The sequence below is a fragment of the Croceibacterium selenioxidans genome (assembly GCF_018599195.1).
Taxonomy (GTDB): Bacteria; Pseudomonadota; Alphaproteobacteria; order Sphingomonadales; family Sphingomonadaceae; genus Croceibacterium_A; species Croceibacterium_A selenioxidans.
In genome coordinates this window covers 228927-344269 of record NZ_JAHFVK010000002.1, presented here as the reverse complement: position 1 = coordinate 344269, position 115343 = coordinate 228927, and the positions used below count along the sequence as shown (strand labels likewise).

Genomic DNA, 115343 nt, shown 5'->3' with positions numbered 1-115343 from the left:
GCCAGTCGGGTAGTCTCACGCTTACCAGCACCGGACTGCTATCGCTGGGCGGGCAGATCCTGGCCCACGACTCTCTGGCTCTGAGCGGCGAGGCAATCGTCATCGATGGCCGTGTTCAGGGTGATCGACTGACGGCCTCTGCGCACCGTATAGATGTCAGCGGAGAGGCGCGCAGCGCCAGTGTTCTTGACCTGACGGCGCGGGACAGCCTCGTCAATCGGGGCATCCTTAGCGGTTCCAGCGTCGCTATCAGCGCCGGAACCCTCGATAACAGTTACGGCCTTGTCGGTGCAGACACCGGCCTTGAAGTTCGAGGCGGGGCGGTCGTCAATACGGGCGGGGTGTTCCAGTCGGCGGGTGCCCTGACGCTTGCGGGCGGCAGTCTCGCCAACACGAAGGGCGCCATCCAGGCCCTTGGCACCGAGACGCTGCGGCTTGATCTGGCCGGCGCCATCACCGGCACCGATGGCCTGATCGGCGGCAACGGCGACGTGCGCCTTGCTGCGTCGGACCTTGGGCTCGACGGGGCCCGCGCGAGCGTTACGGCCGCCAGTGCGCTCGAGGTGGCAGTCGCGAGCGATGTTCGTCTGACGAACGGGGCGCTGGTGGCGGGCGGTGGGGCTCTCAATCTGGTGGCCGGGCGTAACGTCACGGTGGTCGATGGGGCGATCGAGGCCGGCGGCGCCCTGGCCATCGGTGCGGCTAACCTGTCGATCGATATCGATGGCGCTTTGGCTGGCGGGCGCATCACGGGGACGGTCGCTCAGGATCTGGTGAATGCGGGAACGATCCTCGCCGGGCATGGGGAGGGAACGGCGTCGCTGAGTGCGGGCGGAACCTTCGCCAATGGCGGTTCGGTTCAGTCCAACAGCACCAATCTTGTCATTCGCGCCGGTTCTCTGACCAATACCGGGGACATCACCCATGCCGGAGCCGGTACGGCCACCGCCAAGATCGACGGCTCGCTGATCAGCAGCGGCATCATTGCCGGCAACGGTGCGCTCACGATTTCCGCGGCGAGCCTCGACAACGCCGGCACGCTCTACAGCGGCAAGGACCAATCGCTTCGCGTTGCCGGAGCGCTCTCGACCAAAGGACAGATCCGTTCGGGCGGCAGCCTGCTGGTCGATGGTGGCTCGTTCCTGGCGCAGAGCGGATCGCTTCAGGCGGAGACGGCCCTCACGCTCAGCGCCGGAACGATCGATCTTGGCGATACCGAATTGCTCGCGCTCGGCTCTGGGCCTCTGACCCTCTCCAGTCGCGGCGCACTCGCCGGCGGTTCCCTGCGCATCGGCGGTAATGGCGATGTGTCGCTGGCGGCGGCCTCCATCTCGCTTGGCCGCTCCGAAATGACCGCGCTGGGGGCGCTCGATCTGCGCGCGACCAATCAGGACATCTTCGTTGGCACAGGTTCGCTTTTTGTCAGTGCCGGTGACCTGAGTGTCATTGTCGCAGGCTCGCTTCAAGCTATCGGCAGCGATTTTATAAGCGAGCGAACCGCCCGCCTGGCCGCTCACGCGATCGAGCTCGATGACGGCTCGGTGAAGGCCGACAACATCATCCTCAACAGCTCGGTACTTTCGCTTCGCCGGTCCAGAATTAGTCAGACCGGTGATGGCGACTTCGCACTGACGACAAGCGGCGTGCTCGACTATTCCGGGGGTGAGATCTTCGCCGGAGGTCGGAACTTTACCCTCAGTGCCAGCACGATCATCGGTCGGCAGGGCGCCATCCTTCATGGCGGTGCCGGATTGATGAGCCTCACGAGTGCCGGAGCGATAGATGATTCGGCCGGACAAATCGCCACCAACGGCACGTTGAGGCTGACTGGAAGCCGCCTCGATAGCGCCAAGGGGCAAATGACGGTCGCTTCGGGAGCGACGATCGACATCTTGGGCGACCTTGCGAACGATGGCGGCTTCATCGTCTCCGGCAATGGCTTGGTACTTAACGCTGGCGCCGTTTCCAACTCGGGCGGAGCGATCGAGACAACCGGGCGACTCGATGCCCGATTGGGGTCGCTCAGCGGCTCAAACGGCTCGCTTCTGGCAACGGGGGCCGGCGCGAACCTGGTGCTTGACGTTGCCGGCGCGGTATCGGCATCAGCAGGGCTTATCGGTTCGACGGGTGACGTAACTGCAACGGCCACGTCGTTCAGCCTGGATGGCGAAACTCGATTGACCGCCGGGGGAACGCTTGCCGTCAGAGCTCGCTCAGCAAATCTGGCGCTCGGCGGAGCCACCGTCGATGGCGCAAGCATCACGATGGCAGCCGATAACGGCACCTTGAGCAGCGGTACTGGTGGCCTGCTTCTCACCCCGGGCGCCCTTGTTCTCTCGGCCGATGTTATCGACCTCTCCGACGGCGCAGCGCAGGGCGGCAGCGTCACCCTCGACACCGGCACCTTCTTCAATCGGGGCGGCACGCTCCAGTCTCTGGGCTGGCTTACCGGGAAGGTCGGCGAGGTCTTCGACAATGCCGGGGGCGAGGTATTCGCGACGGGCGGCGTGACGCTTACCGCAGGGTCGCTAGCCAACCGGGGCGGACGCGTGACGCACAGTGGTGCAGGCGTCCTTTCGCTGCAGGTCACAGATCAGGTGGACAACAGCGTCGCCGGTCTCATCGCCACCAATGGCACGCTTGAGGTAAGCGCGGCCAGTTTGCGCAACGATGGCGGACAGATCTCGGCGGCGCAGGGCGCGAACATCACTGTTTCGGGCGCGCTTTCCAATCTGGCGGGCGTAGTCCAATCCGACCGGAACCTTGCCCTGATCGCGGGTAGCCTCGCCAATGACGCAGGCACGATCGACAGTCTCGCCAGCCTGACCCTCCGCGCCGATGCCGTCGACAACGCCAGCGGTTCGATCGTCGCGCGGGGCGGCTCCGGTCTTACTATCCCCGGTCTTTCCGGGCGCGCTGCGACGCTGGCCAACGGCACCGGAACGATCGGTTCGCAAGGCGCCCTTACGTTCAATGCGGCGACCCTCAGCAATCAGGGGTCGATCCTGGGTCAGGCAATCTTTCTTGATGTCGGCTCGCTGGTCAACGGCGGTTCCGTCTACGGTTCGGACGTTAGACTTGCCGGTACGAGCCTGATCAATACCGGTGGCGAGATCGGCAGCGATGGCGCGCTTGCTATTGCCGTAACCGATCTCGACAATCGCTCGGGCCAGATCGTCTCGGGAGCAGGCGGCCTGACGTTTTCCGGCACGACGCTTCTCAACGACCGGGGAACTCTGGGCGGCGACGGCGATGTCACGCTGATCGGCACCACTATCGATAACGGCCAAGGCACGATCGCGGCCGGCCGCGACTTGGCCGTTGCCAGCGCCACGTTCACAAACGCCGTCGACGGAGTGGTTTGGGCCGATAGAGACGCCAGCCTTTCCACCAGCGGCCCGCTGACCAATCGCGGCAGCATCGCCTCCGAGCGGGAACTGGTGGCAGACGCCGCCTTGCTCGACAACGAAGCGGGTACCTTCGCCGCGGGCGAACATCTTTCGCTTGGCTTCATCAACGCGGTTTTGGGCGACCTAGTCACCGGCCGTGACCTCACGCTCAGGCCGACAAGCGATTTTATCTATGAGGGCCCCGACCGAGCAGTGACCGGTCTGCTGACCGTGAAGGCCGGGCACGACTTCATCAACCGCGGCTATCTGGAGGGCGGCACTGGCGTACTCATACTCGCCGGCGGCCACCTCACGAACGAAGCTGCCGGGACGATCGCGGGCAATGTCGTGTGGCTCGACGCTTCGGCCGACCTGCTCAACCGGGGCCTGATCAACGCGGGCGAAGTCACGCTTAACGCCGAGAACTTAGCTAACCATGCGCGCATTTACGGCGATACCGTGGGACTTAACGGTGCGCGCTCGATTCTGAACGAGGGCAAGGACGCCATCATCGCCACGCGTTCGGGATTGCTCGCGCTCCAAAGTGCGGGTGCGATCGAAAATCTTGGTGGCGCCTGGATCTATTCGTCGGGCGATCTCTACATCGGCGGCCTTGGGAGCAGCGGATCGGTGGCGTCGCTCGTCAACGGCTCGTCGACGATTCAGGCCCAGGGATCCATCGAGATTGTGGCCGGATCGATCATTAACGAGCGGACCAGTCTCGCATGGGAGACGGAGGTCATCGAGTCCAAGACCATAACCGGCGATGAGGTGCCACTTAACCCTGACGACCCACCAAATTCGGAAAATCCATTTCTTGACGTGGTCCTCACTGATGCGAGCGCCCAAGTCAGCATAACTGAATCAGTTATTACGAACGACAGCGGAAAAGCCAGCATTGTCGCGGGCGGTGATATCGTTGCTTATGCTGATAAATTCTTAAATCGCTACTCAAGTGTTGTTGCTGGTGGGAAGTTTGTATTCAATGACGGTCAAGTATACAGCACAACTGATGATGTGGTCCGTGACGGATTTGAAAATATCGGCCTGGTAGGAAAACGAATTACGACCATCAAGCCGAGTTGGTCCTACTTGGTTTGTATCGAATCTTGCCCAGGATCAGACCCGGTAGCCGTTCCAGTTCAGGGCAAAGAGATCGTCACCTCTGAAAAGTTCGCCCTGGCCCCGGGCGTGGTCTCCGCCGGCGACATTGTAGACATCAACTCGCGCTCTTTTGACAATCTCGAACTCGGCGCGCACGCGGGAACGGCTGCCGACTACGCAGCGCGTTCCCGTGACGTAAATCGCGGCAGCATCGGAACGGCCAACGCGGCCGCGCCAGTCACCGGAGGCCTGGAGCTCTCCATCGATGCGATCGGCGGCACTACGAATATCGCGCGAGTTGAGGGAACTGATAGCGCCTTCGTAACCCCGATCGTCTCGGGCGTTCCGCTAACACCCGCCCAAGCGCAGCCATTCGGCTTCTCCCTTGCTGCACTGACTGGACAGTCCATCGTCGTCGGTGGATTTCCGGTGCTCAGTCTGGGGGGACTGTTTGGCTACGCCGATCCTTCGGCCAACTACTTGGTGGAAACCGATCCCGCCTTTACCAATCGCGAAGACTTCCTTTCGAGCGACTACTTCTTGGACCGGCTCGGCTATGACCCGTCCCGCGTTCAGCGACGGATGGGTGACGCGCTTTTCGAGCAGCAGCTGATCTCCAACCAGCTTGTGGCCAGCGCCGGTGTCGGACGGCTGGCAGGCCACGCGGACAACGAGGCGCAGTATCGCGCGCTGATGGACGCTGGTGCGGTCTACATCAAAGAGTTCGATCTCGCGCTCGGGGTGGGTCTCACGGCCGAGCAGATGGCGACACTGACCAGCGACATGGTCTTGCTCGTCGAAGTGACGGTGCAAACGCCCAGCGGGCCCCAAACGGTGCTCACGCCACGCGTCTACCTGAGCCAGGTGAGCGCACGCGACATGAACAGCGCCGGAGCCATCATCGCCGGCACCGACGTAGTCCTGCGCGCGGCCGATACACTTACCAATACCGGCGTTGTGCGAGCCAGCACCAGCGCCCTCGTTCTGGGCAACGATATCCTCAATACGGGTCGCCTTGATCTGGGGGCCGAGGGGTTGGTTTCAGCTACCAACGATCTAACCAACCGGGCCGGGACGATCACCGGCGGCGACTTCACTCTGGCCGCAGGGCGCGACCTGAACCTCGAAGCTGCGGCATCACGAACCGCGACCACCTGGACCACCTATGGCGGCGTTAGCCGGAGCACAGTCTCAACAGTCCACCAAGGTGGCAGCGTCCAGGCTAGCGGCAATGCCCGGCTGATCGCGGGCCGCGACGTCAACCTCGAAGCGACCACCTTCTCCGCCGATGGAGACGCTTTGCTGCGGGCTGGCCGTGACGTCAACGTGAGCGCGGCAGCCGATGGTGTAGACACGCAGAGCGCGTTCCGTACCTCGAAGAAGAACTATGGGGCGAGCGAGAGCCAGTCGGTCACCCATGCGGGCAGTAGGCTTGCCGTGGGCGGCAATCTTGGCGTGGTGTCAGGCCGCGCGATTACGATTACGGGCTCGGACGTCTCGGCCGGTGGAGACATCGGCCTTGTCGCAGACGAGCGCATCACCATCCAGAGCGCGCTCGATACGACCAGCAGCGATGCGGCCGGCCGGCAGGGTAAGACACGCTATTCCACAAGCAGCGAGAGCCGGACAAATGTGCTCTCCGGGATCACCGCAGGCGGCGACCTAGCGATTTCAACTTCGGGCGCGCTGACGGTGCGCGGGGGAGAGGTCGTGGCGAGTGGCGCGCTTACCGCCCATGCGGGCACGATCCGTATCGAAGGCGTCACGGACAGCGCCCGCCTGGTCAGCGACCAGGTAACCAAGAAGTCGGGGATGCTCTCCTCGACCAAGACCACCACCCATTACGAGGGCACCGACCAGGAAGTCGTCTCATCGACCTTGTCTGGCGACACGGTGAGGCTGCGCTCCACCGGGGATACGACGATCCTGGGATCGAACGTGGTCGGCACCGGGCATGTGTCGGTCGTCGCCGGCGGCACTCTCACGGTCGGGGCCATGGCTGCGCAGGACCATGAGGCACAGAGCGCTCGGGTCAAAAAGAGCGGCCTGAGCGTGGGCGGTGGAGGCCTGTTCTTGGGCGCAGCCAACAACCGTAACGAGAGTACGGTCGACAGCGTCACCCATAAAGGGTCGCTGGTCGGCTCGGCCACCGGCAATGCCACGCTTGTGGCCGATGGGGTGCTGACGGTCTCGGGCAGTCAGGTTGTCTCGCCGGGCAAGACCACGCTCGCAGGCGAGCGCGTGATCATCGAGCATGTCACCGACACGGTCGATACCACCAACGCGTCGAAGTCGTCGTCGTTTGGACTATCGATTACGCCTTACGAAAATGTCTCGGGCGCGGTGAACAGCGCGGCCGGCCTGCCCGGCCGCATCTCCGATGGCGCAGCAGGCGGCGCAGCTCAGAGCGTCCTGACAGCTGGATCGGAAGCGCTGCAGACTGTCGACCGTGTGCTCGGCGCCGTAACCAACGCCGCCGGGGTCTTGGCCAGCATCGGGTTCTCGAAATCGCAGTCGACCACCGAGACCGACTCAGAACTAGTCTCAGGTTCGACGATCTCCGGGGGCAATGTAAACCTCATTGCCGACAGCGACATCAAGGTGATCGGATCGGATGTCGCCGCATCGAACGACCTGTTCGTCGATGCCGGGCGTGACCTGATTGTGGAATCGGCGGCCAACCGCTTCGCGAGCGAAAGTCACAGTTCGAGCTCGGGCGCGAGCCTGGGCGTGAGCGTCGGTGTAGGCCTGGCGGGCGGTGTGACCTCGAGCGTTTCGGCCGGGTTCTCAAACAGCAAGGGACAAAGCGCGTCCGAAATCGAGACCCAGCGCAACGCCACGCTGAGCGCGGGTGGAACGCTGAGCCTGTCTTCGGGGCGCGATACGGTGCTGAGCGGAGCGCTGGCGCAGGGCCACGATGTGAACGTCTCGGTCGGCGGCGATCTGACGGTCGAGAGCCGACAGGATACCTCCAGCCATGACTCAACCAGCCGGGGTATCAGCGCGGGCCTTTCGCTTGGGTCGGCCCAGTCCGGACCCAACAATGCCTCTGGCGCAGCCTACACGACGCAGTTCGGTGTTTCGTTGGGCGCCTCGGGGTCGCACGGTTCCGGATCGGCAGCGGTGGTGACAGGGCAGACGGGGCTCATTGCCCATGGCGGCTCGCTGAACGCCGATGTTGCCGGCACGACCACTGTGAAGGGCGGCGTGATCACCGCTCTGGATGAAGCCGGCAAAGACAGCGGACGCCTGACCCTCGACACCGGCAAGCTGCTCGTGACCGACATAGCCGATAGCGCGAAGAGCAAGGACATCTCGGTCGGCGTATCGGTGAACGTCAACGATCCGTCCGAGCGCGGCCTGGCGGGCGCGAATAGTCCGGTGATCGACAGCAGTTACGCCAGTTCAGCGTTCGAACAAGAGACGCGCGGGACGATCGGACAAGGCAGCATCACGGTTGCCGCGTCGGAGGAAAGCAACCCGCTCGACGCAATCAACCGCGATGTGACGCAGGCGCAGTTCGTCACCAAGGACGAGCAGAGCGGGTTCACCATCTATGCCAGTGAGTCCGCGGCGCGCGAGGTCGCGGCGCTGGTCTCAAGCGAGAAAGACAGCGTGACTATCGGGGTCGCCGAACAGCTCGGCCGTAACCCGCTAGGTGCGGCGGATGATGTGATCGCGGAAGCGGCCTCGCTATCCGACGATCAGCGCAAATCGGGGGCGTTCGAAACCTTGGTCGATCGGGTCGACAGCCTGCTGCCCAGCTATGAGGCGCGGCAAAGGGAGGACATCATCGAGGATGCCCGTCTGAAAATCATCGAGGGCGGGTTTTCCGAAGAGCAGGCAGATGCTGCCGTTGCGGCGATGGAGGAAAGCGGCTTGTTCGCCGCCGCCGCTGAATTGAATGCCGGTCTAACGCGCGATGGCAACCAATTTGAACTGTCACCCGAACGCAAGGACAAGGTCAAACAGGCTTTCGAGGAATACGCCGCGGTCGGAGATGACTCTCCCGATGCGCAGGCTGCGCTGAGAAACCGGCTTGAGGAGATTAGCGCCGAAGAGATCGTGGTCTCCGCCCAGCGGCTGTCGAAGGACGGCAGGACTGCCAGTCTCGCGGTGGATGTGCTGGAGAAGACCGGCAGCGCTTATAACAACGCGCCGGCCTGGGTGAAAGATGCCGTCGGACTCGGCAGCACGGCGCTTGGTGGGATCGGCGGCATCGTCAAATCGACGGTCGGCGAAGTGACCGGGATCAATGGCCTGATCGAGATGGGCAAGGAGCACGTCGTCGTGGGTGGCGATGCCTTGCTGCGCGATGACGCGTTCGGGCAGGTATTTGGCGAGAACCAGTACAAGAGCGGTGATAACCCGACCTACAACCAGACCACCGGGATCGACCTCATCGGCTCGACCGTGCTCTCCGCCGTCTTGGGTGGGGTGACGAATAAGGGAAGCGAGGGGCGTCCAACATGGAGACAATCGGAACGGGACGTTTTGGAGGAAACGGGCGGAGCCGGGCAGCAGTCTTTCAAGGACCAGAACTCGGTGTCCGGGGGGACGAAGGGCAGTGTCAAAATCGACTGCGCAGTAGGAAATTGCGCGATAGAGGTGAAGAACTATGATCTGTCTCGGCCAGGAGGTCAAAGCTCGCTAGTCAGAGAAGCGGGCAAATCGATCAACAAGCAGGCGGATCACATTCCTGAAGGAATGGATCAAAAATTGAGCATCGACATCAGAGGTCAAGTCGTAACTGAGGCTCAAAAGGAGGCCATCGTTGATGGCGTCATCCATAGAACAAACGGCAGACTTTCACCCGCCGACATAAGGTTTGTAGATTAATCATGGCTCTAAATCGACCAAGTGACCTTACGGATAAACGAAGGAATTCCTTCGGATTAGTTTTTCCTAATCATATTTCCTCGATAGGTACGAAGGGAGACGTTGAGACATTTTTTCTTCTCCTAAACGATCTAATTTATGAAGGAGTTTTGGAAGATCGTTACACGACCATTTCTCGTGATTTGTACAGAACTTTGGTGAATGAAGAAAATCTTGAACGGTTCAAAACGGAAACGGCGAACCTCAAGGCGGAATTCGCGAAAATTTCATCCGATCAGATTAAGTGGGAGCGTTATCCATTCAATAGAAATTACGGCCTTTTCGATTACCAGAAGTGTCTAATTGACCCTGAAAAGCCGACACTTCTAGACGTGTTCGAAAAGTTCTTTAAGGTATTTGAGGATGCTCCTTTTTGGGTCGAAAAATATCTTGCAAAAGGGATGAAGAATTTCCCGAGAATTATTGTTTCTCCGACAGAAATTGTATCAGAACTGAAATTTGGGAAGCTTATGGATTCGGATTTTAAAAATTCGGCCGATGATCCATTATGGTTGAGGGAGCCTGGCTAGTCGTCCTAAATACGCCAGTCCTCCTCGATGAAATCTTCGAACGATTAGTGGGAAGATGCAGAACAAGTATAGCAGTAAAAGTGATCCTGAGGTGAAAAATTATGACATTGAACCTCTCACAAAATGCTTGTTAAGCATATTGTATTGCCTTGAATCATCTGATGATTCTCAGATAAATCCGGATTTCGCCCTCGAGATGATGGAGGGAATTATTAAAGAAATTAGGGAGATGGGAGGCGAATTCGTAAAAGAATTCTTGAGTTCCGTCAAAAAACAACAAGTGAATGAAGGCGATCCTTTGCGAAGAAAGTTCTCGGAGGGTTTTGCAGAGGACTTCGGCTTCGATGCATTAATCTAATGACGTATGATGAGCAAAAATTGACCATCTACATCAGGGGGCATTCGGACCTATATAATTGTGAGCGAGCGGCTGAAAGATGCCTTTGAATGCGCGGGTTTGACGGGCGCGAGATTCTTGCCTGCAACAGAGTGAGTTCGGCGCATTTGCCACACCCTGCTCGGCTCTTTCGAAGCACAATTTCGTTACGCCCCGCAATGCGAGATTTTTCCGCAGAACGGCGCGCTCAACCTGGGCTCGGGCCAGCAGCAGGGCGACTACGCCAGCGTGGCCGAGCAGGCGGGGATCTATGCCGGGTCGGGCGGGTACGATATTGCGGTCGCGGGCAAGACCAGCCTGACCGGCGCGGTGATCGCGAGCGAGGCGGACCCGGCGAACAACCGCCTCTCGACCGGCACGCTCGAACTGGGCGAGATCGACAACCGCGAGCGCTGGAGCGCGTCGCAGACCCAGCTGGATCTCGGCCTGGGCGCCCATATCGGCAAGACCGCCGCGAGTAGCGGCACCCGGGACCTGGGCACTTCGCTCGCGGGGGTGAACCTGCCCGGCCTCGGCAGGGTCTCGGCAACCCCGCCGGTGGCGCTGGGGGCCTCGGGCCGGCAGTCGGGCACGACCGTCTCCGCCATCGCGCCCGGGACGATCGAGATCACCTCCCCCGACGCGGCGAGCCTGGCTGCGGCTGCCAGCGTCAGCCGCGACCCGGCGCACGCCAACGCGGGCGCCCTCATCCGCGAGTTCGACGACACTGAGCGGCAGGAGATCGCCGCCGGGTTCGACGCCGCACGGACGCTGGCCAAGGAGACCGGTACGGTCTTCGCCAATCGGGCGAAGGCGGAGACGGTCCTGCGCGACGAGGCGGCAGCCGCCCAGGCGCGGGGCGATACCGCAGAGTACGAGCGGCTGACCTCCGAGGCCGACAAGCTCAACCAGACTTATGGCGGTGGCAGCGCGGCCCGGCTGCTCGCCACGGCGATCACCGGTGCGGCGGGTGGCGATATCACCGGCTCGCTCGGCGGCCTGGCGCAGGGCGCCGCGGTCAATGTGCTGCAAGGCCTCGCGGCAAGCGAGATCAAGACGATCGCCGACAGCCTCGACGGGACGGCCGAGAGCCATGGCAACGACGTTTGAAGAGTTTGATCGATTATGTCGCTCGGGGAGCTTCTTTGGTCCTGTTGATGATCTTACTATAGAAGGTGCCGAATTAGAACTAGGCGTTCGATTTCCATCCGAATATTCAGATCTATTGCGGACGTACGGGGCCATTTTGGCACCTGGAATTGCTATCTATGGCCTGCCGGCGACGGGCGCCGGCGGTCCGTCACTTTGGCAAAGCGTCGTTTCCGTAACAAAACAACTTCGAGAATGGAAACAATTAGGTGCTTATAGAAATAAATATATAGTTATTTCGGAAGATGATTTCGGAAACTACATTTATCTCGATACTTCAGTATCCCCTAAAACAAGAATTTGCGTGTTAGGGCCGGGAGTTGAGAAAGTTTTTGATACGAGTCTGTTCACCTTTTTTCTCAATTTTTCGAGGGGCAATCTCGCTTTCTGAAGTCTCCGTCAGGTTTTAAGAGATTTGGATTTGATCCCAAACGTTGCCCTCGGCGGTCAGCAGCGCATACTTCGTCACCTTACAATATGAACGGATCTTAAGGTGACACTTCGGGCGGATAAGTTGAGGCAAGTGCCGCGTACCCTGTCGGCCTGCGACCTCCTGTCACCTGGGCTGGCATTTCTCTGCTCATTGGCAGGGCGCTCGCAGTAGCCGCCGTGGCAGGTCTCGCCGGCGGGCTCGCGGCTCACAACGCGGCTGAGGCGGTGACGAGCGATCCCAAGGCGCTCGGCGGGGCGAATGTCTCGCTCAGCCTCGGCTTCTCGAAGTCCAGTTCGAGTGGCGCGAGCCACGACGAGACGGTCATCGGCAGCACCGTCCGTGGCCACGACATCAAGCTCATCGCCTCGGGCGCGGGCGCGGCCTCGACCATCCGGGTGACGGGCAGCGACGTGGTGGCTTCGAACGCGCTGCTGCTGTCGGCGGACGGGGGGATCATCGCCGAGGCGGCAACCGAGCGCGATACGGTCAGCGGCACATCGAAGTCGGTCGGCGCCGGGGTCGGGGTGTCGCTCGGTATCGGCGGCGCTCAGGCGGGCCCGAGGCTCAACGCCAGCTTCTCGTCCGCGAAAGGCGCTTACGCGGGCGAGGAGGTGAGCCACCGCGGGACCGTTCTGGCCGGGGGCGGCACGACGAAGGTGGTGACCTCGGGCACCCTGACGCTCGACGGGGCGCAGTTGGTGGGGAACCGGGTGGAGGGCGACGTGGGGCACCTCGTGCTCGCCAGCCGGCAGGACACCGCGACTTATAGCGCGAGCCACAAGAGCGTGGGGGCGAGCGTGTCGCACAACCCGGCGAGTGCGAAACCATCGCCCGCCCGCCTGCTCCAAAACAGGACAGGGGTGCGCAGGCCTCTGGCGGACTAGGCATTTCCCCGTAAACCCGATGGCGAGCGCGCGATCCTTTTTCACGCGACCCGAGGAAAGCGCGCTCACTTTTTCCCGCACATCGCATTAACCGCCGACGCTGGTCTCCGCGCCGTCGGGATCGACGAACCTCGCTATTCGCCGACCGGGAAGTTCGGTGGGCGGCATGATGAACTCGATGCCGCGCTGATCGCGCTCGGCGTAGAAGGCGTCGAGATCGTCGGCGGCGAAGGCGAGTTCGCAATGTCCCGCCGGATAGCCCTCTGCCTCGGGATGCAACGCCAGCGTGGTTGGGCCGGTCTCGAACTCGGTCCATTCGGGCGCTGAGAACCTGAGGGGGAGGCCGAGGGAATCGCGGTGAAAGGCCACCGCTCGCTCCATGTCGGCGACAAACTTGATGACATAGCGCAGGCGCATGACCTCCCCTCCGGAGCGAGTGGCAGCAACCCGAGCGCCTTATACTTCACCCGGTGGGTGCCGTCACAAACGAAAGAGGGCGCCGAAACCGGCGCCCTCGATCTAAGTCCGACACTGTAGCGAAGCTTAGCCGCCCAGGGTCATCCGCACGAAGTCGACCGTCTGCCGGGTGGCGGCGGCGAATTCGGTTTCGGTCGCCTTGAAGGCGCCGAAGTGGGCGAACTGATCGGGGGTCATGCCGTCGTATTCGTAAGCCGCGCGGAAGCTCGGCAGCTTGAGCAGCTTCTCGATGCTCGCCTTGTTCGGCTCGCGGTCGATCGCCTTGGGATCGAACGGTTCGAGCCCGGCGGTCATCAGACCGGCGATGTAACCCGGAGGGCAGGTGTAAACCATGTCGCTCCCGGCGAAGTCCTGGATGTGGCGGCTGACGTTCTTGCCAGTGCGGTCATCCTTTTCGACGCGCATCGAGCACTGCAGCATCTTCGACGGGTGGCTGATTTCCTTGCCGTGGTGATAGGCGCGCTTGAGCACGGCTTCTTCGCCGTCGCGGATTTCCGACAGGCTCAGTTCGATGCCGCGGGCTTTGGCTTCGGTCTTCCAGTCGCTCAGTTCGCCGAGGCGAGCCGACATGTGGGTGATGACCGAACGCCACTTGGAAAGGTCGATGCCAGCGGCCTGGGCGCGCAGCAGACCGGCGCTGACCGCTGCCCGGCAACGCAAGTACTGCGGCACGGTAAAGCTGGTGGTGTTGTTGGTGCTGATGCCGAGCGCGGTCAGCTCCTCGAGAACCTCGTAACCTTCCTTCGAGCCCGGCAGCTTGACCATGACGTTCTCGCCCTGGGCGGCAATGGTCAGGCCCTGTGCGAGCATCTTGTCACCGTCGCGCACGAAGCGCGGATCAACCTGGCCCGAGAGGAAGCCGAACTTGCCGCCCGACTTGTCGTAGACCGGGCGAATCGCGTCGGCGCCCTTCTTTACGAGGTCCAGGTACATGGCCCAGTACACGCCCTCGACATCGAGGCCGGGGTTCTTGGCGGCGATCTGCTTAATCTCGGCCGACCACATTTCCGGCGCCAGCTTGATGGCCTGGAGGCTCAGCGGCGGGTTGGTGGTCACGCCACGGAAACCCATGGTGCCCTGCGACTGGATGGTCGCGTCGTCATAGAAGCGGGTCAGCTGAGCCTCCCACTCCGCACGCTGGCCTTCCGGCGCCTTGGCGAGGGTTTCTTCCTTCCAGCTCGGGTAGATCAGCGGGCTGCTGTCCCACCAAATCTCGGCGTCCGCGTTGGTCGCTGCGAGCTGTTCGAGCGGGTGAAGGGCGGAAGCGGCGACCGGCTTGGTCAGCACTTGTTCGTTCATCAATTCTCTCCGGCGAAGGCGCGCGAGACGGCGCCCATGAAATCGGACCCCCCCTAGCAAACTCGGGCCGCAGGATAACCCCCCTGCGTTCTTGGGGCGGCGACAGTTGTTCTTTTGCATCGCCCAAGGTCCTGGCGGCCTTTCCGTTCAGGCCCGGACGGCTATGGGGAGATCGAACTCCGAGCCAAGGAATACAAGCCCATGCACCTCACCCACGACCCGGCGACAGCTCCCGCCGAAGAGATCGACTTTGCGGATTTCTTGAGGGTCGACATTCGTGTGGGGACCATTGTCGCCGCCGAGCCTTTTCCCGAAGCGCGCAAGCCGAGTCTCAAGCTGCGCATTGACTTCGGCCCGACCATCGGGGTGAAGCGGAGCTCGGCGCAGATCGCGGCGCTCTATGAGGCCGACGCACTGGTCGGGCGACAAGTGGCGGCGGTGGTGAACTTCCCACCGCGCCAGATCGGCAAGATGATCTCGGAGGTGCTGACGCTGGGTTTTGCCGACGAGGAGGATCGGGTGGTGTTGTTTTCGCCCGACAACCCAGTGCCGAACGGTTCGCGGTTGTTCTGAGGATCCGTCTTGACGCAGTCCTGCCCGTCGCGAAGCGATGGGACGGACACAGTTGGCGCGGCGGATGGTGGAAGGGCTGGCGTTGCGCCACGTGCCCCTCCGTCAGTCGCCCTCCGCGCCTGCCACCTCCCCAGCGCATTACGACGGGGAGGATGGAGTTGCTTAATTTGCAACTGGGGGTTCCCCTTCGAGATTTAGGCAGTATGGGGCCGCGCTTAGATTTCCGGAACTCCAGCCCATCTGGTAACGTTCGGCAGACAGGAGGGCCCCCCGGCCATGCGCACCCGCCTCTATTCGCTCGAAGAGCTCAACGACATTCCCGGCACCACGGTGTTCAACGCGATACGCAGCCGGCAGGCCTATCACCTGCACAAGTTCTGCATGTCGCTGATGCAGGAAGAAAACCGCGAGGCCTTCAAGGCTGACGAGCGGGCCTATCTCGACCGCTTCCGCATGAGCGACGAGCAGAAGCAGGCCGTCCTGGATCGCGACTTCACCAAGCTGATAGACTTGGGCGGCAACATCTATTTCCTGGTCAAGCTGTCGAACACCGATGGCTGGAGCACGCAAAAGGCGGTCAGCTCCATGACCGACCTGACCCCCGACGAGTATGCAGCGATGATGCGCGCCGGGGGCCGCTCGCCCGAAGGCCAGCGCTCGATCAAAGGGAAGAATTAATGGCCAAGATCACTGCTGGTATCGCCACCAGCCACGTCCCGGCGATCGGCGCCGCTTTCGACCAGGGCCGTACGCAGGACGAATACTGGAAGCCGGTGTTCGACGGCTATGAATGGGTCAAGCAGTTCGAAAAGCTCGAAGATCCCGACGTCATCATCCTCTGCTACAATGACCATGCGAGCTCGATGATGCTCGACGTCGTGCCGACTTTCGCGCTCGGCATGGCGGAAGAGTTCGAAGTGGCCGACGAGGGCTGGGGCCGCCGCCCGGTGCCCACGGTCATCGGCGATCCGGTGTTCGCCGCTCACTTGGCCGAACAGCTTGTGATCGACAACTTCGACCTCACGTTGATGAACGAGATGGCGGTCGACCACGGCCTGACAGTCCCGCTTTCGCTGATGTTCGGCCAGCGCGAGGAGTGGCCGGTGCGGGTGATCCCGCTCGCGGTCAATGTCACCCAGTTCCCGACTCCTTCTGGCGAGCGCTGCTGGCAGCTCGGTGCGGCGATCCGCGATGCGGTGCAGTCCTATCCCGCGGGGCTCAACGTGCAGATCTGGGGTACCGGAGGCATGAGCCATCAGCTCCAGGGCGAACGCGCCGGTTTGATCAACCCGGAGTTCGACAACGCCTTTCTCGACAAGCTCGCAGACGACCCCGAGGATCTGCGCAAGATCACTCGCTTGGACTACCTGCGTGAAGCGGGGACCGAGGGCATCGAATTGATCATGTGGCTCATCATGCGTGGCGCGCTTGGCGAAAAGGTGGAGGAGCTTCATCGCTTCTATCACGTGCCTGCATCGAACACCGCAGTCGGCCATATCGTATTTCGGCCCGTCGACTGAGGTAGACAGGGCGGCCGAGTCCCACTAAGGGCCGCCCCCTTTCTTCCCTCGTTAGAGATCTGATCCCATGAGCCTTCGCAACGTGGCCATCATCGCCCACGTCGATCACGGCAAGACCACGCTTGTCGACCAGTTGTTCCGCCAGTCCGGCACCTTCCGCGAAAACCAGCGCGTTGAGGAACGGGCCATGGATTCCAACGACCTGGAGAAAGAGCGCGGGATCACCATCCTCGCCAAGTGCACCAGCGTCGAATGGCACGGCACCCACATCAACATCGTCGATACGCCCGGCCACGCCGACTTCGGCGCCGAGGTGGAACGCATCCTCTCGATGGTCGACGGGGTGATTCTCCTGGTCGACGCCGCCGAAGGTCCGATGCCGCAGACCAAATTCGTCACGGGCAAGGCGCTGGGCCTCGGTCTGCGTCCGATCGTCGTCGTCAACAAGATTGACCGGCAGGACGCTCGCCCCAGCGAAGTGCTCGACGAAGTGTTCGATCTGTTCGTCAATCTCGACGCCAATGACGAGCAGCTCGACTTCCCGGTCCTCTACGCCTCGGGCCGCGCGGGCTTCGCCAGCGAAGATCCGGCCGCTCGCGAGGGCAACCTTGACCCGTTGTTCAAGGCCATCGTCAGCCACGTGCCGGCGCCCGACCTCGACCCCGACGGCGCTTTCGCGATGCTCGCGACTCTGCTCGACCGCGATCCGTTCTTGGGCCGCATCCTGACCGGCCGGATCGAAAGTGGCCGCCTCGAGGTTGGCATGCCGATCAAGGCGCTCGACGTGAACGGCAAGGTCGTCGAGACCGGCCGCGCGACCAAGGTCTTCGCCTTCGAAGGTCTTGAGCGCGTCCCCGTGTTGCACGCCCAGGCTGGCGACATTGTCGCCATTGCCGGGCTGACCGACGCTACCGTCTCCAACACCATCTGCGACCCGACGGTCAGCGTGCCGATCGCCGCGCAGCCGATCGATCCGCCGACGCTCGCCATGAGCTTCGCCGTCAACGACAGCCCCTATGCCGGGCGCGAAGGCGACAAGGTGCAGAGCCGCGTTATCCGCGACCGGCTCGAGCGTGAAGCCGAAAGCAACGTCGCCATCCGCGTCACCGAGAGCCGCGACAAGGACGCCTTCGAAGTCGCCGGCCGCGGCGAGCTTCAGCTCGGCGTGCTGATCGAGAACATGCGCCGCGAAGGCTTCGAACTGTCGATCAGCCGACCGCGCGTGCTGTTCCAGGAAGGTCCGGAAGGTCGCGAGGAGCCCTACGAAACCGTCGTCATCGACGTCGACGACGAGTTCTCCGGTACCGTGGTTGAGAAGATCGCCCAGCGTAAGGGCGAGATGACCGACATGCGTCCGAGCGGTGGCGGCAAGACCCGCATCACCTTCAGCGCCCCGAGCCGCGGCCTGATCGGCTATCACGGCGAGTTCCTGTCCGACACCCGCGGTACCGGCGTGATGAACCGGCTGTTCGAGAAGTACGGTCCCTACAAGGGTCCGATCAGCGGCCGCCAGAATGGCGTGCTGATCTCGATGGAGCAGGGCGAAGCGGTGCCTTACGCGCTCAACGCGCTGGAAGATCGCGGCGTGCTGTTCATCAACCCGGGCGAGAAGCTGTACCAGGGTATGGTTATCGGCGAGAACGCGAAGCCGCAGGACCTTGAGGTCAACCCACTCAAGTCCAAACAGCTGACCAACTTCCGCTCCACCGGCAAGGACGACGCCGTTCGCTTGACACCGCCCCGGAAGATGACGCTGGAGCAGGCCATCGCCTACATCCAGGATGACGAACTGGTCGAAGTGACTCCGCAGTCGATCCGCCTGCGCAAGCGCTATCTCGATCCGAACGAACGCAAGAAGATGTCGCGCAAGGAAAGCTGATCCTTTCCCGCGCTAATTCCTCCCTGTCGCGCAGCGATGGGGAGGGCATCTCTGTCGACGCCATCCAACGATCTTTGCGCCGTGCTCCGTTAAAACCCGGAGCGACGGAGCAGGGCCCTTGGCCTACCTTTCAATCATCAGGCGATCCCTGCCCGTGCCCAGGCATCGGGTGGGCGCCGCGATTGAACAGGGGGTGACGATGCGTGCGACGATAGCTTTGCTTTTGCCCTGTCTGCTCCTGACGGGCTGCGTTACGGCGGCCAAACAGCAGGAAGTCTACAGTGCGATCCGCGACGTCGGGTTTCTGGAGGCGGACGCCCGCTGCATCGCCTCACGGGCAGGCCGCCAGCTTTCGATCCGCGAGCTTCGCTCGCTCCAACGGGCGGCCAATGCCGTGGAGCGGCCCGTCCGCGATGCCACGGTGGGCCAAGTGATCGACGCCATTTCCACCAACGTCGAGCCGGAAACTCTGGGTACGGTGGTTAGCTTGGCTTCCGAGTGCCTGCAGGCCCGAAGCCAGTGACTTCGCGTCGGTGGTGTAGCGCCAACCTCAAGAGGCCGGCAGAGCGGCGCCTTGCAGCGGTTCTTCGAACAGCACGGTGCCATCGGTGGCGCCGACCGTAGCCGATTCGGGCAGGACGGTTGGGTTCGCCGGGTAACTCTTGCCATCGTATTGCAGCCGGACCTGCCGGGATGCCGCTCCGCCTCCGCTCACGCCGACGCTGAGGTCGCGCCAGCCGTTGGTGATCGTCGCCAATTCTCGGATCGGCTCATGCGTGACGGTGGTCTTCGTCACGGCGTGCAGACCAGACGCATCGCGCTTGAACACCAGAAGGCTGCAACCGCCCGATCCGCACGCCGTCGGGCCGTAGGCATAGACGATCACTTCGTCATTTCCGTCCGCGTTCAGATCGGTCGACACGGTTGCGAAGAGCGTGTTCGGATCGGGGAAGGCGGCGCGAAGCGCGTCCTTTACGCCGGGATCGGTGAGAAGGGCGTTGGCCGGCAACAACGCTGGATTCGGAGTTGCGGTTTCCGTGGCGACGGGTGTGGCTTCAGCCGTCGCCTCCTGGTCGCCGGAACTGGAGTTGTTGCAGCCAGCCAGCACGAGGCCGGCTGCGATCCCAACGAGGGTTGCGCGAACATTGCTGGAGGTTGAAGTCATTGGCCGAGCCTCATGAGAAATTGGATTGGCCCAGGCACCTTAGTGGCGGAACAAGCCGTTCATCATCGGGAATAATCCTGAGATCGTGATTCCGACGCGGAGCCGTGAACGGTCACCCCGATCAAGACGCCGGCCCGGATACGGATAACATTTGCGACAAGAGTTCCGTTGCCCAATCCTCCCGAAAGGGGGATAATCCGGGCCAAAGAGTGCTGGAGACGGAACAATGCTTGCCCGGTTTCGCACAATCGCCCTTAGCGGGCTCGCCGCGGCCTTCCTTGCAGCGCAGCCGGCCCAGGCTCGCGCCGATGAACCGCTGCCGCGGTTCGAGGATCCGCTCTGCCCCGGTGTAGTCGGACTTAAGCAGGACGCGGCCGAAACCGTGGTTGGCATGATCCGCGGCAATGCAGAGGCACTGGGCCTTCCGCTCGCGAGCGAGCAGACCTGCGACGCCAACATAGTAGTCGCCTTCATCGATGATGGAGCGGACTATCTCAACCGTCTGGTCGGCCAGAACAGCACTCTGTTCTTCGAAATGGACCGGGGCGAGCGCGAGGCGCTTTTGGCTGAGACGGGCGGAGCGCGCGCCGTGCTGCGCGTGAGGGCGCGTTCGCGTGACGGCATGCCGATCCCGCGGCGCGAGAACCTGTCGGACATTCCGATGGCTGAAATGTGGGGGGCGCATTCGAAGATCTATACCGCGACCCGCAATGACATCCTCTCGGCGCTGGTTCTTATCGATCGCGGCGCCGTGACCGGGCTCAGCCTGCAACAGCTGGCCGACTACGCCACGTTCCGCGCCCTGACGCATCGGCTGCCCCCGGCATCGGCGCGGAGCGAGTCCATCGTCAGCCTGTTCGACGAAGGGGCGGAGCGCCCTACGGGCCTGACCGATTTCGACCGCAAGTTCCTGGCTACACTCTACGACGGTCTGCCGAACCTGCCGGGCTCCGCCCGTCTCGCGGCGCTTGAGGCTGCGACCGGCGCGCCCTTCACCGAATAACCGTTTCACACTGTCTCGAGCCGCCGTCCCGCAAGGGCGGTGGCCTTTGCCCGGAGAATACTGACGATGATGCTGTCGCGGACCGGAGCCCTGGGCTTGCTGGCAGGCGCCGCAATACTGGGCACTCCATTACAGGCCCAAGACGCCGGTAATCGCCCCGCGGAGCCTGACGCCAACGATATCGTCGTCACCGGCCGCGCCGATGAACCCTCGCCGGCCGAAGTCAACCGGCAGGCGCGGGAGATCACCGAGGAGCGCGGCGATCTGATGTACAACCCGCTGGCTCGGATCGAGGACCGCCTCTGCCCGGGAATCCTGGGCCTCAAGCCCGAGTTCGCCGCCCTGATGATCGATCGGATTCGCTGGAGCGGCGAACGCCTCGACATGTGGATGGCCGACGATACGGATTGTTCGCCCAACCTCGTCATCGCCTTTGTCGAAGATGGACAAGCCGAACTCCAGCGCCTGGCCGAAAACCAAGGCTACCTTTTCCAATGGATGGACCGCAAGGATCGGGACGCTTTGCTGGCGGAGGAAGGCCCGGTTCGGGTCTGGACCACCTCGATGATGCGCGCCAGCAATGGCATGCCCATCTCGCGACGAGAGAGCCTGACCAGCCCACCAGTCATGCAGATGAATGCGGCCCATTCGAAGATCTACATCAATGTGCGGGAGGATATCGCCCAGACCGTCGTCCTGTTCGACCGTGAGAAAGTACGCGACAAGACGCTGATCCAACTGGCCGACTATGCGACGATGCGGGGCTTCGCCAAGACCCGGCCTACCAGCAGCGCCGCCACCATGGACACGATCCTGGCGTTGTTCGACGAGACCGGCACCCCGCCAAGCGGCCTGACCGATTTCGACCAGGCGTACCTGCGCACGCTCTACAAGGGCATACCCAACATCAAGGGCATGACGAAGATCAACGGGGTGGATCGGGAATTGCGCAACATCCGCGAAGAGCAGGCGGGGGAGTAGTAACCGTCAGCCGCCCGGGCGGGTTGGTGTCACCCCAGTGGCGATGGCATCCACTCGTACCTGCTGCAGTCCTGACAGTCGCCGAACGATGGTAGAAAGCAGCGCGCTACTCCCCAGCGTCAGGCCATCGGAAAGCATCGTCAGCGTTTCGGCCAGTTCGCCCATATCGGGATAGCGTGCGGCGTCGGACAGACGGAAGGCGGCGATCCCGGCGATATTGCTCGCGAGCCACAAGAACCACCACAGGCCCAGCACGGCAGGCACGCGGACGACCTCCCAATCGCGAGGCTCGACGGTGGCTTTCCACGTGTCGCGCATCGACTGAAGCGGCATCACGAGGTTGGCGATGGGGATGAAGTAGGACCCGACCGCCAGCCATGGCCCGAAACGCAAACCTTCGGCGCGAAAGGCGTGCGCGTTGACGGTGGCCAGATAGGTCCAGCGTAGAAACAGCCCTCCCGCCGCCACGAACGCAAGCAGTTGGAGCAGCGAGATCAGGCTGTAGCTCTCACTGGCGGCAATGAAGTCAGTCCCATGGCTTAGTGCGACCGCTACCCCCGCCCCGGCCAATCCCGCCTGGACCAGCAGCGAAAAGCTGGTCCAACTGCCGAGACCAGCGATGTCGCGGGCCGTCCTTGGCGTTGTCATGCGCCGGTAACAGCCGCTTTCCCGGAGAGGTCGGCGTCAGCATCGAACTGCTGCCGGGCTTCCTTCTCTCCCTTACCCATGAAGATCCACCCGACGACCGCAAGGATCATCAGGGCCAGTCCAAGCAGAGGGATCTCGCCGTCGACCGTCACTTTGAAGACGATCCACGCGAGGTTGATCAGACCGAGGATCAGGAACAGCTTCTGGTTATTGGTGGGGAAGGCGTAGATCGACCGACCGTCGGCCATGCGCACGCCATGGAAGCCGCGGATATCGAAGGCGTTGAAGAAATAGAACCGGCCCCGCGCCCCCGGCTTGAGTTCATCGGAGACCGGCTGCTTGACCACGGCCTTGGTCACGGTCCTGCCGGAGCCATCTTCGAGTTTGAAGCGGATCGACTTGAAGACGGTGATGCTGCCGCGTTGGCGGCCGGTGACGACTTCTTCGACGGTGCCGTCGATGATCGAGGTAGACATGGCCTTCGCCCCCGCGCAGTCTTGCGATGGTACCGGGGGTAGGGGAACTTCGATCCAAGGGGGAGTCAGGGTTCTCCCCGAACCAGCCTCGGGGAGGTGGTTCGACCAGCTCACCACGAACGGACCTTTGGAAGACCCACCAATAGCGCTCCAGAAATTTCATGAGTATCCGTTCGTCCTGAGCTTGTCGAAGGACCTCTCGTCTCACGGCTAGGATTTGGCGGGTCGCCATTCGGGCGGCAGGAAACTTGGCGGCAGTTCGATGGTCACGCTGTCATCGAGCTCTCGGGAGCTGTGGCCCGCGCTGACGGTGTAGGCGCCCGCGGGATGGGTCCAGCCCGGCCGGCCCGTGAACCAGGTGGCGAGAACGCGGGGGTCGACGTGAATATCGAGCTGCCGGGTCTCGCCTGATGCCAATTCGACCCGCTCGAAGCCACCGAGCCTGCGCGGGGCTTCCCAGCCCATGCCGGAGACATAGACTTGCACCACCTCCGCACCGGCGCGCTTTCCGGTGTTGGTCACCTCGACCATGGCCACCAGCCCTTCGCCTTCAGGGGTGACTACCAGGTGATCGATCTCGAACGTGGTGTAGGACAGCCCGTGGCCGAACGGGAACAGCGGTTCGTGGCCATGCTTGTCGAACCACTTGTAGCCCACTGCGGCGCCCTCGTCATAAACGATGTCGCCTTTGCGCGGGTCGCCGGGGTGCGGGAGCTGATCGAGGCTGCGGGGGAAGGTCGCCGGCAAGTGACCGGAGGGATTGGCGGCACCGGTCAGGATGCGGGCGATGGCCGCGCCACCTGCACGCCCGGGATACCAGGCCTCGATGATGGCCGGGACCTTGTCCACCCACGGCATCAGCACCGGACCGCCGGTCTGGAGCACGACCACGGTGTTGGGATTGGCCCCGGCCACTGCATCGATCAGGGCATCCTGTCCTTCGGCCAGCGAGAGCGGCACATCGATGCTCTCGCTCGCCCACTGTGTACCGAACACGAGCACCACGTCCGCCTGCGCCGCGAGCCGTACGGCCGCCGCCGGGTCGGCTGTTCCTTCGGCGTAGTCGATCTGGACACCGGGTAGCAGCTTGCGCAGTTCCTCCAGCGGCGAGGAGGGGTAAAACACGACCGGCCCAGGCCAACTCGTCGGCTTTATCCCCGGCACGGCGTTGGTGCCGTCGGGATAGACCTGGCTCGATCCCCCGCCCGAGAGCACGCCCTTGTCCGCGTGCCCGCCGATAATCGCGATCCGCCGCGCGGTTGCCGCCAGCGGCAGCACGTCGCGTTCGTTCTTGAGCAGAACCATGCCTGCTTCGGCCCCGCGCTGACTGACGGCGCGGTTGGCGGCAAAGTCGATCGGGTGGCCCTCGCTCACCGGATTGTCGACCAGCCCATGCGCGTACATCGATTGGAGGATGCGCGTGACCATAAGGTCGATCTGCGCCTGCGAGATTTCGCCGGCGGCCACGGCCTTGCCCAGCTTGTCGGCGCTGAACCAGTCGGCGCGCTGCAGACCGTAACCTGACTCCTGATCGAGCCCGGCATTGGCCGCCGCGGCGGTCGAGTGGGCCGCGCCCCAGTCAGACATGACGTAGCCCGGAAAGCGCCACTCATTGCGCAGGACCTGGTTCAGCAGGAACGGCTGTTCGCAGGCATGGAGGCCGCCCACGCGGTTGTAGGCGCACATGACCGAACCGGGCTCGCCGCGTTCGATGGCGATCTGGAAGGCGAGCAAGTCCGACATCCTGAGCGCACCTTCCTCGACGATGGCGTTGCCGTCGTTGCGGTCGGTCTCCTGGTCGTTGACCGCGAAGTGCTTGACCGTCGAGATGATCTGGTTGGACTGCACCCCGGCGATCTGCGCCCCGGCCATGATTCCGGCGAGCAGCGGGTCCTCTCCGGTATACTCGAAGTTCCGCCCGTTGCGCGGCTCGCGCATCAGGTTGACGCTCCCGCCAAGCAGCACGTTGAACCCGTCGGCGCGCGCTTCCGAGCCGATCATCTTGCCTGCCGCAAAAGCCAGTTCCGGATCCCAGCTCGCCGCCGTTGCCAGGCCCGAGGGAAGGGCGGTGCGAGGCCGCTTCTCCGCCGCTCCGCCCTGGGTCGCGACACCGATCCCGGCATCGGCCTGCCACTGCGGCGGAATGCCGAGGCGGGGAATGCCCGGTACATACCCGGCCGAGCCGTTACGCGCTTCCTTCGGGGCTTCGAACTTCGCGGGCGGAAAGTCGGTGCCGAAGTAGCCCTTGAGCAGGGTGAGCTTCTCGTCCTGCGTCATCTGGGCGAGCGTCGCTTGGGCCCGCTCTGCCGGTGTCCCCGTAGTCGCGGCGGCGAGCACCACGGGCGCGCCCGGTTCTTGCGCCTCCACCGCCTGGGCGCTCACAACCAGACATAGTGCCGCTGTCATCGTCCAGACATTTATCCGGCTCATGGCTTCCCTCCCCCTGTTTCGGCCAATTGACCACAAGTGCGCCTCTCGCGCTACTTCCGACCGATTGGTATGCGCGGAGCAGCAGGTTCATTTTGTCAGAGGCTTGCCGCGATTCGGGCGCGGTATCGGGAGTATGCAATGATTTCGGACCGCCGTGTTTTCCTCCGGGCCACCGGCTCGGCCTTCGCTGCGCTGGTGGCCAGTGGTTGCCTGCGCTCCGGCCTGGCCGCAGCGGCTGACGGCCCGGGGGGCTATGGGCCGCTGCTGCCCGATCCCAATGGACTGATCGATCTGCCTCGGGGCTTCAGATACCGGGTCCTCTCCAACCTCGGCGATGCAATGAGCGACGGCGGGACCGTTCCGGATCATGCCGACGGCATGGGGTGTTTCGATCTCGGCAACGGCAAGCTCGCGCTCGTGCGCAATCACGAGCTGATGCCGGACAAGGATTCGGGCGGCGCAGTAGGCCCGGCCTATGACACCGTCGGTCGCAGTCTGGTGCCGCTGCCGGGAGGTACAACGACGCTCGTTCTCGACGCGGAGACCCTGGCGGTAGAGCAGCAGTATCGCTCGCTTTCCGGCACCATCCGCAATTGCGCCGGGGGGATCACGCCGTGGGGCAGTTGGCTGACCTGCGAGGAGAACGTGAGCCGCGCCGACGGCAGGCTCAACCGGGACCACGGCTACGTGTTCGAAGTCCCGGCTAGCGCCACCGGACCGATCGACCCGGTCCCGCTCGAGGCCATGGGCCGCTTCAACCACGAAGCCGCCTGCGTCGATCCCGCGACCGGCGTGGTCTATGAGACCGAGGATCGCGAGGACGGGCTGCTCTATCGCTTCATCCCCAACGTGAAGGGCAAGCTGGCCGAAGGTGGCAAGCTGCAGGCGCTGGCGATCGACGGGTTGCCCGATACGCGCAACTGGAATGGGGTGAGCTTCGAACCGCAGGGTTGGCAGGGCGTCCGCTGGATCGACCTCGACAATGTCGAGGCACCCGACGACGATTTGCGCAAGCGCGGCGCTGCCGCCGGGGCGACGATCTTCGCGCGGGGCGAGGGCATCTGGATGGGCGAGGGAGAGCTCTACTTCTGCTGCACCAGTGGCGGCGCGGCCAAGCTCGGTCAGATCTTCCGCCTGCGTCCGCAGGCCAGCGGTCCCGACAGGCTGCAGCTCTTCTACGAGAGCACCTCGATCGAACAGTTCAACTTCGGCGACAACCTGACCGTGGCCCCGGGCGGGCATCTGGTGGTATGCGAAGACCAGTATACAGAGCAAGTCTCCAACCACTTGCGCTGGATCACGCCCGAAGGCGTGGCCTATCCGCTGGCGCTGTCGCGGATCGATACCGAATGGGCCGGGGCCTGCTTCTCGCCCGACGGCAAGGTCCTGTTCGTCAACCTCTATCGCCCGGCGAAGACTGTCGCCATAACCGGACCATGGATCGCCTGATGCACTTTGCCGACCCTCGCGCCGAAGCCGTTTTTGCGCAGTACGACGCCCGCCACCGGGAGGAACTTGACCTGTCGCGCGAATTGCCGCGCGGCTCGTTCGGAGAGCGGCGCGACGAGTTTCTGCTGCCGGTGGGTGCCGAGGCCGCGGAGTTTCTTCGCTCGCTCGCTGTGGGCCGCCAGCCCGCGCGGATCCTCGAGCTGGGGACGAGCTACGGCTATTCCACCCTGTTCCTGGCCGACGCCGCCCGGATTTGCGGAGCGCGGGTGGTTTCGGTCGATGTCGATGCCGGCAAGCAGGCCTATGCGCGCGGCATGCTGGAACAGGCCGGCCTCGCCGAGTTCGTGGAGTTCCGCTCCGGAGATGCGCTGGAGGTGATCGCCGCGGACGAAGGTGAGTGGGGCTTCGTCCTGCTGGACATCTGGAAGAACCTCTACCTCCCCTGCTTCGAGGCGGTCTATCCGCGACTGGCGGAAGAGGGGATCATCGCTTCGGACAATATGATCTACCCTGAAGGCGCCCGCGAATCCGTGCGGGCTTTCCGCGAGGCGGTAAAGGCCAAACCGGACCTGCAGACGCTACTGCTGCCGATCGGAAGCGGGCTCGAACTGACCATCAAGTGGAGTGCGGGCAACCCGAAACTGTGAGCGGACGGTACGCAGTCTTGTTCGTGTGCCTCGGGAACATCTGCCGCTCGCCGCTGGCTGAGGCCGCGTTCCGGCAAGAGGTGGAGCGGCTGGGGATGGACGTCGAGGTCGACTCTGCGGGGACGGCCGGTTGGCACAGCGGCAAGGCGCCCGATCCTCGCTCCTGCGCCGTGGCGAAGGCCAAGGGCGTGCCGATCGACCATTTGGCGGCGCGGCAGGTGACGCTGGCGGACTATCGCCGGTTCACGCACATCTTCGCGCTGGATGAGGATAATCTTGCCGTGCTCCAGGCGCGCGCGCCGGCCGATGCGACGGCTGAGATCGGATTGCTGCTGGACTGTGTGCCGGGGCGTGAGGGAGAGGAAGTGGCCGACCCCTACTATGGCGACGCGGCTGGGTTCGAGGTGACCTGGAGGGATGTGAGCGAGGCCGCGCGGGCCCTGGCGGAGCGGTTGCGGGGTTAATCCTCCCCCAGCTTGTCTCAGGAAGAGGGACCGTCCGCGCAGCGTATGGTGGAGGGGTGTCCTTCGACAGGCTCAGGACGAACGGAGCTTGAACATAGGGCCGTTCGTGGTGAGCTTGTGGTTCGCAGGCTAACCGTGATCGGAATCCCCCCGGTTAGAACGAGGCCACTATTTCCAGCACCTGCTCGGCGTATTCCGGCCGGCAGATCAGCAGGTCGGGCAGGTAGGTGTCGGGGTTGTTGTAGATCAACGGGCTCCCGTCGATCCGCGAGCAATGCAATCCATTCGCCCTTGCCACGGCCACCGGCGCGCAGTTGTCCCATTCGTACTGGCCGCCGGAATGCAGGTAGATTTCCGCCTGTCCGGTCACCACAGCCATGGCCTTGGCTCCCGCAGAACCCATCGGAACCAACTCGCACCCCAGCGCCTCGGCGACGGCGACGGCTTCGGCTGCGGGACGGGTGCGGCTCACCAGCATGCGCGGTGCGCCGATGTGTTCTGCCGGAGCCACGGGCTGGCCAGAACTCAGGACCAGACCGCCATCGAGCCCCGGAAGAGCCACCGCGCCGATCTCGGCCACACCGTCGATCGCCAGACCGACATGGACCGCCCAGTCTGCACGCGCCTCGCCATATTCGCGCGTGCCATCGAGCGGATCGATGATCCAGACACGCGATTTGCTCAGGCGCTCGGCGGTGTCCTTGCTCTCTTCGGAGAGCAGGCCATCGTCGGGCCGTTCGGCGCGGAGGCGTTCGACGAGCCAGGCATTGGCCAGGCGGTCGCCCTCCTGGCCCAGCGCCTTGCCTTCGAATTCGCCGCGCGCCCGCAGGTCGAGCAGGATGCGCCCGGCGGCTTCTGCGAGTTCGGCCGCCAGCGCGGCGTCGGTCTGGCTCACAGATCGGGAGTCCAGGCGCCGATCAGGCGATTGACGATCAATTCGGCAGCCTCCTCGGGCGAGGTCTTGGTGGTGTCGATACGGATTTCCGGATTGACCGGCCGCTCGTAAGGGCTGTCGATGCCGGTGAAGTTCTTGAGCTCGCCGGCGCGGGCCTTCTTGTAGAGCCCCTTCACGTCGCGGTTCTCCGCTACTTCGAGCGGGGTATCGACGAACACCTCGATGAACTCGCCTTCGGGCAGCATCTGCCGCACCAGCTCGCGCTCGGCGCGGAACGGGCTGATGAAGGCGGTGAGCACGATCAGGCCGGCATCGGTCATCAGCTTGGCGACTTCGCCCACCCGGCGGATGTTCTCGATCCGGTCGGCCTCGGTGAAGCCCAGGTCCTTGTTGAGCCCGTGGCGGACATTGTCGCCGTCGAGGAGGAACGTGTGGCGACCGGTGGCGTGGAGCTTTTTCTCGACCATGTTGGCGATGGTCGACTTGCCCGAGCCCGAAAGGCCGGTGAACCACAGCACCGCGGGCGCCTGGCCCTTGAGCGTGGCGTGCTGTTCACGCCCGATTTCAAGCGCCTGCCAGTGGACGTTCTGCGCCCGGCGCAAGCTGAAATGGATCATGCCCGCCGCGACTGTCGCGTTGGTCAGCTTGTCGATCAGGATGAACCCGCCGAGTTGGCGGTTCTTCGCATAGGGTTCGAACACGATTGGCTTGTCCGTCGTCACCTCGGCCACGCCGATCGAGTTGAGCGACAGGGTCTTGGCGGCGAGGTGTTCGAGCGAGTTGACGTCAATCTCGTACTTCGGGTGGGCCACGCTGGCGCTGACCGTCTGGGTCGCGAGCTTGAGCCAGTAACCACGGCCCGGGATCAGCGCTTCGTCGCTCATCCATACGAGCGAGGCTTCGAACTGGTCGGCGGCCTGTGGCGGATCGCCGGCAGCGGCGAGCACGTCGCCCCGGCTACAGTCGATCTCGTCGGCCAGGGTGAGGGTGACCGACTGGCCGGCGACCGCTTCCTCGAGGTCGCCGTCGAGGGTCACGATCCGCGACACGGTGCTGGTCTTGCCCGAGGGGATGACGCGCACGGCGTCGCCCGGCTTGACGGTGCCCTCGGCGATCAACCCGGCAAAGCCGCGGAAGTCGAGGTTGGGGCGGTTGACCCATTGCACCGGCATGCGGAACGCGCCCGCCTGCGCCGCGGTAGCCTCGATCTCGACCGTCTCCAGGTGTTCGATCAGGCTGGGCCCGCGGTACCATGGGGTTTCGGACGAGGGGGCCTGGGTGATGTTGTCGCCCTTGAAGCCCGAGATCGGGATCGCGGTGAACCCGGCGATGCCGATCTCCTGCGCGAAGGCGTGGTAATCGGCGACGATCTTGTTGAAGACGTCCTGGTCGTAACCCACCAGGTCCATCTTGTTCACCGCCAGCACGATATGGCGGATGCCGATCAGGTGGGCGAGGAACGAGTGGCGGCGGGTCTGCATCAGAACGCCCTTGCGCGCGTCGATCAGGATCACGGCGAGATCGGCGGTCGAAGCGCCGGTGACCATGTTGCGGGTGTACTGCTCGTGCCCCGGCGTATCGGCGACGATGAACTTGCGCTTCTCGGTCGAAAAAAAGCGATAGGCGACGTCGATCGTAATGCCCTGCTCGCGCTCGGCGGCGAGGCCGTCGACCAGCAGCGCGAAGTCGATCGCCTGGCCCTGCGTGCCGACGCGCCTGCTGTCGGCCTCCAGCGCGGCAAGCTGGTCTTCGAAGATCATCTTGCTGTCGTAGAGCAGCCGCCCGATCAGCGTGGACTTGCCGTCATCGACGCTGCCGCACGTGATGAAGCGCAGCAGACCCTTGTTCTGGTGCAGCTCTAGGTAAGCCCCGATATCCTCGGCGATAAGGCTGTCGGTCTGATAGACGCTGTCCCCCTCCCGCTTGCTGGAGGGGTTAGGGGTGGGCGTGTCTTTGTCGGTAGCGTCGCGGGCGGCCACAGGCGCACCCCCGACCCCTCCCGCAAGCGGGAGGGGAGAATTCTCGGCCATCAGAAATAGCCCTCCTGCTTCTTCTTCTCCATCCCGGCACCGCCTTCGTCCTTGTCGATCGCGCGGCCCTGCCGTTCGCTGGTGGTGGTCAGCAGCATTTCCTGCACCACCTCGGGCAGCGTCGCCGCCTCGCTCTCGACCGCGCCGGTCAGCGGGTAGCAGCCGAGCGTACGGAACCGGATCGAGCGCATCACCGGTTCTTCTCCAGGCTTGAGCGGGAAGCGCTCGTCATCGACCATCAGAAGCAGTCCGTCGCGCATCACCGTCGGGCGCTTGGCGGCCATGTAGAGCGGCACGATCTCGATCCCTTCGGCCATGATGTATTGCCAAATGTCGAGCTCGGTCCAGTTCGAGATCGGGAACACGCGTATGCTTTCGCCCTTGGCCTTGCGGGCGTTGTAGAGGTTCCACAGCTCAGGCCGCTGGTTCTTCGGGTCCCAGCCATGGGTCGCGGTGCGGAACGAGAAGATGCGCTCTTTTGCGCGGCTCTTTTCCTCGTCGCGCCGGGCGCCGCCGAAGGCCGCGTCGAAGCCCCACTTGTCGAGCGCCTGCTTGAGCCCCTCGGTCTTCCACATGTCGGTGTGAAGGGGCCCGTGGTCGAACGGGTTGATCCCGCGCTCCATCGCTTCGGGGTTGTGATAGACGAGCAGGTCCATCCCCGCTTCGCGCGCAGCCTTGTCGCGCAGGGCATACATATCCTGGAACTTCCAGGTCGTATCGACATGCAGCAGGGGAAATGGCGGCGGCGCCGGGTAGAACGCCTTCTTGGCAAGATGCAGCATCACGGCGCTGTCCTTGCCAACCGAATAGAGCATCACGGGATTGGTGGCCTCGGCCACTACTTCCCGCATGATGTGAATACTCTCCGCCTCAAGACGGGATAGGTGGGTCAAGGCTTGCATGGACGCGAAGTGCCGTTTGGCGCGGGTATTCGCAAGTGCGCGAATGGGGAGAAATTCTTGTCCGCCATCAAGCCGGGAAGGGCGTCCATTCCTCCTGAAGTGGTAGTGGTGCGAAAATGGCGTCGAGCGAGTCTTGGGTGACGGCTTGAGCGGTGGCGGGATTCCAGACCGGCGAGTTGTCCTTGTCGACCAGCACCGCGCGCACGCCTTCGGCAAAGTCGGGCCGCATGATCATCCGCGCGGCGAGCCGGTATTCGAGCGCCATTTCCTCTGCGAAGTCGCTCTTGCCCGCGCTTTCGGCGAACTCCCTCAAGGCGACCTTGGAGGTGGCGGGGCACTTAGCGGCGACGGCCTTGAGTTCCTTGGCGGCCCATTCGGAGGGATCGCTCGCAAGGGCGTCGAGAATCCCTTCGAGAGTGTCGGGGGCGAAGAGGCGCTCGATGCGCTCGGCATTGCGGGCGAGGCGGGCCGGGGGCACCTCAGCCGCAAGGTCATTGAGCGCGGCTTCGATCGAGGCTGGGCGCTCGGCGATCCGCTGCTTCGCTTCCGCCAGCTTCTCGCTCGGCAAATAGTGGGTGGCGAGCCCGGCCCAATGGCATTCGGCACCGTCGAGCCGGGCGCCGGTCAGAGTCAGGAACTTGCCGATCTGTCCGGGCAGTCGCGGCAGGTACCAGCCCGCGCCGACGTCAGGGAACAGTCCGATCGCGCCTTCGGGCATAGCGAATAGGGTGTTCTCCGTCGCGATGCGATAGCGGCCCGGAAGGGCGAGCCCGACCCCTCCACCCATCGTCACACCGTCCATGAACGCGACGACGGGCTTGGGGTAAGTGAACAGCAGGTGGTTGAGGCGATACTCCGCATGGAAGAACGCGCGGCCCGCGGTGCCGCCGTCTTCAAGCGCCGAGCGCCGCACCATGGCAACGTCGCCGCCCGCGCAGAACCCGCGGCCCTCGGCATGGTCGAGGATCACCGCCTCAATAGCCGCGTCGTCGCGCCAAGCCAGCAGCGCCGCGCTGATCGCTTCGCACATCGCCTGGGTCAGGGCGTGGAGAGCTTTCGGGCGATTGAGGGAGATATGGCCGACAGAGCCGGCCCAGCGGATCAAAACCTCTTCGCTCATTCCCTCAACAAATCCCGTCCAACGATCAGCCGCATGATCTGGTTGGTGCCTTCCAGAATCGAATGAACCCTGAGGTCGCGCCAGAAACGCTCGACCGGGTAGTCCTGCAAGTAGCCGTAGCCGCCATGCAGCTGCAAGGCCCGGTCGGCTATCGCGATCCCGGTGTCCGACGCAAGGCGCTTGGCCATGGCGGCAAAGCGGGTCTTGTCGGGCGAGCCTGCCGTGACCTTGGCCGCGGCGAGGTAGAGCAGGGCGCGCGAGGCTTCCAGTTCGGTCGCCATGTCGGCCAGGGTGAACTGGGTATTCTGGAAATCGGCAATCGCCTTGCCGAACTGCCGCCGCTCCTTGGTGTAACGCAGCGCTTCGTCCAGGCATCGCTGAGCCCCGCCGAGCGAGCAGGCGCCAATATTGAGGCGTCCGCCGTCGAGCCCCTGCATCGCGATGCGGAAGCCTTCACCCTCGCGACCCACCAGATTCTCGGCCGGAACCCGCACGTTATCTAGGATCAGCGAGGCCGTCGGCTGCGAATGCCAGCCAAGCTTGCGCTCCGGCGCGCCGAACGAGACGCCCGGCATCCCCTTCTCGATGGCGAGGCAGGAGATACCCTTGGGCCCGTCCTCTCCGGTGCGCACCATGGTCAGGTAGAGATCATTCACCCCGGCGCCGCTGATGAATTGCTTGGTGCCATTGACGATCCACTCGGCGCCTTCGCGCACCGCACGGGTCTTGAGCGCCGCGGCGTCGGAGCCTGAGCCGGGCTCGGTCAGGCAATAGCTCGCCATCCAGTCCATCCCGACGAGGCGCGGCAGGTACTTGGTCTTCAGTTCATCCGAACCGAAGCTGTCGATCATCCAGCTTGCCATGTTGTGGATCGAGATGAACGCGCTGGTGGAGGGACAGCCATAGGCCATCGCCTCCATGATCAGCGCTGCCTCAAACCGCCCCAGCCCGATGCCGCCGTTCTCCTCCGACACGTAGATGGCGGCGAAGCCGAGCTCCGCCGCTGCCTTGATCGTCTCCTTGGGGAAGACGTGTCCTTCGTCCCATTCGGCGGCGTGCGGCGTGATGGCGTCGGCGGTGAACCGCCGCGCCGCTTCCTGGATCGCGAGCTGGTCTTCGGTGAGGGCGAACGGCTCGGTCACTGTCCCGAACCGATCACAGCCTCCGCTTCGATTTCGACTTTCCAGCGAGGGTCGTAGAGCCCGGCGATCGCCACCAGCGTGCCCGTCGGCCGGGCGTGCTTGAGCGCGCGGCTGAAGGCGGCGCTGATCGCGTCGGCGTCCTTGATGTCGGTTGCGAACATGCGAATGCGGACGACATCGGCCATGCGCCCGCCCAGCTGCTCTATGTGCTCGCGGATCAGCGCGAAGCAGCGGTCCGCCTGGGCGCCCGCGTCTTCCTTGACCGATCCATCGGTTTCGACGCCCACAGTGCCCGAAACGACGATCCGGTCACCCACGCGCAAGGCGCGGGTGAAGCCGATTTCTTCTTCGAACGGGGACTGGGCGGGGATGCGTTGGCGCCCGTCTGCCGGATCAGCCACAGGTGATCATTTCGATCACAAGGTCGTCGTTGTAGGCGATAGTCACCCGTTCCTCGCGGAAGTCCATGGTCAGCGCGCTACGCGGTGGGGCCCAGCGCAGGATCGCTGCGCCGGTGGCCTTCTGGATTCCGGCGCCAACGGCAACCGTGGCGCGCTGGCCGACGAAGGTCTGTCCTGGTTTTGCATCGCATTTGCCGCCCACGAAGTCTTCGCGTGAGCCCGTATTCGTCGTGGCACATCCCCCGAGTATCAGGGCGGCGGCGGCTGCTGCCAGTGGCAATACCTTCGTCATAGGCATTTTCCTCTCCTTAGGTGCACCTGGTATAGCGGAACGGACCGGGCGCTGCATCCTCTCCGTACTCCCGCCGGATCAGCGTCTTTCCCTGGTCCTGCGCGTCGAGCACCACGTCGCGTTCCCATTCCTGGCCTTCCCCGGTGAAACTGAACGAAGCGCGGATGCGGCTCGGGTCGAATTCCTCGATTCCCTCGAGCTTGCCGACCGATTCGTAAAACTTCAATTCGGTATTGGTGATGGTCAGCAGGCCCTTCGCATCGTCGCGTCCCGGTTCGCAATCGGCAGGCACCAGGCCCCAGCGGCCCCGCAGCGCTTCGGGGATGTCGGTCTCGTTCCCAGCCAACGGAGCTTCGGCGACCGGTGGTGGAGAGACCTCCGCGGCTGGTGTTGCCGCCGTGGTTTCCTCAGCGCTCGGTTCGTTGCTGCCGCAGCCGGAAAGCGCGACCAGCGCCAGGATGGGAAAAGTGTACGCTCGCATATGGGCTCCGTCATTGCCTCCGCGCGCACAACGGATGGCGCGCCATTCCTTTCCCCGCACGTCGCACCACGCTAGAGATGGGAGGAGAGGAGAGCTAAATGGCCGGACTATGGCTCGATGAATTTGCGGTCGGCAGGGTGTTCGACCACCCGCTGCGCCGCACGGTGACCGAAACCGACAACCTGCTCATGAGCGCGCTGACGCACAATCCGGCGCCGCTGCATCTCGACGCCGAATACATGAAGGATACCGAGTATGGCCGGATCCTGGTCAACTCGTGCTTCACCCTGGGTCTGATGGTCGGGATTTCGGTCAACGACACCACGCAGGGGACGGCGGTCGCCAATCTCGGCTGGGACGAGGTACGATTTCCTGCGCCGATATTCGTCGGCGACACCCTGCGCATCGAGACCGAGGTCCTTGAGGTGAGGGAGAGCCAATCACGTCCCGGCCAGGGTATCGTGACCTTTGCCCATCGGGCCTACAACCAGCACGGAGAGCTTGTGGCGCACTGCAAGCGCTCGTCCTTGCAACGCAAGCGCCCCGATGCTATTGCTTAGCTTGCTAATTAAATCCGGAGAGACCGATGCCCCTTATTGTGGAACCGATCCTGCCGCGCTTCGGCGCTCAGTGTTCGGGCCTGGACCTCACCAAGCCGCTCACCCAGGAAGACGTGAAGCAGGTGACCGATGCGATGGATACCTGGGGCGTCACCGTGTGGCGCAACACGGGTATGAATGACGATCAGCACGTCGAGTTCAGCCGCAACTTCGGCTACCTCGAACGCGTGCCGCGGCGCGAAGGTGTACGCTTCCGCCTCCCGCATCGCGAACTATTCGATGCTTCGAACCTCAACGTCGACGGTGAGATCACGCAGGACGTCGCGGCGATCCAGTACCGCAAGGGCGACCGCCTGTGGCACACCGACAGTGCCTTCCTGGAAAAGCGGACCAGCTATTCGCTGCTGCTGGCCCACCAGGTGCCGCCCGAGGGGGGCGAGACCTGGTTTGCCGATACCCGCAGCGCTTATGAAGACCTGCCGCAGGACATGAAGGACCTGATTGAGGACAAGGTCGGCATCAACACGCTGTGGTGGAGCCGTAAGATGGCCGGCGCCGACATCTCCGACGAGGAGATCGAGGAGCGGCCGCGCGCGAAGCATCCGCTGGTCCATGTGCACAAGGGCTCGGGCCGCAAGACGCTGTTCATCGCCGCGCACACGATGGACGTCGAAGGGATGCCCAAGGAGGAAGGTCGCGCGTTGATCAAGCAGTTGATCGAGCATGCTACCCAGCCGCAGTACATCTTCAGCGTGAAGTGGAACGCTGGCGACATGGTCATCTGGGACAACCTGGCCTCGATGCATAAGGGTGGGGACTTCGACTATTCGAAGTACAAGCGCGACATGCGCCGCACCACAGTGCGCGAAGGCACCGAGCCGCACCAGATGGAAACCGGCGACGATCCGTTCAGCGAACTTTTCGCTCGGACGCCGAAGATCGTCGACATCCAGGGCGCGCGCTACGCGGGGCGTTAATTGAGCCAATCCTCCCCGAGCCAGCTCGCGGAAGATCTGGAGGGTATCCCCCTCCCGCTTGCGGGAGGGGAGCAGGCACAGCCATTCACCCGCGGGCGAGTGCGGGCCTAACACCGGAAGAGTAAAACCGCGGACGGGCGAAGGCCGGCGCGTCCTGGCGCCATAGGATTGCCTTGCGCGAGCATGGAGTGCGAATGGCGGCGAGGGCTGCGGCAAAACTCGCTACTCGGCCCTGTCGGACCCGAGGCGCCAGCTTCCCCGAGGCCTAAACAAAAAACGCCCGCCTCCAGATGGAGCCGGGCGCCTCTGTTTTGCGCTCGATACCGTCCTTAGATGAGGACGGCGCTAAACAGCACGGTGCTGATCGAGACAGCAAAGACCGCCGAAATCAGGCGGTTGGCCATGTAGGTCATTGCTATTCCCCTGCTTGAACCGCCGTTGTGGCGTGTTCGATGGCGCGCAGATGGTGCATTGCAACATATTTCGCAAGTGCGAAATATATGACAAGTGTTGCGTTTTGCGCAACTCAGCAAATGACTGACCAAAAACGAAAACGCCCGGCTCCTTGCGGAACCGGGCGCTTCGATTGCGTGACTGATTGGATGGATCAGAAGATACGCGCAGCCGTCTCGGCCGGAGCGTCGAGCAGGGCTTCGAGCTCGGCGTCGAGGCGCAGGATGGTCAACGAAGCGCCGGCCATTTCCAGGCTGGTGCAGTATTCGCCGACGTAGTTGCGCACGACGGTGAAGCCAGCCTGTTCGGCGAGGTCGTGAGCCTTGGCATACATCACGTAGAGCTCGGTGATCGGCGTGCCACCGAGACCGTTGATCATCAGCGCAATGCGATCCCCCGAGTTGAACGGGATGTCCTTGGAGACGGCTTCGAACAGCTCTTCGGTGATCTTGTCGGCGCTGTGGATCTTCTCGCGGCGGCGGCCCGGCTCACCATGGATGCCGACGCCCACTTCGATCTCGTCATCGCCGAGTTCGAAGATCGGCGTGCCCTTGGCGGGCGGGATGCAGCTGGTCAGCGCTACGCCCATGGTGCGGACGTTGTTGTTGACCTTCTCGGCGATGGCATAGACCTCGTCGAGGCTCTTGCCCTGGTCGGCGGCAGCGCCGCAGGCCTTGATGACGAAGAAGTTGCCGGCCACGCCGCGGCGGCCGACGGTGTAGAGGCTGTCCTCGACCGCGACGTCGTCGTTGATCCAGAACTGCTTGACGTTGATGTCTTCAGCCGTGGCCATCTCGGTGGCCATGTCCCAAGCCATGCGGTCGCCCTGGTAGTTGTTGACCAGGACCAGCACGCCAGCGTCCGAAGCGCAGGCCTTGATCGTTTCGTAGCAGGCGTCGACCGGCGGAGCGGCGAACACGGCACCCTGGCAGGCGCCGGTCAGCATGCCCGGGCCAACGGCCATGACGTGCGCCGGCTCGTGGCCCGAGCCCGAACCCTGGACGATCGAAACCTTCGAGTTGTTGGGACCGCCCTTGCGGGTGATCATTTGGAACTCGGGGGTGTAGTCGAGCAGGTCTGGATTGGCCTGCGCGATACCCTTCATGAACTCGGGCACGAACTGTGCGGGATCGTTGACGAACTTCTTCATGGGCTTTCCTCTCCCTGGAAATCAGTGGCGGTTAATCAAGCGGGTTGGTTGAGCACTTCGGCGGCTGTCGCGGTACGCTCGACGCCGAATTCCTTGCACCAGTCGTTCAGGATCACAGCGATCGAGACGATGCCCGGATCGGGCGTGCCGGCGCTGCGTTCGCCAACCTGTGAGGCGCGTCCGCGATGGGCGACGAGCGTCTTGGTCTCTTCGATCGCCTTTTCGGCAACATCGGCGCAATCGCACAGCGCCCGGCCCAGGTCGGGGTTCGCGCTGGCGCAGTGGCCCTTGAGCGTCTCGTGCACCGGGATCAGCGCATCGAGCAGGGTCTTGTCGCCCAGCTTGGCGCCGCCGCGGGCCTGAATGCCCTCGATGGCCGAACCGAGCATGTCGGTCAGTTCCTGCAGGGTCACGGCTTCCTTGCCCTTGCTGAGCATCGCGGCCTTCATGAAGCCGGTGCCCCAGATCGGGCCCGAGCTGCCACCCACGTGCTTGCTCACCAGCATGGAGATCTTGAGCAGCATCGCGCCGATGTTGCTCTTGTCGATGTCGTTCCAGTCGTTCTGGATCACGCGATAGCCGGTCGCGAGCGAGGTGCCGAAGTCACCGTCGCCGGCCAGGCCGTCGAGATCCGAGAAGTACAGTTCGTTGCGAAGCACGGTCTTACAGGTCGTTTGAATCGCCCGCTCGATCTGGCTCTGCGAAATCTCAGTCATTCCATCCTCCCTCAGGCCGCAGTGGCGGCCGCCAGTTCGCCCAGGTCGGCGAGCCTGACATTGACATTCGGTTCATCACCCAGCTCCGGCACGACCTTTACCGCACCGGTGAAGTCTTCTTCCACCGTGTAAGTGCTGGTCGTGATCAGTGTCGGCAGCCCGGCGCCAGTGGCGGCGAGCAGGCCGTTACGGCTGTCCTCGATCACCATGCATTCGTGCACCGGTAGGCCGAGCGACGTCTTGGCCAGCTCGTAGATTTCCGGATCGGGCTTCTTCTTCGAAACCACGTCCCCGGCATGGACGAAGTCAAACTTCGCCTTCCGTTCCGGCCCGAACAAGTCGAGCACGGCGTCGATGAACTTGGGGTTCGACGTGGTGCAGACGCCCAGCTTCACCCCGGCCGCGATAGCCTCGTCGATAATGCGCAGGATGCCGGGGCGGACGGGCAGGGTGGACACGAGCTCGGACGTTATCTGCGTCTTGGTCTTATGCAAGGCCAGGATCAGTTCGTCCTTCTGCGCGTCGGTCTCGGTGCCGGCGGGCCAGCCGAACTCGTCGAAATAAGCCCGCATCCGCTCCTTGCCGCCGGCGACCAGCAACAGCTTGCCATAGAGATCGACGTCCCATTCGGCGTCGATGCCCATTTCCTTGAACGCCAGGTTGAAGCCGACCCGGTGCGCGTCGCGCTCCGTGTCAACGAGCACGCCGTCGCAATCGAAAATAAGTGCCTTGATCATCTCTCGTCAGACCCCTCAGGCGGCCTTGGAGAGATAGGCGGGCGCGCGATCCTTGCCGCCGAACTTCTCGATGAAGCCGGAGAACATGGTCTTGCAGGCCTGATACTGCGCGTCGATCAGGCGCAGCGGCTCGAAATCGGTCGGCTTGGCGGTGTGGTAGTCGACGAAGCTCTGCACGAACACGTGCTTGAGGTTGGTCGAGATGTTGATCTTGGCGCTGCCGCGCTCGATCGCCTTGAGGAAGGTCTCGTCAGACAAGCCGGTGCCACCGTGCAGCGCCATCGGCGTCTTGGTCAGCTCGTTGATGCGCTTGATGCGGTCGAAGTCGACCACCGGGTCACCATGGTAGAAACCGTGCGCGGTGCCGACGGCGCAAGCGAAGGCCGACAGGTCGAGCGCGTCGCAGAAACGCTGGGCATCTTCCGGATCGGTCAGGACCGAATCCTCTTCGGCCACATGCATGTCGTCCTCGACGCCCATGATCTGGCCAAGCTCGGCTTCCATGCCGACGCCGTACTTTTCGGCGATGTCGCGCACGCGCTTGGACATCTCGAGGTTTTCTTCGAAGGGTAGCTCGGACGCGTCGATCATGATCGAGGTCCAGCCGGCCTTGGCGCAAGCCTCGATCATGGCAAGGTCCTTGCAGTGGTCGAGATGCAGAACCACCGGCACGGGCGAATCTTCGGCCACGGTGCGGACCCAGGAAACGATTTCCTTGTGGCTCCAGTACTGGATGGTCTTGGTCGAGGTCTGGCAGATGACCGGAGCGTTCAGCTCTTCCGCCGCCGCGACCATCGCCTTCGTCGTCCCGTAGTCGACGAGGTTGAATGCGGCGACCGCGTAGCCGTTATCCATCGCGTCGCGAAGCAACGGCTTCATGTTCACCAGCGGCATAGGGTGCTCCCTTTCAGAATGATTCGATGCGCGCGTCAGCGCGCTTGAGACTCGCCGCGCATAGAGCGCGTATCGGCAGAGTCCAATACCCATACCCGCACTTTGCGGCCACAGATATTGTCAACGAGACGGGCCCAAGCGGAAGTTGGCAGCCTTATCCCGCCAGCCCGGCCAGTCGAGACCAGTTCAATCTCGACGCTGCAATGCAAAAGGCAGTCTCAAGCGAAACCTGTTGTGCATTTGTCACAGCAAAGCCACGAAAGCCGAACCTGAACGTAATTTGAATTGAAAGCATTTTCTTACACCAGCACCTTTTCCCTGCAGTGCGGTCTCGGGCGTTGCTGGGGTAAAAAGAGCAATCGGTCAGGATCTCATTGAGGGTCAACGTCCGGCTTAGCCGGAATCGTGATTGGGGACTGATCTGTGAACATCCAAACCCGCCTCCGCGGCGCCGCGGCGCCTATTGCCATAAGCATTGCACTCCTTTCCCACCCGGTCCTGGCTCAGGACGAGGCAAGCGCCGAACAGCCGCCTGCCGACGTGCGGCCGCCGGAATCCGGCCAGGCCGTGTCCGCCGGTGACGAAGGCACGATCGTGGTCACGGGTTCTCGTATCCGCCGCAGCGAGTTCACCAGTCCTGATCCGGTGACGCTGATCGATCCGGACATCGCTCAGGCGCGGGGCCAGTTCAGCACCGCGGACATGTTGCAGAGCTCGCCGATCGCCGCCGGCTCCGCCCAGATCACCTCGGTCATTTCGGGCGCGTTCGTCACCGATGGCGGCGTGGGCGCGGAGACCATCTCGCTTCGCGGCCTGGGCGCCAACCGTACCCTCGTGCTGCTCAATAGCCGTCGCGCCGGTCCGGCCGGCACGCGCGGCGCTGTGTCGGCATTCGACCTTAACGTCCTGCCGCAGTCGATCGTGCAGCAGGTCGAAATCCTCAAGACTGGCGCTTCGTCGATCTACGGTTCGGACGCGGTCGCGGGCGTGGTCAACCTGATCACCAAGACCGACACCGACGGTCTCGAACTCGACGCCTTCGTTTCCGCCCCGTTCGACAGCGGCGGCGAGGAATTCCGGATCAGCGGCACCTGGGGCAAGAACTTCGGCAACGGCCATATCCTTGCCTCGCTCGACTATAACCGCGAGTCTTTCCTGCAGCGCAAGGACCGCGACTACCTGGGCTGCCCCGAAGAGTATATTTTCGACGAGCAGGGCAATCGGGCCGACATCATCGACCCGCGCACCGGCAAGCCGCGCTGCAACGACACGTTGTGGGGACACGTCTGGGTCTACGACTACGATTTCAACCAGGCCGGTATCTATCAGCCGGACTATGGCGATAATCTCGGACAGTACATCTCCCCGAACATTCCGACCGGCCAGCCGGCGGATCCGACCTGGGGCCTGACCGTACCGGCCGGTTTCTATCGCGTCAGCCACACCAGTACCTACCCGCTGACACAGGACCAGACGCATGACGCGCTCAGCGTCCAAAACGTCTTCCACCCGTTCATGCTCAATGAGACCCTGCAGCCTAAGCAGGAACGCTTCACCGCATACCTGGATGGAGCCTGGAACATCGATGACAGTACCGAGGTCGGGTTCGAGCTGCTCTACAACAAACGCAAGACCGAAACCGAAAGCTATCGCCAATTCTACTACCTCACCGGCTTCACCAATGACTTCGGGCCGCTCGCGCCTGGTTTCGGAGATCCGTTCTCGCCCGGCTGGGAGGGCCCATGGTTCATCAGTCCGACCGCGATCACTGACCACTTCGGTACGCGGATCGACGTCGATTACACCCGCGGTGTCGCCTGGATCGACGGCCAGTTCGGCTGGCTCAAGGACTGGGGCTACAACGGCTACGTGCAATACAGCCACTCTGACGGCACCTACGAAACTGACATTATCTACGCTGATGCCGTAGACCTGCACGACTTCCGAACGAGCTCGTGCGTCGGGGTGACTCTGGCTGCCGGCCAGCCGTGTGTGGATATCAACTGGACCGATCCGGAATTCCTGCGCGGAAACTTGACTGCTGAGCAGCGAAGGATGCTGTTCGGCGTCGACGTCGGCTCAACTGTCTACGACCAGTGGGTGGGTGAATTCTCGGTCGACGGTCCGCTGTTCGAGCTGCCGTACGGAGAAGTTCAGGCCGCCCTTGGTGTCTCGGGCCGCCATGACTCCATCAACGACACACCGGGCGAACAAACCCGCAATGGCAACAGCTGGGGGCTGACCAGCGCCGGTATCACCGCCGGCAACAGCAAGACCTGGGAAGCCTTCGGCGAAGTCGAGATCCCGGTTCTTCGCGACATTCCGGGCATTCAGGCCTTCACCCTGTCGGCTTCGGGCCGCGTCACAAACGTGACAGCCACTCGCGCCAGCGACGGCGAGTCCGACACCGACAACGGCAACTGGACTTACAGTGTCGGCGCCAACTGGGAGGTCACCGAATGGCTGCAGTTCCGCGCGCGCTACGGCACCTCGTTCCGCGCGCCCGCGCTCTACGAGCTGTTCCTGGCGGACCAGACCTCGTTCCGCACGCAGCGCCAGGTCGACCCCTGCATCAACCTCGACGACGCGCTCGCAGCGGGCTCCGTATCCCAGCGGGTTTATGATAACTGCCGAGCGGGCATTCCGGGACTTCTGCCCGCCATGCCCGGCAACCATTCCGGTGCCGGTGTTGGCGTAGAGGTTTCCACCGGTGGCGGTCTCGGCCTGCTGGATCCCGAAACGTCTTCGGCGAAGACTGCCAGCATCATCTTGCGTCCGGAGTTCGATTTTCTCCCCGACACGAAGTTCAACGTCGCGCTCGATTACTACGATATCAAGATCAAGGGTGAGATCGCGACCCTGGCCGCTTCGGAGATCGTAAACGGCTGTTATAACTCGGAGTTCTTCCCAGACGAACCGCTGTGCCAACTCTTCACACGCTACCCAACGGGTGTGTCGGGCGAACTCAACGTCAACACGGTCGCGGCCAGGTTCATCAACGTCAACAGCCAGCGCAATGAGGGCATCGACCTCACCGTCGATATCACCCAGGAAATCGGCCAGTACGGTTCACTCCAGCTGACTTCGCAGATGAACTGGCAGTTGCGTGACGAAATCGAGTTGTTCGACGGCAACCTGACTGACGACAATGGCGAAGTGGGCGAGCCCAAGTGGGTGGGCGACTTCGTGCTGATGTGGCGGAGCCCGGACCAGACCTGGCGGGTTCTCTATGGCCTCGACGTCATCGGCAAGTCCGACAACGAGCAGGACTACATTGACGTCAACGGGTCCCTTTGCCGGAGATTCCGTGGCTACAACGTCGTCAACGGCGTCAATGAGCCGGTCTGCGTCGACGTCACGGCCGAGGCGACCTTCTACCATACGCTTTCCGTCCAGAAGGAGTTTGGCAATTTCACCCTCTCGGGCGGTGTCGCCAACTTGTTCGATACCAAGCCTCCGCGGGTCACCGTGGCGGGTTCCAACTCGCTCAACAGCGGCGTGATCGCCACTGTCGGGCAGGCGCCCTACGCGTCGCAGTACGACTATTTCGGCCGGCGCGCTTTCCTGAGCGTGAAAGCCGAATTCTGATCCTGAAAGATCGGAAGACATCGAGTGGGTGGTGCGTTTGCGCCGCCCACTTTTTTTTGTTAGCAGCAGTTACCCGCCCTCGTTTGCGAGTGTCCCGTATCCATGGTGCAAATATCTCTCGACGCGGACACGCTGAACGAAACGACCGCCCGGTTCGCTCCCGCTCCGATCACGGTTCCGATCTTCCTGAACTCGGTCCCCAAATCGGGAACCCACCTGCTGCGCAACATCCTGCGCATGTTCGTCCCGGTGGAGCAGCAGTACCATGCCGCCTTCATCCAGTGGCCGAACCTGCAGAACAACCTGGCCGCCTTCTCCACCGAGCGGCCCATGCTCAGCTGGGGCCATCTGCTCTTTTCCGATGCCTCGGCGATCGAAACGGCGCGCTGCCACCGCGTCATCCTGGTTCGCGATCCCCATGATTGGGTGCTGGCGCGGGCGCGGTTCTTCGTGTCCGAGCAATTCTCGGCCAACATGGATCACCTCAAGGACGGGAAACTGGCGGTCGAGGATCTGTTGAACCTGATGATCTTCGGCATCCACGGCAAGGCTCCGTCAATGGCGGACCAGTACCGCTTCAACGCCTTGGGGTGGCTTCATACCGGTGCCTTGTTGCTGCGCTACGAGGATCTGGTGGCCCACGCAAATGCCCTCGAACAACCCGAGGCAGAGCCTTATTTCGCAACCCTCCTGGGTCATTGTGGCATTGCCCTGCCGGAAAACTGGGCCGAGCGTGTCGCCGCCGGTGCCGATCGCAGGCAAAGCTCGACGGCTCGCGAAAAGCTGTCAGTCGGGGGTGTCGCAATTCCCGACAAACTACCCCCCGGGCAGAAACAGTTGGTCGAGGTGGCCGCGCCCGGGATGCGAGCCATGCTTGGCTACGCCTGACCGTCCCGAGCCCGGCGAAAGATCCGGGGCCTTCGACATGGCTCTGGCGGAGGCCGAAGGGTCGCTGACAACAGACCCTTCCCGTGCAGCGGCGAAGGCTCGGGCGCTCTTGCTATCCTGGCCGCAGAACCCGGCGGCTCACAGGTTGCTGGCCAAGGCGCTGGAACGGATGGGACAGCCATCGGAGGCGCGCAACGCGAAAGCCATGGCAGTGACACTGTCGCGCCACGTGCCGGCCATTGGCGAGGCGCATCGCGCCGTCCTGGCGGGTCAACCAGCCGCAGCCATCGAAACCCTGCAATCGCACCTCGCGCGTCATCCGGACGATCCCGTGGCGTTGCTGGTCCAGGGCGAAGCGCTCGCCCGCACGGGCAGATTGAGCGCGGCCGTTTCCTCGTTCGAAGCCGCGCTCGCCTTCATGCCCGAATATCGCGAGGCACGGATCGCGCTCGTTCGCGCGCACTATCAACGTTTCGACCCGCGCGCGGCACTCGATGGTCTGGCTCTCTTGCTCGAGCCCGAGACTCGCGATGTCGCACTGCTTCGCTGGCAGGCGGCCTTGCTCGCCGAAGTGGGTGACCATGAGAGGGCAGAGGCCGTGCATCGCCGTCTGTTGGAAATCGCGCCGAACGATCCCGCCGTGTTGGTTGGCTTCGGCGACCTGCAGCGGACTCTCGGCCAGACATCTGAGGCCGAGCGCGCCTACCGAAAGGCCCTTGTCGCCGCCCCGGGTCTCGGCGCGCCGTGGTGGAGCCTCACAACCCTTCTTGGCGGCCAGCTCGATTCCGCTGACCGGACCGCTCTCAAGGCGGCGTTCGACGAAGCTCGGAATCCAGCCGACCGTCTTTACCTTGCCTTTGCGGAAGGGACTGTCGCCGACAAGGCCGGCGACCATGAACGCGCCTTCGCCTTGCTGTCGGAGGCCAACCGGCTGCGCCGCGCCCAGCTTTCATACGATGGCAATGCATTCGCCCGACGAATGGAAGACCTTGAAGCGAACCTCGATCGGTCCTTCTTCGCCGATCGCGAGGATTGGGGCGACTTAAGCGACGCGCCCATCTTCATTGTCGGCATGCCACGCTCGGGCTCTACGCTGGTCGAGCAAATCCTGGCGGGTCACAGCCAGGTGACGGCGGGCGGTGAGATGCCGATTGTCACCTCGCTATTGCGCGAGGCCGCCGCCAGTGCTGGTCTCGATCCGGAGCGCGACATCGTCGAACTCCTTGGGACTCTCACGGCTTCCGACTGTACCAGGCTCGGCGCGGACTATCTCAAGCGCGCTCGTGATCGCTGTGGGCGGGCCAGGGCCCGTTTCACCGACAAGCTTCCGCACAACTGGGCCGAGCTGGCCTTCATTCACCTGATTCTACCCAACGCCAGGATCGTGGACATCCGGCGCAATGCGCTCGACTGCTGCGTGTCCAATTTCGCGCTGCTGTTCCAGCCGGGACACCCAGCAAGCTACGATCTCATCGAGATTGCCGACTACTATCTCACATACGTCCGCGCGATGGAGTGGTGCGGGAAGGTCATGCCCGAGGTTATCCAGCTCGTCCGGTATGAAGCGCTGGTCGAGGATGCGGAGGGAGAAACTCGTGCGCTGCTCGAATTTCTCGGCCTGGAGTTCGAGTCGGGCTGCCTGGAACTCGGCACCGAAGGGCGCGTCATTGCGACGGCCAGCGCTGAGCAGGCGCGCCGACCGATCAATCGCTCGAGCCTGGATGGCTGGAAGCGGTTCGACCCTTGGCTTGGAGGTTTAAAGGAAGCGCTCGCACCCCTGCACCGCGATCGCGGGCACGGTAACGAGCGACATTTGCCTATCGGGCGGAATTGATTATATACCAACTGATATGGAAATGACCGTAGCTGCCAGAGGACGCCCTCGCGAGTTCGATGTCGAAGAGGCATTGGCTACGGCGCTGCGCGTTTTCTGGGAGAAGGGGTATGACGCCGCGTCGATGACCGACCTGACAGAGGCGATGGGGATCACCCGGCCAAGCCTCTACGCCGCGTTCGGTAACAAGGAAGAACTCTTCAAGCGCGCGCTCGATCTCTACGAGAGCGAGAAGCTGGCTTATGTCAGGAACGCGCTGGACGCCCCAAGCGGTCGCGGGGTGGCGCAGCGATTGCTCGAGGGGACAATCCAGAACATCACCAGCGAATGCCCGGGTTGTCTGGGTGTGATTGCGTCGATCAGTTGCGGGGGCAAGGATTCGCCGATCCAGCAAGATGTGCGCACGCGGGCCCAATCCTCGCGCGGGGCGATGGTGGAGCGGATGCAGCGAGCGATCGACGAAGGCGATTTCACCGTTCCGGTAGAAGCGGAAGCGATGACGCAGTACCTGACGGCCTTGCTGCAGGGCATCTCCGTCCAGGCCGGTGCCGGGGCGAGCCGTGAGCAATTACAACAAGTTGCCGACGCCACGCTGGCGGTCTGGCCGGGGCGCTGACGTTCCGGATTTTGCTGCATTGCGAAAAAAATATCGAGCGGTATAGAAATATCGCTTGACCTGAACGTCAGATTACATACTTATCGGTACAGAACGCTGCGAGACAGAACTGCGTAGGCCATGCCCGGCTCTCGCAGGGCTTTCTCGATGAAACTTGCCTGTCTGTTCGCCTCACCTTTTCCGAAAAGCTCGCGCTTTTCCGGAGTGGTGATGCACGCCTTCTGAGGACCGCTCGATGAACGACCTGACGCCGATCGAAATGGACGAACTGCGAGAGCTTCAGGAGGCCGAGGCCCCGAAACGTCGCGGTCGCCTTGGCCGCACCGGATGGATCGTGCTCATCGCTGCCGTGGTGGGCCTCGCCTGGTATCTTCTGCGCGCCACCAGCGTGCCGGCCGCCGCGCCCCCACCGCCCGTGGTGACCGTGGCTACGCCGCTGCAGCGCGAGATCACTCAGTGGGACGAGCACATTGGCCGCTTCGAAGCGAGCCGCAGCGTCGAGCTGCGCCCGCGTGTCTCCGGCCAGATCACGGCGGTGCACTTCCAGGACGGGCAGTTCGTCCGCCAGGGGCAGCCGCTGTTCACCATCGATCCGCGGCCCTACCAGGCCGCGCTGGCCGAGGCTCAAGCGGGCGTCGCCACGGCGCGGAGCGACCTGCTGCTCGCCCGTAGCAATCTCGATCGCGCCCTGCGGCTGGTCGAGGACGACGCCGTCGCCAAGAGTGAGATCGACGCTCTGCGGGCGAGGGTGACCGCCGCCAACGCATCGCTCGCCGCGGCGCAGGCGCGAGTGCGCTCGCGCAGTCTCGACGTCGAGTTCACCACGGTCCGCGCCCCGATCAGCGGGCGCGTGTCCGACCGCCGCGTCGACCCGGGCAACCTCGTTGCCGCGGGAGACGGTCCGGCCGCAACATTGCTGACCACGATCGTTGCCACCGATCCCCTTTATTTCGCCTTCGACGGCTCGGAAGGATCCTTCCTCAAGTCGAAGCGCGAAGGTCTGGAGCGCGGTGCTGACGTGCAGATTCGCCTGCAGGACGAACCGGACTACAAGTGGAACGGGGAACTCGACTTCACCGACAACGGCCTCGATCCCAACTCCGGCACGATCCGCGCCCGCGCCGTGGTCCGCAATCCCGACAACTTCCTGACGCCCGGCATGTTCGGTAACATGAGGCTGGCGACCGGCGGCACCGAAAAGGCGCTGCTCGTACCCGACACTGCGGTGCAGACCGACCAGACGCGCAAGCTGCTGCTGGTGGTCGCCCGTGACGGCACTGTCTCTGCCAAGGAAGTCGCGCTCGGCCCGGTGATCGACGGAGGCTTGCGCGTGGTTCGCGGTGGTCTCGAACCCGGCGACCGGGTGGTGATCGAAGGCACGCAGATGGCCATGCCGGGTGCCAAAGTGACCGCGCGCCTTGACCGGATCGCTCCGCCCAAGCCGAAAGCGCCTGCCGCCGCCACCGCCGAGGCGCCCCCGGGCGCAGCGACGGTCGCCAACTAAGCCGTCCTCCCAAGCCCCGTCACGCCCGACCTCGCTTCCAGTTGGAGCCCGAAATGCGCCTGTCTCGCTTCTTCATCGACCGGCCGATCTTCGCCGCGGTCATCGCCGTGATCATCACGCTTATCGGCGCGATCTCGTACTTCTTCCTGCCGGTCTCGCAGTATCCGGAAGTCGTTCCGCCGACCGTGACGGTGACCGCCACTTACCCCGGCGCTTCGGCTGAGACCGTGGCCGACACGGTCGCCAATCCGATCGAACAGGAAATCAACGGGGTGGACGGTATGCTCTACCTCTCCAGCCAATCGACCGGTGACGGGCGCGTGACGATCACCGTCACCTTCGAGCAGGGCACCGATCTCGACGAGGCACAAGTGCTGGTCCAGAACCGCGTCGCCATCGCCGAGCCGCGACTGCCAGACGAAGTGCGTCGCCTGGGCATCGTGACCAAGAAGACCACACCGGACTTCCTGCTGGTGGTGAACCTGATCTCGCCCGACGGGTCGCTCAGCCGCGAGTACATCTCCAACTACGCGCAGACCCGCATCAAGGACCGGCTTGCCCGCATCGAGGGTGTGGGCGACGTGCGGCTCTTCGGCAGCCGCGAACTCGCGATGCGCGTGTGGATCGACCCCGGCCGCGCTGCCGCGCTCAACCTGACGGCGGGTGAGATCGTATCGGCATTGCGTGCGCAGAACGTCCAGGTCGCCGCGGGCACGCTCGGCCAGCCGCCGAGCCCGGGCAGCGCCTTCCAACTCAACGTCGAGACGCAGGGCCGCTTCACCGATCCCCAGCAGTTCGAAAACGTGGTGATCCGCACGGACGCCGAGGGCCGCCAGGTGCGCGTCGGCGATGTTGCCCGGGTCGAGATCGGCGCCGAGGACTATGGCACGTCGGCCTATCTCGACGATCGCGATTCCGTGATTATCCCCGTGCTGCAGGAGCCGGGATCCAACGCCCTGGCCGCAGCCGAAGAGGTTCAGGCGGCGATGGAGGAACTTTCCGCCGACTTCCCCGCCGGCCTTGAATACAAGATCGTCTACAACCCGACCGAATTCATCCAGCAATCGGTCGACGCTGTGATTCACACGCTGATCGAGGCGATCGTGCTGGTCGTGCTGGTGATCGTCGTCTTCCTGCAGAAGTGGCGCGCCTCGCTGATCCCCGTGCTGGCCATTCCGGTCTCGCTCATCGGGACGTTCGCGGTGCTGGCGATGCTCGGCTACTCGCTCAACAACCTCTCGCTGTTCGGGCTGGTGCTGGCGATCGGCATTGTCGTGGATGACGCGATCGTGGTGGTCGAAAACGTCGAGCGCAATCTCGAGAGCGGGATGACTCCGCTGGAGGCCGCGCGTACCTCGATGGACGAGGTCGGCGCCGCTCTCATCGCGATCGTGCTCGTGCTTTGCGCGGTGTTCGTGCCGACACTGTTCATCGGCGGCATGTCGGGCGCCTTCTACCAGCAGTTCGCGGTGACCATCTCGTCGGCGACCGTAATCTCGCTGATCGTCTCGCTCACGCTTTCGCCGGCGTTGTCGGCGCTCTTGCTGCGCAAGCATGAGCCCGCGCCCGATGGGGCCTACTGGCGCCAACTCGCCGACCGCGCGGGCGGGGCGTTCAACCGCTGGTTCGAGCGCTTCAGCGAAACCTACGCCCGTTGGACCGCGCGGCTGGTTGCCATGCCCCGGCGCGTGATGATGGCCTATGCCGGGTTGATCGCGCTGACTGGTGCGGCGCTATGGATGACGCCGACCGGGTTCGTCCCCCAGCAGGACCAGGGCTACTTCCTGACCGTGATCCAACTGCCGCCCGGCTCGGCCACGTCGCGCACCGACGCGGTGATGAAGAAGGTGGCCGCTCGCATGCTCCCGATCGACGGGATCAAGGGCACGGTCATGCTCTCGGGCTTCGACGGTACTTCGGAAACGCAGTCCGCAAGCTCGGCGGCCGCTTATTGGGTGCTCGACGACTTCGAGGATCGCGCCGGCAAGGACCAGACCATCGACGCGCTGATCGCGGAGGCCCAGAAGGCCACCGCCGACATCACCGAGGCGCGGCTTATGATCGTCAAGCCGCCGGTGATCCGCGGCATCGGCTCAGCGGGCGGTTTCCGCATGATGCTCGAAGACAAGAATGGCCAGGGCTACCGCGCGATGCAGGAGGCGGCGAACGCGGTGATCGCGCAGGCCAACCAGCAGCAGGGCCTCGCGGGTGTCTATACCTTCTTCGACACCGGCACTCCGCGCGTCCATGCCGATATCGATCGTGACAAGGCTCAGATCCTAGGCGTCCCGCCTGCTCGTGTGTTCGAGACCCTCCAGGTCTATCTGGGATCGGCCTTCATCAACGACTTCAACCTGCTCGGCCGTACTTATCGCGTGACCGCACAGGCCGATGCGCCGTTCCGCGACAGTCCCTCGGACATTGCCAACCTGCAAACCCGCTCGGACAACGGGGCCATGGTGCCGATCGGTTCTGTCGCAACATTGAGCGACACCACCGGGCCGTACCGCGTCACGCGCTACAACCTGGCTCCGGCGGTCGCGATCGATGGCGACACCGCGCCCGGCTTCTCGTCGGGACAGTCGCTGACGACGATGGAAAAGGTCGCCGAAACAACGCTGCCCGCCGGCTATGACATTGAATGGACCGGCATCGCCTATCAGCAGAAATTCGCCGGCGACACCGCGACGCTGGTCTTCGCCCTCGCCGTGCTGCTCGTATTCCTGGTTCTCGCCGCGCAATATGAGAGCCTGGTCATGCCGCTCGCGATCATCCTGATCGTGCCGATGTGCCTGCTTGCGGCGATGATCGGGGTGAACCTGATGGGCATGGACAACAACGTGCTAACCCAGATCGGACTGGTGGTGCTGATTGCGCTGGCGGCAAAGAACGCGATCCTGATCGTCGAGTTCGCTCGCCAGGGCGAAGAGCAGGATGGGCTGAGCCCGGCACAGGCCGCCGTGCAAGCCGCCAAGACCCGGTTGCGGCCGATCCTGATGACCAGCTTCGCCTTCATCCTCGGCTCGGTGCCGCTGGTGATCGCGACCGGGGCGGGGGCGGAGCTACGCCAGGCGCTCGGTACGGCGGTGTGCTTCGGTATGCTTGGAGTGACCGGCTTCGGCCTGGTGTTCACGCCGACCTTCTACGTGGTCAGCCGCAGCCTTGGCGAGCGCATCGCCAGGCTGCGCGACGGCTGGCGCTCCAGCAGCCACGATCCCCTTTCGACCCCTGCCGAATAGGTGCCCGGATGACTTTCCGCTCTTTCGCTCTCGCCTCCCTTTCCGCGCTCGCCCTTACGGGGTGCGCGGCGGGGCCGGACTATGTCGCATCTTCCCCCCATCCAGCGACGTCCGGCCCCTTTCTTGCTGCGGGTGCACCGCCGGTCTCCGCGAGCCCGCTGCCGGAGGACTGGTGGCGGCTCTACGATGATCCGGTGCTCGACGGCCTGATCGCAGACGCGCTCGCCGCCAATACTGACGTCCGCCAGGCCGCCGCACGCATCGAACGGGCCCGAGCGGGCCTGCGCGGCGCGCGTGCGGACCGGCTGCCGCAGACAGCGATCGGGGCAGGTGGCAGCTACAACCGCCTGCCGGAGAGCCAGGTGCCCGCCGGTGCCGACCAGGAAGGTTGGAGCTACGATGCCGGCATCGAGGTCGGGTACGAACTCGATCTTTTCGGACGGGTGGGGCGCTCGGTGGAGGCGGCACGGGCCGATCTCGCCGCGAGCCAAGCCGATGCCGATGCGGTGCGGGTGATGGTCGTAGCGGATACCACCCGCGCCTATGCCGACGCGGCTTCGGGTGCGGCACGGCTGCGAGTGGCCCGTGATATCGTGCGGCTGCTCGACGAGTCGCTCGCGCTGACCTCGCGCCGCCACGATGCCGGGCTCGAGACCGGACTTGCCGTCGCCCAGATCGCGACGTTGCGCGAACAGCGGGCGGCAGAAATTCCGGCGATCGAGGCCGAGCGGCAGGCGGCGCTGTTCCGCCTCGCCACGCTTACTGGCAGGGCGCCCGCCGAATTGCCCGCCATTGCCGGGGAGCGCAGCATCGGGCTGGAGATCCGCGAGGCGATCCCGGTCGGCGACGGTGCCGCTCTGTTGGCCCGCCGGCCCGATATCCGCGCCGCCGAACGGCGATTGGCGGCGGACACGGCGCGCATCGGCGTCGCCACCGCCGACCTCTATCCCCGCATCACGCTGGGCGCTTCGATCGGCTCTACGGCGACCGACCTCGGCGACTTGTTCACCGGCGGTCCGCTGCGCTGGGCGCTCGGTTCATTATTAAGCTGGGCCCTTCCCAATCAGGAGCCGGCCCGCGCGCGGATCGCTGCGGCGGAGGCGGATACGCAAGGGTCGCTGGCCGCGTTCGATGGCACAGTGCTGCTGGCGCTGGAGGAAACCGAGACGGCCCTCTCCAACTATGCCCGTGCCCTCGAACGTCGCGCTTCGCTGCAGTCCGCCAGCGATCAGGCCGAGCGGGCCGTCCGCATCATCAGTGCGCAGCAGAGAGAGGGCACGATCAATTCGCTCGCCCGCCTTGATGCCGAGCGCACCCTGGCGGAAGCGCGGTCGCAGTTGGCAATCCAGGATGCAGTCGTCTCCCGCACGCAGATCGACCTTTTCCGTGCCTTGGGTGGCGGTTGGTCAGGGAACGCAGACAATCGGGGATAGCCCAGGTCCTCGAGGCGTTCGCCGGCTGTCTTTCATTACGAAGGACAGCCGGCGCTCGCGCAGTCCTCGCTCGTCGTGGTGAGGCTGGCCGCCGGATCCCAGTTCAAGTTGAAGTCGAGCGACCGGGGCAGAGCCTTCAATAGCGCCGAACCCGCCGGGTCGTTCGTCGGAACCGGCCTGATCGTGAAAGTCGCGCCGTTGAAGGTCAGCACGTAATTCGGGGACAGGCTGAGCGTGCCGCGACCGATCCGATAGTCTCCGGGCGCTTCACCCGGGCTGCGCGTGAGGGCTCCGGTGAAGGCGTCGCCCGAAACCAGCTCTCCGGAAGTGATCGAATAGAGCAGGCTAGGGTCCGCCTGGCCGACTGCCTTGAATGCATCGAACGCGGTTACCGTCAGGGCTCTCGGATCGATGCGCAAGGTGCTGGTGCCAAAGGCGAACGCGTAGTTGAGGTCGGAAGCCAATGTGCCCGCGGCCGCCGTCAGGACGTAATTGCCGGCATTTTTGCCGCCACCTGTGAAGATGGGCGCGCCGGTCCAGGCATCGGCCGCGAGATCACCGTTCACAAGGCCCGCAATCATCCAGTTCGGTGTCGGAACGGTGCCGTTGTACGTGACGGTCATGGTGACCGGATTTACGGTCAGGACGGGTCGATAGGCATGGACGAAGCGGTTGCCCGCATTCGGTGCCGCGCTGAACAATCCGGTCGTGAAGTCGTAGGCCGAGCCGTAGAAGCTCTTACCGGCGAGGCCACCGAACTGGTCGCCGGAGGTCGAACCCGCCGGATCCCCGGCAGCCTGCGTGTAGATCAACCAGCGGCCCGCCGCGTTGCCCGCGGTCACCGCATCGACGCCCCGTCCGTTGGTGAACACACCGTCGGAGGCCAGGGTTACCGCGTCTCCGGCACCATCCGCGCGAACCGTGCCGGTGCTGGCGAAGGTCATTCCGCCATGAGAACGGATCACCAGGCGATCGCTGCTCGATACCGTTCCGACGATCGTCAGCGCAGCGGCGTCATTCAACAGCAATAGACCGCCGGCGTTGGCGAAATCGTCCAGCTGGGCGATCGCGTTGGCGCCGGCGAAGTTCGCTCCGCCGACCGTCTGGCCGGTAAGCGACTGGGCCGTGATAGTGCCCGCGGCCTGGTCAATCGCACCTGTCGAGCGCAAGTCCACCACCTGGCCCGCAGCGCTGATGTTATCTGTGAGGTCGTAGGAACCTGCTCCCTTGAATGCAAAGCCGCCCGAGCCGACGTCGATCGACCCCAGGTGCTGCACGCGATTGGCGCTCAACAGGGTGATGCCGGTCCCGGCCGTCGCGTTGAGCGTCACCGCTTCGACGATGGCATCCTGCGCAATGTTGCCGGCGGCATCAAGCGACAGGACGCCCGCCACCTCGATCACGTGACCCGGCGTGGCATTGCCAAAGCGCAGGTTTCCGGTTGCGGACTCAACCGAAAGGTCAGTCGCCGCAGTGGCCGAGACAATCCGGGTGTCGCCGCCGCCGAGCACTTCCGAATCCTGCTGGGCCGTCAACTGATCGACCACGAGCGCGCCGCTCGGGCCTTCGATCCGCACTCCACCACCCGTCGAACGAGCATGGCCGATGCTCTGGGACCCGTTGAGCACCTTGACACGCACACCGTCGCGGCCATCGACCAGCGACAGCTCCGCATTGGTCGTATGGTCGAGATTGACGTCGACCTGTCCGGCGCCTGCCACGGCCTGGACTGTGGTAGAAGTCCCTGCCGAGGTGACGAAGTGGCTGGCGGTGATCGCGCCCGGCGCAGCCGCACCAAGTACGACATTCCCGCCAGAGGACGTGATTTGCAGGCTGTTGGCGCCGGTTCCCGTAAGGGTAGCCGCACTGAGGGTAGCTCCTGCGGCGCCCGACACCTCGATCCGATCCAGGGCCGTGGCAGAGGCCACGTTCATGCTGTCGACCGAGGCCACTGCCTCTACAGATCCGTTCGCGGCTGTCAGCGCGCCGAGTTGGCCACCAAAGCCATCGATTAGGATCGAGCCATTATCGGAGGTCACATCCCCGCCGATCACGCTGCCATCGAGTGCCGCGATCGTTATGTTGTTGGAGTAATGGAAGTCGTTGCCGCTGAAGTCGAAATCGCCGAGCGTGTCGGTAATCGACAGGTTCTGGATGGTTCCTCCTGGACTTAGCGTGACGCCAGCCCAATCCTGCGCCGTCGCGGTGAAGTCGCCGCCGGCCACCGCGATCGAGGAGGCATCGATCGTGCCAGCGCTCGCCGACAGGACAACGTTGTGGCCGCTAACCGAACCGACCGCAAAGCCACCGGCGACGTCGACCGATGCGGTCCCGGTCGAGGAGTTGGCGCTGACCGAGGTCAGATTGGCATTGAGACTGTCCAGGAATACCCGCGCGTCACCGTTCGAAGAGGTGACCGAAACGGGCCCGGTGTGAATGGCGCGATTGGCCGCCGTGATCCCCGCTAGATTGTCGGCGCCGAGAGTGGCGGTGCCGCTCGCGTTGACTTCGACTGTGCCGCCGGAACCCGTGACATCGCGCAGCGAGGCCGCGCCTGCCAGAGCCTCGACCGTGGCGTTCCCACCGAGTGTGGTGATGTGGCCCACCAGTGCATCACCCGTTGCCGCGGTGATCGAGACGTTAGTGCCGCTCACAGAGCCCAGCTCGCCGCTGAATTCACCGGCTCCGACCAGCGTCGCGTCAACGTTCGCGACCACCTCGCCGCCCGAAGTCATGCTGAGAGCGCCGGCGGTGGTTTGGATGAACACGCCGTTCGCGGCGGAGACCGTGTCGGTGATCGCAAGGGCCTTGGCGTTGACGATCGTGACGCCGCCTCCCACCGCACTGATCGAGCCGAGGCTGTCGATCAAATTGGCTGCGGAGAGGTTGAGGCCCACACCGGCCAGGGCGCTCAACGAACCCGCCGTGACGAGCCCGCCGGTCTGCGTAATCGTGCCGCCGGAGCTGAGCGACACACCGCCTGGCGTAGTGATGTCGCCCGCCACGACCATGCTGTAGATGCTGTGGAGGGAGATGTCGCCGCTTCCACTGTTGCTCAGACCCGCGAGGATGTTCAGCCCGTTGCCGGCTCGGGTCAGGCTGATACCGTTGGCGGCCGACGCGGCTAGTGTCGTGGCCGTCAACGAGCCGCCCGTTTGAGTGATCGCTCCGGCGGCCGAGGTGAGAGTCACCGTCTGGCCAATGGTCGAACCGGTGAGGGCGAAGTCGTCTGCGTCGCTATAGGTGAAGTTGCCGAGGCCGCTATTGATCGCGCCAAGGCTGGTCACGTTGTTGCTGATCTGGCCTAGCGAGATTCCGTTCTGCGCGGCGGCGCTCAAGGTACCCGCGGTCAGCGAGCCGCTCGCTTGGCTGATCGTGCCGCTCGTCGTCAGAGACGCGTTTCTAACCGCGCTGTAAGTCCCGGTCAGGTCCAGACCCGACGATCCTGCCCACACCAGATCGCGTGATGAGCTTGCCGATCCCAGGGTCGCGTTGGTGGCGGCGGAGACCGTAACGTCACCTGCCGCAAGACCCGTCCCCTGAGTTTGTGCCGTACCCACTGCGACCGCGCCTACCGTTGAGCGGGCCAGCACGTGCGCGTCGTCCGTTGCGCCAATCCCAGTGGACCGCAAGGTCGCGCCGCTGGCCTGGATGTTGCCCGTCGCGGTGATTTCGACGTCGTCGCCGGCAAAGGCCTGATTGCTGACGGTTGCTCCGCCCGTGGTGGCGGTGACGAAGAGGTCGCGGGCGGCGGTGCCGGATGCAAGGCTGGCGGTCACGCCGGTGACCTGCACATCGCGGCTGGAGTTGAGCGTCCCCGCGGTCGCGGTTGTGGCGGCGCTGATCGTAATGTCCCCGGCCGCCACGCCGGTCCCCTGGGTCAGTAAGGTGTTGCTGGCGTTTACCGATCCGGTTGCCGAACTGAGTAGAATATGAGCATCGTCGACCGCTCCGACGCCGGTGGATTTGAGATAGGCGCCGCCCGCCGATACGTCACCGTCCGCAGTGATCTCGATATCATCGCCAGCAAAGATCCGGTTGGTTACGAACGCGCTGGTCGTACCGGTCACGAAGACGTCGCGCACCGCATCGACGGTGCTCATGAACACCTGCGGTGCGCTCAAAGTCAGATCGCGGCCCGAATTGCCGAGGGTAAGCGAGGCTGACCCGTTGCTCGAGATGTTGATGTCCCCGGAGCCCGTGGTGGTGGCGGATCCGACGGAAGTGTTGTTGTTCGAGGAGACAGTAACACCCGTCGCCCCGGTGATCGAGGTCACCGTCGCGCCCGGTCCGCCTGCGGTCACTACGGCCGCGCCACCGGTCGCGATCATTTCGCTAATGGTGATCGAGCCGCTTGTGGTGCTCACCTGAGCGGTATTGCCCTCCACGGTGCTGACGTTCAGGGCGCCGGACGACGCGCTCAAGACAACGTCCCCGCTGCTGTTGATCGAGGCGCTGGTGGCGCTGGAAATCGTCGTGATCCGGATCAGCGCGTCGGTGGCCGCGCGCAGGTTGGCGAGCGGGTCGGCCGCGCTGACGAAGCTCACGTCGCTGAGCGAAGTCCCGCGGCTGAATACGAAGCCGCCGGCGGTCATCGTCGCGCCAGGGGAGACGATTACGCCCTGCGGAGAATAGAACCAGATGTTGCCGCCGGTCGCGGCGCCCACCGTGCCGGTCACGATCCCACCGCTATCGATGGCGATCTGGCTCGTCGTCTTGTTGAGCACGATGTCGCTGGCGGCATCGAAGATGAAGTTCATCGCATCGCCGCTGCTGACGTGGAGGCTGGACCAGTTGATCACCGTTCGCGGCGCGTTGAGTTCTATCTGGAGGGTTATGGCGTCGGGAAAGGTGATGAGCGGCTGGGATCCGCCTGCCGAGACCGTGATGTTGGCGGCACTCGGTATGCCCGGCAGCGTCCCCGCCAGGCTGGGCTGGGGGAGCATCGCCGCGCCACACAGGGCCGAGCTCACCAGCAACCGGGTCAGGCGGGCCGAGGGCTTGGCGGCCGGTTGGGAAATCATGCGGATCTGAGACTGCGTCATGGGAAGCTCCGGAGATTTCATGCGGCTAGAAGACCAGGGCGGACAGCGAGACGAGAAGACGGGCGGGCGGCTCATCGCCTACGCCGAAGGGGCTGTCGAACGGCTCGGCATAAGCGACGTCGATCGCTACGCCCGGGGTGAGCTGGGCGCGAAGTCCGAACCCGGCCGAAGCCAGGTTCAGCTTGCCCGCACCGAAGCCCAGATTTGTCAGTTCGGCTGCGTCGTAGAAGACGTAGGGTCGCCAGGCAGAGCGGCCGCCTTGCAGGGGCAGGGGCACGGTGCTCAGCTCGATCGTGGCAGCGAGGGCGCGGTCCCCGGAGGCGACGGACGGATCATAGCCGCGGCCGATCGTCAGGTTGCCGACGCCGTACTCTTCGTAGGAGAGGAGCGGATCGTCGGTATATTGCCAGGCACCTACGATCTTGCCGATCACGGGGCCCGCCAGGCGCGCGCCGACTTCACCCTCAGCCCGGAACACCGTGGCGTCAGGCTTGGCCAGATAGCGAGAGGCCCTTGGATCGCCAAAGCTGCTCGCACCCAGACCGCGGATGCCTTGCCGCACTTCGAGCGCTCCCGTCATCGCGAAGGAGTGATCGGCCAGGCTCGCGGGCGCGTAGTGGCCGTCGAGGCGCGCGAAGAAGACGCGCAGGTGGTCGTCCGTCAGCGTGGCCAGGCCTCCGCCGAAGTCTACGGACTGGTCGATAAGGTCGAAGCCCGCCCCGATGTTGAGGTTGCGGCGGCCGTGGCGGATCAGGGGGTAGGTGAAGCGGACGCTCCCCGCGAAGGACGTGCCTTCGAGTTCGAGCGGCTTCAACGTGTCTCCCGGTCGGGTCCAGGACCCCGCCCCGGACAATTCCGCTGCGAGCCCATTGCCGCCGATGAAGAACCGTTCAACCACCTGCAGCACACGCTGTTCGTCGGAGGCGAGGGTCCCGTAGGCAATCACCGAAGTACGCTCACCCAGCGAGGTGAAGCTGTTGAAATCCACCCGCGCCATGGTGAGGTCGCGGCCGACCGTCTTCGAACCATAGTTCTGGGTCATTACCGAGCCGTCGACAGCATCGCGGGCGATGGCGATATCGAGATCCAGTGCGCCGTCACCGGCGGTGGAAGGTTTGAGCACCGACTGAATGGTTACGCCCGGCACGTCCGAAGCCAGCAGCAGGTAGCGCTGGGCGACGTTGAGATCGAACGGCGCCAGACCGCGCAAGTGGTTGAGGAAGCGTTCGACCTGCTTTTGGCCCGGGCCCGCATCGCCGTGATAGGTGACCGCCTCGATCCGCGCTTCGACCACCGTCAGGGTTAACCGCCCTTCGGTGATCTGCTGCTCGGGGATGACTACACTCGCGAGCACGCCTTTGCGCAGATAGAGGGCGGCCGCGCGGTCACGGATGTCGCAGACCACGCTGAGCGGCATTTCCTGGCCGATGAACTCGGCGTAAGTCGAGGCGAGGGCTTCGTCCGACAACGCCAGGTCGCCCGCTGCCGCACCGCGGAACTCCACGGCGCTGAGCTTGACCTTCAAAGGGCTGTCGCGAAAGGCGCAGGGGGCGGACTCAATACCCTTGAATAGATCGCGGCGCGGTGCAGCGGGTATCGGCGCGGCTCTGGCAGGGTCGAGTTCCTGACGGGAGGGCAATGCCACCTGGGCCGTCGTTGGGATCGCCGTGAGGCAACCGGCGACACACGAACCAATCAAAATCGCACCGCGAATGGCGCGAAGCCCCCCAAAATACCCCACGCACACCCCCGAGCGCCGAAACCTGACGCGGCCTAGTCCACAACATGGGCGGGATCAATAGACCCACGGAAACCCTGGTTTTCGCCTGTCGCCGAAGCAATGAGCCGCCCACGGCAGTCTAGCCATCCAGCTACGGCGTAGATGATCCTAAAGTTGAACCAAAAAGCTACGAATCAAAGTGAACGGCAGCTTCCCGATCCCTGAGCGTGAGGCCCACTCTTCGTCGCAATCAGCGGCTGGGCCTGGCTTCCATTCTCATGGGATTGCCAAGCTGACCCCTGCATCTGTTTGCTTAATGGGGCGGATCGCTCCGTCGTCATCGAAATGGAGATACTCGACGGCCACTGCGCGACGACCGTCGGCCCCCTTCAGGTCACCGATCGTCAGCAAGGCATCGTGGTAGAAGAAGTACCACTGGCCTTTGTATGCGATGATCCCGGGATGGATCGTGTAGCTATTTCGGGTCTCTCCCGTGATCAGTCCCTTGTAGGTCCAGGGGCCCGTCACCGACGGCGCCATGGCATAGGCGATCCGTTCGTTACCTTGCTTGACCTCGTCGATAGAGGCGTAGGCGAGGTAGTAATGACCGTCTCGCTTGAAGAGCCACGGCCCCTCGGTGAAATCCGGGAGTTGGATGGTCATGATCTCGCCGTCCAGCTCGGTCATGTTCGGCTGCAGCTTTGCCAGAAAACAGGTGAAGTGGCCCCACATGAGCCAGGGGGTGCCGTCATCGTCAATGAAGACCGTTGGATCGATGTCCTGGTCGTAGTCACGGCCCGCTTTTGTCATGCTATTGGTGATCAAGGCGCTGCCGCGTGCGTCCACAAAGGGGCCGGTCGGACTGTTCGAGACGCCGACGCCGATCGCAAAGCCGCGATCGGGCTCCTTGTGTTTCACCGGCGCATAGAAATAGAACTTCCCGTCCTTTTCAATCGCCTGGGCCGCCCAGGCGCTGTTTGTGGCGGTAGCCCAGCTAAAATCCGTTTCCCGCATCACGGGACCGTGGGCTTGCCAGACTTTCATGTCCTTCGACGAATAGACCAGCCAGTCATTCATCGCATAGAGAACGTCCCCTCTGGCGATGTCATGCGAGGTGTAGAGATAGACGGTGTCGCCAACCACCAAGGGTGAGGGGTCGGCGGTAAAAGCGTCGGTGATGATGGGGTTCGATCCTGGGAGCCTTGGCTCTCCCGCCGGTTCCGCCCGTATGCAAAGCGGGCTGAACGCGAGGACTGCGGCGAGACCGCACTGGACGATCCACTTCGCCGGCCATTTTTGGCGCTGATCGCCCGGCATTTATTACTCCCGCTTCTCACAGCGTCCTACGAGGCGCTGTTGACAACCTCCGTGAATTACTCACACAAATAATAGTTACGCACAATAACTATACCTTTTGGGGAGGAATATGGTGGCGGACCGCAGGCATTCGCATTCGATCGCTCGCCTCATCGGGGCGCGCGTCGTCGTTGTTCTCCTGGCCGTTGCGGCAGGGCTCGCCACGCCACTGGCCGCGCAGGTGAAGACCGACGAACCGCCGGTTGTGGAGGGGGCAAGGCCGGTCACGATCGAACGGGCCAAGGTTCATTCGCCAGCCATCGAGGGCAATCTCGAAGGAAACTCCGCCGACCGCGACGTGATCGTGGTTCTGCCGCCAAGCTATCGCGCCGACCCGACCCGTCGCTATCCGGTCGTCTATGCGCTGCACGGCTATTTCATCGGTGCCGAGCAGTGGATCCAGGAAATCCACGTCCCCCAAGTTGTGGAGGGCGCTTTCGCCAAGGGCGTGCCGGAGATGATCGTGGTCATCCCGGACAGCAAGACGCTGCACCTGGGCTCGTTCTATTCGAGTTCGCCCACGACGGGGGACTTCGAGACCTTCGTGGCACGCGATCTCGTCGCCTATGTCGACAGTCACTATCGCACCGTTCCCCGCCGCGAAGGGCGTGGCCTGGTGGGCCATTCGATGGGCGGTTACGGCGCGACGAGGATCGGCATGAAGCACGCCGACACCTTCGGCGCACTCTACATCATGAGCCCCGGGGGGCTCGAAGCCCGGCCGATTGCCGTTCCCGATGCCGCCTCGATTGCAGCGTTGCACCGAATTGGATCGCGCGAGGAAGGGGCCGAGGTTCCGTTTCCCGCGCGTGGCCTGCTGGCGATGTCTTCCGCCTGGTCGCCCAATCCGAAACAGCCGCCGCTCTATTTCGACCTGCCCTTCGATCGCGAGGGCAAGCCCGTGGATGAGGTGCTTAAGCGATGGAGCGCCAACTCCCCACTTGCCATGATTGACCAATACGTCCCCGGCCTGCGCCGCTACGCCGCGATCGCGATGGACATTGGCGACAAGGACCGGACGGCCGACGTCCAGGCGCTGCATGCCCGGCTGCTTGATTATGGCATCGAGAACAGCCTGGAAATCTACCCAGGGGACCATACCAATCGGGTCGGCTTCCGCTTCCAGGACCACGTCCTGCCGTTTTTCGGAAGCCATCTCTCCGCCGAGGTGGCTCCCGCACCCACGTCGCCTGAGGTCGCGGGCGACGAGGGCAGCGGACCCTATCCCGCGATCATGGAAGTCGACCCGACGCTGCCGCGTCACGTGATCTATCGTCCGCGTGATCTTGGCCCGTTCGCGGCGAAGAAACTCGGCGTCTATGTCTGGGGCAACGGGGCGTGCAGTGATGACGGCGCGAGCGTGCGCAATCACCTGCTCGAGATCGCATCGCACGGATACCTCGTCATCGCGTCAGGATTTGTCGGGGAAGAGCTCGCCCGGGTTCAAGCGGCTAGACCGGCCGCCGGACCGGGCTTGCCGCTTACCGTGCCGACCACGACCCAGGACTTGCGTGACGGTCTCGATTGGGCGTTGGCGCAGCAGGGCCGCGCCGGCAGCAAGTATCGCGGCGCGATCGACCCCGCCAAGGTCGCTGTGTCCGGCTTTAGTTGCGGAGGCGTGCAGGCCATCGAGCTGGCGACTTCGGACGAGCGCGTGAATACCCTGATCGTTCAGAACAGCGGTCTCTTTCCGCAAGGCGCGGCCCGGATTCCCGGCATGGACCTGGGCAAGGAAGCGTTGACCAAGCTGCGCACGCCGGTGCTCTATATCCAGGGTGGCCCGACCGACATCGCCTGGCAGAACGGCCGCGACGATTTCGAGCGGATTTCCCACGTCCCGATCGTCATGGTTGGCCTTCCCGTGGGCCATGGCGGAACCTACCACGACCCGCACGGCGGCGCGGCCGCAGGTATCGCGGTCGACTGGCTTGAATGGCAACTGCGCGGCAACGAAGATGCATCGCGCAGTTTCGTGGGTGCGAACTGCCGCATCTGCACTGTTCCCGGCTGGACGATCGACCGAAAGGGCCTCTAGCCGCCCCTCATTGATCGAGGGCGATCATCGCCACGGATTTGGCAGGCAGGTTGATGGTCACTTTGCCGTCGCGCACGGTGCCGCTTATCGGCTTCGGTGCTACGGTGTCAGGTGCATCGAACGTATTGATTGAGTTGACGTTGGGGGCGGTCAGGACTTCCCCTCCGGCCCGTTTCAGATCGAGGCCGGCTGCGTCGATGGCGATGGCCCGATCTTGCCTTGGGTCGAGATTGATCAACGAAAGCCACAACCTGCCCGACGTATCCCGCATCGCCACCGCATCGACCGCAGGCAGCACGATGTCGCCGTGTCGATAGCTGCCCGGATCGAAGCGTACCGGAATGAACGTCGCGTCCTGCATCGGCAGGTACATCTTGTGGATCCAATAGGTCGGCGTCAGCACCATTTTCGCGCCGTCGGTGAGAATGAGCGACTGGAGGACATTCACCATCTGGGCGATGTTGGCGCCACGGACGCGTTCGGCGTGACGGGCGAAGATGTTGAAGTTGAGCCCAGCGAGGATCGCATCGCGCAGCGAGTTCTGCTGTTGGAGGAAGCCCTGCGGCGTGCCGGGCGTTTCAGCCAGCCAGACCCCCCATTCGTCCACGAACAGCGGGACCTTCTTCTCCGGGTCATACTTGTCCATGATCGCCGAGTGCTTGGCGAGACGGCCGTCCATCTTGAGCGTGGTCGACAGGATCAAAGCGTAATCGTCTTCGCCGAAGTTGGTGCTCGGCAGGGAGGGCGGCCATTGCGGCACGGTGTAGCTATGGAGGGAAAGACCTTCGATCGACCAACTCCAGTCGCGCTCGCTCCATGCCTTCATGACCGCTTCGGTGTAGGCCGGATCGTCGTCGGTCGGGCCGACCGCAATGCGCTGCATCACGTCCGCGCCGCTCTGCTGAGCTGGGTTGTAGTTTCGCGTGAAGCGAGCGAAGCGCTTCATCAGGTCGGTATAGTGCTCCGGCCTCATGTTCCCACCGCAGCCCCAGGTCTCATTGCCGAGTCCGAGGTATTTAATTCGGTATGAGGCCGAATGCCCGTTGGCCGCGCGTTCCTTGCCGGCCGCGCTGCGCTGGTCGGCGGTCATGTAAGCGAGCCATTCGGACGCTTCCTCGAACGTGCCGGAGCCCACGTTGATCGAGATGTAGGCTTCGGTGCCGACCTGGTCGACAAAGTCCATGAACTCGTCAGTGCCGAAGGTGTTGGGCTCGATTGCGCCGCCCCAGTTGGCGTTCACCGTTGCCCGGCGCGCGGAAGGTGCGCCGATGCCGTTCTTCCAGTGATATTCATCGGCGAAACAGCCGCCCGGCCAGCGCACATTGGGAACGCGGATCGCCTTGAGTGCTTCCACCACGTCGGTGCGAATGCCGCGGACGTTGGGGATCGCGGAGTCGGGCCCAACCCACACCCCATCATAGATGCCCGTGCCAAGATGCTCGGCGAACTGACCAAAGATGTTGCGGTCGATGGTCGACCCTCCGCGGCTGGCTTCGATAGTGACACGGGTGTCCTGTGCGATAGCCTGCGTAGCGAGCGCACAAAGCGCCGCCGCACCGATCGTGAAAATCCGCCTCATCTTGTTTCCCTGTTTATGATGGCCTTCATGCTTCTGCCGGTTGCATGTCTTCCGCAGAGGCGTCGTTCGTGGGCTTCGATCCCCAAAGTGCGTACCAAAGAACATAGAGCTCGCATGCGACGGTCAGCCAGAAACTGGCCTGGAGGCCGAACTGATCTGCCAGCCAGCCCTGCACGATAACCAGCGCACCGCCGGCGATCGCCATGATAAGCAATCCCGAAGCCTCTTCTGTAAGGGGGCCCAAGCCTTTGATCCCCATCGCGAAGATCGCGGGAAACATGATTGAATGGCCGAGGCCGACCAGGATGAGGCACCACATCGCAATGGGACCGTGCAGAGTCGCCGCGCCGATCATCACAACGGTCGCGAACAAGGCGAACGCCGCCAGCACTCTGGTTGCCGGAAAGCGGCGCATCAGGAAGCTGCCGGAGAACCGTCCCACCATCATCCCGCCCCACAGCAGGATCAGGTAGTTGGCCGCTTGCGCGGGGGTGATCCCGGCAATCTCGGGCAGGATCACGAAACTGATGAAAAGGTTCGCAACGCCGATTTCGGCGATCAGATAGATAAAGATCGCAGGCACGGCGAACACCAGGTTGCGGTGCTTCCAAAGCGACAGTCGCTTGCGTTCTTCGGCATTGGCCCGGCGGGTCCCGGAGCCGAGAGTCGGGAGGCTTGAACGGGCGACCACGATGGCGATCGCGACCAGAACAACCGCCACCAATATGTAGGGCAATTGCGTGGCTTGGGCATCGGCCATGCGCTGTTCGAGCGTGATCTGGGTACCTTCCAGCGAAGTGCCGGAAACCGTGCGGCTAAGGATCAGGTAGCCGCCGAAATAGGGCGCGAAAAAAGTGCCCATGGAATTGAACGCCTGCACCAGTGTCAGACGCGATTCCGAGCTTTCCGGGGGACCGATCACCGCCACGTAAGGGTTCGCCGCGACCTGCAGCAACGCAATCCCGCAGGCGATGACAAACAAGGCGCCCAGAGTGACGCCGAACGAGGGAATTCGCGCCGCGGGAACCATCCCCAGGGCCCCGACCGCCATGACGATCAGGCCGATGATGATCGCCTTCTTGTAGCCGACCCGCTCGATCAGGAACGCAGCCGGGATCGACGCCACAAAGTAGGCAATGAACCAGACGGATTCGATCAGGGTGGTCTGCGTGTAGTTGAGTTCGAACACGCTTCTGAGGTGGGGCAGCAGGGTGTTGTTGATGACGGTGATGAAGCCCCACATGAAGAACAAGCTCGCCAGCAGAGCCAGCGACTTCCTGTACGATGCGGGCCCTTCTGCCGCGGCAGGGCTGACCACCGGTTCCTGTGCCGATCCGAACATGCATCCCCCCGTTGCTTATCTATTTGTATGAGTATATCTGGCTCTTTATGCCGTCAACTCCGGACATGAAACTTCGCTCCGCCGCCTGGTTCGACAACCCAGACAACATCGATATGACGGCGCTCTATCTCGAGCGGTATCTGAACTTCGGGATCAGTCTGGAGGAGCTACGCTCCGGTCGCCCGGTGATCGGGATCGCGCAGACCGGCAGCGACTTGTCGCCCTGCAATCGCCACCACCTGGTCCTTGCCGAGCGGCTGCGTGAAGGTATCCGTGAAGCGGGCGGGGTGGTGCTGGAATTCCCGGTCCATCCTATTCAGGAAACCGGAAAGCGGCCGACAGCCGGGCTGGACCGGAACCTCGCCTTTCTCGCACTTGTCGAAGTGCTGTACGGGTATCCGATCGACGGCGTGGTCCTGACGGTGGGCTGCGACAAGACCACGCCCGCCTGCCTCATGGCTGCCGCGGCGGTTAACATCCCTGCCATCGCCCTCTCGGTCGGGCCCATGCTCAACGGCTGGCACAAGGGCGAGCGCACAGGATCGGGTACGATCGTTTGGAAAGCTCGCGAGATGCTGAGCCGGGGGGAGATCGACGACGCGGGCTTCATCCGTCTCGTCGCGAGTTCCGCTCCCTCGACCGGCTACTGCAACACCATGGGTACTGCGACCACGATGAATAGCCTGGCCGAGGCGCTGGGAATGTCGCTTCCCGGCTCGGCGGCCATTCCGGCGCCCTACCGGGACCGACAAGAATGCGCCTATCACACCGGCCGCCGGATCGTCGATCTAGTGCGGGAAGATCTCAAGCCCTCGGACATTATGACGCGGGAGGCTTTTCTCAACGCTATCGTCGTGAACTCCGCGATCGGCGGTTCCACCAATGCGCCGATCCATCTCCAGGCGATAGCGCGCCACATGGGAGTTGAGCTCTCGATCCGCGATTGGCAGGAGCATGGACACAAGGTGCCGCTGCTGGTCAACCTGCAGCCCGCCGGCGAATATCTTGGAGAGGATTATTACCGGGCCGGTGGCGTGCCCGCCGTGATCAGCCAGCTTATGACGGCCGGACTGATCCACGAAGAAGCCATGACCGTCACCGGCAAGAGCATCGGGGAAAACTGCCGGGGCACGACGATCGAGGACGAGGCGGTCATCCGCCCGTTTGATGACCCCCTGCGGCAGGACGCGGGCTTCATAGTCCTTGCGGGCAACCTGTTCGACAGCGCGGTGATGAAGACCAGCGTGATCTCGGATGCCTTCCACGACCGCTATCTTTCCAATCCGGAGGATCCCGACGCGTTCGAAGGTCCGGTCGTCGTATTCGATGGACCTGAAGACTATCACGCGCGGATCGACGACCCGGCACTGGCGATCGACGCCAGGACCTTGCTAGTGATGCGGGGGGTAGGGCCGGTTGGTTATCCCGGCGCTGCCGAGGTGGTAAACATGCGCGCGCCCGCCTACCTTTTGCGGGAAGGCGTTCGCGACTTGCCGTGCATCGGCGACGGTCGCCAGTCTGGGACTTCGGCCAGCCCGTCGATCCTGAACGTATCTCCTGAAGCCGCCACGGGTGGCGGTCTCGCCCTGCTCCGGACGGGCGACCGCCTGCGGATCGACTTGCGCAAAGGCACGGTCGATGCCCTGCTTACCGATGAAGAGCTGGCTCAACGCCGCACTGAGCTGGAAGCGGCGGGGGGCTACGCCTTCCCAGCCTCGCAAACCCCGTGGCAAGCGATTCAGCGTGAACTCGTTGGCCAGCTTGGAGATGGGGCGATCCTCGAAGGGAGTGAGGCGTTCCAGCGCATCGCCCAGACACGCGGGCTTCCCCGCGACAATCACTGAGTCAGGCAGTGGAGCAGGCTATCATACGATCTCTGGTGCAATTCGAGGCGCACGGCGCACGCGGCCTTGCGGGCCTGGACGTTGGCGGGAACGCGCAAATCCTGTCCGGTGCGTCCACCACGCTCGATTTGGCACGGCAGGCGCTGGCGGAGGGAAAAACGCTCGCCGGCCTCGCTTCCGAACGCGGGGCCGGGGCGCTCGACCTGGCGACCGTGAGGCTGCTCACGCCCATCGACCACGCCGACCCCGCCCACCTGACCGTCAGCGGCACGGGCCTGACGCACCTTGGCTCAGCGGAAGGCCGCGACCGGATGCACAAGGCGGCCGCGGCGGGAAATGCGACCGACTCCATGCGCATGTTCCTGATGGGCGAAGAGGGTGGGAAGCCCGTCGAGGGCCAGGCAGGTGTGCAGCCGGAATGGTTCTATAAGGGCGACGGTTCCATCCTGGTCGCGCCAGGCGCGGAGCTTGCCATGCCTGCTTTTGCCGAAGACGGTGGCGAAGAGCCTGAGATTGCCGGCATCTACCTGGTAGGCGACGCCGGCGACGTGCTGCGGCTCGGCTTTGCTCTGGGCAATGAGTTCTCGGACCACAAGGTGGAGCGCGCGAATTACCTGTGGCTCGCGCATTCGAAGCTGCGGCAAGCGGCGCTTGGGCCAGAGCTCTTGCTGGGCGAGCTTCCGCCCGATGTGCGGGGTGCCAGCCGAATCTTTCGGGACGGTGCGGTGCTGTGGGAAAGGCCCTTCCTGACTGGCGAGGCGAACATGACCCACAGCCTCGCCAATCTGGAGCACCATCATTTCAAGTACGCTCGCTTCCGCCGGCCCGGTGATGTTCATGTCCATTTCTTCGGTACCGGCACCGCCTCGTTCGCGGACGGCATCGAAACTCGTGAAGGTGACGTGTTCGAAATCGAGGCCGAGCCATTCCGATTGGCGCTGCGTAACCCGCTTACCCGCAAGAGAGCAGGCGGTCTCGTCCGCACAAGGCCGCTATGACGCCAATTGTGATCGGCCTCGTCGGCTACGGAAAGATCGCTCGCGATCAACACGCTCGGGTGCTCGCGGAGCACACGGGATTTCGTCTCGCTGCGGTGGCGGATATCGCCGAGAGTCATCCTGATCTGCCGTCCTTTCCAGACATTTCGTCGATGCTGGCGGCACACCCGGACATCACCGCTGTTTCACTTTGCATGCCACCGCGCTTTCGGGCGGAGGCCGCAGAGGAGGCCATCGCAGCGGGGCGACACGTGCTGATGGAAAAGCCGCCTTGTGCCACTCTGGAAGAAGCCCAAGCGGTTGAGCGACTGGCAAGCCAGGCCGGAGTTACTTTGTTCACGGCTTGGCACTCGCAACAAGCGGCAGGCGTTTCGGCCGCGCGGGAATGGCTGGCCGATCGGTCCATTCGTTCGGTTCAAGTGGCGTGGCGGGAAGACGTGCGGGTTTGGCATCCCGGCCAGGCATGGATCTGGCAGGAGGGGGGCTTTGGCGTGTTCGATCCTGGCATCAACGCGCTGTCGATCCTGACGGAAATCGTGCCGGGCCGCCTGCGAGTGACTGAGTCCGAACTCGCGGTCCCCGCCAACTGTGTGACGCCGATCGCGGCTTCGCTGGCGTTGGAAAGCGACGCAGGCTTCCATGGCACAGCCGAGTTCGACTTTCGCCAGACGGGTCTGCAGACCTGGAATATCGAGGTGAACACGAGCGAGGGAACCCTGTGTCTCTCGTTGGGCGGAAACGAGCTCCGCATCGATGGGCGCATCGTCCCACTGGGCGCGGAGGGTGAATATCCGGCGCTCTACGACCGCTTCGCCGAGCTGATCCGCACTTCCACGAGCGAGGTGCATCTGTGCCCATTGCGGCTAGTAGAGGAAGCCTTTGACAAGGGCCGCTTCATTCCGGTCGAGCCCTTCGTGGAAGGACTATGACTATGACCATGGGAACGGCCTGCGCGGACAAGACGACGGTTGGCTTGCGTATCCACCAGGCGCTGGCGCGTGAGCTCGGGATCGCCATTCTGTCAGGTGAGTACAACCCCGGCGACGCCTTTGGCGGAGAGATCGAACAATCCGAAGCGCGCGGCATATCGCGCACGGCTTATCGCGAAGCGATGCGGATCCTCACGGCAAAAGGACTGCTAGAAAGCCGGCCCAAGGCAGGAACTCATGTCACCCCGCGCAGGCACTGGAATTTGCTCGATCCGGAAGTGCTTGAATGGATGTTCTCGGGGACACCGGACGAACGCTTCATCGTTGATCTTTTCGAACTGCGCGGTGTGATAGAGCCCGCCGCCGCTGAATTCGCCACCCTGCGACATGACGAAAGCGACCTTGCCCGAATGGATGCGGCTCTCGAGGGAATGCGCCTCCACGGACTACGCACCTTCCAAGGGCAGGCGGCGGATCAGGATTTTCATACCGCGCTGATCGATGCGACGCGCAATGAGGCGCTGGCGTCTCTTGCGTCGTCTGTTTCCGCGGCGGTTCGCTGGACCACGAGGTTCAAGCAGCAACGCCATAAACGACCTCGCGACCCGCTGCCCGAGCACGAGACGCTGCGCGATGCGATTGCCTCTCGTCAACCGAAACGGGCGCGAGTGGCGATGGAGGATCTACTGCGCCTGGCGCTAGCCGATATGCGAGGCGAATAGAGGGGGAGAGACGATGAAAAGAGCATCACTGTTGGCCTTGGTTCTGGCTGCCTGGGCCGTTCCGGCTGACGCGGCCACGGCATCGCGCGAGACGTTTGGCTCCTTACCCGACGGGCGCGAGGTTGCCGCGATCGTGTTGACCAACCAGGCGGGAATGAAGGTTCGCATTCTGGCTTATGGCGCGCTGGTGCAGGAACTGACGGTTCCGGGTAGAAGTGGGCCTGCGGACGTCGTTCTGGGCTATGATGGAATTGAGGGCTACTTGGCAGCGCCGAACTACTTCGGCGCGTCTGTTGGCCGCTACGCCAACCGCATCGCGGGGGGCAGGTTCGAGCTCGACGGTAAAGCCTATCAGCTAGCCCGTAACGATGGCCCCAATGCGCTGCATGGTGGGGTAAAGGGTTTCGACAAGCGCTTGTGGACGGTCGGCGACGTGAGCGCGAACGCACAGCAAGCCAGTGTGACGCTGACCTATCTCAGCCCGGACGGGGAGGAAGGCTATCCCGGCACATTGCAAGTCAGCGCCACCTACACGTTGACGGAAAGCAATGACCTGAAGATCGACTATCGCGCAACGACGGACAAGGCGACGATCGTCAATCTGACCAACCATTCCTACTTCAATCTCGCGGGTGCGAATTCTGGGGTGTCGATACTCGAGTCTCTACTCAAGATTCCGGCCGAGACCTTTACCCCGGTCGACGAGACGCTAATTCCTACGGGCGAATTCCGGTCGGTGAGCGGCACTCCGTTCGATTTTCTCACACTCCGACGCATCGGCGACCGCATTCGCGATGGACGTGATGCCCAGCTTCGCTTCGGACGGGGCTATGACCACAACTGGGTGGTCAGCCGGACCGTGGTGGCCGAGCCGCAGGTTCTTGCGTACCTCGAAGACCCGGCTAGCGGCCGAGTGATGGAAGTCCTTTCCAACCAGCCGGGCATCCAGTTCTATACCGGGAATTTCCTCGACGGCACGGTCACCGGGAAAGCCGGCACGATTTATCGTATGGGCGACGCCCTGTGCCTGGAGCCCCAGATATTCCCTGACACACCCAACCAGCCCGAGTTTGGTTCGGCCAGGCTCGATCCGGGCAAGGTCTACCAAAATTCGATCGTATACCGGTTCTCGGTGAAGCCCCCGAGCTCCGGCTCTTGACCTGATAACCCGCCGGCAAAGTCGCCCATCGTTCGAGGGGTCACTTGTCCTTGGTGTGTGCAGCGAAGAAGCGGAAAATGTCGGGCATCCCGTCGGCGATGATGTTGCCATGGTCGCGGCCCGGCATCTCGATGTATTCGTGTTCCATGCCGAGGTCATTCATGGCCGCGGACCAAGTCCGTGTGTTCGCAACTGGGACGACCGGATCCTGATCGCCCTGCGTGATCAAGAGCGGCAGGTGTGCCGCTTTTATCGGGGCGAGGATGTCCTTTTGGTTGGGCTGCATCATGAAAGCCGCAGGCGCGATCGCCGCAATAGCGGCCCACTGGTCGGGGTGTTTCTGGCCAAGGAACAGCGTGCCCGCGCCGCCCATGGAATGGCCCATCAGATAAGTCCGCTTGGGGTCAATGTCGAACTCGCTCCGAGCGAGTGCGAGCACGTTCATCACGTCTTTCTCGGAGAGTTCGGTGAGGTTGGGAGGATCGACGGCACCTCCCCCCATCACGATCACAGGTGAGCCGTACCAGCCGGTGGCGTTATAGCCCATCGGCCCGACTACGATATATCCGCCTTCTTCTGCCAGATCGACCAATCGCCCGCGCACGATGAAATTGGAATCGCCACCATATCCATGAAGCGCCACGATCAGAGGGGCCGGTGTGCCAGGTTTGACCTTCGAAGATACGAATACGGTGTAGGCCAGATCCTCGTTCGTGTCGGCGAAATGATAGCTTCGCTGTTGCACGCGCGGGTCCGGTTCCATTCGCATCGGGAAGCGTGGAGGTCCGTCCGCCTGAGGGGCGCTGGCAGAGGGCTGCGCTGAGCCAGGCTGTGCGATCGCCAGGGCGACCGCCGCAACGGCTGCCAGGGCACCAGAGAAGCTTGCCGGCGAGCTCCCGCTGCGCCGTCCTGTCTGCGAAACGAGCATTTCCCCTCCCTTTGGATCTGCGCCCTTATCTTCGATGATGCGCGGTTTTCCGCGGTGCTGGTTAGCGGTGAATCTTCTTTAAGAGTCGCCGCAGTTCCTTTGTTTCGGCTTCGCTCAGACCGCTGGTGAGCGCGGCGTCAGCTCGGCGAACATGCGCTCTGAGCCGCTCCAGTTCGTCTTCGCCATGCGGCGTGGGGTAAACGCCCGAGTACCGGCGATCTCCGTGGATCTTGCGACGTTCCACGCACCCGCGCTCTTCCCAGAAGTCTACCGCAAGGGTTGTGGCCGGACGCGTCAGGGCAAGCGCCGCAGCTAACTGCGTCTGCTGCAAACCAGGATTTCGGCCGATCACCTCCAAGATCGAGTACCGATGAGGCGTAATTCCGGAATCCCCGAACTCACGGGCCAAAAGGCCGTGCCCCAATATCCAAACGAGCTTGACCGAGAAGCCGGTGAGGTCGGTCAGAATGCCGTGGTCAACCGCACCACCATCAAGCGTAGGGGCCCGATATCTCACCTCGATAAGCGGGTCGGCGGTTTCGGCAGCGCTCCTCATTCTTTGTGCATGCCCCCTACGTCCACCCGACACAAGCCAAACTGTTATTGCACATGAAGGTTATCGGCGATAACAGATATCGACAATAACTAATGTCATCAGGCAGGTTACTTGGGAGATGAAAATGGGGTTCGAGCGGGATAGTCGTGTGCGGCGAAGCGGCCGCCGTCAGTTGATGGTTTCCGGTGCCATCCTGGCCACCGCTTTTTGGGCCACGTTTAGCGCCCCCGTGGCCGCTCAAGAGGAACCCGGGCGGGCTGAAGCAGAGGCCGATGCATCAACGGGGCAGGGCAACGCGATTGTGGTGACCGCGCGCCGGCGGGAGGAGTCGCTACAGGAAACCCCGATCGCCATTTCCGCCTTCAGTCCCGAAGTGCTGGAGGAGCGGCAGATCCACCAGACACAGGACCTCGAGCGGATTACACCCAGCCTCCAGTTCAAGCCCGCCGGCCAGCTGTCGGGTAATAGCGCTGCGTCTGTCGTCTTCATCAGGGGCGTAGGGCAGGTGGACCCAACGGCGGCCGTCGATCCGGGTGTCGGCATATATATCGACGAGGTTTATGTCGGCCGCTCGGTCGGGGGGACGATCGAATTCGGCGATATTGCCGGCGTCGAGGTGTTGAGGGGACCGCAGGGCACCCTCTTCGGGCGCAATACGATTGGCGGCGCCATTTTGGTGCGCACTCGCGAGCCGGAATTCGGCGAGCTGTCCGGACGCGCCCGGTTCCGCGTCGGCAATGACAACCTGTTCGAAGGCTTTGCCGCGATCAATCTTCCCATCACGGACACAATGGCTGCACGCGTTTCAGGCGGCTTTCGCAAGCGCGATGGCTACGTCATCCGCGTGTACGACGACCTGGACCTTGGCAACGAAGACGTGGCGACCTTGAACGGTGCGTTCCGCTGGGAGCCGTCATCAAGCTTCAGCCTCTCGCTTCGGGCCGATTACACCAAGCGCGACGAGAACGGCGCGCCCTTTACCTTCGCCGAGATCAACGAGAAAGCGCCAGTGGCCGCTATCGTCAGTGTGGCGGCTGGCTGTCCGGGCGCGACGATCCCGTTTGCTCCGATAACTCCAGGCGATCCTCGCTTTGGACCGCCATCGGTGCCGCTCATCGACGACGCGCGGTGTGCCAACGATTTCCAGGCTCTAGGAAACTTCGTCAACGGCGGGACCGCCCCCGTGACAAGCACCTCGGAAGTTTGGGGCGTGTCCGGAACGATGCGTTATGACCTTTCCGATGACTTGTTGGTGAAGAGCATCACCGCCTATCGCTCGACCAAATCTCGCGGCATCCGCGACGCTGACAATACGCCGTTCGTGATGATCACGACCGATGTGGGGGGCGAGTCTTCGCAGTTCAGCCAGGAGTTGCAGTTCCAGTACGAACGCGGGATCTTCAACGCTATTGTCGGCGGATACTACTTCGATGAAGACACCTTCGAACGGGCCACCGTGCCGCTGGCGTTTCCGCCTTCGCCCCCGGTGATCTCATCGTTGTTGGCTGGTGGCCCGGGTTCGCGTGACTTGCAGCTATCCGACCTGGAAACGCGATCATTGGCAGGGTTCGGCGAAGTCTCGATCGAGCCGGTCGATGGCCTCGAGCTTAGCGGCGGATTGCGTTATACCGAGGACCGCAAGACTTATCAGGGCACGGTCCTCAACCTTTTTCCCTCGACCCTGCCCGATCCCGATCCGCTACCCACGCTGGCCATTCCCGAAGGCGGACCGCTGTTCATCTATGACCGACCGTTTGTTGAAACGTTTTCCGCACTCACGGGATCGGCGAGTGCCCGCTACGACTTCAACGATTGGCTCAACGCCTATGTGTCCTATTCGCGTAGCTTCAAATCGGGCGGCTTCAACACCCGCTACAACGCGCCTCCGCCCGGCTTCGTGCCGGTCCCCTTCGACGAGGAAACGGTCGACTCCTTTGAACTTGGAGCGAAGATGGACTTCGGCGCGGCGCGCCTGAACCTCGCCGCCTTCCAAACCAACTATGACAACATCCAGCTGATCTTCCGGGAGGGTGTGGTCCCCCTGCTGTTCAACGCCGGCAAGGCGCGGATCAGGGGCTTCGAGGCTGAGTTCAGTTATCGTCCGATCGGGGGCCTCGTGTTCGACGGGGCGCTGAGCGTGCTCGACGACGATCTCCTGGAGATTACCCCGGTACCGGGAGCGACGGCCACGGTCGCCCCAGGCGACGACCTGCCGTTCACTCCGGGATTTCAGGGGAATTTCGGCATTGGCTATGAGTTCACTTTGAACAACCGGCTAACGCTGACGCCCCGCTTCGACGGGAGCTATACCTCCAAGTTCACCTTCATTACCGGCAGCGTGCCGAGCATTGAAGAGAACGGCTACTTCGTCGGCAACGCCTCGGTTGCCCTCGACGTCGACGACCGCTGGTCAGTCACGGCAGGTGTCGTGAATATCTTTGACGAAGAGTACCTGATCCAGGGCAATGCCTCGCTGGGAACGCTCGGGTATGCCGAACGCATGTTTGCCAGACCTCGCAACTGGTACGTCCAGGTCGCCGCCGAATTTTGATCGGGGGGAAGAGCGGGCGGGCGACGACGTCGTCCGCCCGCTCACATCGTCCGGTCTGGGGCCGCGCGAGCCAGCGCAGCCTTGGTGATCGGATTAGAGCGCAGGCCTGTATTTTCCGCGCGGGCTCTGCCAGACTTCTTTAGGAAACAAGGCCAAGCGGACGCCGGCATCCGGCGCTGACTGCTGAAAATGGGGGAATAAGGGATGAGCAAAGCGGCACGCGCAGGTAGTTTGGTTTTTGGCCTTTCAATTCTGCTCGGTTCTACTTCGGCTGTATCTCAGGATACCCCACAGGCCCCGCACCTCGAATTTGCGTTCGAGGAGATCGTATACCTCGGCCAGGCCATCCCCGTTGGCGAAACCCCGCTGGGGAAGAGGAATATCATACCCATCACGGGCGGCACGTTTTCAGGACCCGGCATCGAAGGGACCATCATTGCAGGCGGGTGGGATTGGCAACTGACCCGGTCGGATGGCTGCACCGAGATCAAGGCCGACTATATGATCAAGACCAACGACGACGTTGTTATCAACGTCATCAATGTGGGCGCACTCTGCCCTCCCGAGGCGGGACGAATGACGCCCGCGCGGACCCAGCCAAGATTCGAGGCTCCAAAGGGCAAGTACGATTGGCTCAATCGCAGTGCCTTCATCGGCACTCTGGAAGGCGCCCCGAATGCAGATCGTCCGGCCGTCAGAATTCGCTTCTACAAAGCGGTTTAGGCGGCATTGCCCACTCGGCGCCCAGGCCGACAACGCCTCAAACCTGACGTCAGTGGGTGACGAGCGAACAAAGCTCAAAAGGACTGGTAACCTGCAGCTTGTGATAAGCCCGGCGACGGTATGTCAGAACCGAAGTCTTGGCGATCGAGAGATCCAACGCCGTCGCTTCCACGCTCATCCCAAGGGCCGCCCGCGCGCAGACTTCACGTTCGCGCGCAGTGAGACTCTGGTAACGTGTGGCGAACCGGTCTTCGAGTTGAGCGACGGTGAGTTGCTGGGCCGGCTTTTGGGCCCCGAGGGCGTGCTGCAGCATCGGCAACACGAACGACGCCAAGCCCACTAGCGAAGTCAGCTCAGAGTCGCTGAACTCGCCGTCGGAGTGGTGACGCGCGACGTTCATACCACGCCATGAGGACGCGCTGCGCTGGATAATGGATATCCTCTCGATGATCCCGGCGTCGTCGTAAAACCGCTGTCGCAGGCCGGGCGAGGAGATATCCCGCGGGCGTACCCGCAATAGCACCATGTCGCTGACGGCAGGGGCCGCACTATAGGCATCGGCTACCGGGTCCTGCCGCAGGTAGTGGCTGCTATAAGTGGGGAACATCTCGGCTACGCCGGGTTCGCACGAGAAGTAATGGAGCGAGCTCTCTTCACGGCCCGTGGCCTCAAACAGGTAGAGGCGCCGCGCGCCGGCAGTTAGTGTGAGCACGGAGTCCCTCACCGTAGAGCCGAACTCTTCCGTACCCATCGCCTTGAGCAGTTGCTCGTAGACGGGCGTGATGGCCATCGGCGCTCGCCATTCCCTGATCGGGGTAATGTAAGTCATGCTCTCGCTCCCGCTCCCGCCTGCGGGGTCTACGCCCCGCCAATAGTCATACCCCGATCCCGCCATCCATCGGTCCGGCCATTCGTTCGAGAACGGCATCTTGCGCCATTTCGGCACCCAGACAAACCCCATTGCACGCGCTCGCCTTGTCACACCGAGAGAGGACAGACATCTTCGACCGCTCGCGCCAATCCGCTTGCGCAAGGGCAAGGATCAGGAGGAGCGAAGATGCTCGCTGGCAACAAGGTCATTATCACGGTCGCCTTGAATGGGGGCATGCAGCAGGATCGCGACGGTGCGGTGGTGCCCAAGCAGCCGAGGGAAATCGGAGAGGCGGCCGCGCGCTGTCACGAAGCGGGCGCCGCGATGGTCCATGTCCATGCCCGGGGACCTGACGGTAAGAACAGCGGCGACAAGGCCATCTACGCCGAGATCATCAGGGAGATCCGCGCTCGTTCCCCCATTTTGATTCAGACGACGAACGGCATCGGCGTCCGGCGGGATCCCACGACCGGAAGCTTCATCTGGCCGTCTGACGCCGAGCGTCTCGGTCTGCTTGAGCTTGAGCCTCGCCAGGACTTGTTCGGCATAGCGGGCGGTTCGGCCGATTTCTGGAATCCCGAAGGGGGCTATCCCGAAGAGACGCCATACGTGAACTCGCCCGAACTCCTGCGGCGCACGATCCAGGCGGTCTACAACATGGGTTCTGCGCTGGAGTATGAAGTGGTCGAGGCAAGTTCGCTTCACCGGCTGGTTCGGTATGCCGATGACGGCCTGTTCGATCGCCACCGCAAGAACATGTGGTTGCTTCACGGTGGTGGCTTTGGCGCAACGCCCGCGATCGCGCGCAACGTCATGTTCAACATCGACGAAGGCCTGCGCCTTTTCCCCGAGGCGATCGTGGGGGTCACCGCGACCGGTCGTGACATGTTCCGGATCGTCACACTGGGACTGGCGATGGGCTGTGACCTCGTCCGCGTGGGATTTGAGGACTCCGTGCATCTTCCGGATGGCCGGGTTGCGCGGGACAACACGGAGATGGTCTCAGCGGCACGGAACATCGCCGCACTCTACGGACTCAAACCCGCCAGTGTAGACGAGGCACGGGCACGCTTTGGAATCTGAAACGGCCGGCCCAGCAAAGTGGCTATCGGACCGGCGAAGGCAAGGACACAGGGGGCATGATGGGAACGGCCGCGAGCAAGGCACGAGAGCGGTTCACTTCGAACCAGCTTTGCATCATCGGCGTATGCTCCCTGGTCTACTTTCTGGATGGGCTGCTGCACACGATCATGGGTCCGATGGCTCCCTCGATAGCGAGGGACTTATCGCTCGAGGTCTCTGAGCTTGGACCCATCTTTTCGGCCAACCTCATCGGCCAATGCCTGGGACTGGTGACCTTTCCGCAATTGGTGGGGCGGATCGAACAACGAACGTTGGTGACCCTCGCTGTAGCGGGGTTCGGACTCGTCCAGGGAGCTTCCGCGTTTGCCCAAGACGCGCAACAATTGTTCGCTCTTCGCCTGGTAACCGGGTTCTTCCTCGGTGGCTGCCTGCCGATCTGCCTTGCCATCGTCGTCGATGTCGCACCCGCGGGTCGGCGTGGCCTTGCCTCCATGATGCTGTTCACCGGCTATGGGGCGGGGGCCACTCTCGCCGGGGTCGTCGCGGCGGTATTCTCAGAGCCAGGCGGTTGGCGGATCGCGTTGGGCGTCATCGCGGCAAGCTGCATCGGCGCGACGCTTGCAGCCTGGTTCGGCCTGGCCGAATTGGACAGCCCGCCTGCCCGGGCCGAGAACGCCGGCACAGGCGGCCCTAGATTGAGACGAGGCATCCTGGCTCCAGGATTGGTCCTGGGCACCCTCATGCTGTGGGTGTTGTTCGTTGCCATGCTGATCATTCAGTACTGCCTGAGCTCCTGGTTGCCGACCCTTCTGGTTGAGGTCGGACGCACGCCGGAGTTCGCCGCGCTTTCGGTGACGGTGTTCTCATTGGGGGGAATCATCGCAGCCCTCGGGATCGGAGTGCTGATGGATCGCATCGGCACCTTTCGGGTCCTGATGGCGTCGCTTGCGACTGCGACGGTGCTCCTGGCCGTAACTGGCCAGTTGCTCTCGAGTGCCTCGGACACTCTGCTCATGACGTTGCTGGGGACCGGCGGGTTCTTCTTCCTCGGCGCTTACGGGGGGATCAATGTCGTCCTTGCGGAATTCTATCCGGCGCCGTTGCGGGCTGTGGGCATCGGCTGGGCAAAGACTGTGAGCAGGTTGGGAACCGTAGTCGCCCCGATTGTGATCGGAATAGGGCTTGCTGCCGAAGTGCCCGAGACCTTGATGATGACACTGTTTGCCGTGCCTTGCGCTTTGGCTGGCATTGCACTGACCGCGATCAGGGGGACCCAGCGAGGACGGGCGGCGGTCCAGAAAGAGATTCCGAGCGGTCTGAGCGCAAATTGACGCTCGCTCCAAAGCGGTCTGCAAACCACCCATTGAGGACACGGGATGCCCGTGAGAGAGATCCGCCATCATGGTGGTACTATTTGTCTGGGCGATAGGCCTGTTTGTTCCGCCGGTTGGCGCTCTGCTTTGGTGGAAGTGGTCTGTCGGCCGCTGGTGGATGCATCTGCTGTTCGCACCGGCGCTAGTGGGTTTTGAGTATGTCCTCATTTCCGGCCTGTTCTACGCGACGGGCGACACCGGCGAAGGGCCGCCGGGACTCGGCCTTGCTTTGCTCCCCCTTGCGGCAGTCTTTATGCTCACCGCCGCCACCTATTACACTGCTCTCACCATCAGGGGACTTGCCAGTCTTTCGGGGCGTGGTCACGAAGCCGCCCTTCCTGAGGTTCACGCTTAGTCCGCGTTCCCCCTTCGCGTCCGTCGCCTTCGCCCCAAATGCGGATCTTCGGCTGGCAAGAGCCTATGCCCTTTTCGGCCCTCTGCTTCGCCGCCTATTCAGCCGTAGAAGCAGCTGGGGGGGACGCCAAAATGCCGGCGGAACATCGCCGCGAACGCGCTTTGGCTGGCATATCCGCTATCCAGCGCCACATCGATGATGCGATCGCCCCGCGCCAGACGCTCGAGCGCGAACAGCAGCCGCGCCTGTTGACGCCACTGGCCGAACGTAAGCCCGGTCTCGCGCCGAAACAGCCGCTGGATGGTTCGTCCGGCGACTTTAAGGCGCGCGCCCCACTGATCGACGCTGAGGTCTAAGTCCGGCCTTTCGGCCAGCGTGTCACAGATGTGGCGGAGACGGGAGTCTTTGGGCCGGGGCAGGTGCAGCGGCAACACAGAGAGGCTCTTCAGCTCGTCGAGGAGAAGCTGCATGACCCGATCATCGCGAGAACCCATGGTATAGTCGAGCGGGACGGAAGTTGCGGCGAGGATAAGTTCCCGCAACAGCGAGCCAACCGCGAGGACGCTACTGGAGGCAGGCAGATCCGGGACCGCGTCCGACGCCACGAAGACAGTGCGCATCTTTACGTCGCCGCACATCCGCACCTCATGACTGACGCCCGGTATCAACCAGACGCCGCGCGATGGCGGCACTACCCAGTATCCCGCCTCCGAGCGGACGATCATGACCCCTTCAATCGCGTAGAGAAGTTGAGCCCGCGCGTGGACATGCTCGCCTGTCGACATCCCGTTGGGGTAGTCCGCGGCCAGCGCGGAAACGGGGCGGGTCGTCGTCTCGTGCCGCGCGAGAAGCGCCGCGTCAGGAATGTCGTGTTTGCGATACATAGGGTCCGTATAGCGTGAGACGGACCCGAATCTAAGCCGGTAGAGCTCTGCCGATCGAACCCGGAGCTCTCATGCGCATCGTACCTTACCTCTATCCGACGCTCGCCATCCTGCTGTGGGCGGGCAATGTCGTCGTATCCCGCCTCTCGGCCCATATGATTGGCCCGCAAGCGATCACCTTCTACCGCCTAGTGCTTGCGACCTCGCTGATGACCCTTTTCGTGGGACTGCCGGCGTGGCGTAACCGCTTGGCGTTTCGGCGACAGCTGGCGGAACTTGCCGTCCTTGGCTTCCTCGCTATGTGCCTGTTCCAAAGCCTGTCCTACCTCGCGGCGGAAACCACCAGCGCGACCAACATGGCGGTTTTCACTGCGCTAGTTCCGTTGCTGACCGTCCTGCTGAGCGTACCCTTGCTGGGAGATACGCCCACCACCGGACTGTTGGGCGGGGGCCTGCTGTCGCTCGGAGGCTTGATCTACCTCGTCAGCGGTGGCCACCCCCTGATCCTCGCGCACGGCGGGATTCACGCTGGTGACCTGCTGATGCTGATCGCGGCCCTGGTATACGCGCTCTACGGAGTGCTGCTGAAGCGCTGGCGGCCGAAGCTGCCCGGATGGCAATCGACTTATGGCCAGGCGCTTTGCGCGCTCGCCATCATGTTCCCGGCCTTTCTCGCGACGCCGCCCGAACTGCGCCAGCTCGACGCGCGCACGTTACCGCTGATCGCCTATGCTGGTGGCCTCGCCTCGGTCCTGCTGCCCTTCTTCTGGATCCGAGGTGTCGAGCAGCTCGGCCCCGGCCGGTGCGCGATTTTCATGAACCTGCTGCCCGTGTTCACCGCGGCCATCGCGATCGTTGTGTTGGGAGAGCCGGTGCACCAATTCCACGTCATCGGAGGAGTCATCGTGCTCGCAGGTGTCGCCTGCGCCCAGCGCTTCCGCCAGCCCCTCTCCCGCGTCTCAGATTTGGCGGCCGCGCAATGAGAGATGCCGTCGAGACTCTCATGACCAACCCAGCCGAACTCTCGCTCTTCGTCCGCCTGGTCGAGGCCCTGGAACGGATAGCGCCCCCTCTGCCGAGCTCGGGCCTCGAGGTGGATGCCCCCGGTTACGTCTGGCGGCCGGACGCCAACACGCTGGACGCGGTGAAACGGATTGAGCGAGTCGACCTGTCCCTGTTGCGGACCATCGATGCACAGCGAACCACCTTGCTCGCCAACACCCGGGCCTTTGCCGAGGGCAAACCCGCGAATAACGCGCTGTTGTGGGGGGCACGAGGCACGGGCAAAAGTTCGCTGGTCAAGGCGGTTCACGCCGAGGTTCGCCGCGAAGCGCAAAGCGGCGGGCGGTGCCTGGCACTGGTGGAGGTGCAGCGCGATGATGTCGGCACCCTGGCTCGGCTGCTCGCGCTACTCGCTTTGGAGCCCCATAGGCGCTTCATCATCTTCTGCGACGATTTGTCCTTCGATGCCGGTGAAGCAGATTATAAATCGCTCAAGGCCGTGCTGGATGGCGGGATCGCGGGAAGGCCGGCCAACGTCATCGTCTACGCGACATCGAACCGGCGTCATTTGCTTGCCCGTGAGATGATAGAGAACGAGCGTGCCAACGCCATCCACGCCAGCGAGGCCACGGAGGAGAAGGTCTCGCTCTCGGACCGCTTCGGACTGTCGCTCGGCTTCCACAATGTCGATCAGGAAGGATACCTGACGATCGTTCACAGCCATGCGGCCGCCATCGGCATCAAGGTCGATCCGACCGAGTTGGAGCGGCGCGCGTTGCAATGGAGCAAGGAGCGCGGGTCCCGTTCAGGGCGCACCGCACGGCAATTCATCCAGCACCTACAGGCAGCAGGATGACCGCCGGGAGCGGAGCCCGCTCCTACCTGGCCAGCGCGAGTTTCGCTCCGAAGGCAACGAACACGCCACCGGTAAATCGGTCCAAGGCCTTTACCGCGCGAGGGCGGCGCAAGAGCCGTCCGATTGGTGTCGTGAGGGCAACGAGAACCGCGAACCAGGCCAGCGCCAGGACGACCTGTATGGCGGTAAGCAAGAGCGAGAACGGCACGACGCCAACCCCAGCTGGAATGAATTGCGGCAGGAAGGTGATGTAGAACAAGCCGACCTTGGGATTGAGCATGTTCGTGAGAAAACCCTGCCGCAGTGATTGCCATCCGGAAACTTTCGAGCCCCCGTCATCTATCGCCTCAAAGCTGTCGCGCGGGCGCCAGATGAGCCGCAGCCCCAAATACAGCAGATAGGCGGCACCGGCCCACTTCAGCATTGTGAAAGCGAAAGTAGACGCAGCAAGGAGCGCCCCCAAACCGATTGACGCCGCAGCACCCCAAACGAGACATCCAAGACTGATGCCGGCCGCTGCGAACGCCGCTTGGCGCGCTCCACCGGCCGCGGTCGATCGCAGCACCATGGCCGTGTCCAGGCCCGGCGTTACAGTCAGAACTGAAGCTGCGGCTAGAAAGGCCAGCAAGGCTTGGGCAATGGTCATCCTGGTCCCCAATGGCAGGCAAATTTGCGGTAGGCGGATAACATGGCTTTGGCCTGAACGCCCGGCTTTAGCGCACAGTGGCGCCCCTGGTCATATTGAGCGCGCGCGACACGCGGTCGCCTCCAGCTGCAACGTGTCGAGCGAGAACGAGCCATCCGGCTCGATCGAGAAATAGGTCGCCGTATCGGTCGAAGCCCCTTGTTGCAGCGAGCGGATGGCGATCCGGTGCTGCTCGGGCGTGCGCATACGGTCGACCCAAGACTGATAGTCCATCCGCAACCGCCTCTTCTGCGTGTTGCGCACCCGAAATCCCGCGCGGGCGAGCGCCGCGGTCCATTCGGCTTCCGCATAATTGCGAACATGGGAAGGGTCGCGGAGCAGCTCGACGGCCTGCAAATGAGTGTCGAACACCGGGTGACCGGGAGATACGACGTCGATGAATATCGCGGTTGCGCCAGGTTTCAGGACTCGCCGCGCTTCCCGCAGTCCCGCGTCGAAATCGCGCCAGTGGTGTGCGGAAAAGCGGCAGCCCAGCAGATCGAATGCGGCGTCTCCGAACGGCAAGTTCTCCGCCGCCGCGACACAGGTTTCGATGTTCGAGAGCCCGCGCTGCCGCGCCGTGTCTCGAACGGCATCCATCATCGCTGCCGAAAGATCGATCGCGGTGACGGAACCAGCGTGGCGCGCCAGGCGATAGGCGACATGGCCACCCCCTGATCCAAGGTCGGCGGCCTGCACGGGTTGCTCGCGCTCGGCAGCAGACTCCAGGGCGTCGAGATCCTCGCCTCCGGCATGGACAGGGCTTGCGACATAGGCCGCCGCTTGCGGGCCAAATTGATCTTCGGTGACGGCATCATGGGAACGGGTCATGGCTTTTTCTCCTGGCACTCCTGAACCTCAGCCTCAAACCTGTTACAATGGACAAACTTATCCTGTTATAAGATGAACCATGAAACCAGACGAACAGCGCAAATTGCTCGGGAAGTTTGTCCGCTCGCACCGCGAGCGCATGGTTCCTGACGTGCTAGTTCGCCGGCGCCGAACCCCTGGCCTGCGTCGTGAAGAACTGGCGGCGAGAGCCGGCATCGGCGTCACGTGGTGCGCCTGGATCGAGCAGGGACGAGCGATCCGCGTATCATCCGAAACTCTCGCTCGTCTCGCCACGGCGCTTGCCCTAACTCCCGCGGAACGCGCCTACCTCTTCGAACTGGCGGGACGCCGCGATCCGGCAGCTCCGCCGTCGCCCCCGACTTTTGAAGCGCCGGAATCTGTCTCCGCGCTCGTCGAGGCGTTGCCCTTACCCGCTTATGGGCTGGACCGCCTTTGGAACGCCTGCTGCTGGAACCATGCGGCCGAGAAGCTCTTTGCCGGTTGGCTTGGTGAGGGCTGCGATCGCAACCTGCTGCGTTATACCTTCACGATCCCTTCGGCCCGGAGCTTGTTGCCGGACTGGGAGCAACGGGCGCGCCGGGTATTGGCAGAGTTCCGCGCGGATTGCGCGCGGATGCTGAACGATGCTGCGCTGGATCAGCTCGTCCAACAACTATGCGAGGAATCCGATCTGTTCGCGCATGAATGGCAAGCACAATCCGTGATGGCTCGCGAAGGAGGGTTACGCACCTTCGTGCAACCGAAAGATGGGCCGCTCAGCTATGCTCAGCATACCTTCAGCCCAGCGGAACGGCCGGACTTCAAGTTGGTCGTCCTGATGCCCTCCTCCTTGATTCCTAACTCTACTTAAGATGTGAAAGCCCATGTCTCGCAACCGACGCCCGTCGAAACAGATGTTGGTGCTCTTGGACGCGCTGGCGGCGAGATCGCAGCAATGGCGTCACGGTTACGACCTGATGAAGGAAACAGGTCTGTCATTGGGCACGCTCTATCCGCTGCCCATTCGCATGACCGAAAAAGGGCTTATCGAAGCCGAATGGCGCGAGCCGACACAGGTCGGGCGACCCGCACGCCACGCCTACAGGCTCACGGCGGATGGTATCGCGCTCCCGCAGGCGACCGCCAAACCGTCTACCGCCATTCCGTCCAAAGCTTCCTTCGCATGACGGCGCCCGTTTCGCGGGCCGTGATGTCATTAGCCATTCGCTGCTTGAGCGAAAGTCGCCGCGAGTGGGCCTTCGCCATGCGGGCTGAGTTCGATATGGCCATCGCGGCCTAACCACCTTTCTTGGTGAAGAGAGTGCTCTTGCACCCAACGTCGCAATCCTGCCCTGGTGCGGAATGCCGGATGGCGGTGGGGTCGCGCGCGCGAACGACATGCGCAAGTTCTTTGCCGCGCCGCAGTCGGGAAAGCTGCTGTCCCGGGCTTCCTTCCAGTTGGGCCACCAGCGCCGGCGAGACACCTTGGTACTGCATGGGCATTGTCGTGAACTCGGCTCCCTATCCAAGCTGGGGCGACGGCGGAACGTCATATGGGATGGACGCGGCACTTCATGTCTATCCGGGCCTTGATAGCGTCTTCATCTGCCTCGCTACACGCGACATGGCGTGCAATCGGTTGATCTATGCCTGGGTGCCCAAGATCTACGGATTAACGGAGTAGGAGTCGTCGACGAGGTACCTCTGACGTCCGCGGAAGTTGCGTCGACAGGCGATGTTCCGGGGCAACCATCGCCAAGGGTTCGCCGCAGTCTGTGCTATTCCCGCAGGAGGACGACCTATTCGTCTCCAAACAGGGCTGGCCGGTTCAGCTTGTCCGTGACCCATCATGGGTTCGCGTGACAGGGCTCTCGGTCGCTGGCCGACCCCTCGAGCGCGTTTCACGATGATCGGTAGGTATCGTTCAGCGTATGCCGATTCCCTACCCAATGCCCCACACCCAGCCGAAAGCGCTTTCCGCAGGATGTTTCCAGATTGCCTAGGGCAAGAGGTGGTGCCCCTCGGACGACAGAACTGGGCACTCAATTCACTGGGAAATTTCGGTGCCGCGGCCGTGATCGCGAGGTTTTGTCACCTGTTAGAAGTCCTGATCTGGCCGACAGGGGGCGGTCCGCTTGCGGGCGCGGCTCCAATGAGAGCCGTCAGTCAGCCACTAGCTTCTGAACTATCCGCTTAGGGCTGCCATGGGCGGAAAGCGGACACTCGATAGGTCGTCGGGTAGTTCAGGCCGAGCTTTCAGCTTCACTTGGTCTGAATACCTGCCGCTCTCGGCTGGCAGAAATCGCCCCAGTCCCCGCTTTCGCGCCACAACGTCTCCAGGCCAAGTTCGGTTACAAGCCGCCCAAAGGCATCGGTCTTTCGCGCTTCGGCCATGGCCGGATTCCAAAACGTAGAAACCGCATAGTTGCCGGGTCTGTCCAGAGCCAGCTGCATCAAGTTCATCGCGAGCTCGGGGTGTTTACAGTACCCAGCGTAGAGAGCGGCGTTGACCAGCTGAAAATGGCCACCGTCTCCATATTGGCTGGTCGCCCATTGTTTGACCTTCGCCGAAGGCATCGCGAGCAGAGTCTCGTCCGCTTTGAAAGCCAGAAGATCATCGCCTGTACCAATGCCTTGCTGGCGAGCAAATTGGATTGCAGTCCGTTCATCTCCCAGGCAGAGCTGAGCCCAGAATGCGTAAGACGCGAATGCCAGATGGCGGCCTGGCTCGCTTGCTGCCAACCTGCCGTAGAGCTCGACAGCTTCGTCATACTGTTCCGATTGCAGCAAACCCCAGACGAGCGCCGGATCGTGCCGATATATCGGGTCAATGAGAGCCGCCGAGTCCAGAAAGGCGAGGCCCTTCTTTGTTCGTCCGACACTGAAGGAGTAAAGTGCCAGGAGCTTGGGCAACTCAGGGTCGTTACCTTTGTCGAGCTGGGCGGCGAGTTGCATGCTCTTCTCACATGAGCGGAAGTCTCGCCGATTGTTATAGTACCAGCCGCGCGCGACATGTCCGACCCACAGGCTCGGGTTAGCGGCGACCGCGCGTTGAGTGGACTTGTCCTGCTCAAGCAGCAGTTCCAGCGCCTGCTTCCTCGACACAGCATGGGCTGCGCGGATTCCGTAAGACGTGGACATCGCGCCCAGTGCCTTGATGTAGGCAGGATCGATCGAAATGGCCCGCTCGAGGTAGCGCATTGGGACGGCCTGATCTGGATGAAGCTGATGCACCCTGAATTGCAGGTAGGCAGCGAATGCTTCGGGGTCATCGGTACCACCGTATTCGGCAGAATTCGCACCCACATCGAAGGAGACGCTAAGTGCGTCAGCTATCGACGCCGCGATTTGCTCTTGCACGTCGAACAAGTCGACCAACCGATGATCGAAGGTCTGCGACCACAGAATCTCGCCCTTAGAACTCGACAGCCTTGCGGCCACCCGCAGGCGGTCGCCGTTGCTGCGTAGGGTTCCGTCGATGATGTAGGCGTTTTCGAAGACGTTTGTGCCGACCTTGCCTTCAGGATCTGCGGTGCCGATCCGTAGTTCGGGCATTCGCCGAAGCCTGACGATCAGCTCGTCGGTAATTCCGTTGGCAAGTGCCGCTCCGGTCTGATCACTGCTCCCGCTTGCTGCCAACGTCCGCAATATCACTGGAATGCGATGTTCGTGTTGGCCCAGACGCGGCTCATGCGGCACGGGCACGACGTTTGACTTCGCCGCAAACCCGCTTGCGTCTAATTCAAGCTCATAGCCAATGCTGCGGATGGTCTTGAGTCGATGAGCCTCGGGACCCAGGGCCTTGCGAACGGCTACCATGTGAACCTGGAGTGCGTTCTCTTCGACGACGATGCCGGGCCAGACTGCTTCGAGCAGTTCGTCTTTAGTAACGATTGCGCCCTGAGCTTCGGCCAGAACCGACAAGACGTCCAGCGCGCGCTTGCCGAGAGGCTCACGGCGACCGCCGACAAGCAATTGCCGGTGCGGCTGGAGCATTCGGGATCCAAGTCGAACCTCGTCCAAACGTTCGTCCCCCGGACTATCGGCGGCGAGAGGTTACCATAGGTCGCTTGGCTTGATGAGGAGAAAGCTGGGCCTTCCGGAAGGCCAGAAGTGGACGTCAATCCGTCCAAATACGCCACAAGCTTTCAGGAAAACTTCAGCGAACCTTCACGGAACCGCCAAGGAGCCTGAAGTCCGCTCGTCCTACACCCAACAGGCCGACGGAGCGCTTCTCCTACCAAAGCGCCCCCGAGGAAATGCGGCGGCCACGGCCGTCTCTCAGCTCGAGAAGGACGACTGACATGCGTAACATCATCTTACCGGCCCTGGTCACCTTTACGTTGGCCATAAGTACCGCACCAGCTTCGGCCGAGACCCGCTCGATCCGAGTGCAATATGCAGACCTCAACTTGAACAGCCCGGAAGGTATGGCCACCCTGGAGGGGCGCATTGAAGCAGCCGCCAAGCAAATTTGCGGCAAGGCCGAAGTGCGCCGCGTGCAGGATGGCGTCGACCATGAGCGTTGCGTTCGGGAAACCCAGGCGTCGGTAACTCTCGAAGTCGCGCGACTTACCAACACGAGTCGAACCTTGGCCCTCAGTAACAGCCGTTGATCGGCGATGGGATGCTTGCAATGCGCCGGGACCTCCCCGTACCGGCGCATTCCAGTAGATGGACAACTGTGGCCGACAGCGGAGCGACCCCAACTTAGCTATTATGCAGGCTGGGGTTCCGTTCTGTTGGCCTCAATGGCCGAGACTTCTGGACCATATTCGTTGATGGTCGCTCTGCGCAGATCCCGCTTGTAACGATAGCGTTCGAATGAGGTTGCGCTGTGCATGGTACAGCGATTGTCCCACACAACCATGTCGCCTGGCCGCCACTTGTGAGAGTAGATATATTTCTCCTGCGTGGCGAATTGGTAGAGGTCGTCCAGGAACCTATGGGCATCGTCATCAGGCATTCCTGGGATGGCCACTCCATGCCACCCCATATACAGAGCCCTTCTTCCGTTTGCCGAGGTTCGCACCAGCGGATGGGTCATGCGCGGGTAGTTCTTGCGCATCTCCTCATCCTCGAACTTGACTCCGTTCCGTTGTAACGCGCGAAACAAGTCGTGCTCGACCTTCAGGGTCTCGACCCGCTGCTTCATTTCCGGTGATAGGTCGTCATAAACCGCGCGGGTGTCGATATACTGCGTGTCCGCACCCTCAGGTGGAGTGACATAGGCCAGCAGAAACGACCACTTGGTTGGCCATGAATTGAATGGGCTATCGGTATGGAATAGCTCGAAGTCGGTCGGCTGCGCACCGTCGGGTTTGGGCGGGACGATCTCGCCATCATCGGTCAGGTTGCTGATGTCGTAGAGACCCGCAGTGATGCGTTTGCGTCCGGGCGGCGCCAGCTCGAGTGGACCAAAGGCGCGCGCGAAGTGGATCTGATCCTCGTCCGACAGACTGGCATCGCGGATCACGCAGACCGCGTATTCGGCCATGGCCTGCTCAAAGAACTCGACGGTTTCAGGGTTTGGAGCCGAGGTGTCCAAACCGACGATCTCTCCCACAAAGCGGGGGTGCAACTGATTAATGTCCATCGCCCTAACCCTTGATTTTCTCGCCCGAACGAGCGCTGGTTATCCTTCCCGTGGCCAACGCCTGCTCACAGCCGAGGGGACCTCCAAGCGCAGCGCCGCGATGCCAAAATGCCAATTGAAGCGAGCCGATCTTCAAAAATAGTGTCGTTAATTGGCGGGTGTTCGACTTTGCGGCCGCCAAGGCTCGTCGAGCATACCCTGACGTGCTCGGCCGCGAGCGTGGTGAATTCACAGCACTATTTTACTCCAGTGCGAATGGACCAGACCCTCATGCCGACAAGACGAGGGATGCGCACCGTGGGAATCGCGGGCGGGTCCCATTGGCGAGGATGAACGCCTCCAGGGCGTCTGCATCGCTGATGGTCGACAGGGAGAGGATAGCCGTTTGTCATGACACTTACTTCCTTCACGCCGCGCTGCGGCCTCGCCATTGCTTTGATGGGCAGTGTTTCGGCTCTGGGACTTGCCCAACCGGCTAATGCGCAAAATGCGCCCGCGGTGGACGGCAGTGATGCCCGAGCGGAAAGCGAGGCTGAAACCGCTCGCTCCACGGCGTCGACTGGCTCCGAGAACACCATCGTTGTCACTGGCACGCGCATCGCCGGTGAGGCGCCTGTCGGCACCGCCTTGGTGCAGCTCGACGAGAAAGATATTCAGTCAACCGGACTCACGAGTACCGCTGACATTCTCAACACCGTTCCCTCGATCCTGAAACTCGGCGGCGGTGATAATTACGCGGGTGGTCAGGCGCAGCAGGCAAACACAATCAACTCGTTCTCGTTCAACAAGTCGCCCAACATCCGAGGGCTCGGGGTCGGTGCCACCCTCAGCCTCGTGAACGGCCACCGTGTGCCCTACGAAGGTGGCAACATGAACTCGTTCGACGGGGACAACTTCCCGCCGCAGATGATCGAGCGCATCGACGTTGTGCAGGATGGGGGGTCCGCGCTCTACGGAGCCGATGCCATCGCCGGCACCGTGAACTATATCCTGCGTCGCCCGGAAGACACGCTCGAGGCCTACGCCGGCTATCGCAAGAATGACGGGCAGGAAAGCTGGTACGTCACGGGCATCGCCGGAGTAAGGTGGGATGAAGGGGGAAGCGCCGAAGGGGGCTTCATCGCCTCTTTCCAGCATTCCGACCAGGACGCGTTCGAGGCCTCGGCACGGCCGGATCTCTACAACGACGACCTTTCCCCTTATGGCGGTCCGCCTTCGTCGCTGTACTCGGCGCCGGGCAACGTCTTCGTGAATGGAGCCTACTACGGCATACCGTTCGGCCAGGACGGCACCGCTCTCACGTTGTCAGACCTCACCGCCTCGCCGAACTACTTCAACACCTGGACAGGGATCGAAGTCATCCCTGAGGTCGAGGCCGACCGGGCGTCGATCAATTTCGAGCAGAACATTACCGATTGGCTCCGCGTCTTCGGCGACGCGCTGTACGTCCGCCGCGAATTCGCGATCAACGGGCCCAACTCTTCAACCAGCAATCGCGTGACGAACTTTGGCCAGTTGCCGCGGATTCCCAACAGTAATCCATTCAGCCCCTGCAATCCCAGCCACTATCCCGGTGGTGTCGTTACCGGACCTGCAGACTTGGTGGCAGCCTGCGCCACGGGTGCGATCGGCGTCGCCTACAGCACTGTCTACGACATCGGTCCACCGTCACGAACCGGCACGACGGAAACGTGGACTTATGGCGGCGGCTTCGACATTACGCTGCCTTACGACTGGTCCATCAAGCTCTCCGCCTTCGCCGGCACGCATGACGCGCCGTCCATCACGACGCAGACCGGCGGCGCACCTGCCCCGGATTTCTCGACCTTCAACTTCTTCTGCGATCCTACCGCGTTCGAATGCACCGATCGGGCGACTGCAGCGTCAATCCTGGCGCGTGCCACGAACCTCATTAACCGAACCAAGTACGAGATGCAGGTCTACTCGGCGAGCGCCGACGGACCGCTCTTCTCGCTGCCCGCGGGCGAGGTGAAGCTGGCCGTCGGGGTGGAGCAGTATGAAGGTTCGCTGCTCAACCAGAACAATTTCGGCGGCAACAACTTCAATCCGCGCAGCATCACTTCCGCCTTCGGCGAACTGCTGGTGCCGGTCGTCAGTCCCGACGCCGACCTGCCGGGTATCTACGAACTCACGGTCAACGGTTCGTTGCGCTACGACGATTACAGCGACGCGGGTTCGACGACCAACCCGCGCATCGGTGTGAACTGGTGGCCGATCGAAGATCTCAAGCTTTTCGGAAGCTGGGGGACCTCTTTCCGAGCGCCGGGCCTTGCTGACAACGATCCGTTTTCGCAGACCGGCGTCATCCCGATCATGGTTTCGGGCACGCAAATCAAGTCGGACGTCTGTGCCGCGTGCCAGAGCGTACCGTTCGGGGCGATCTACCAACCGATCGGGGGAGCCAACCGCGATCTGGAGCCGGAGACCTCCGAGACTTACGCGCTTGGTGCCGACTGGACGCCCGCTTCAGTGCCGGGGCTAGTGGTTTCGGCAAAGTACTGGTGGATCAGTTACGAGGGGCAGGTTTCCACGCCCGCCTTCAACGTGGGCAGCGTGAATGCCATCAACCAGCAGATCTACAATTCGCAGATAATCTATAATCCGGCACTGTTTCCCGAGCTTGCGGCCAACAATCCGGTAGCGTTCTTCGGAAACTTTCCCACAATTAAGGCGGATAATCCGGCCTGCGCCGCCGTTCTCGGGCAGCAGGTTACCACGCAGGCGCTCTACGACTCCATGATTGCCTGCTATAACACCGGGGGCGAGACGGGCGGCCTGTTTGGGCCACCGACACCTGCTAGCAACGTGCTCGCGCTTGTCAGCGGACGCCGGATCAACGCCGGCAAGACAGTGGGCGACGGCTTCGACTTCAATCTCGGCTACACGTTCGATAGCGATGTCGGCACCTGGAATCTGGGTGCAGTGGCAACGTACACGCTTGGCTGGAAGGTTTCGCCACTGCCTGGCGCGCCGTTGGTCGAGGAGGTCAACCAACTGGGCTTCCCATTGACCTTCCAGGCCCGTGGCCAGGTGGGATGGGAGCGTGATTTCGCCATTGGGCGGGTCTTCGCAAACGCCTTCGTGAACTTTCGCAATGCTTACGAAATCGACCCGGATCAACTCCCGATCGGCGTGGACGAGCGCTATTCGAAGATCGATTCTTACACCACGTTTGACCTGACACTGGGCTTCGACACGGGAGACGATCGAGGTTCCTGGCTGACCGACAATTTCACCGTGATCCTGAGCATCCAGAACCTGTTCGACGCCGATCCGCCGCTGGTCGTCAACCAGGCGGGTCTGGCGGGCACGGCCATTCGCTTTGACCCCACTTACGGAAGCCCGCTCGGCCGCGTGTTTCAGCTTCAAGTGGGCAAGCGGTTCTGAGCCTACGGCCTGCAGGAGGCAAGCGATGCTATCCCGTTCCGAGGGAAGCGAAGAATGTGACGGGCGAGGCGTGAGTTGAGAATGGCCATGCGCGTCGGCACTGCGATCGCCTGCTTGCTAATGCTCGGCGGCACTTCAGCCGATGCGACCTCCGCCGGAGAACCTCCGGCGGAGGTCGCAGGTCATCCTGACCCGCTCGCCTTACTTGACGATCCCGATCCCGTGCTTGCCGCCAACAAACGGCTGGTGTTCGACATGTGGCGCAACGTGGTCAATGCCGGACATGTGGAGGCCGCCGACCAGCTTCTGTTGGAAAGCTACATTCAGCACAGCCCGGTGCTTCCGACAGGGCGTGCGGCCTTCAAGCAGATATTTTCGGCGGTCGAGCGGCGGGATGTGCCAAAGCTTGTCTCGCCCCCAATCGTAAGCATGGTGGCGCAAGGCGATCTGGTGGTCATGGCTCTGCGCGAAGAGCTTCCGGAACCGAGAGGCGATGGACTTTACACCACCACGCACTTCAACCTCTTCAGGGTCGAAGATGGCCGGCTGGCTGAGCACTGGCATTCAGTAGCGGCCGAACCCGGCCCGGGCGTGCTCCCACCGGACCAAGGTGGGCCCCAACTCGTCACCGGCGCCCGAGGGGCAGCCCAGTTGGCTATGCTGGAGGCCACTGATCCGAAGCTAGCGGCCAATAAGCGCTTGGTTTTCGATGCCTGGCGAGAGGTGTTCGAGGCCGGTCGGGAAAACCTGGTCGATATGTACTTCGCCGAAAGTTACGTGGAGCATGATCCCAACGGCCGCTCGGGCAGGGAAGGGCTTCGATCGCGCATCGCCTCTCTCAGCGACGCGCCCGTGCAGTCCTCAATCGAGGCGCCGCTAGTCGCGGTCCTCGCGCAAGAGGACAGGGTAGTGCTGGTGACGGGACGCGAGCACTCTCATCCCCACCGGCCGGGGAAGACCTACACTACGACCGTCTTCGACATGTTCCGAATAACCGACGGCCTGATCTCGGAGCATTGGAGCGGAGCTAGCAAGCCTGGCGGCTCCCTGGGTCCCTATGTCGATCGGCGAGTGCAAGGAGAATGATCCGGTGACTGACATCGCAGCCGCGGCGCCGCTCGACAGTCCGGAGAGCGACATCCGAAAGCCGCTCTATCAGGATGAGCCATGGCCCGATTTGAGCCATGCCTACTACGTGGCCTGGGTCCTGGCCGCGGTGCAGATGTGCGCACAGCTCAACAACGGCGTGATGTCGTTGCTCGTCGAGCCTGTGAAGCGCGACCTGCAGCTCACCGATATGGAAATGAGCTATCTGCTCGGATTCTCCGTCTCACTCTTTTACGTGCTCATCGGCATCCCCGCCGCCCGGCTCGTCGATCGCAACAATCGAAAAACCCTCATGGCCGTCTCGGTTTCGGTCTGGAGCCTGGCGGTCGCGGCTTGCGGGGTGGCGCAGAATTTCTGGCACTTTTTTGCTGCGCGCTTCGGCATCGGAGCCGGGGAGTCGATCAGCGGACCTTTGTCCTACTCGCTGATGGCCGACTATTTTCCCCCTGAGAAGCTTCCACGCGCAATTGCCATCTACAACGTCGGCTTCCAGGGGGGCACCGCCGCCTCCTTGCTGCTTGGGGCGCTGTTCATCCATCTCATGGCCGGCATCCCGCCCATCGAGGTTCCACTGCTTGGCACTTTGCGCGACTGGCAAGTCGTTTTCATTCTGACGGGTTTATCCGGAATCCCCGTCCTGCTGCTGGTGGCCACCATCAGAGAACCGAAACGTCGCGGGCTGAGTATCGAGGCCGTGATGGGCATCAAGCCACGTGGTGCTACGCTGCGCGAAGTCCTTCGTTATCTGGCGAGGAACTGGCGGCTATACGGTCCCATGTTCGTGGGGCTCTGCTTCACCGCGATGCACATGTTCGGTACCGCCGCCTGGAGCGCGGCCTTCTACACACGGACATACGGCTGGGACCCGGCTACTATCGGCATTTATACGGGCCTCCTGAGCCTTGCTCTGGCGGTGCCTGCGCTGTTCGGTGCAGTCTGGCTGAACGACCTCTTCCGCAAGTGGGGCTACGCGGATGCCAACATGCGTGTGTTGGCGATCGGCTTCACGGCTTCAGCGCCATTCATGATCGCAGCACCGCTCATGCCGTCGCCGTGGTGGGCGCTCGCGATGAACGGGATCGGGGCGGCGTTGATGCTCATGGCCGCGCCCTCGCTGAATTCGGCCCTGCAGGTCGTCACCCCCAACGAGATGCGAGGCCAAATCACGGCGCTCTACTTGTTTACGATGACCGCAGTAGGAGGTGGTCTCGGCCCGACGTATTTCGCGTTCCTGACCCAGCATGTGTGGGGTGACGAAATGCTATTGCGCTACGCGATCGCCACTTCCGCGGCGATCTCCTTCCCCATTGCGTCGTTGATCTACTGGCTGGGGGTACGGCCTTATCGCCGGCGAATTCTGGAAATGCGCGAAGAGGGCGCGCCGGTTTGACGCACGATGCCACGATTGTGGGCACTATTTTCGGCGGCCTGCGGGCGGCAGGCGAGCGATTTGAACCGCGGCGAAGCAGCGATCGCGAGAAGCATGATTCGACTTTGGAGGATGAGTGAAATGGCTGAAAAGCGGGGCACGATCGTCATTGTCCATGGCGCCTGGGTAGGCGGCTGGCGCTGGCGCAATGTCGCCGACCTCTTGCGAGATCGCGGCCACCGAGTCTTTACCCCAACGCTGACCGGCTTGGGGGAGCGCGCGCATCTTACCAGCCCGGAGGTCAACCTCTCGCTTCATGCGCAGGATGTTGCCAACCTCATCAAGTACGAGCAGCTCGAGAACGTCCTCCTGGTTGGGCACTCTTACGGAGGCATGCCCATCTCTCAGGCGACGGAGCTCATTCCCGAGGGGGTGATTCAGTCGATCCTCTACATGGATGCCTTTCTCCCTGGAAATGGTGAATCACTGAACGACCTGGTTCCTGGCGAGCCTCACCTACCGCCTGATCCGAACGATTATCTGGTGCCGCCGCCCCGCTTGCTCTTGCAGGGGTTCAACGCCCACATGACGTCCGATGCGAGAGCGTCCTATGAGGAGCGTCGAACGCCGCAATCGGTTTATTGCTTTTCCGACAAGGCAAAACTTACCGGCGCGCGAGAGCGAATTCCGCAAAAAACATATGTGATCGCAACCGGATACAAGAACGACACGTTCGCCCCGGTCGCAGAGCGACTGCGTCAGCGCGACGATTGGCGTGTCGAGGAAATGCCCTTCACGCACGATCTGCAACATGTCGCGGTGACGGAGTCCGCGGACATGATCGAGTCAGCCTTGCCCTGAGGATCTGTAGGTCTGATCGGTGAGAAGCGGGGCAATGTGGGCACTATTTTCGGCCTCGCGCGATCTGCACTCTCCTCAGATAAACAACGGCAAAAGTCGCGGCGGCTCCCGGGATGTCCGCCTCGAAAATCGAGCACCGACCCTAATGGGCGTGGGCTCGCAGGAGAGAGAGCCTTTGAAAAGCGCAACAGCAGATTCACCGATCCGTCCCGCATACGTCGAGAGCTTTATCCGCTATTCGGAACGCGCGGCCGATGGCGGTTGGATCGAGAAGAACGGGTCCTACTCGTTCGAAATGGAAGATCATGCGGCTCTTTTGCGAAATGCCCGACTGGTCGATGCCTCGTTCGATCAACACGGCTTTACGCTGGTCAAACACGCGACAGACGTGGATTTCGCCGACAAGGACGATTTCGAGCAGCGCTATTATCCTGAGGTTTCCCGGCTTGTGCAGAAGCTCACTGGCGCAACCGAGGTCTTTGCTTTCATGGGAATTCTGCGCGGTGGGGAGGACGCCAAAGGGGGTGGGCCTGCTCTAAGTGCCCACGTCGATTTCAATCCTGCAGCGCTTCGCCAGTGGATCGCGCGACTGGTGCCAGACCGAGCCGAAGAACTTGCGGCCAAGCGGCTCGTCAACATCAACGTCTGGCGAGGGACCATTCCAGTCGAGAATTATCCGCTCGCTCTGTGCGATGCCCGGACGGTTGATAGAGGCGACTTTTTGCAAGTGTCGCTGGGCAAGCCCGAGGGAGGCTTCAAGCAGGGAATGCCCGCCGGTCTCAACATGGCCCACAACCCACGACACGAATGGTACTATTTTCCCGATATGCAGCCTGACGAAGCGTTAGTGTTCCGCCTGTGCGACACGGCGGATCCTGACTGGAAGATGACGGGTCACACGGCTTTCGAAGACCCGACCAGCGAGCCGGGATCCCCTAAGCGCCAGAGCTTTGAGGTGAGGACCATCGCGGTCTTCGATGCATGATGGATTCACACCAGACATTGGGCGCCGGGTCGGAGCGGCCGACTTCAACCGGGGGCGGCGCCGGCCGGTGCGCCGATACGGAAGTGAGCTTCCTCAAGTCGGGTGAGCTTCGCCTGTCCGCTGCGCTGCCAAGGATCTTGCGCGAGGCGCTGGCGGACTTCTTCCTCACTGTTGGCGAGAAAGATGAACAGCACCTCTTCCGACTGGGCCAGCAGCCCCGCCATCGCGATGAACCCCTCCTGTTCCAAGCCGCCCATGTAGGCAGCGTGGTCGGCAAAGCCGTCCTGCTCGTGCGCCTGTTTCGAATGGTCCCACATTGCGGTGCGTTCGACCAGGGCTACAAAAGTTTTCGCCATTATACCTTCCTTCCCAAACCACTTGTTGTTTGGATGTAATAGGTAGTCAAGGAAAAGCGCTCAAGTAGTTTCGGAGAATAAAGATGCAGGTTTTTGTATTTGACTGGACGGCGTATTCCGAAAACGTGGATAAATTCCGCGAAAACGGAAAAATGATTCGTCTAGGTAAGAAGCATTTTAATGCAAAAACTGCAGTTGATACATATAAGAATCACGCAGAGGCTTGGCAAGAATTAGAGAGATACGGGTTTGATGGCGTAGCCATCAACGAGCACCACGGCACTCCGTTTGGGCTCGGCAATTCTCCCAACCTCATGGCTGCGGCCCTCTCGCAGCTGACCGAGCGGATCAAGATCCTGGTTTACGCCAACTTGTTGCCGATTCACGAACCCCTGCGCCTGGCGGAAGAAATTGCCATGCTCGATTGCATGACCGGCGGCCGGTTCATCTGCGGCGTGGGTCGTGGCGCTCCCCGTGAATACAAGATCTTCAACGTTCCGATGAGCGAGTCCCGGGGTCGTTTCAACGAAGCGTTCGAAGTGATGCGCCGCGCCTGGACCGAGGACAGCTTTTCGTTTGATGGCGAGTTCTACAAGTTCGACGACGTCTCAATCTGGCCCCGCCCGGTCCAGGAACCCTATCCGCCCATCTGGGTGCCCCTCACGGGTTCGAAGGAATCCATCGAATGGGCGGCGGCGCACGACGCGGCGATCACACCCGGTGTATTCCCCGGACCGATGCGCGAGGATACCATCCGCTATTTTGCGGAGTGTCAGGCTCGTTACGGCCGCAAGGTCGATCCGAACAAGATAAGCATCATGGTCGATTGCTATGTCGCCGATTCTAAAGAACAGGCGGTGGACGAATATGGCTCGCACCTGATGTACCTGTTCAACACCCTGCTGCGCTATGATCAGGTCTGGCAGGAGGATGTGAAGAAGAAGGGCTATTACAGCAGCACGGCGTTCGAGCACTTGCGCAACGGTGCGAAGGGAACGCTGGCCGAGGATGACACCGTGTTCAACGAGTGGAGCATGGACACGGTTCGCGCCGCCGCCGAGAACATGCCGCTCGGCACCGCGGACGAAATCGTCGAGCGGATCATCGCAGAGTGCGACGATGCAGGAGCCAACAATGTCCTGCTAGTGTGCAATCGCGGAGACATTCCGCATGACATGTATCTCAATCAGATCCGGAGGATCGGCGAGGAAGTGTTGCCTCGATTGCAGGCGCACAACGTGACTTTCGTGCCGCACGCTCAGTTCGAGCAGGCAGCCAGCTAATCGGGCGGCTCCCGCCGCGAAGCTTGTCCAGACGATCCGCACTCCTCGGGATGGAGTGCGCGTTCGCGAGTGGGGGACCTTGGGATGTCAGTCGTAGGATCAGTCGAGAACGCGGGCGGTGCGGAAGCCGAACTGCATCCGTTGCTGAGGGCCGGCTACAAGCGTTGGGTCGTGTTCGTCTTGTTGCTGGTGGCGATCTTCAATTTCGCCGATCGCGCGATTCTTTCGGTGTTGGCCCAGCCGATCAAGGAAGATCTACAGCTCACCGACACCGATCTGGGAATTCTGCAGGGACTTGGCTTTGCCATACTCTATTCGGTTCTGGGTGTGCCGCTGGGGCTGATGGCCGAGCGCGTTACGCGAACCCGGCTTCTTGCTGCCTGCATTGCAGTCTGGTCGGCAATGACGGTGGCCTGCGGATTTGCGACCAACTTCGTCACGCTGCTCCTAGGTAGAGTCGGCGTTGGCGTAGGCGAGGCGGGAGCCCAACCGATCACGAATTCGCTGGTCTCCGACCACTTCCGTCCCGGTCAGAGGGGGTCGGTGTTCTCGCTCATCCTGCTCGGCTCTCCCCTAGGCTTTCTTCTGGGGCAGTCGGTGGGTGGCATCGTCGCGAGCGAGTGGGGCTGGAGAAGCGCCTTCTACATTCTGGGCATACCGGGAGTTCTAGTGGCGGCGCTGGTATTGTTCACTCTGCGAGAGCCCCCACGAGGGCTTGCCGAGGGTCCGTCAAAGCGAACCTCCGCGCCGGCCCCTTCGCTGGCGGAAGTCCTGCGCTACCTTTTTCGAAAGCTGGCATTTCGCCACCTCTTGGCTGGCTTTGTCATCGCCAGTTTTACGATGAACGCGATCGCCAATTTCGTGCTTCCGTTCTACCTGCGCGGCTTCGCAGTGCCATTGGCGACGCTTGGCGTGATGTTCGGTCTGGTGAGCTTTTTCTCCAACGGGCTCGGGATGCTTCTCGGCGGATTCGGTTTCGACGCGCTGGGAAAACGTGACTTGCGCTGGGCCATGTGGGGACCTGCATTGGCGCTGCTTGTTTGCGTTCCGATCTACTTTGGCGCCTTCATCAGTCGGGAGATCCACGTTTCCCTCGCCTTCATCTTCTTCGGCAATCTGGCTCTCGCGAGCTTCATGGCCCCGACCATGGCGACGACACAGAATATGGCGGGCCCAAGAATGCGGGCGACCACGTCGGCCGTCACGGCGCTGGCCATCGGAATACTTGGGGCCGGGCTTGGACCCACTGTAGCCGGAATTTCGAGCGACTTTCTTGCCGCGCGCTTCTTTGAAGGAGGGGATTTCCTTGCCAGTTGCCCAGGTGGGCGCGGGAGCGATGGAGTGGGCACGGCTCTCGATGCAGCTTGCCTCGCTGCATCGACCGATGGTTTGCGGTATTCGCTGATCGGTCTGCTGGTCATGTTCCTCTGGGCCGCGCTGCATTACCTGCTGGCGGCACGCCATCTGCAGAAGGATCTCTATGATCCAGAGGCAGAGACACAGGGCAGCCCCGCCTGAAGGCGAGGAGCCCTAGATTGGCCGGTTTCGGCTCATCGCCAGCATAACCTGCGAAGACTCGCCCTTGGCCCATTCGAGCCAGGCCTCGTCGTGAGGGTCCGGCCGGTCGAGCAGCATGCTTAGCAGATCGAAGTAGTCGGTCTGGATGCTTACCGGCAGACGCTCCGCCAGGAACGGATGGAAGCGCGCCTCGTAGGCGGCCAGGCAGCGCGAGAAGAGATCGATGATCGGGCTTTCGGCCAGGTGGGAAACGTGTTGGACGAGGCGCAGCAAGTCATATCGATCGATCGGATCCTTGCGCTGGGCGCGCGTCAGAAGCTCTCGGAGTTGTGCACGTTGAGCTGGCCCCGCGCGGTGCACGGCCAAGGCCGGTATGAAGCGATTGAGCTGAAACAGAATAGTCCCGGCGGCCTTGGGATCCATCTGATGGCTGATGAGGAATGCCAGCATGAGCCGGATGCCGCCGGTGCCGCGAAGATCTCGGACCACCAGTCCGTTACCCCTGCCGCGACGGCATTCGACGAGGCCGCTGTCTTGTAATTGACGGATCGCCTGGCGCAGAGTTGCGCGACTGACGCTGTAACGTTCGCACAAGTCCCATTCGGAACCCAGCCGTTCACCCGCCCTGCCATTCCTTGAGATATCGGCCGCCAGCCGTCGAGCAACCAAGATCGCAAGCGTGCGGTCATCGTCCTGACGGCCGGCTTCGATCACCGGCCGCGCAAGCTGGCCCTCGTCATCGCGCAAATACCGGGCAAGGTCCCGATTGAGCGATTGCGCGTGCACCATCGCGGTGTCCGCCTCCCCAAGCATGAGCGCCTCGTCCAAGAGCGTCACATGACGCGTTGCCGAGTCCCGCCAAGCGCCTGCGGCGGGAAACCCGGCAAACTCCAAGGTGAGGTCGTTTAGGCAGGTGACGAACAACTGCACTACCGGTTCGCCGCTCATTTGCGCCAGCGTGCACCGGACCCGCAAATGCCACTGCAGGCCTTCCGCATCTTCGAGCGAAGTGAGCAAGTGGCTTGGGGCCGCTCGCTGATATTCCGAAGCGGCGAGGCTAGCGGCCATCAGGTCAACCGCTTCGCGGGCATCGAGCAGACTGTCGCTAGTCACACTGATCGCGCGGAAGTAATTGGTCAGTTCGGTCGCAATTGTGTCGACGTCCGGTTGAGCTACGATGAAGCCGCCACACGGGCCAGGGCGCAATCGACCTAGCCCCCTGCGTTCCAGCAGCGCTACACCTTCGCGAACGGCCGCTCGTCCGACGGAATAGCGTTCGGACAGTTCGCGGAGCGAACCCATGGCGCCACCGGCGGGAACATTGTTCGAGACGATGTCGTCCTCAATGCGGCGCGCGAGCCGGTCGGCAAGCCGAGCGTTTGCGGCATCCTCACTTGTCGAGGCAGTATAGATTTTGTCTGCCGTCTTCATGCGATCCTCTCCGCCGGATTGAACCGGTCGGCGGGGTGATATGCAAGCTCAAAGCGTTCGACTGGCAACTATATTTTTTCAAGCGAATGTGGCCACTATTTTGCAGCTGCAGCTGCTGTCATTCTGGTGCCGAACGCTCCTAATTCTTGGCCTCTGGCAAGACAGGAAATTGCGCGTCTCGAGTGCATGGAAGGCCGTTTCAGATCTATGTCGAATGAACCGGTCGGGGATGTCGCGGCAAAATCCTCGGGAAGATCCGAACCCGCCAAAGTCGCAGAGCTTCGCCAAGCGCTTCGCAGACTGGGCGGGGGTGTGACGATCGTCGCGACGATCGACGACGATGGCCGACCCTGTGGTCTCATGATGACGTCCGTGATGTCTCTCAGCTTCGACCCTCCTTCGATGCTGCTTGCCATCAATCGGTCCGCGTCCGCGCTGCCCTCGCTGATCGAGCGGGGGCGATTCAGCATCAACCTGATCGGCGTTGGCGATGAGGAGATGTGCTCGGCCTTTGCTGCTTCGGACAAGGGAAGCCGGTTCGCTTCAGCGAGCTGGAAGGTAAACGGTGCCGGTGTTCCTGTTTATCAGGATGCCATTGCCACACTCGTTTGCGAGATCGATGATGCTCAGACTTTCGGCACCCATGTAATCATCCGCGGACTGGTACTTACCGCTAGCTGCTCGGAAAAAACGGAAGGCCTGGTCTATCTGAATGGCCAGTTCTGCCGCGCCCAACCAAGAGGTTGAGCATCGCTCCATCCCCGCGCGCAGCTGATCCGAAACATACCCTCAAAATGAAAGGCGCCGGACCGGGTGGTTCCCCGTGCCGGCAGAGGAAACAGACCCATGATACCCTACGTTCCTCCGACCCAAGACCGGCGAACTTTCGAGTTGGAAGTCAGAAGCTGATGCCCCATCCGCCTGGGGATCTGCGTTTTCGATCTTTTTGACCGTCGAGACCACCTATGATGGACTAGGGCGCAAGACCAAGGAACTCACCAGAGGTTCCGATCTGGCTGCCGCTTCACTCACCCAATACAGCTACGATCTTGCCGGCCACCTCACGTGCACCGCGGTTCGTATGAATCCTGCGATCTATGGCTCGCTGCCGGCGAGTGCGTGCACGCTGGGTACGGAAGGCAGTCAAGGTCCCGACCGGATCACCCGCAACGTTTATGACGCGGCGGGCCAACTGCTGCAGGTGCGCGAGGGCGTTGGGACCACGATCGAAGCGGCCGATGTCACTTATTCCTATACGCCTAACGGCAAGCAGGAATACGTGATCGATGCCAATGGCAATCGGGCGAAGCTCGAATACGATGGCTTTGGCAGGCAGGTGAAGTGGATCTTTCCTTCCCCAACCAAACCGACTGCGTTTAACCCGGCGACGCAAGCGACAGCGCTTGCAACGGCCGGCGCGATTAACGCGGCCGATTACGAACAATACGGGTATGATTCGAACGGCAATCGCACCTCGTTGCGCAAGCGCGACGGGTCCACGCTGAGCTATCTGTTTGACGCACTCAACCGGATGACGAAGAAGACTGTTCCCGAACGTTCGGGGCTGGCTGCGACGAATACGCGTGATGTCTTCTACGGGTATGACTTGCGCAGCTTGCCGACCTACGCCCGGTTCGACAGCGCGAGCGGTGAAGGCGTCAGCTACAGCTATGACGGGTTCGGCAACCAGCTGAGCGAGACGAGCACGATGGGCGGGACCACGCGAACGGTGAGCGCAGGGTTCGATGCGGTCGGCAACGTCATCGGCCTCACATATCCCGACGGCAAGTATTTCGAATACAATCGCTATGCCACGGGTGAGCTTTCATACGTGAGCTATGACGGGCACTACCTCTTCCGTCAGTCGCTCGACAATGCTCGCCGGCCGAAACAGATTTTCCGGCTCGACACCACGAACACGACATGGAACTTCCCCACCACGTTCGCTTATGACGCGGTCTCGCGGCTCGGTTCCGTGGCGCACGACTTCGCCGGGATCAGCAACGATGTGACAACCAGCTTCACCTACAACCCGGCAAGCCAAATCGCAGCGCAAACGCGCGACAACGATCTTTATGCCTGGACCGGCGGAGCCAACGTCAATCGTGACTATGCGGCAAACGGCCTCAATCAGTATACGACGGTATGGGGCTGGGCTTACGCCTATGATGCCAACGGCAACCTCACCTCCGATGGCAACCAGACCTTTGCCTACGATGTCGAGAACCGGCTCGTAAGCCGCAGTGGCGGGAGCACTACCGCGACGCTCATACGACCCGCTCGGGCGGCTTTACGAAGTCACCGGCAGCGCGACCGGAACCACGAGGTTCCTATACGGTGGCAGCGACCTCATCGCCGAGTACGACGCTAGTGGCACGATGCTGCGGCGCTATGTCCACGGCTCTGGCGCAGGCGACGATCCCCTGGTGTGGTTCGAGAGCGCCAGCGTCGCACATGGGGCGCGGCGCGATCTCTACGCCGACGAGCGCGGCTCGATCGTGGCGGTGAGCAATTCGATTGGCGGCGTGATCAACCGCAATACCTACGACGAGTACGGCATTCCGGGCTCAACCAACGCCGGCCGGTTCCAGTACACCGGACAGGCGTGGATTCCGGAACTGGGTCTGTATTACTACAAGGCCCGGATGTACTCGCCCACCCTCGGGCGGTTCATGCAGACCGATCCGATTGGGTATGAGGATCAATTCAACCTCTACGTTTACGTGGGGAATGATCCCGTTAATAAGCTGGACCCTAGCGGGAATGAACTAGTTGCGGCAGGAGTGGGCGCTGTTGTCGGAGGAATCGTTTCAGGAGGTTTCGAGGTCTATGACCAAGTCTCGAGTGGAAAGGATGTGAACTGGGGCGACGTCGGCAGAGAGGTTGCATCCGGCGCAATAGGTGGCGCAGTGACTGGGCTAACGGGTAATCCGGCACTAGGTGGTGCGGCTCAGTCAATTGCGACCGACGCGTTTAACGGTAAGGCACCAAACGTCCAGAATACTCTGGCAGGCGCAGCCAGCGGATACATCGGCGGCAAATTTGGGGATCGCGTCACTCGCGGCCTCGTGGGCAACCAACGATTTGGGGCAATGACGGCCCGCCGCGAAATCTCTGGAATCTTGAGCAGAAACGGTAAGGTTGCCTTGCGATCTACAGAGAATTTTCGCGAGGGAGCGATTCGTGTGACGGGTCGGGTCACTGGTGAGGGTGCTGCAAACAGGATTGTGCCAAGTGGCGATGAGATTCTAGTAATCGCAAGACGCCCAGCTTCAGGCTTTTCTGAGCTGATCCGCGGTTGTCTTGGACTATGTGATGGGAAAAGGGACTGATGGTAGCCAACTGGAACAGCTGGGCATGGATCCGCAAATGTCTTTCTCAGATTGCTTTTGGCTTCTTGTTTGGCGGCGCCCTTGGCACAATTAGCGGCTTGCTCGCGATTGGAGAGATCAGTTTAGCTTATGCTTTGAGGGGTGCAGTAGCGTTTGCGCTATGCGCTCTGGTCATATCTCTTATTGTAACAATATTTAGTTCTCCTGAGACTTGAGGGGCCGCCCCGTATCGAATGCTGACCGCGCACGAAGCTTGTTTCGCGCATCGTACGCGATTTCACTTGATGCCGAGGATTGCGGAAGTCGATTGACTGAAAAATAGTAGGGACCTCACCCGAACGATGGCGCCGGGGTGCCATGATTATTTGTCCGCGCCCCAATTTTAGCGCGGGTTGGATTGCTGGAGGAGGAATAATGTTCCTACGGATAGGTTTAGGTGTGGCATTGGCGGCAGGATTGTGGGCCTCATCTGCCATGGCCGGCGAGACCACCACATACACTTACGACGCACGTGGACGCCTGGTGAAGGTGGTTCGCGACAGTTCGAGCAGTGACGATTGGGCGGTAGACATCACCTACGACGCTGCTGGAAATCGCACGAACTATACCTCGACGAACACGACCACGCCAGGCGGTAATCCGCCCGGTGGTGAAGAGACGCCCGGTTCGCCGACCTATTCCGTTCAATACCGATTTAACGGACGGTTCTTCGTTTCGCTTGTGAAGAACTGAGTCTGCCAGGAACGCGAACGCGCCATGACGCCCCTGGCCGCGGGTTTTCCAGTGCACACATTTTTAGATCAATGTTTAGGGGGGAATTTCGTGAAAAAATTCATTAAACTGCTCTGCTTCTTTATTTCGTTATCTGCAAGTTCGTCGGCATTTGCGGCCACCAGTTGCTCTGGAACAATTAGCAATTCTATCCTATATAATGACGGACAAGTTTCTGTCCGCGCGAGTTGGCGTAATGATTATACGACGATCTGTAACCTTAAAAGCACCTGGCAGGGCATTACTCCGGACATTTGCGCAGGTTGGCTGGCGAAGGTAGATGCCGCGGTGACCTTCAATAAGCCGGTCACGGCTTATTATGCTGCGGATTTGGTGTGCTCGGCTCTTCCGACCTACGGTTCGTCTGTCGCACCTGCCTATATCATGTTGGTTGCATCGTAGCCTGGCGAGACCTCGGTCCCGACGCCCTCTGGCAGGGCTCGGGCGTCACCTTGATGGGGCTAGTGTCATCGACGCCCGCTTTTTCATGTCGAATTAGGCGACAGAGTTGCCTCAAACGTGGCGGCCGGTCGTCCCTCGATATATCACTCCACCCGCAGTGAGGCTCCCGCGTAGGGATCATAGTTGGCGGGCGGCAAAGCGGGTGGTGGGGGCGTAGGCTCAGCGTGAGGTTCGATGATTGCGGGGGTTGGTGCTGTCACTTCCGCCAGCCCGCGCAGGGCTCCAGCCATCGCTGGAGCGCCCAGCAGAACAAAGCACCCGATAGTTACGCTAACCGCGTTACGAACCGGCAGGCGTCCCGCCATCAGCAGCAGTCCGACGAACGCCACTGCGATCACACAAAGACCGATCGCCAGGCTGCCGAAAAGTGTCCCGCTCACCCAATCCGAGGCTGAGACAAGTGTCGAGCTTGGTGGGGCATCGAACAGCGAGGGCGCGATGGTCATGGCCGATCGGCCTTCACCAACACCTGGGTGACCTTGCGCAACCCTGACCGCCGTTCGAGCTGCACGAAAACGTCAATGCTCTGGCGTACATAGTGGCGCACGTCTTCTCGGGTCAGACGCGAGCCAGCCTGAAGGACCAGCAGGGCCAGTTGCTCGACCGCGCGCGAAGGGCTGTCGGCGTGGATGGTGGTCATGGAGCCGGGGTGCCCGGTGTTGATCGCGCGCAGGAAAGTGAACGCTTCTGCCCCGCGCAGCTCGCCGAGGATGATGCGATCGGGGCGCATGCGCAGCGAGGCGATTAACAGGTCCTCGGCGCTGACTTCCGCCTCGCCGAGCGCGCTGCGAGCGGCGAGGAGGCCGATCGAGTTCCGATGTGTGACCTCGAGTTCGGGCGTGTCCTCGATCAGAACGAGCCGCTGGTCGCTCGGGATTTCACGCAGGAGGGCGTTGAGGAAAGTCGTCTTGCCGGTCGAAGTCCCACCGGAAACCAGGATGTTGCGCCGCCTCTGAACAGCATTCTGCAGAACGCTCCGAATGTCGGCGGGAGCGACGGGGACGAGCAGTGCCTCGCGATCGAATGTGACCACCTCGGTGCTAGCTCCGTCGAACGCGCCCGCTTCTTCGTAATCACCCAGCGAGGGGTTGGCCGCGACATGCCGGCGGATGGCCATGACGTGGCCGCCGCGGGTGGCCGGAGGGGCAGCGATCTGCACACGCGAGCCGTCCGGAAGGTTGGCGGCGAGAAGGGGGTGCTCCCGATTGATGCCTTGTGCACTAGCTGCCGCAATCTGGCGCGCGAGACGAGCCAGGACGGGTTCGGTCAAAGCGGGGCAGGGGTGGCACTCGATCGAGCCGCCGAGCGCTTCGACCCAGACCTCCTGCTCGCGATTGACGTAGATGTCCGTAACGTCGCGCCGTTCCAGCCAGGCACCCAGCGGCGCAAGCAGGTTACCGAGATAATACCCGGCGGCCGGAGCGAGGTTGTCAGCGGTCAACGGTCGAGAAATCCAGATCGCGGGCGACGAAGACCGAGACGCTCGATCCCTGCTCGACCTTCAGGGTACGCTGAACCTCGGACTGCTGCGCTGCTTGAGCAGTCACCTGCTGTGTGCTTCCCGGGAGGGCGACGATTACCGCCTGATCATCGGTCACCGCGCGGGTTGCAACGCCCACACCGATGTCGAGCACCGACTGCAGAATGGCGCCGCCGTATCGGGCGAGGAAATTGCTGCTGACTTTGCCGCGAACGCCAGTGCGACCGAGTGGATCAGCGGCCGGGGAATCGAGATCGATCACCACCGCGTCAGGTCTGGTCAGGCGATGCCACTGGACCAGCGCGCGGCGTTGGCCGGCGGACAAGTCGGAAGTGTACTCACCATAGATCCGGCTGCCGCGCGGGATTAGCACCCGGCTTCCGTCAAAGCTCTTCACGTCGCGCGAGACGATTGCCCGAACCGCACCAGCTCGCGTCGAGTCGAGCGCGGTTTCGAGCACGGCAGCGATTACGGTCCCTTGCGGTACAGTGAGAGAGGGATTGCGCAGGCGGCCGGCGGTCACCCTATCCTTGCTGTCCTCATTCGCGGCAACCGAGGCTTCCGCTTGAGAAGAATGTTCGATCACCGCCGGCATGGCGGGGCGCTGGGCGAACTGAGGCAAGGGTTCGGGGAAGACCTGTGGGGACGGCATCAACGGAGCGGGTTGCTGCACGATCCGGTTGACGATCTGAGGGCGCGATGACGCGAGCGGATCGGTCACAGGTCCCCGCATCATGCGCAATGGGCTATCGCCTTGCTCGAACTGCGGCTCGTACCACGTCTGCGGCAAAGCAAGTGGGGGCGGGGCGCTGATCATGCCGCCAGCCTGTGCGGCCGGGAGCGCCGTGGCCGCGATCATCTCTTGGCGCCGCGAGTTGAGCGCGTTGAACAGCAGGAGGCCGCCGAACAGCAACCCGCCGCCGAATAGCCAGAGACCGAGATTGCCGGGCGTGGCAGTGCGGACCACCGGGCGGATATCTGCAGTCGGCTCGGCGGCGCTTGATGCGGTCTCACTCATCGGCCGCTTCCAATCCGGCGGGCCCGCACGCGTAGCTTGTCTATGCGGAAAACGAGTTCGCTGTAGACGCGATCGATGGTGAAAACGCCCTCGCGCATATAGCCATCGACGACCTCTTCCTGGCCCGAGGCTCCGATGCCGAACACCGCTGGGAGCGATTGATTGGCGGCCCACTCGATGTAGGTTCGTTCGCCATCGTCGCCCATCCGCGCCGGACGCAGGGTTTGCTCGCCCGAGAGGCGGTAGGTGCCGGTCCATTGCGACGGGTCAGAGCTCGGGCGCGTCATGCCCGGCGTGTACGCGGGTGTTGGCAACTGTGGTGACCCGACAAAGCGCACGACATAGGCGGCGGCCAGACCCTGGCCGGTGTCGAGATCGAATTCATAGCGCCGCTGAGCGCCCTCGACGAGCAGCGTGGCGCTGGCGTCCGGCCTGAGAGGCAGGATATTAAGGCTGTCGCGAGCGGCCGTAATCCGCACTTCGAACGCGCCCTGATCGGAGAGCACGACCCGGCCAATACGATCGCCCGGCATGAGCATGACGGTGAGGTTGGCACCGGGGAAAGCAACTAACCGGACTGGTCGCGAGGGATCGTAGGCAACGGTTTGCAACCGCGGGTCGTCGACACCGGGAATGGGCGCAATCTGCGCGAGGACTCCCGAACTCAAGGTGGCGGCCAGAGCTCCCAGAACTTTGAGCGCCGCTCTCATGGTACGGGCGTTTCTGCAGCACGTGAAAGCTGCGCAGCAGGGAGCCGCGGCGCCGACGCAAGGTCTGGCGCAGCGTCCTCAGGCAAGGTCTCGGCATCGCGGCGATAGCGGGTGACCTGGAAACCTAGCGGATTGGTGAGCCTATCCTCGGCGCTCATATCGGCGTCGGCAAACTGGTAGGTGAGGATGGCCTGCCAGGTCTGTGCAACCTGGGGGCGACCGCCTGGATCGGTGCGGATGGTCGAGAAGCGCACCATGGCGGTATTCGCGGACAGCGAAGAGACGCTGCGGATCTGTACGTCGACGGTTGCGCGGCGCGGCAGGCTGGCGAGAGGGCTCGCGGGGTTGCCGGCGTTCATCTGAGCCAGATAGCGTGTCCGCGCTTCACCGGTCGACCACAAGCCCACGCGGCGATAGCTTTCCTGCAGACTGTCGGCGTCGAAACTCTCTCGCGCGATCACATACTGCACCAGGAACGAGCGGGTGAGGGCGACGTCGGCTGTGAGGCCGTCGTTCTCGAGCGGCTTGAGCGGTTCGACATAGCCCGTCTGCCGATCAACGAGCAGGGTGTAGGGGACGTCACGCTTCAACGGGACGAGTGCGACGAGAGCGAATGCCTCGACGAGCGCGATTGTCCCCGCCACACCCGCGGCGATCCAGGCCAGGCGTAGCGAGCGGTTGGCCGCGCGCTGGCGATCGTGCGACCAACTCTCAGCTTCCTGGAAATATGCATCGAGGCGCGCGTTGCTCATATCGTTCATCAGTGATTATCCCGTCGGCGCTGGGCCGATGTATCGCGTCGCAAGTTTCTGCGGTGGCTGCTGCCAAGGGGTTCGATTGTGGACGTCCCGGCCTGTCCCGAGGCCGGTAGCAATGCAGGGCCCGAGGCCATGCCGATCTGGCGCATACGGTCGCCTCCGCCAGCAGAGATCTCTTCGCGCCGTATCTGCGTGGCGATGGCTTCGCTTACAGCCAAAGCCCGCGAGTGCGCGGCGATCTCGGTGTACCCTCCCGCTGTGAGCGCTGGCGTTCCGACCTGGGTGAGGGACATGTCGCGCGCGAAGGCTGGCAGGCGCACCGACCCGGTGTTCTGGAAAGCGACCTTTCCCAGCAGAAACAGCAGCCCTGCGGATGCGATCGTGAAGGCCAGGACGAGCGCGAGCAGTTCGGTCGGTGCCGTGGGCGTCGCATAGCCGAGATTACGGCGGCTGAGCACGTCGGCGAGCCAGGGCTCCATCACGGCAAGCTCTACCGATAGCAGTACGGTGAAGCCGAGCGATCCCAGCGCGACGAGCGCAAGCCCGCGCACCCACCCGACAAACAATCCGCGCGAGAAGTCGAACAGAAGAAGACCGGCGATCAGCGGGGCGAGGGCCAGCAGCAAGCCGCTAGCAATCCGCAGTAGCGCGATGGGTCCTATGGTTGAAGCGAGGTATAGCGGACGCGACCAGCCAAGAGCCGTTTCGTCAGTAAGAGCGATCGAGCGGAAACCGCTTGTTGCCTGGCTCTCAAGAAGTTGACCGGTCTGACGCCCGGTGCCGGTGTAAGTCAGAGAAGCAATTCCGCTATCGAGCGCCTGCAGCCGTTCGGCGAACCCGGCGCGCGGGCTGGGAAGGGTCGACGGCATGATCGAGGATGCCACCTCTGCAGGACCAAATAGTACCGTGTCGTAGGCAAGCGTACGCCAGGCGGGCCAGCTGACCGCGAGCGTGAGCACAATTCCGACCTTGAGGACCGCATTGACCAGGTCGCGAGGACCCTCGTCAGATCCGAACAACAACCGGATGCCGTAGAGTGCGATGAATAGCGTGAGCAGCGCGCTCAGCATTACCGACGCGGGCGACCCTGTCTGCGCCAGCGACTGGAACCCGAAACTGCCCAACGTCTGCGCTTGGCAGTCGAGGTGGCTCAGCGTCTCGACAAGAAACCTGTCGCCAGTCGTGACGGTGGGGCAGGGCATGCTCAGGCCGCCTGTTGGAGCAGGAGACTGAGCCAGTTGTCGGGCGGCGCGCCGTCCTTCACCAGACTATCGAACAGGCGTACCGTGCTCTCGCGGCCCGAGAGTACGGTCAGTAGCTCCTGCTCGCCGGTGAGATTGAGCCTGGCGACGACGCTTTCCTTGCCATGCTTGACGAGAAAGCAATGCGAGTTGTCGGGAAGCGTCTTCACCAGCTCGAACTCGTGGGGCGTCAAACCGAACCCGTTGATGTAGTCCTCGACCCGAGCCTTGGGATTGATCATGAAGATCTGCGTCGCGGCCTGCTCGATGATCGCGCTCGAGATCCTGCTTTCGAGCGCGTCTTGTGCGCTCTGCGTGGCAAAGCCGACCACGCCGTTGCGTTTGCGGATGGTCTTTTCCCAGTCCTTGATCCGCCGCGCGAACACGTCGTCGTCGAGCGCCTTCCAGCCTTCATCGACAACGATAATTGCCGGGCGGCCGTCGAGGCGCTCTTCGACGCGGTGGAAGAAGTAGAGCAGGGCGGGCGTGCGCGTGCGCGGGTCGTCGAGGATCGCGGTCATGTCAAAGCCGACAGTCTCGGCGGCAAGGTCGGTCTGGTCGCGCTCGTTGTCGAACAGCCAGGCGCGATCGCCCGTTCCCCACCAGGGCCTGAGGCGCGAATAGAGGTCGCTCGCATGCGGGCGTCCGTAGCCTCGGAACAGCTCGACGAGATGCCGCAGCCGGCGGCGTTCCGTCGCCTGGACGAAATTCGCCTCGATCGCGTCCTGAACCTGCTCCAGCTCGCCGCTTTCAAGACCCCCCGCAAGCAGTTCGAGCCATTCGCGCAGGAACTGCCGGTTGGCCGCCGTATCGGGCAGTTGCAGCGGATTGAGGCCCGCGGCTTCGCCCGGGCGCAAGCGATCGTACTGGCCACCGATGGCGCGGATGAACAGCTCGGCGCCGCGATCCTTGTCGAAGAAGATGATCCGTGGGCTGAACTTGCGTGCTTGCGCGAGCAGGAAGTTCATCACCACGGTCTTGCCCGAGCCCGAGGGGCCGATGACAGTGAAGTTGCCGAGATCGTGGTGGTGAAAGTTAAAGAAGTAGGGTCCGGCCGCTGTGGTCTCGAACAAAGTCACCGCCTCGCCCCAGTGATTGCCGCGCGCCTTGCCGACTGGGAAGTTGTGCAGGCTGGCGAGGCCCGCAAAGTTGCGGGTGGAGACTAGCCCCTGGCGCGCGTTGTACTTGAAGTTGCCCGGAAATTGCGCCCAGAACGCGGGTTCGAGCGCGATGTCCTCACGCACGGCGTTGATACCCAGATCGCCAAGCAGTGCGATCACCTCGGCCACGTTGGTGTTGAGCTGCTCGAGGTCTTCCGAGTGAACCGCAATCGCCGTGTGGTGTTCGCCGAAGGCCGCGCGGCCGGCCGCGACATCGTCCTTAGCCTGGACGAGTTCGTTCCTCAGGCTCAGCGCATCGTCCTCGGCCGAACGCATGCGTCTCAGCGCGAGGTTCATCTTGCCGAGCGCCTGGGAGCGCTCGACGAAAGCGAAGCTCTGGCTCACATGCATCTCGCACGGCAGGCGGTAAAGCTCGTCGAACATTCCGGGCATGGTCTGACCAGGGTAGTCCTTGACCGAGACGATCCCGACGTACTTGCGCGGCTGCGTTCCCGCGACTCCGAGCTCGACCGTATCCTGCCCAAAGCTGATTCGCCGCCATGGCAGGTGCATGCCAATGTCGCCGTGTGGCAGGCCAACCGGCCGCATCTCGCCGTTGAACAGGCATGAGAGAAACTCGAGCGCTTCAGAGCGGAAGCCGTCCTTTGTCTCGTAGATTCCGAGAGTTCGCGGGGAGTAAGGGCTGAGCGCCGCAATCAGCGCATCGCGCGCGGCGTCGAGTGAGCGCTTCTCGGCGGCGAGCGACGCATCGTCTCGCCCGCCCGCCCTGGCAAACAGTCCCTGCAGCCAATCGGCCCACCCCAGGCGCCCCTGGAGCGGGCGCCGCAGAATCGTCAGGAACAGCTCGTTGACGTACATCTGCTTGCCCGCGAGGCGCTCGCGCCAGCGGGCGTCGAGTTTGCGCGAAAACTCGTCCGAATAATTGCTCTCGAGCGCAGCCTCGGCGCGCCGGCGGATGACATGGTGATGGACGGCAAAGCGCGACGAGCCGATCGCCCGCAGCATCGCGTCGCGCAGTTCGGCGCGGTAGTTGAGCTCGTCACTGTCGGCGGTCTCAAACAACAGGCCGCCGAGATGGATCGTCTGCATCAGCAGGCCATCACGCAGCTCGAGTGTGTGACCGTCGACATGCCGGGCATAGGGCAAGTGTGCACCCGCGGGCTTCTCGCGCCGGGCAAGGTCAGGCTTGCTGTTTAGGGACGGTAAGAATTGCATCGCCAGAACGCGTAGTTTTTGACCCGCGGGCAATGCCTTACGCGAGAAAGCCAGAGATCGACGATGCGCGGTTCGCGCAGGCTCGCGACCATTCCGGCCAAGTGGATGAGGAGGGCTGCGAGCAACACCCACAAGCTCTTGAAGATGAGGAACAGTTCGACCGCGAGCACGGCGTTGATCACGAAGAAGCTGTAGGTGACGCCGGCGAACATCTGCGGGCGCGTCAGCGCCACGAACAGCGTGTCACGGCGAAGCTCGCCAGCCATCAGAAGCCCCCATTCTTGCCTT

At 62.8% G+C, this 115343-nt stretch carries 94 protein-coding genes (1 of these 94 only partly in view); 53 read left to right on the top strand and 41 right to left on the bottom strand.

All coding sequences use genetic code 11. The features are described from left to right. The 6 genes from KK137_RS10405 to KK137_RS10380 all read left to right on the top strand — a co-directional run. A protein-coding gene (locus KK137_RS10405) for a hemagglutinin repeat-containing protein (RefSeq protein WP_214536371.1) crosses the window boundary here: on the top strand, positions 1-9332 show its 3' portion. The gene continues 1132 nt to the left of window position 1, outside the view; the window shows 9332 of its 10464 coding nt (coding positions 1133-10464); its start codon lies beyond the left edge, outside the window; it ends in the stop codon at positions 9330-9332. Between the two features lie 149 nt (positions 9333-9481). Beyond that, a complete protein-coding gene (locus KK137_RS10400; protein ID WP_214536370.1) occupies positions 9482-9901 on the top strand; it encodes a hypothetical protein in 420 nt (139 codons plus the stop codon). A 55-nt stretch (positions 9902-9956) separates the two neighbouring features. After that, a complete protein-coding gene (locus KK137_RS10395; protein ID WP_214536369.1) occupies positions 9957-10259 on the top strand; it encodes a hypothetical protein in 303 nt (100 codons plus the stop codon). A gap of 267 nt (positions 10260-10526) precedes the next feature. Continuing rightward, positions 10527-11387 (top strand): hypothetical protein, encoded by an 861-nt coding sequence (locus KK137_RS10390; RefSeq protein ID WP_214536368.1) that lies wholly within the window; start codon positions 10527-10529, stop codon positions 11385-11387. Then, positions 11371-11817: an SMI1/KNR4 family protein gene (locus tag KK137_RS10385; RefSeq protein WP_214536367.1), complete on the top strand. Its 447-nt coding sequence runs from the start codon at positions 11371-11373 to the stop codon at positions 11815-11817. The genes KK137_RS10390 and KK137_RS10385 overlap by 17 nt, the downstream gene beginning before the upstream one ends. Positions 11818-12035: 218 nt before the next feature. Further along, positions 12036-12743, top strand: a complete 708-nt coding sequence (locus KK137_RS10380) for a hemagglutinin repeat-containing protein (RefSeq protein WP_214536366.1) — start codon at positions 12036-12038, stop codon at positions 12741-12743. A gap of 87 nt (positions 12744-12830) precedes the next feature. Here the strand turns inward: KK137_RS10380 and KK137_RS10375 are convergent, their stop codons facing one another. After that, a complete protein-coding gene (locus KK137_RS10375; RefSeq protein ID WP_214536365.1) occupies positions 12831-13160 on the bottom strand; it encodes a VOC family protein in 330 nt (109 codons plus the stop codon). 126 nt (positions 13161-13286) lie between these two features. After that, positions 13287-14519, bottom strand: a complete 1233-nt coding sequence (locus KK137_RS10370) for a transaldolase family protein (protein ID WP_214536364.1) — start codon at positions 14517-14519, stop codon at positions 13287-13289. A gap of 201 nt (positions 14520-14720) precedes the next feature. Between KK137_RS10370 and KK137_RS10365 the strand changes: the two genes are divergently transcribed. The 5 genes from KK137_RS10365 to KK137_RS10345 all read left to right on the top strand — a co-directional run bounded on the left by KK137_RS10365 (position 14721) and on the right by KK137_RS10345 (position 19014). Continuing rightward, positions 14721-15092, top strand: coding sequence for a tRNA-binding protein (locus KK137_RS10365; protein ID WP_214536363.1), 372 nt, complete (start codon positions 14721-14723; stop codon positions 15090-15092). 276 nt (positions 15093-15368) lie between these two features. Beyond that, on the top strand, positions 15369-15770 hold the full coding sequence (gene ligA, locus KK137_RS10360) for a protocatechuate 4,5-dioxygenase subunit alpha (protein ID WP_214536362.1): 402 nt from the start codon (positions 15369-15371) through the stop codon (positions 15768-15770). Beyond that, a complete protein-coding gene (locus tag KK137_RS10355) occupies positions 15770-16612 on the top strand; it encodes a class III extradiol dioxygenase subunit beta (RefSeq protein WP_214536361.1) in 843 nt (280 codons plus the stop codon). Before ligA ends, KK137_RS10355 begins: the two co-directional genes overlap by 1 nt. A gap of 67 nt (positions 16613-16679) precedes the next feature. Continuing rightward, complete coding sequence (gene typA, locus KK137_RS10350) at positions 16680-18491, top strand: translational GTPase TypA (RefSeq protein ID WP_214536360.1); 1812 nt, start codon at positions 16680-16682, stop codon at positions 18489-18491. A 199-nt stretch (positions 18492-18690) separates the two neighbouring features. After that, entirely contained in the window at positions 18691-19014 is a 324-nt protein-coding gene (locus KK137_RS10345) for a hypothetical protein (protein ID WP_214536359.1), read from the top strand. A 27-nt stretch (positions 19015-19041) separates the two neighbouring features. Here KK137_RS10345 and KK137_RS10340 read toward each other — a convergent pair whose 3' ends face one another. Beyond that, the gene (locus KK137_RS10340; protein WP_214536358.1) at positions 19042-19656 is read right to left on the bottom strand and encodes a hypothetical protein; all 615 of its coding nucleotides are present in this window, start codon (positions 19654-19656) and stop codon (positions 19042-19044) included. Positions 19657-19882: 226 nt separating this feature from the next. Here KK137_RS10340 and KK137_RS10335 point away from each other — a divergent pair, with 226 nt between their 5' ends. After that, a complete protein-coding gene (locus KK137_RS10335) occupies positions 19883-20659 on the top strand; it encodes a hypothetical protein (RefSeq protein WP_214536357.1) in 777 nt (258 codons plus the stop codon). 66 nt (positions 20660-20725) lie between these two features. Further along, the gene (locus tag KK137_RS10330; protein ID WP_214536356.1) at positions 20726-21640 is read left to right on the top strand and encodes a hypothetical protein; all 915 of its coding nucleotides are present in this window, start codon (positions 20726-20728) and stop codon (positions 21638-21640) included. 6 nt (positions 21641-21646) lie between these two features. Here the strand turns inward: KK137_RS10330 and KK137_RS10325 are convergent, their stop codons facing one another. The 3 genes from KK137_RS10325 to KK137_RS10315 all read right to left on the bottom strand — a co-directional run bounded on the left by KK137_RS10325 (position 21647) and on the right by KK137_RS10315 (position 25194). Next, the gene (locus KK137_RS10325) at positions 21647-22288 is read right to left on the bottom strand and encodes a DUF4328 domain-containing protein (protein ID WP_214536355.1); all 642 of its coding nucleotides are present in this window, start codon (positions 22286-22288) and stop codon (positions 21647-21649) included. Further along, entirely contained in the window at positions 22285-22764 is a 480-nt protein-coding gene (locus KK137_RS10320) for a hypothetical protein (protein WP_214536354.1), read from the bottom strand. The genes KK137_RS10325 and KK137_RS10320 overlap by 4 nt, the downstream gene beginning before the upstream one ends. A 210-nt stretch (positions 22765-22974) precedes the next feature. Continuing rightward, positions 22975-25194: a beta-glucosidase family protein gene (locus KK137_RS10315; protein WP_250893818.1), complete on the bottom strand. Its 2220-nt coding sequence runs from the start codon at positions 25192-25194 to the stop codon at positions 22975-22977. 138 nt (positions 25195-25332) lie between these two features. Between KK137_RS10315 and KK137_RS10310 the strand changes: the two genes are divergently transcribed. Genes KK137_RS10310 through KK137_RS10300 form a run of 3 tightly spaced genes read left to right on the top strand, consistent with a single transcriptional unit; the run spans position 25333 to position 27754 of the window. Beyond that, on the top strand, positions 25333-26643 hold the full coding sequence (locus KK137_RS10310) for an alkaline phosphatase PhoX (protein WP_214536353.1): 1311 nt from the start codon (positions 25333-25335) through the stop codon (positions 26641-26643). After that, positions 26631-27290, top strand: a complete 660-nt coding sequence (locus tag KK137_RS10305) for an O-methyltransferase (protein WP_214536352.1) — start codon at positions 26631-26633, stop codon at positions 27288-27290. The genes KK137_RS10310 and KK137_RS10305 overlap by 13 nt, the downstream gene beginning before the upstream one ends. Beyond that, positions 27287-27754 carry a low molecular weight protein-tyrosine-phosphatase gene (locus tag KK137_RS10300; protein ID WP_214536351.1) on the top strand — a complete coding sequence of 156 codons (468 nt, stop codon included), beginning with the start codon at positions 27287-27289 and terminating at the stop codon, positions 27752-27754. Before KK137_RS10305 ends, KK137_RS10300 begins: the two co-directional genes overlap by 4 nt. Positions 27755-27908: 154 nt before the next feature. Here KK137_RS10300 and KK137_RS10295 read toward each other — a convergent pair whose 3' ends face one another. The 8 genes from KK137_RS10295 to KK137_RS10260 are packed head-to-tail and all read right to left on the bottom strand — an operon-like array spanning position 27909 to position 35017. After that, complete coding sequence (locus KK137_RS10295) at positions 27909-28649, bottom strand: 3'(2'),5'-bisphosphate nucleotidase CysQ (RefSeq protein ID WP_214536350.1); 741 nt, start codon at positions 28647-28649, stop codon at positions 27909-27911. After that, on the bottom strand, positions 28646-30679 hold the full coding sequence (gene cysN / locus KK137_RS10290; RefSeq protein ID WP_214536349.1) for a sulfate adenylyltransferase subunit CysN: 2034 nt from the start codon (positions 30677-30679) through the stop codon (positions 28646-28648). The genes KK137_RS10295 and cysN overlap by 4 nt, the downstream gene beginning before the upstream one ends. Next, on the bottom strand, positions 30679-31626 hold the full coding sequence (gene cysD, locus KK137_RS10285) for a sulfate adenylyltransferase subunit CysD (protein WP_338028110.1): 948 nt from the start codon (positions 31624-31626) through the stop codon (positions 30679-30681). The genes cysN and cysD overlap by 1 nt, the downstream gene beginning before the upstream one ends. 22 nt (positions 31627-31648) lie before the next feature. Continuing rightward, positions 31649-32701, bottom strand: coding sequence for an enoyl-CoA hydratase/isomerase family protein (locus KK137_RS10280; protein ID WP_214536348.1), 1053 nt, complete (start codon positions 32699-32701; stop codon positions 31649-31651). Further along, entirely contained in the window at positions 32698-33843 is a 1146-nt protein-coding gene (locus tag KK137_RS10275; protein ID WP_214536347.1) for an acyl-CoA dehydrogenase family protein, read from the bottom strand. Before KK137_RS10275 ends, KK137_RS10280 begins: the two co-directional genes overlap by 4 nt. Beyond that, positions 33840-34244 (bottom strand): Rid family hydrolase, encoded by a 405-nt coding sequence (locus KK137_RS10270; protein ID WP_214536346.1) that lies wholly within the window; start codon positions 34242-34244, stop codon positions 33840-33842. Before KK137_RS10270 ends, KK137_RS10275 begins: the two co-directional genes overlap by 4 nt. Beyond that, positions 34237-34536 carry an I78 family peptidase inhibitor gene (locus KK137_RS10265; protein WP_214536345.1) on the bottom strand — a complete coding sequence of 100 codons (300 nt, stop codon included), beginning with the start codon at positions 34534-34536 and terminating at the stop codon, positions 34237-34239. Before KK137_RS10265 ends, KK137_RS10270 begins: the two co-directional genes overlap by 8 nt. 16 nt (positions 34537-34552) lie before the next feature. Then, the gene (locus KK137_RS10260; RefSeq protein WP_214536344.1) at positions 34553-35017 is read right to left on the bottom strand and encodes a hypothetical protein; all 465 of its coding nucleotides are present in this window, start codon (positions 35015-35017) and stop codon (positions 34553-34555) included. Positions 35018-35115: 98 nt separating this feature from the next. On the opposite strand from KK137_RS10260, the gene KK137_RS10255 reads away from it, so the two are divergent. Then, a complete protein-coding gene (locus KK137_RS10255) occupies positions 35116-35577 on the top strand; it encodes a MaoC family dehydratase (protein WP_214536343.1) in 462 nt (153 codons plus the stop codon). Between the two features lie 26 nt (positions 35578-35603). Then, the gene (locus KK137_RS10250) at positions 35604-36554 is read left to right on the top strand and encodes a TauD/TfdA dioxygenase family protein (RefSeq protein ID WP_214536342.1); all 951 of its coding nucleotides are present in this window, start codon (positions 35604-35606) and stop codon (positions 36552-36554) included. A gap of 607 nt (positions 36555-37161) precedes the next feature. Here the strand turns inward: KK137_RS10250 and dhaK are convergent. The 4 genes from dhaK to KK137_RS10230 are packed head-to-tail and all read right to left on the bottom strand — an operon-like array spanning position 37162 to position 40504. Further along, the gene (gene dhaK, locus KK137_RS10245) at positions 37162-38157 is read right to left on the bottom strand and encodes a dihydroxyacetone kinase subunit DhaK (protein ID WP_214536341.1); all 996 of its coding nucleotides are present in this window, start codon (positions 38155-38157) and stop codon (positions 37162-37164) included. Between the two features lie 35 nt (positions 38158-38192). After that, the gene (gene dhaL, locus KK137_RS10240) at positions 38193-38873 is read right to left on the bottom strand and encodes a dihydroxyacetone kinase subunit DhaL (RefSeq protein ID WP_214536340.1); all 681 of its coding nucleotides are present in this window, start codon (positions 38871-38873) and stop codon (positions 38193-38195) included. An 11-nt stretch (positions 38874-38884) separates the two neighbouring features. After that, on the bottom strand, positions 38885-39610 hold the full coding sequence (locus KK137_RS10235; RefSeq protein ID WP_214536339.1) for an HAD-IA family hydrolase: 726 nt from the start codon (positions 39608-39610) through the stop codon (positions 38885-38887). Between the two features lie 15 nt (positions 39611-39625). Then, a complete protein-coding gene (locus tag KK137_RS10230) occupies positions 39626-40504 on the bottom strand; it encodes a class II fructose-bisphosphate aldolase (protein WP_214536338.1) in 879 nt (292 codons plus the stop codon). Positions 40505-40927: 423 nt separating this feature from the next. Here KK137_RS10230 and KK137_RS10225 point away from each other — a divergent pair, with 423 nt between their 5' ends. The 7 genes from KK137_RS10225 to KK137_RS10195 all read left to right on the top strand — a co-directional run bounded on the left by KK137_RS10225 (position 40928) and on the right by KK137_RS10195 (position 53606). Continuing rightward, positions 40928-44092 (top strand): TonB-dependent receptor domain-containing protein, encoded by a 3165-nt coding sequence (locus KK137_RS10225; protein ID WP_214536337.1) that lies wholly within the window; start codon positions 40928-40930, stop codon positions 44090-44092. Between the two features lie 102 nt (positions 44093-44194). Next, positions 44195-44980 carry a hypothetical protein gene (locus KK137_RS10220; RefSeq protein WP_214536336.1) on the top strand — a complete coding sequence of 262 codons (786 nt, stop codon included), beginning with the start codon at positions 44195-44197 and terminating at the stop codon, positions 44978-44980. Beyond that, positions 44967-46814: a tetratricopeptide repeat-containing sulfotransferase family protein gene (locus KK137_RS10215; RefSeq protein ID WP_214536335.1), complete on the top strand. Its 1848-nt coding sequence runs from the start codon at positions 44967-44969 to the stop codon at positions 46812-46814. The genes KK137_RS10220 and KK137_RS10215 overlap by 14 nt, the downstream gene beginning before the upstream one ends. A 16-nt stretch (positions 46815-46830) precedes the next feature. Then, entirely contained in the window at positions 46831-47430 is a 600-nt protein-coding gene (locus KK137_RS10210; RefSeq protein WP_214536334.1) for a TetR/AcrR family transcriptional regulator, read from the top strand. A 235-nt stretch (positions 47431-47665) separates the two neighbouring features. Next, positions 47666-48934, top strand: a complete 1269-nt coding sequence (locus KK137_RS10205; protein WP_214536333.1) for an efflux RND transporter periplasmic adaptor subunit — start codon at positions 47666-47668, stop codon at positions 48932-48934. 53 nt (positions 48935-48987) lie between these two features. After that, complete coding sequence (locus tag KK137_RS10200) at positions 48988-52173, top strand: efflux RND transporter permease subunit (RefSeq protein ID WP_214536332.1); 3186 nt, start codon at positions 48988-48990, stop codon at positions 52171-52173. A gap of 8 nt (positions 52174-52181) precedes the next feature. After that, a complete protein-coding gene (locus KK137_RS10195; RefSeq protein ID WP_214536331.1) occupies positions 52182-53606 on the top strand; it encodes an efflux transporter outer membrane subunit in 1425 nt (474 codons plus the stop codon). Between the two features lie 35 nt (positions 53607-53641). Here the strand turns inward: KK137_RS10195 and KK137_RS10190 are convergent, their stop codons facing one another. The 3 genes from KK137_RS10190 to KK137_RS10180 all read right to left on the bottom strand — a co-directional run bounded on the left by KK137_RS10190 (position 53642) and on the right by KK137_RS10180 (position 61688). Continuing rightward, positions 53642-58651 (bottom strand): beta strand repeat-containing protein, encoded by a 5010-nt coding sequence (locus tag KK137_RS10190; protein WP_214536330.1) that lies wholly within the window; start codon positions 58649-58651, stop codon positions 53642-53644. A gap of 25 nt (positions 58652-58676) precedes the next feature. Next, positions 58677-60176 (bottom strand): ShlB/FhaC/HecB family hemolysin secretion/activation protein, encoded by a 1500-nt coding sequence (locus KK137_RS10185; protein ID WP_214536329.1) that lies wholly within the window; start codon positions 60174-60176, stop codon positions 58677-58679. Between the two features lie 471 nt (positions 60177-60647). Further along, positions 60648-61688 (bottom strand): glycoside hydrolase family 43 protein, encoded by a 1041-nt coding sequence (locus tag KK137_RS10180; protein ID WP_214536328.1) that lies wholly within the window; start codon positions 61686-61688, stop codon positions 60648-60650. A 112-nt stretch (positions 61689-61800) separates the two neighbouring features. Here KK137_RS10180 and KK137_RS16610 point away from each other — a divergent pair, with 112 nt between their 5' ends. Further along, positions 61801-63762, top strand: coding sequence for an alpha/beta hydrolase-fold protein (locus KK137_RS16610; RefSeq protein ID WP_338028038.1), 1962 nt, complete (start codon positions 61801-61803; stop codon positions 63760-63762). A gap of 7 nt (positions 63763-63769) precedes the next feature. Here the strand turns inward: KK137_RS16610 and KK137_RS10165 are convergent, their stop codons facing one another. Together KK137_RS10165 and KK137_RS10160 are read right to left on the bottom strand one after the other, a co-directional pair. After that, the gene (locus KK137_RS10165) at positions 63770-65341 is read right to left on the bottom strand and encodes an alpha-N-arabinofuranosidase (RefSeq protein ID WP_214536327.1); all 1572 of its coding nucleotides are present in this window, start codon (positions 65339-65341) and stop codon (positions 63770-63772) included. Between the two features lie 25 nt (positions 65342-65366). Then, positions 65367-66683, bottom strand: a complete 1317-nt coding sequence (locus KK137_RS10160; protein WP_214536326.1) for a sugar MFS transporter — start codon at positions 66681-66683, stop codon at positions 65367-65369. A gap of 47 nt (positions 66684-66730) precedes the next feature. Here KK137_RS10160 and KK137_RS10155 point away from each other — a divergent pair, with 47 nt between their 5' ends. The 5 genes from KK137_RS10155 to KK137_RS10135 are packed head-to-tail and all read left to right on the top strand — an operon-like array spanning position 66731 to position 72335. Beyond that, positions 66731-68527, top strand: coding sequence for an IlvD/Edd family dehydratase (locus KK137_RS10155; RefSeq protein WP_214536325.1), 1797 nt, complete (start codon positions 66731-66733; stop codon positions 68525-68527). Positions 68528-68547: 20 nt separating this feature from the next. After that, positions 68548-69525, top strand: a complete 978-nt coding sequence (araD1, locus tag KK137_RS10150) for an AraD1 family protein (protein WP_214537463.1) — start codon at positions 68548-68550, stop codon at positions 69523-69525. After that, positions 69522-70454 carry a Gfo/Idh/MocA family protein gene (locus KK137_RS10145; RefSeq protein ID WP_214536324.1) on the top strand — a complete coding sequence of 311 codons (933 nt, stop codon included), beginning with the start codon at positions 69522-69524 and terminating at the stop codon, positions 70452-70454. The genes araD1 and KK137_RS10145 overlap by 4 nt, the downstream gene beginning before the upstream one ends. 2 nt (positions 70455-70456) lie before the next feature. Continuing rightward, on the top strand, positions 70457-71176 hold the full coding sequence (locus KK137_RS10140; protein ID WP_420829324.1) for a FadR/GntR family transcriptional regulator: 720 nt from the start codon (positions 70457-70459) through the stop codon (positions 71174-71176). Between the two features lie 13 nt (positions 71177-71189). Next, positions 71190-72335, top strand: a complete 1146-nt coding sequence (locus tag KK137_RS10135; protein ID WP_214536323.1) for an aldose epimerase family protein — start codon at positions 71190-71192, stop codon at positions 72333-72335. Between the two features lie 40 nt (positions 72336-72375). Here the strand turns inward: KK137_RS10135 and KK137_RS10130 are convergent, their stop codons facing one another. Beyond that, positions 72376-73263, bottom strand: a complete 888-nt coding sequence (locus KK137_RS10130) for a carboxylesterase family protein (protein WP_214536322.1) — start codon at positions 73261-73263, stop codon at positions 72376-72378. A gap of 61 nt (positions 73264-73324) precedes the next feature. Further along, entirely contained in the window at positions 73325-73819 is a 495-nt protein-coding gene (locus tag KK137_RS10125; RefSeq protein ID WP_214536321.1) for a MarR family winged helix-turn-helix transcriptional regulator, read from the bottom strand. 124 nt (positions 73820-73943) lie between these two features. Between KK137_RS10125 and KK137_RS10120 the strand changes: the two genes are divergently transcribed. Together KK137_RS10120 and KK137_RS10115 are read left to right on the top strand one after the other, a co-directional pair. Continuing rightward, positions 73944-76370 (top strand): TonB-dependent receptor, encoded by a 2427-nt coding sequence (locus tag KK137_RS10120; RefSeq protein WP_250893814.1) that lies wholly within the window; start codon positions 73944-73946, stop codon positions 76368-76370. A gap of 204 nt (positions 76371-76574) precedes the next feature. Further along, on the top strand, positions 76575-77093 hold the full coding sequence (locus KK137_RS10115) for a DUF3237 domain-containing protein (protein ID WP_214536320.1): 519 nt from the start codon (positions 76575-76577) through the stop codon (positions 77091-77093). A 49-nt stretch (positions 77094-77142) separates the two neighbouring features. Here KK137_RS10115 and KK137_RS10110 read toward each other — a convergent pair whose 3' ends face one another. Then, complete coding sequence (locus tag KK137_RS10110; protein WP_214536319.1) at positions 77143-78054, bottom strand: helix-turn-helix transcriptional regulator; 912 nt, start codon at positions 78052-78054, stop codon at positions 77143-77145. 96 nt (positions 78055-78150) lie between these two features. On the opposite strand from KK137_RS10110, the gene KK137_RS10105 reads away from it, so the two are divergent. The 3 genes from KK137_RS10105 (at position 78151) to KK137_RS10095 (ending at position 80775) form a co-directional block, all read left to right on the top strand. Then, positions 78151-79047: a beta-keto acid cleavage family enzyme gene (locus KK137_RS10105; RefSeq protein WP_214536318.1), complete on the top strand. Its 897-nt coding sequence runs from the start codon at positions 78151-78153 to the stop codon at positions 79045-79047. Positions 79048-79103: 56 nt separating this feature from the next. Continuing rightward, a complete protein-coding gene (locus KK137_RS10100; RefSeq protein ID WP_214536317.1) occupies positions 79104-80378 on the top strand; it encodes an MFS transporter in 1275 nt (424 codons plus the stop codon). A 70-nt stretch (positions 80379-80448) separates the two neighbouring features. Then, the gene (locus KK137_RS10095; protein ID WP_214536316.1) at positions 80449-80775 is read left to right on the top strand and encodes a hypothetical protein; all 327 of its coding nucleotides are present in this window, start codon (positions 80449-80451) and stop codon (positions 80773-80775) included. Positions 80776-80873: 98 nt separating this feature from the next. Here KK137_RS10095 and KK137_RS10090 read toward each other — a convergent pair whose 3' ends face one another. Beyond that, entirely contained in the window at positions 80874-81659 is a 786-nt protein-coding gene (locus KK137_RS10090) for an AraC family transcriptional regulator (RefSeq protein WP_214536315.1), read from the bottom strand. Between the two features lie 71 nt (positions 81660-81730). Here KK137_RS10090 and KK137_RS10085 point away from each other — a divergent pair, with 71 nt between their 5' ends. Further along, on the top strand, positions 81731-82642 hold the full coding sequence (locus tag KK137_RS10085; RefSeq protein ID WP_214536314.1) for a DMT family transporter: 912 nt from the start codon (positions 81731-81733) through the stop codon (positions 82640-82642). Between the two features lie 20 nt (positions 82643-82662). Continuing rightward, on the top strand, positions 82663-83517 hold the full coding sequence (locus KK137_RS10080; protein ID WP_214536313.1) for an ATP-binding protein: 855 nt from the start codon (positions 82663-82665) through the stop codon (positions 83515-83517). Positions 83518-83539: 22 nt separating this feature from the next. Here the strand turns inward: KK137_RS10080 and KK137_RS10075 are convergent, their stop codons facing one another. Together KK137_RS10075 and KK137_RS10070 are read right to left on the bottom strand one after the other, a co-directional pair. Then, positions 83540-84163, bottom strand: coding sequence for a LysE family translocator (locus KK137_RS10075; protein ID WP_214536312.1), 624 nt, complete (start codon positions 84161-84163; stop codon positions 83540-83542). 90 nt (positions 84164-84253) lie between these two features. Then, complete coding sequence (locus tag KK137_RS10070) at positions 84254-85033, bottom strand: class I SAM-dependent methyltransferase (protein WP_214536311.1); 780 nt, start codon at positions 85031-85033, stop codon at positions 84254-84256. Between the two features lie 79 nt (positions 85034-85112). Here KK137_RS10070 and KK137_RS10065 point away from each other — a divergent pair, with 79 nt between their 5' ends. Beyond that, on the top strand, positions 85113-85904 hold the full coding sequence (locus KK137_RS10065) for an MmyB family transcriptional regulator (RefSeq protein ID WP_214536310.1): 792 nt from the start codon (positions 85113-85115) through the stop codon (positions 85902-85904). Positions 85905-85947: 43 nt separating this feature from the next. After that, positions 85948-86220, top strand: coding sequence for a PadR family transcriptional regulator (locus KK137_RS10060; protein ID WP_214536309.1), 273 nt, complete (start codon positions 85948-85950; stop codon positions 86218-86220). Positions 86221-87295: 1075 nt separating this feature from the next. Here KK137_RS10060 and KK137_RS10055 read toward each other — a convergent pair. Further along, the gene (locus KK137_RS10055) at positions 87296-89029 is read right to left on the bottom strand and encodes a winged helix-turn-helix domain-containing protein (RefSeq protein WP_214536308.1); all 1734 of its coding nucleotides are present in this window, start codon (positions 89027-89029) and stop codon (positions 87296-87298) included. A 308-nt stretch (positions 89030-89337) separates the two neighbouring features. On the opposite strand from KK137_RS10055, the gene KK137_RS10050 reads away from it, so the two are divergent. After that, positions 89338-89649, top strand: a complete 312-nt coding sequence (locus KK137_RS10050) for a UrcA family protein (RefSeq protein WP_214536307.1) — start codon at positions 89338-89340, stop codon at positions 89647-89649. Between the two features lie 101 nt (positions 89650-89750). On the opposite strand, the gene KK137_RS10045 is transcribed toward KK137_RS10050, so the two are convergent. Then, the gene (locus KK137_RS10045) at positions 89751-90629 is read right to left on the bottom strand and encodes a TauD/TfdA dioxygenase family protein (protein WP_214536306.1); all 879 of its coding nucleotides are present in this window, start codon (positions 90627-90629) and stop codon (positions 89751-89753) included. Between the two features lie 390 nt (positions 90630-91019). Here KK137_RS10045 and KK137_RS10040 point away from each other — a divergent pair, with 390 nt between their 5' ends. The 5 genes from KK137_RS10040 to KK137_RS10020 all read left to right on the top strand — a co-directional run bounded on the left by KK137_RS10040 (position 91020) and on the right by KK137_RS10020 (position 98359). Next, positions 91020-94037 (top strand): TonB-dependent receptor plug domain-containing protein, encoded by a 3018-nt coding sequence (locus KK137_RS10040; RefSeq protein WP_214536305.1) that lies wholly within the window; start codon positions 91020-91022, stop codon positions 94035-94037. 81 nt (positions 94038-94118) lie between these two features. Next, positions 94119-95123 (top strand): nuclear transport factor 2 family protein, encoded by a 1005-nt coding sequence (locus KK137_RS10035; protein ID WP_214536304.1) that lies wholly within the window; start codon positions 94119-94121, stop codon positions 95121-95123. A 4-nt stretch (positions 95124-95127) separates the two neighbouring features. Next, a complete protein-coding gene (locus KK137_RS10030) occupies positions 95128-96534 on the top strand; it encodes an MFS transporter (protein WP_214536303.1) in 1407 nt (468 codons plus the stop codon). A 6-nt stretch (positions 96535-96540) separates the two neighbouring features. Continuing rightward, positions 96541-97374 (top strand): alpha/beta hydrolase, encoded by an 834-nt coding sequence (locus KK137_RS10025; protein ID WP_214536302.1) that lies wholly within the window; start codon positions 96541-96543, stop codon positions 97372-97374. Between the two features lie 175 nt (positions 97375-97549). Continuing rightward, positions 97550-98359, top strand: coding sequence for a CmcJ/NvfI family oxidoreductase (locus KK137_RS10020; RefSeq protein ID WP_214536301.1), 810 nt, complete (start codon positions 97550-97552; stop codon positions 98357-98359). A gap of 44 nt (positions 98360-98403) precedes the next feature. On the opposite strand, the gene KK137_RS10015 is transcribed toward KK137_RS10020, so the two are convergent. After that, a complete protein-coding gene (locus KK137_RS10015) occupies positions 98404-98715 on the bottom strand; it encodes a YciI family protein (RefSeq protein WP_214536300.1) in 312 nt (103 codons plus the stop codon). An 83-nt stretch (positions 98716-98798) separates the two neighbouring features. Here KK137_RS10015 and KK137_RS10010 point away from each other — a divergent pair, with 83 nt between their 5' ends. Next, positions 98799-99998: an LLM class flavin-dependent oxidoreductase gene (locus tag KK137_RS10010; protein ID WP_214536299.1), complete on the top strand. Its 1200-nt coding sequence runs from the start codon at positions 98799-98801 to the stop codon at positions 99996-99998. Positions 99999-100082: 84 nt separating this feature from the next. Continuing rightward, positions 100083-101516, top strand: a complete 1434-nt coding sequence (locus tag KK137_RS10005; RefSeq protein ID WP_214536298.1) for a spinster family MFS transporter — start codon at positions 100083-100085, stop codon at positions 101514-101516. 12 nt (positions 101517-101528) lie between these two features. Here the strand turns inward: KK137_RS10005 and KK137_RS10000 are convergent, their stop codons facing one another. Beyond that, positions 101529-102947 carry a FadR/GntR family transcriptional regulator gene (locus KK137_RS10000; RefSeq protein ID WP_214536297.1) on the bottom strand — a complete coding sequence of 473 codons (1419 nt, stop codon included), beginning with the start codon at positions 102945-102947 and terminating at the stop codon, positions 101529-101531. A gap of 186 nt (positions 102948-103133) precedes the next feature. On the opposite strand from KK137_RS10000, the gene KK137_RS09995 reads away from it, so the two are divergent. From KK137_RS09995 to KK137_RS09975, 5 genes are all read left to right on the top strand, one after another. Then, a complete protein-coding gene (locus KK137_RS09995; protein ID WP_214536296.1) occupies positions 103134-103694 on the top strand; it encodes a flavin reductase family protein in 561 nt (186 codons plus the stop codon). Positions 103695-103893: 199 nt separating this feature from the next. Continuing rightward, a complete protein-coding gene (locus KK137_RS09990; RefSeq protein WP_214536295.1) occupies positions 103894-105318 on the top strand; it encodes a hypothetical protein in 1425 nt (474 codons plus the stop codon). Between the two features lie 7 nt (positions 105319-105325). Continuing rightward, the gene (locus KK137_RS09985; protein ID WP_214536294.1) at positions 105326-106279 is read left to right on the top strand and encodes an RHS repeat-associated core domain-containing protein; all 954 of its coding nucleotides are present in this window, start codon (positions 105326-105328) and stop codon (positions 106277-106279) included. A gap of 474 nt (positions 106280-106753) precedes the next feature. Beyond that, positions 106754-107011: a hypothetical protein gene (locus tag KK137_RS09980; RefSeq protein WP_214536293.1), complete on the top strand. Its 258-nt coding sequence runs from the start codon at positions 106754-106756 to the stop codon at positions 107009-107011. 24 nt (positions 107012-107035) lie between these two features. Next, on the top strand, positions 107036-107452 hold the full coding sequence (locus KK137_RS09975) for a hypothetical protein (RefSeq protein WP_214536292.1): 417 nt from the start codon (positions 107036-107038) through the stop codon (positions 107450-107452). Between the two features lie 143 nt (positions 107453-107595). On the opposite strand, the gene KK137_RS09970 is transcribed toward KK137_RS09975, so the two are convergent. From KK137_RS09970 to KK137_RS09935, 8 genes are read right to left on the bottom strand one after another with little or no spacing between them, the layout of a single operon-like run. Next, positions 107596-107958, bottom strand: coding sequence for a TrbC/VirB2 family protein (locus tag KK137_RS09970; RefSeq protein WP_214536291.1), 363 nt, complete (start codon positions 107956-107958; stop codon positions 107596-107598). Continuing rightward, positions 107955-108953 (bottom strand): P-type DNA transfer ATPase VirB11, encoded by a 999-nt coding sequence (virB11, locus tag KK137_RS09965; RefSeq protein WP_214536290.1) that lies wholly within the window; start codon positions 108951-108953, stop codon positions 107955-107957. Before virB11 ends, KK137_RS09970 begins: the two co-directional genes overlap by 4 nt. Then, positions 108943-110010, bottom strand: a complete 1068-nt coding sequence (locus tag KK137_RS09960; RefSeq protein WP_214536289.1) for a TrbI/VirB10 family protein — start codon at positions 110008-110010, stop codon at positions 108943-108945. The genes virB11 and KK137_RS09960 overlap by 11 nt, the downstream gene beginning before the upstream one ends. Next, positions 110007-110720: a TrbG/VirB9 family P-type conjugative transfer protein gene (locus tag KK137_RS09955; RefSeq protein WP_214536288.1), complete on the bottom strand. Its 714-nt coding sequence runs from the start codon at positions 110718-110720 to the stop codon at positions 110007-110009. The genes KK137_RS09960 and KK137_RS09955 overlap by 4 nt, the downstream gene beginning before the upstream one ends. Next, positions 110717-111481: a VirB8 family type IV secretion system protein gene (locus KK137_RS09950; RefSeq protein ID WP_214536287.1), complete on the bottom strand. Its 765-nt coding sequence runs from the start codon at positions 111479-111481 to the stop codon at positions 110717-110719. The genes KK137_RS09955 and KK137_RS09950 overlap by 4 nt, the downstream gene beginning before the upstream one ends. Then, the gene (locus KK137_RS09945) at positions 111481-112680 is read right to left on the bottom strand and encodes a type IV secretion system protein (RefSeq protein WP_214536286.1); all 1200 of its coding nucleotides are present in this window, start codon (positions 112678-112680) and stop codon (positions 111481-111483) included. The genes KK137_RS09950 and KK137_RS09945 overlap by 1 nt, the downstream gene beginning before the upstream one ends. Before the next feature lie 2 nt (positions 112681-112682). Next, positions 112683-115055 carry a VirB4 family type IV secretion/conjugal transfer ATPase gene (locus KK137_RS09940; RefSeq protein WP_214536285.1) on the bottom strand — a complete coding sequence of 791 codons (2373 nt, stop codon included), beginning with the start codon at positions 115053-115055 and terminating at the stop codon, positions 112683-112685. Beyond that, complete coding sequence (locus KK137_RS09935; protein ID WP_214536284.1) at positions 115034-115321, bottom strand: VirB3 family type IV secretion system protein; 288 nt, start codon at positions 115319-115321, stop codon at positions 115034-115036. Before KK137_RS09935 ends, KK137_RS09940 begins: the two co-directional genes overlap by 22 nt. Positions 115322-115343 lie beyond the last annotated feature (22 nt).

Excerpts from the sequence above, each read along its gene's own strand:
- KK137_RS10395 (WP_214536369.1), top strand. The coding sequence starts at position 9,957 with ATGCAGAACAAGTATAGCAGTAAAAGTGATCCTGAGGTGAAAAATTAT.
- KK137_RS10385 (WP_214536367.1), top strand. The coding sequence starts at position 11,371 with ATGGCAACGACGTTTGAAGAGTTTGATCGATTATGTCGCTCGGGGAGC.
- KK137_RS10375 (WP_214536365.1), bottom strand. The coding sequence starts at position 13,160 with ATGCGCCTGCGCTATGTCATCAAGTTTGTCGCCGACATGGAGCGAGCG.
- KK137_RS10370 (WP_214536364.1), bottom strand. The coding sequence starts at position 14,519 with ATGAACGAACAAGTGCTGACCAAGCCGGTCGCCGCTTCCGCCCTTCAC.
- KK137_RS10365 (WP_214536363.1), top strand. The coding sequence starts at position 14,721 with ATGCACCTCACCCACGACCCGGCGACAGCTCCCGCCGAAGAGATCGAC.
- ligA (WP_214536362.1), top strand. The coding sequence starts at position 15,369 with ATGCGCACCCGCCTCTATTCGCTCGAAGAGCTCAACGACATTCCCGGC.
- KK137_RS10355 (WP_214536361.1), top strand. The coding sequence starts at position 15,770 with ATGGCCAAGATCACTGCTGGTATCGCCACCAGCCACGTCCCGGCGATC.
- typA (WP_214536360.1), top strand. The coding sequence starts at position 16,680 with ATGAGCCTTCGCAACGTGGCCATCATCGCCCACGTCGATCACGGCAAG.
- KK137_RS10345 (WP_214536359.1), top strand. The coding sequence starts at position 18,691 with ATGCGTGCGACGATAGCTTTGCTTTTGCCCTGTCTGCTCCTGACGGGC.
- KK137_RS10340 (WP_214536358.1), bottom strand. The coding sequence starts at position 19,656 with ATGACTTCAACCTCCAGCAATGTTCGCGCAACCCTCGTTGGGATCGCA.
- KK137_RS10335 (WP_214536357.1), top strand. The coding sequence starts at position 19,883 with ATGCTTGCCCGGTTTCGCACAATCGCCCTTAGCGGGCTCGCCGCGGCC.
- KK137_RS10330 (WP_214536356.1), top strand. The coding sequence starts at position 20,726 with ATGATGCTGTCGCGGACCGGAGCCCTGGGCTTGCTGGCAGGCGCCGCA.
- KK137_RS10325 (WP_214536355.1), bottom strand. The coding sequence starts at position 22,288 with ATGACAACGCCAAGGACGGCCCGCGACATCGCTGGTCTCGGCAGTTGG.
- KK137_RS10320 (WP_214536354.1), bottom strand. The coding sequence starts at position 22,764 with ATGTCTACCTCGATCATCGACGGCACCGTCGAAGAAGTCGTCACCGGC.
- KK137_RS10315 (WP_250893818.1), bottom strand. The coding sequence starts at position 25,194 with ATGAGCCGGATAAATGTCTGGACGATGACAGCGGCACTATGTCTGGTT.
- KK137_RS10310 (WP_214536353.1), top strand. The coding sequence starts at position 25,333 with ATGATTTCGGACCGCCGTGTTTTCCTCCGGGCCACCGGCTCGGCCTTC.
- KK137_RS10305 (WP_214536352.1), top strand. The coding sequence starts at position 26,631 with ATGGATCGCCTGATGCACTTTGCCGACCCTCGCGCCGAAGCCGTTTTT.
- cysN (WP_214536349.1), bottom strand. The coding sequence starts at position 30,679 with ATGGCCGAGAATTCTCCCCTCCCGCTTGCGGGAGGGGTCGGGGGTGCG.
- KK137_RS10280 (WP_214536348.1), bottom strand. The coding sequence starts at position 32,701 with ATGAGCGAAGAGGTTTTGATCCGCTGGGCCGGCTCTGTCGGCCATATC.
- KK137_RS10265 (WP_214536345.1), bottom strand. The coding sequence starts at position 34,536 with ATGACGAAGGTATTGCCACTGGCAGCAGCCGCCGCCGCCCTGATACTC.
- KK137_RS10260 (WP_214536344.1), bottom strand. The coding sequence starts at position 35,017 with ATGCGAGCGTACACTTTTCCCATCCTGGCGCTGGTCGCGCTTTCCGGC.
- KK137_RS10255 (WP_214536343.1), top strand. The coding sequence starts at position 35,116 with ATGGCCGGACTATGGCTCGATGAATTTGCGGTCGGCAGGGTGTTCGAC.
- KK137_RS10250 (WP_214536342.1), top strand. The coding sequence starts at position 35,604 with ATGCCCCTTATTGTGGAACCGATCCTGCCGCGCTTCGGCGCTCAGTGT.
- dhaK (WP_214536341.1), bottom strand. The coding sequence starts at position 38,157 with ATGAAGAAGTTCGTCAACGATCCCGCACAGTTCGTGCCCGAGTTCATG.
- dhaL (WP_214536340.1), bottom strand. The coding sequence starts at position 38,873 with ATGACTGAGATTTCGCAGAGCCAGATCGAGCGGGCGATTCAAACGACC.
- KK137_RS10235 (WP_214536339.1), bottom strand. The coding sequence starts at position 39,610 with ATGATCAAGGCACTTATTTTCGATTGCGACGGCGTGCTCGTTGACACG.
- KK137_RS10230 (WP_214536338.1), bottom strand. The coding sequence starts at position 40,504 with ATGCCGCTGGTGAACATGAAGCCGTTGCTTCGCGACGCGATGGATAAC.
- KK137_RS10220 (WP_214536336.1), top strand. The coding sequence starts at position 44,195 with ATGGTGCAAATATCTCTCGACGCGGACACGCTGAACGAAACGACCGCC.
- KK137_RS10210 (WP_214536334.1), top strand. The coding sequence starts at position 46,831 with ATGGAAATGACCGTAGCTGCCAGAGGACGCCCTCGCGAGTTCGATGTC.
- KK137_RS10205 (WP_214536333.1), top strand. The coding sequence starts at position 47,666 with ATGAACGACCTGACGCCGATCGAAATGGACGAACTGCGAGAGCTTCAG.
- KK137_RS10200 (WP_214536332.1), top strand. The coding sequence starts at position 48,988 with ATGCGCCTGTCTCGCTTCTTCATCGACCGGCCGATCTTCGCCGCGGTC.
- KK137_RS10195 (WP_214536331.1), top strand. The coding sequence starts at position 52,182 with ATGACTTTCCGCTCTTTCGCTCTCGCCTCCCTTTCCGCGCTCGCCCTT.
- KK137_RS10190 (WP_214536330.1), bottom strand. The coding sequence starts at position 58,651 with ATGACGCAGTCTCAGATCCGCATGATTTCCCAACCGGCCGCCAAGCCC.
- KK137_RS10180 (WP_214536328.1), bottom strand. The coding sequence starts at position 61,688 with ATGCCGGGCGATCAGCGCCAAAAATGGCCGGCGAAGTGGATCGTCCAG.
- KK137_RS10165 (WP_214536327.1), bottom strand. The coding sequence starts at position 65,341 with ATGAGGCGGATTTTCACGATCGGTGCGGCGGCGCTTTGTGCGCTCGCT.
- KK137_RS10160 (WP_214536326.1), bottom strand. The coding sequence starts at position 66,683 with ATGTTCGGATCGGCACAGGAACCGGTGGTCAGCCCTGCCGCGGCAGAA.
- KK137_RS10155 (WP_214536325.1), top strand. The coding sequence starts at position 66,731 with ATGCCGTCAACTCCGGACATGAAACTTCGCTCCGCCGCCTGGTTCGAC.
- KK137_RS10145 (WP_214536324.1), top strand. The coding sequence starts at position 69,522 with ATGACGCCAATTGTGATCGGCCTCGTCGGCTACGGAAAGATCGCTCGC.
- KK137_RS10140 (WP_420829324.1), top strand. The coding sequence starts at position 70,457 with ATGACCATGGGAACGGCCTGCGCGGACAAGACGACGGTTGGCTTGCGT.
- KK137_RS10135 (WP_214536323.1), top strand. The coding sequence starts at position 71,190 with ATGAAAAGAGCATCACTGTTGGCCTTGGTTCTGGCTGCCTGGGCCGTT.
- KK137_RS10130 (WP_214536322.1), bottom strand. The coding sequence starts at position 73,263 with ATGCTCGTTTCGCAGACAGGACGGCGCAGCGGGAGCTCGCCGGCAAGC.
- KK137_RS10125 (WP_214536321.1), bottom strand. The coding sequence starts at position 73,819 with ATGAGGAGCGCTGCCGAAACCGCCGACCCGCTTATCGAGGTGAGATAT.
- KK137_RS10120 (WP_250893814.1), top strand. The coding sequence starts at position 73,944 with ATGGGGTTCGAGCGGGATAGTCGTGTGCGGCGAAGCGGCCGCCGTCAG.
- KK137_RS10115 (WP_214536320.1), top strand. The coding sequence starts at position 76,575 with ATGAGCAAAGCGGCACGCGCAGGTAGTTTGGTTTTTGGCCTTTCAATT.
- KK137_RS10110 (WP_214536319.1), bottom strand. The coding sequence starts at position 78,054 with ATGGGGTTTGTCTGGGTGCCGAAATGGCGCAAGATGCCGTTCTCGAAC.
- KK137_RS10105 (WP_214536318.1), top strand. The coding sequence starts at position 78,151 with ATGCTCGCTGGCAACAAGGTCATTATCACGGTCGCCTTGAATGGGGGC.
- KK137_RS10100 (WP_214536317.1), top strand. The coding sequence starts at position 79,104 with ATGATGGGAACGGCCGCGAGCAAGGCACGAGAGCGGTTCACTTCGAAC.
- KK137_RS10095 (WP_214536316.1), top strand. The coding sequence starts at position 80,449 with ATGGTGGTACTATTTGTCTGGGCGATAGGCCTGTTTGTTCCGCCGGTT.
- KK137_RS10090 (WP_214536315.1), bottom strand. The coding sequence starts at position 81,659 with ATGTATCGCAAACACGACATTCCTGACGCGGCGCTTCTCGCGCGGCAC.
- KK137_RS10085 (WP_214536314.1), top strand. The coding sequence starts at position 81,731 with ATGCGCATCGTACCTTACCTCTATCCGACGCTCGCCATCCTGCTGTGG.
- KK137_RS10080 (WP_214536313.1), top strand. The coding sequence starts at position 82,663 with ATGACCAACCCAGCCGAACTCTCGCTCTTCGTCCGCCTGGTCGAGGCC.
- KK137_RS10075 (WP_214536312.1), bottom strand. The coding sequence starts at position 84,163 with ATGACCATTGCCCAAGCCTTGCTGGCCTTTCTAGCCGCAGCTTCAGTT.
- KK137_RS10070 (WP_214536311.1), bottom strand. The coding sequence starts at position 85,033 with ATGACCCGTTCCCATGATGCCGTCACCGAAGATCAATTTGGCCCGCAA.
- KK137_RS10065 (WP_214536310.1), top strand. The coding sequence starts at position 85,113 with ATGAAACCAGACGAACAGCGCAAATTGCTCGGGAAGTTTGTCCGCTCG.
- KK137_RS10060 (WP_214536309.1), top strand. The coding sequence starts at position 85,948 with ATGTTGGTGCTCTTGGACGCGCTGGCGGCGAGATCGCAGCAATGGCGT.
- KK137_RS10055 (WP_214536308.1), bottom strand. The coding sequence starts at position 89,029 with ATGCTCCAGCCGCACCGGCAATTGCTTGTCGGCGGTCGCCGTGAGCCT.
- KK137_RS10050 (WP_214536307.1), top strand. The coding sequence starts at position 89,338 with ATGCGTAACATCATCTTACCGGCCCTGGTCACCTTTACGTTGGCCATA.
- KK137_RS10045 (WP_214536306.1), bottom strand. The coding sequence starts at position 90,629 with ATGGACATTAATCAGTTGCACCCCCGCTTTGTGGGAGAGATCGTCGGT.
- KK137_RS10040 (WP_214536305.1), top strand. The coding sequence starts at position 91,020 with ATGACACTTACTTCCTTCACGCCGCGCTGCGGCCTCGCCATTGCTTTG.
- KK137_RS10035 (WP_214536304.1), top strand. The coding sequence starts at position 94,119 with ATGGCCATGCGCGTCGGCACTGCGATCGCCTGCTTGCTAATGCTCGGC.
- KK137_RS10025 (WP_214536302.1), top strand. The coding sequence starts at position 96,541 with ATGCCACGATTGTGGGCACTATTTTCGGCGGCCTGCGGGCGGCAGGCG.
- KK137_RS10015 (WP_214536300.1), bottom strand. The coding sequence starts at position 98,715 with ATGGCGAAAACTTTTGTAGCCCTGGTCGAACGCACCGCAATGTGGGAC.
- KK137_RS10010 (WP_214536299.1), top strand. The coding sequence starts at position 98,799 with ATGCAGGTTTTTGTATTTGACTGGACGGCGTATTCCGAAAACGTGGAT.
- KK137_RS10005 (WP_214536298.1), top strand. The coding sequence starts at position 100,083 with ATGTCAGTCGTAGGATCAGTCGAGAACGCGGGCGGTGCGGAAGCCGAA.
- KK137_RS10000 (WP_214536297.1), bottom strand. The coding sequence starts at position 102,947 with ATGAAGACGGCAGACAAAATCTATACTGCCTCGACAAGTGAGGATGCC.
- KK137_RS09995 (WP_214536296.1), top strand. The coding sequence starts at position 103,134 with ATGGAAGGCCGTTTCAGATCTATGTCGAATGAACCGGTCGGGGATGTC.
- KK137_RS09985 (WP_214536294.1), top strand. The coding sequence starts at position 105,326 with ATGCTGCGGCGCTATGTCCACGGCTCTGGCGCAGGCGACGATCCCCTG.
- KK137_RS09980 (WP_214536293.1), top strand. The coding sequence starts at position 106,754 with ATGGCCGGCGAGACCACCACATACACTTACGACGCACGTGGACGCCTG.
- KK137_RS09975 (WP_214536292.1), top strand. The coding sequence starts at position 107,036 with ATGACGCCCCTGGCCGCGGGTTTTCCAGTGCACACATTTTTAGATCAA.
- KK137_RS09970 (WP_214536291.1), bottom strand. The coding sequence starts at position 107,958 with ATGACCATCGCGCCCTCGCTGTTCGATGCCCCACCAAGCTCGACACTT.
- KK137_RS09960 (WP_214536289.1), bottom strand. The coding sequence starts at position 110,010 with ATGAGTGAGACCGCATCAAGCGCCGCCGAGCCGACTGCAGATATCCGC.
- KK137_RS09955 (WP_214536288.1), bottom strand. The coding sequence starts at position 110,720 with ATGAGAGCGGCGCTCAAAGTTCTGGGAGCTCTGGCCGCCACCTTGAGT.
- KK137_RS09950 (WP_214536287.1), bottom strand. The coding sequence starts at position 111,481 with ATGAACGATATGAGCAACGCGCGCCTCGATGCATATTTCCAGGAAGCT.
- KK137_RS09945 (WP_214536286.1), bottom strand. The coding sequence starts at position 112,680 with ATGCCCTGCCCCACCGTCACGACTGGCGACAGGTTTCTTGTCGAGACG.
- KK137_RS09940 (WP_214536285.1), bottom strand. The coding sequence starts at position 115,055 with ATGCAATTCTTACCGTCCCTAAACAGCAAGCCTGACCTTGCCCGGCGC.
- KK137_RS09935 (WP_214536284.1), bottom strand. The coding sequence starts at position 115,321 with ATGGCTGGCGAGCTTCGCCGTGACACGCTGTTCGTGGCGCTGACGCGC.